Source organism: Pseudomonas sp. PVC-5-1 (genome assembly GCF_057444345.1).
On the sequence record NZ_CM172024.1, the window covers coordinates 2,871,602 to 2,984,673 of the forward strand.

The window sequence follows — 113,072 nt, forward strand, 5'->3', positions numbered from 1 at the left end:
GTGGTGGACATCCAACCGACCGCCCCTGGCTGTTGCCGCTCTCATTCAATGAGGGGTGGTCAATGGCTTCGCCTCTCACTCCTGTATTGGGCCCGCCTGATCGCGGGCTTTTTTTTCATCGAGAGCGAGGGTTGCGAGATGAAAGAGTTTACTGCGATGGGTGGCGGCAGCGCACAGGATGACTGGCCAGAGCTCGAGCCGGACCGGCGCAATGACCGGGCAGATGACCCGGATGCCGACCCCAATGTGACTGATGACGAAGAAAACCGCCCGGGCGTACCGGCCAGCGACCCCGAGTCCGGTGCCTAGACGGCCTGCGCGTACCTGTAGGAGCGGCTTTAGCCGCGAAGAATCCAACGCGGTGCATGGCACCGGCTGCGCCGGTGTTCGCGGGCGCGCCCGCTCCCACAGGTATGGCGCACTCCTTGAACTGGTGATGTCCCTGTGGGAGCGGGCATGCCCGCGAAGCAGGCGACACAGTGCTTTGGGCCAGGGATCACATTGTCGCCGCGGGCCCCCCCAACGACTGGTTCGGCTTGCCGCCGGATACCCGCCAGCTCACCGCGGTAATCCCGTAGCGCTCGGCCATCGGCCTGCTGACTTTCCTGATTTTTTCGCGCCCGAACTTCGGAATGATGCCGATGCCCGCATCACAACTTGCCCAATGCCAGGCCTCGGCGTTGTCCAGCGTCTCCAGACGAATAATGAAACTGCGCGGCTTGCCATGCAGTTGGTAATCGATGATGTATAGCTGTGGGCCAGGCATCGCAGGGGCCTCCTCTTCTCCATGGATGACACCCTGATTGATCGGGGTACGGCCAGAAGATTCAAAAAAATGTCGAGCAACAGGTACCAAAGGCCATTTCAGCCTCGGTATACAGGAGGTGGCCGGCACCCGGCACTGCGGGTACCGGGTGCCCAGAAGCATTCAACTCACTGTTGGCGGCCCCCGCCGTGGCTGTTCTGGCCGCCCTTGCGACCGGCCTCCGATGCCCGTTGGCGGTCGTTGGCGAAGTTGCCGCCAGAAGCCTGCCCACCCTTGTGCCCCGCACGGGAGGCCCGTTCCCGGTCATTGGCAAAATTGCCAGGGTTGGTTTCCTTGGTGCCGCCGCGCTGGCTGGTTCGTTCTTGATCCTGCGCCATGTGGTATCTCCTTGCGATGGATTGGCTGCTCGCATGGATGTTTGCCATGCCTTGGTTCCGAGCCGCCAATCACACAGTCTGCTCAATGGTTTTGCCGGCAACTGACCAGTGGCACCAAACATGGGCCGGCAAAAGGTTTGCGTGACGGAAGCAGGCGGGTCGCACTTTCCTTCGCAAGCAGAGGTCTCAATAACATGGCGACGGCCTATAATCCCGCCACACACACGCCCGATGATGCTGCTAAGGGCGGAACGTTCCGGTCTGCACAAGGCTCCGTCCATGAAGTCGTCCCCCAAGCAACCTGCCTCGCCCCAGAACCCGGCACTCAGCCCCAGTCACCTGGATTTTCCGGTGGTGGGCATCGGTGCATCGGCAGGCGGCCTGGAAGCGATCTGTACGCTGTTCCGGCAAATGCCCAGCGATTGCGGCATGGCCTTCGTCGTGGTCCTGCACCTGTCCCCCGACCACCAGAGCGTCGCCGACCGCATCATCCAGGACACCACGCAAATGCCGGTGCGCCAGGTGACTGAGCCGGTGCCCATCGAGCGCAACCATATCTACGTGATTTCACCGGCCAATCGCCTGTCCACCAACGACGGCTACCTGCGGGTGACCCCGGCCAACCGGCGCCGTGGCGACCACGTGGCCATCGACCTGTTCTTCCGTGACCTGGCTGATGTGCACAAGGACCACGCCTTCTGCGTGGTGTTGTCCGGTACCGGTGCCGATGGCGCTGTGGGCCTGTCGCGGATCAAGGAGCAAGGCGGTGTGACCCTGGCGCAGACACCGGACGACGCCCAGTACGACAGCATGCCCCGTGCCGCAATCGAGACCGGCATGGTCGACCTGGTGCTGCCGGCGGCAGAAATCCCGCAGAAGCTGCTGGAGCTGTGGCGCAATGCCCGCCAGGTCAGGCTCCCGGAAATCGAAGACGATACCCTGCCTCCGGCCTTGGGCACCCGAGTCGGCGATGCCCAGGCCAGCGAGCCGATGCTCGAAGAGATCCTGCTGCAGTTGCGCAGCAATACCGGCCACGACTTCCAGCACTACAAGCGCGCCACGGTACTGCGACGCATCGAGCGCCGCCTGCATGTGACCGGCCAGGCAGACCTGGCGGCCTACCTGCATTACCTGGAACAGTACCCCGCGGAATCCAGGGCCTTGCTGGCCGACATGCTGATCGGCGTGACCAATTTCTTCCGCGACCGCGAAGCGTTCGAAGCCCTGGAGCGCCATGTGTTGCCACAGCTGGTCTGCGAACGCGACCCGGCCGAGGGCGCGGACGAGATACGCGTGTGGTCGGCCGGCTGCTCCACCGGCGAAGAGGCGTACAGCCTCGCCATGCTGGTTTGCGAGCAGCTGGCACTGGAGCAGCGCTCGCACAAGGTACAGGTGTTCGCCACCGACCTGGACGAACGCGCCATCGGCATCGCCCGCAGTGGCTCATACCCCGAGGCGATCGTCACCGACGTGCCGCCCAGCCGGCTGCGCCAGTTCTTCCTCAAGGAAGACCAGCATTACCGGGTGCGCAAAGAGGTTCGCGAAAAGGTGCTGTTCGCCCGGCACAACCTGCTGTCGGACCCACCGTTCTCGCAGATCGACCTGATTGTCTGCCGCAACCTGCTGATCTACCTGGACCGCGAGGTGCAGCGTGACATCCTGCAGATGTTCCACTTCGCTCTGCGCCCGGGTGGCTACCTGTTCCTCGGGTCGTCCGAGTCGGCCGACATGGCCAGTGAACTGTTCGCCCCGGTGGACAAACGCAACCGCATTTTCCGCGCACTCGATGCCAGCAATACCGGCCGCCGTTCCGGCCGTCAGCTGGCCGGCACATCTGCCGCCAGCATGCCACTGGAAACGCTGGCCAAGGCCAAGCCGGGGCGCAAGCCATCCTTCGCCGACCTGCACTACCGCGCCCTGGCGCGCCGCATGCCGCCCAGCCTGATCGTCGATATCGACGGCAATATCCTGCACATGAGCGAAGGCGCAGGGCGTTTCCTGCAACTGGCCGGTGGCGAACCGAGCCGCAGCCTGCTCAACCTGGTGCTGCCGCCCCTGCGCCTGGCCCTGCGCAGCACCTTGTTCCAGGCGCGTCAGGGGACCGAGGCGGTGACCTCGCGCCCTGTCGACCTGGCGGAAACCATGGGCAAACTGCAGGTGGAGATCACCGTGCAGCCGTACAAGGACGACCTCAGCGCCAGCGATTGCCTGCTGGTGATGTTCGAGGAACGCGCGCCCGACCCATCCCTGCCGTTGCCCGGCGTCATCCGCCAGACCGACAGCATGGTGCTGCACAACCTCGAACGCGAACTGCAGCGCACTCGCCTGCAACTGCAGGAAACCATCGAGCAGTCAGAGGTCTCCAGCGAGGAGCTGACGGCTTCCAACGAAGAGATGCAGGCCATCAACGAGGAGTTGCGGTCGGCCAGCGAAGAACTGGAAACCAGCAAGGAAGAGCTGCAGTCGATCAACGAGGAACTGCTCACGGTCAACTACGAGCTGAAGAACAAGGTCGAGGAAACCGACAAGGTCAACGACTACCTCAGCAACCTGATCGCCTGCACCGAGATCGCCACGGTGTTCGTCGACCGCAACCTGCATATTCGCTGGTTCACGCCCCGCGCCACCGACCTCTTCAATATCCTGCCAGTCGATACCGGCCGTTCCCTGCTCGACATCACCCACTGCCTGGATTACCCGGCGCTGGCCGACGATGCCCGCGCCGTGGCCCAGGGCGAGGCCATCATCGAGCGTGAAATCGGCGGCCAAAGCGATCACTGGTACCTGGCGCGCCTGCTGCCCTACCGCTCCAGCGAGCAGAAAATCGACGGCACGGTGCTGACCTTCATCGACATCAGCAGCAGCCATGCCGCCGAAGAGCGCGTGCGCCTGGGCGAAGAGCGCCTGAGCAAGCAGTTGGCCGAGACGCAGAGCAACAACCACATGAAGGACGAGTTCTTCGCCGTCATGTCCCATGAGCTCAAGCACCCGCTCAACCTGATCCAGCTCAATGCCGAAATCCTGCGCCGCCTGCCGTCGCTGCGCAACATCAGTGCAGCGAGCAAGGCCGTTGGTACCATTTGCGACGCGGTAACCAGCCAGGCGCGGATCATCGACGACCTGCTGGATGTGGCGCGCATTCGGACCGGCAAGCTTAAGCTCAAGACCCAACCTGTGGATCTGCTCGCCCTCCTGCAGGGCATCCATGATGTGGTGGTGAGCGAGCAACACCCCTGCCCGGTACGCCTGGAGCTGCCCGCCGACACCCTGCCGGTGATGATCGAAGGTGACGTTACCCGCCTGGAGCAGATCATCTGGAACCTGCTCAACAACGCGCTGAAGTTCAGCCCGGCGGGCAATGAGATACGCCTGGTGCTGAGCCACGACGAAAACCACGCGCGGTTGCAGGTGATCGACCATGGCGTAGGCCTGAGCCACGACAGCCTCGAGCACATCTTCGACCTGTTCAGCCAGGCTACGCCGCAACAGGCCAGTCACAGTCGCGAGGGCCTGGGCATCGGCCTGTCGCTGGTACGGCAACTGGTCGAGGCTCATGGCGGTAGCGTACGCGCCAAGTCACCGGGGCTTGGCCTGGGCTGCACCTTTGAGGTCACCCTGCCACTTTGCGATACGCAACTCCCGCAGCGTGAGCAAGGCTCGGAGCTACTGAGCGAGGGCCGCCTTAATGGAATTCGCGTGTTGCTGGTGGACGATTCCGTAGAAGTGCTGGCGGTAATGCAGGAGCTGCTGGAAATGGAGAGCGCCACTGTCAATGCCTTCAGCAAGCCACGTGAGGCCCTGGACGCCGCTGCGGGTGAGGAGTACGACATCATCCTGTCCGATATCGGCATGCCGGTGATGGACGGCCATGCGCTGATCAAGGCCCTGCGTGGCTACGTGCACCTTCGCCATACCCCGGCCATCGCCCTGACCGGCTATGGCGCCAGCGCCGACCAGTACAAGTCACGCCAGTCCGGCTTTGACCGGCACCTGAACAAACCGGTGGGCTATGACGAGCTGGTCGAGGCGATCGAGGCCCTCAGCGGCTCGGTGCCCTACTGACCGTTGCAGGCAGCGGAGCGTGATTTGCTTGAGGAAACCGGGTTGCAGGCAGAGTCGCTGACCTTGTTGATGCGTCATGAAGCGGCAGAGCGCATGCATTATGTGTTCGAAGCGGAGTTCGCCGACGCCCCACATCCCAAGGCCCTGCGTGAAATTGCTGATTGCCGGTTCGCCCACCCGGACCAGGTGCCCATGCTCAAGGACGAGATCAAGCTGCTGATCCGCTCGTTGCTGGCGTGTGACCGGGCAATGGCAGCGTCAGTGAGGTAGACCTTTTTCTCCTGTGCCGGCCCTTTCGCGGGCTTGCCCGCTCCCACAAGTACTTCACCGCTTCTGAAGCATGTGCTGAACCTGTGGGAGCGGGCATGCCCGCGACGAGGCCGGCACAGGTATCAGCTAGGCATGCACACTCCACTGACACGCCTCCGCCTCGATCGGCATCTCGTCTATGGCATGGATCATCCCGTTCGCCAATGCGTCCCGGGGCCCGAGTATCCGCGGGTAGGCCATCAGATACCGTGGTACATCCAGCACCTCGTCCGCCCCTTCGGTCCGCTCGGCGACGATTTGCGCGTATAACCGCAGGTCATAATCCAGGCTCATCGCGTATTCAGCCATGCGTGAGTGGTCGACCGAGCCATGCAAGGTCCAGTGGAAAGGATGAAACAGGAACTTGCTGTAACTGCATGCCGTGCGCCGTTCCCCGGCCAGGAAGATGATGTTGCCCATGGATTCCACCGTGCCCAGGTTGTGGGTATGCACCTCGACCGGTAACGCCCGCAGAAAGTTGTACAAGGTAAACCCGTAACTGCACTCGCCGCCCATGGTGGCAATGTTCAGTTGCAGGATGTCGGCGCCCTGCTGCAACGCCCGCGAACAGGTGTTGATCAGGTTGCCGCAGGTAGATGAATTGATAGGCCCGGTGAAGTGGACGATATGTCTGGCCATGCTTGCCTCCAGAGTTGGCAGGTCATTCCTTGGTTGAATGCGCATCGTCACCCTGCCCGGCCATCTGCCGGTATTGCTTGCGCAGGGCATGCAGCTCGGCCGGATCCATGTCTTCAAGGTCCAGCAGCGCCTTGTGCGCCTTTTGGGTTGTGCGCAACAGCTCATCGATCTTGATGTGCAGTTCGTCGTTGTCGCGGTTCTGGGTGTTCTGGATCAGGAACACCATGAGAAACGTGATGATGGTGGTCGAGGTGTTGATCACCAGTTGCCAAGTGTCGTTGAAGCCGAACAGCGGCCCGGTCACTGCCCAGATCAGGATCAGCAGGCAGGCGATGCCAAAAGTCAGCGGGCGGCCGGCCCAATTGGCCAGCCATTGGGCGAAACGGTCGAATTTCATCCTGGCGCCCTTCCTCGTAGCAGGTATGCGGTGGAAACGCCGCGGGCCGCAAAGTTCCACGCCGCATCAGCCTTTTCCGTTGGTCAACCATGCTGAACCCTGGCCGCTGTTCACCAGTCGCACCTTCAGAGTGACCGAACAAGGACTGGCAATGAGGAAGGCAGCGTGAGCGATATCCGCATCGGCATCTCCGGTTGGCGCTACGGCCCGTGGCGCAAGGATTTCTACCCGAAGGGCCTACCCCAGGACGACGAACTGGCGTTCGCTTCGCGGGCGGTCAACAGCATTGAAATCAACGGCTCGTTCTACAGCCTGCAAACACCCGAACGCTACCAGGGCTGGCATGACCAGACGCCGCCCGGCTTCGTGTTCGCGGTAAAAGCCCCGCGCTACATCACCCATGTACGGCGGCTCAAGGACATCGAAGAAGCCGTGGCCAATTTCTTCGCATCCGGGCCGCTGCTGCTCGGCAAGAAGCTGGGCCCGTTCCTGTGGCAGTTTCCGCCGAACATGAAGTTCGACGAGGGCCGCTTCGCCCGTTTTCTCGAACTGTTGCCGCACAGTCGCAAGGCTGCCCGCGAATGCGCGCAGGGGTGTGCGCAACGGCTGCGGGACAACGGCAGCACCGATATCAAGGGCAACGCACGGCTGCGCCACGCTGTGGAAGTCCGCAACGAGAGCTTTTTGTGCGAAGCCTTCATCAAGTTGCTGCGCAAGCACCAGGTAGCGCTGGTAGTGGCCGACAGCGCCGGGAAATGGCCGTATGTCGAAGACCTTACCGCCGACTTCGTGTACATGCGCCTGCATGGCGATGTCGAGCTGTACAGCAGTGGCTATACCGCCCAGGCGCTGCGGCGCTGGAAGCAGCGCATCCAGCACTGGAGCCAGGGCCGCCAGGCCGACGATGCCCAGCTGGTGGTGCCTGGGCCGCCACCACGGCGCGCTGCCCGGGACGTCTACTGCTATTTCGACAACGACCAGAAAGTCCATGCACCTTATGACGCCCGGCGCCTGTTGCAGAAGCTGTCGCTGGACCATGAACTGATGACCGAGCCTGGCGTGGTGCCGGAGGTGACCCTGTGAACAGGACCCTGCCTGCCCCGCGCGGCATCATCGACAAGATCACCGCCGTGCGTCGGCTGAATGTACTGACGTTGAACGTGCACAAGGGCTTCACCTTCTTCAACCGGCGCTTCATCCTGCCCGAATTGCGCGAAGCCGTGCGCGCCACCGGCGCCGACCTGGTGTTCCTGCAGGAAGTGCACGGTAGCCACCAGCAACATGCCCTACGCCACCCGGCCTGGCCGGATACGCCACAGTACGAGTTCCTGGCCGACAGCATGTGGCCGCAGTTCGCCTACGGCCGCAATGCGGTGTACCCCCATGGGGACCACGGCAATGCGCTGCTGTCGAAATTCCCCATCAGCCGCTTCGACAACCTGGACGTCTCGGTGCAGGGCAACGAGCAGCGCGGGCTGCTGCACTGCCAGCTGGAGGTGCCGGGCCATGACCAGGTACATGCGGTGTGCGTGCACCTCGGCCTGCGCGAGGCCCACCGGCAACGCCAGGTAAAGCTGCTGCTGGACCTGCTCGACAGCCTGCCGCCCAAGGCGCCGGTAATCATCGCCGGCGATTTCAACGATTGGCGGCTGAAGGCCGATGCCGTGCTGTGCGAACACCTGGTAGAGGCCTTCGGCGAGCATTTCGGCACCCCGGCGCGCAGTTTTCCGGCGCGTCTGCCGCTGTTGCGCCTGGACCGCATCTACCTGCGCAATGCCATGCCCGGCACTGCCCAGGTGCTGTCGAAGTACCCGTGGTCGCACCTTTCCGACCACGCCCCTCTGGCTGCGGAGATCAAACTGTGAACCGACCCTGGGTAGACGGCAACAGCGTGCAGTTGCTGATCAATGGCGAGCAATACTACCCCCGCGTGTTCGAGGCCATGGCCCAGGCACGGGAGGAAATCCTGCTGGAGACCTTCATCATCTTCGATGACAAGGTTGGCCAGCAATTGCAGCAGGTGCTGATCGCTGCCGCCCAACGCGGCGTGCGTGTCGAAGTGGCCGTGGATGGCTACGGCACGGCCGACCTGCCCGACTCCTTCATTGCGGCCATGACCGATGCCGGGGTCAGTTTCCATGCCTTCGACCCGCAGCCGCGGCTGGTGGGCATGCGCACTAACCTGTTCCGGCGCCTGCACCGCAAGATCGTGGTCGTCGATGGCGAGCGGGCCTTCATTGGCGGCATCAACTACAGCGCCGACCACCTGGGCGATTTTGGTGCCATGGCCAAGCAGGACTATGCCGTGGAAGTCGCCGGCCCGGTGGTGGCGCAGGTGCATGCCGCCAGCAAGCGCCTGATGTCGCCGGTGCTGCAGCCGCCCAGCGCGGTACGGCCGCTGACCGAGCCTGCCGGTACCTGCAGCGCCGTGCTGGTCGAGCGCGACAACGGGGTGCGCAGCACCGATATCGAGGCCCACTACCTGCAGGCGTTTCGCAGCGCCCGGCAGCGCATCGTGGTGGCCAACGCGTATTTCTTCCCGGGCTACCGGTTGATGCGTGAACTGCGCAATGCGTCCCGGCGTGGCGTGGAGGTGCGGCTGATCCTGCAGGGCCAGCCAGACATGCGCTGGGTGCGGGCGCTGTCGCGGCTGTTGTACAACTACCTGCTGCGCGATGGTGTGGCCATTCACGAGTATTGCCAGCGGCCGCTGCACGGCAAGGTGGCGCTGGTGGACGATGAGTGGGCCACGGTCGGCTCCAGCAACCTGGACCCGCTCAGCCTGTCGTTCAACCTGGAAGCCAACCTGTTCATCCGTGATCGCGCCTTCAACCAGCAGCTCAACCAGCACCTGCAGCAGCTGGCCCGCGAACAATGCAAGCCGGTCACCCTGGAACGCATGGTTCGCGGCTACTGGTGGCGGGCGCCGCTGATATTCGTGTGCTTCCACGTGATCCGCCATTTCCCGCGGATTGCCGGCTGGTTCCCGGCGCACCGCCAGCACCTGCGCTCGGTGCAGCCGGAGGCCGAGGCACAGGGTGACTACCACGAGGGCCAAACCTGATGGCGCGTAAACACTGGCAAACCTGGGGCAAGCGGCTGTTCACCCTGGCATTCCTGATCCTGATCCCTGCGCTGTTGTACCTGCTGGCGCGCAACCTGGACTGGAACGAAGTGCGCCAGTCGTTGCTGGCCTACAAGCCCGGCACCCTGGCCATAGGCCTAGTGGTGGCCGGGTGCAGCTACCTGACGTTCGCCAGCTACGACCTGCTGGCCCGGGCCTACACCGGCCACCACCTGCCAGCCCGCCAGGTGTTGCCAGTGGCCTTCGTGTGCTATGCCTTCAACCTCAACTTCACCACCTGGGTGGGTGGCGTTGCCTTGCGTTACCGGCTGTACAGCCGCCTGGGCCTGGACACGGCTACCATCACCCGCATCCTCACCCTGGGCCTGCTGACCAACTGGATGGGCTACATGCTGCTGGCTGGCACCGTGTTCGCCTTGCGCCTGGTCGAGCTGCCCGCCAACTGGGCGGTCGGTGCCAGCGGCCTGCAACTGATCGGCGTGGTGTTGCTGGCGATTGCCGCTGGCTACCTGCTGGCCTGTGGCTTCGCCAAAAAGCGCACCTGGCGCTGGCGCGACCATGAGGTTACGCTGCCGTCGCTGCGCCTGGCGCTGTGCCAGGTTGTACTGGGTGCCAGCAACTGGGCGCTGATGGCGCTGCTGATCTTCTGGTTGCTGCCTGGCGAAGCCTTTTACCCGTCGATTCTTGGCATCCTGCTGATCAGCTGCGTTGCTGGTGTGGTTGCGCATATCCCGGCCGGGCTGGGTGTGCTGGAAACGGTGTTCCTGGCCCTGCTGCATGGGCAGCTTGCCCAGGGCACGCTGGTGGCGGCCCTGCTGGGCTACCGTACGCTGTACTACCTGGTGCCGCTGTTGCTGGCGGTGCTTGTCTACCTGATCCTCGAGAAACGCGCCAAGGCCATGCGCCGGCGCGACAAGCCTGCCCAGACCTGACAAGGGCCATTGGCCCGGGAGGTGGCAAATGCGTGGCGCTGTCTTGAAGCCGATGTTGATACTGATGATGGCCAGCCTGCTCAGCGGCCAGGCCCTGGCCGAAGCCTGCAACGTGCTCACCCGTTCCTCCAGCGAGGCGGTAACGCCGGTGGAGCGACACAGCTGCTACAGCTACAGCAACCTGCCCGCCGAAGCGATCAACTGGTCGTGCAGCAATGAGAGCAAGGACATGCTCAACAGCGAAAAGCACAAGGTCGCGCGTTGTGCCGATGGCAGCGTTGGCAGTTGCATCGCGCCATTGACCCAGGAGGCATTGGCCAACCCCAAGGCAACTGGCGGTGACAAGCCGGCGTTGCCCAAGGATGCGCGGGTGATCACCTACTACTACGACACCCCCAGCCTGGGCCAGGCCCGCACCGATTGCGAGCGTAGCAACGGCATCTGGCAGACTCACTGATTCTGCGGGCCTGCGCGCTGCTTTGTGTAGGAGCGGCCTTGTGTCGCGAAAGGGCCGCAGCGGGGCCCCAGGATTTCAGCTTCGCACGGAAAATTGCCGGGGCCGCTTTGCGGCCCTTTCGCGACGCAAGGCCGCTCCTACAGGATCATCACAGCCCCATAGACCTATGCAGAACCTATGAGACGGCGATGTTTCAGGGTGAAATCGGGTCACTCGCCGGGAAGGTCTCGTCCAGCGCATTGTCCACGGCGCTTTCCTTGGTTTTTCCCCCGCAGTGGCAATCCGGCATCCGGCACGGCTCGCCATTGCGATGCCCGCTGGCACAGGCCTCGCAGCAATACACCTTGCCTTCGAGCTGCAAGGCATTGGCATCCACGGTGCAGGAACAATCTGCACAGGCACAACGCAACTCGTTCATGGCTTGCTCTCCTCGTCATCGATCACATCATCGGTCCACGGTTCGCCATCAAGCGGTGCGGAGCGGGCCAGTTCGGCTTCGTCCAGGCCTATGCCGCCGCCAATCTCATTGGCCTCTACCCGCCTAAGGGTCTTGTCTGCAGGGCCACCGCTGCCACCGGGTTCGTGCGGGTCACGGGCGCCGGTCTCGTCCAGCAAGGTGTCCGGGCTCAGGTCGTCGTAGGTGACGTTGTCCTCGTGCAGGCTGTCGCTCAACGCCTCGCCGCCAGTCATGCCGCTTTCGGCCACGCGCCGGGGCGGGAACTCGCGGGCCACGTCCGCGGCCGGTCGCTCGTCACCCGCACGCCCCTCGCGCTCGTCCAGGCGCTCGTCGAAGTCCAGTTCATGCACGCTGCCCATGCGGTCTTCGGTGTCGTCGATTTCAGTGGGGGTATAGGGCTTCGGTTTATCTGTTCGGGCCATGTGCGTTCTCCGTCAGGTGGCTTCAATCGGTCGACTGCACTTGATGTTTGAAGATTCAGAGTTTTTTTGAACTACCGTCCGGGCCGCTGCCTCCCAGATTAGAGACTGCGAACCGCCCGGAGCCCGCCATGGCCAAGCCCCTGCAGGAATATGCGCGCAAGCGCGACTTCAATGCCACGCCCGAGCCCAGCGGCAAGCGCAGCCGTGGCAAACGGGCCCACGCGCTGCAGTTCTGCATCCAGAAGCACGATGCCAGCCACCTGCACTACGACTTCCGCCTGGAACTCGATGGCACGCTGAAAAGCTGGGCCATCCCCAAAGGGCCGTCGCTGGACCCCAAGGTGCGCCGCCTGGCCGTGCACGTGGAGGACCACCCGCTGGACTACGCCGACTTCGAAGGCCATATCCCCGAAGGGCATTACGGCGCGGGCGACGTGATCGTCTGGGACCGGGGCATCTGGGAGCCCGAAGGTGATGCGCATGAGGCCTATGCCAAGGGCAAACTGCGTTTCCGCCTGCAAGGCGAAAAGCTCGGCGGTGTATGGAACCTGTTCCGCACCCACCTGGCCGGCAAGAAGGAGCAGTGGATGCTGGTCAAGTCGCACGACGGCCTGGCGCGCAGCGAAGCCGACTACAGCATCGTCGACGCCCAGCCCGACAGCGTGCTCAGCGACCGCACGCTGGTGCCGCGCAAGCCGACAGCAAAAAAGGCCGCCGCGCCACGTCGCAAAGCCGCCAGCAAAGGCCGGAAGGTGCCGTTGCCGGCGCAGCTGCAGCCACAACTGGCGACCTTGGTCGACTCCCCGCCCAGTGGCGACTGGCGCTACGAGGTCAAGTTCGACGGTTACCGCATCCTTGCCCGCATCGACGGTGATGACGTGCGCCTGTTCACCCGCAATGGCCATGACTGGAGCGGCAAGATGCCCAGGCAGGTTGCCGCTTTGCGTGCGCTGGGCCTCGATTCGGCCTGGCTCGATGGCGAGGTGGTGGTGGCTGGCGAAGACGGCGCGGCGGACTTCCAGGCGCTGCAGAACGCTTTCGACACCGAGCATGACGAGCACATCACCTATTACCTGTTCGACTTGCCCTTCCTGGGCGGCCAGGACCTGCGCCAATTACCGCTGCAGGACCGGCGCGACACCTTGCAGCGCTTGCTGGAACACAACGAATCGGACGTACTCAAGTACTCCGCCGACTTTGACCAGCCGGTCGAATCCCTGCTCGACAGCGCCTGCCGGCTGCAACTCGAAGGCCTGATCGGCAAGCGCGTCGACAGCCCCTACAGCGGCCGCCGCAGCCCCGACTGGATCAAGCTCAAGTGCAAGCAGCGCCAGGAGTTCGTGATCGTCGGCTACACCGACCCCAAAGGCAGCCGCAGCGGCTTTGGTGCCCTGCTGCTGGCCTTGCACGACAACGACAGCGGCGAGTTGCGCTATGCCGGCAAGGTCGGCACCGGCTTCAGTGCAACCACGCTGGCCAGCATCCATGCCCGGCTCAAACCATTGGAAACCGCCAAGCCGGCCCTGCCCAACCCGCCCACCGGGGCCGAAGCCCGGGGCGTGCACTGGCTGAAACCGCAACTGCTGGCCGAAGTCGCTTATGCCCAGATGACCCGTGACGGCATCGTGCGCCACTCGGTGTTCCACGGCCTGCGCGATGACAAACCGGCTACCGCCATCGACCTGGAGCGCAGCATGCCCGCCAAGACCCTGCCCAAGCGCAAGCAGGCCAAGGCCCCCGAGGCTTTGGGCGAGCTGCGCCTGACCCACCCCGAGCGGGTGGTCGACGCCACCAGCGGCGTTACCAAGCGCGAGGTCGCCGAGTACTACGCCGCAGTCAGCCAATGGATACTGCCCCAGCTCAAGAATCGCCCGGTGGCGCTGGTACGTGCACCGGACGGGCTGGCCGGGGAGCTGTTCTTCCAGAAGAACGCCGGCCAGTTGCATCTGCCCAACGTGCTCAGCTATGACAAGGCCGAGGCCGGCCAGGCGGCGATGGTCATCAATCGCGCCGACACCTTGATCGGCGCAGTGCAGATGAACATGCTCGAACTGCACACCTGGAACGCCACCGACAAGGACTTCGACAAGCCCGACCGCTTCGTCCTCGACCTTGACCCGGACCCGGCGCTGCCGTGGAAGGCCATGCTGGAAGCCACCCAACTGGCCCTCACCTTGCTGGATGAACTGGGCCTGAAGGTGTTTCTCAAGACCAGTGGCGGCAAAGGCATGCACCTGGTAGTGCCCATGACCCGGCGTGCCAGCTGGGATGAGGTCAAGGCATTCAGCCACGGCATCGTCGATTACCTGGCCAGGTTGTTCCCCGACAGGCTCAGTGCCGTGTCCGGGCCCAAAAATCGCATCGGGCGCATCTTCATCGACTACCTGCGCAACGGCAAGGGGGCTACCACCGCCTGCGCGTATACCCTGCGCGCCCGCGAAGGCCTGCCGGTATCCGTGCCGATCTGGCGCGAGGAACTGCCGCAACTCAAGGGCGCCAACCAGTGGAACATCGGCAACGTGCTTGAACGACTGGCCGATGTGGACGACCCCTGGGCCGATTATGGCAAGACCAGGCAATCGATCACCGTGGGCATGCGCAAGCAGCTGGGGCTGGCCTGATGACGACTTGCCTTCAGCGCTACGCCCGCAATGCCTCACCAAGGAGCCGAGCCCATGAGCATTGTCCAGGATTTTGACCTGACCAACCTCGATCGCCTGTTGCGAGCCTTCGGCGAGCGGCAGCAACCGCTCAACCTCGATACCCAGTTGCCGCAGCTGATTCAGGCACTGCAAGCCGACCACCTCGACCTGCTGCCCCTGCCTGGCCAGGGCAATACGCTACGGCGCTGGCAAACCCTCGCCCGGGTGGCTGGCTGTGACCTGGCCTTGGCCAAGCTGTACGAGGGCCACACCGACGCGTTGGCGATCCTTGCCGAATGCGCGGCTGCACACCACGCTGCCGAGGGTATATGGGGCGTGTGGGCCGCCGAACCGCCGGATGCCCGCGCCTGCATTGTCGCCCGTGATGGCGACCAGGTCCGCCTGGAGGGTCGCAAGGCCTGGTGTTCGGGCGCACTGCAGATCGACCGGGCGCTGGTCACGGCCTGGGACCAGCACGGCCAGCCCCAGCTGGTGGCCATCGAACTGTCCCATCCCAGCCAGGGCCTTGCCATAGACCGCTGGCAGGCCATCGGCATGGCCACCACCGCCAGTGTCGAAGTCGAATTCGACCACACCCCCGGCATCGCCATCGGCCGCCCCGGGCAATACCTGTCACGCCCCGGCTTCTGGCATGGCGGTGCTGGCATTGCAGCCTGCTGGTACGGCGCCGCCGAGGCATTGGCCGACTACCTGCGCGAACACTGCCGCAACCCCCGCCCCGACCCACATGCCGATGCTCACCTGGGCGCGGTCGATGCCGCCTTGTACGGCGCCAGGGCGGCACTGCGCGAATGCGCGGCATGGATCGACCGCCAGCCAGGCGCAAACGCCAGCTTCGAAGTGCGCCGCACCCGCGCCCAGGTGGAACAGGCCGTTGAACAGGTGATCCACCACGTTGGCCGTGCGCTGGGCGCCACTCCTTTCTGCCGTGACAACCACTTTGCCCGGCTGAGTGCCGACTTGCCCGTGTTCCTGCGCCAGAGCCATGCCGAGCGCGACCTGGCGGCGCTCGGGGAGCAGTTGGCAAAACAGCCGGCGGGAGTCTGGCAACTATGAGCGAGAACCTGATCCGGGCGAACAGCGGTACACCGTGGGCGGACTGGCAGCAGGCCGCGCACCTGGCCAGGGCCACCTGGATCACCCCTCAGCAATTGTGCCCGCCGGGCCGCCGCCTGGTGCTGCTGGCACCGCACCCCGATGACGAGATTCTCATGGCCGGTGGGCTGCTGGCGGGCTTCCACGGCCGGGAAGACGACCTGGTGCTGATTTCCGCCACCGATGGTGAAGCCAGTCACCCCGGCTCTACCCACTGGAGCGAACACCGCCTGCGCCGGCAAAGGCCACTGGAGAGCCGCCATGCCCTGCAACAGCTTGACCTCGACCTCGGCCGCCTGGACTGGCGGCGGCTCCACCTCAAGGACGGCGCGTTGCCACGTGACGAGGCGTTTCTACTCAACCACCTGAGCCAGTTGCTCAGGCCTGACGACCTGCTGATGGCTACCTGGAGCGGCGATGGCCACTGTGACCACGAAGCAGTAGGCCGGGCTGCCGCGCAGGCGGCCCGGATGCGCAAGGTGCAATGCCTTGAGGTACCCGTGTGGGCGTGGCACTGGGCACGACCGGACGACCCGCGTCTGCCGTGGCCGCGTGCCCACCGCATTCAGCTGGACGAGGCCAGCCTGGCCCGCAAGCGCAAGGCCCTGGCCGCCCATGTCAGCCAACTCGAACCGGACGGCCAGCGCCCGCCCGTACTGCCGCCGAACTTGCTGGATTGTCTGCTGCAACCTTTCGAACTGGTGTTCCTGTAAATGGAGTTGTCATGAGCCTCGACCCACAGTATTTCGCCGACCTGTACGCCACCAGTGAAGACCCTTGGGCCTTTCGCACCCGCTGGTACGAAAAGCGCAAGCGCGAGCTGGTCATGGCCTGCCTGCCGCGCCAGTGCTACCAGCGCGTGTTCGAGCCCGCTTGCGCCAATGGCGAGCTCAGCGCCTTGCTGGCCGAGCGTTGTGCCAACCTGGTGTGCCAGGACCTGGCCCCTACTGCGGTAGCGCTGGCCGGTGAACGCTTGGCTGGGCTGCGCAATGTCTCGGTGGAACTGGCGCGGCTGCCGGCGGACTGGCCAGGTGGGCGTTTCGACCTGATCGTGCTGAGCGAGGTGGGTTACTACCTCGACCCGACCGACTGGTTGCAGGTGATCGAACAGTCGGTGGCCAGCCTGACTTACGACGGCGGGCTGCTGGCCTGCCACTGGAAGCATCCCATCGCCGGCTGCCCGCAGGACGGGCGTGAAGTGCACCGCATGCTAGCCCGGCACCTTCCGCTGTATCTGCAGTTCCAGCATGACGAGGCGGACTTCTTGCTGGAGTACTGGTCCTCTCAGCCCAGCGTGGTCGACCTCGATGAGACCTGCCCATGATTGCCGTGGTGATCCCGGCCCACAACGAGGCCCGGCGCCTTGGGCGCTGCCTGCGGGCAGTACTGGCTGCCGCCCTGCAGGCGCAGCAGGCGGGGCACCAGGTGGAGGTGCTGGTGGTGCTGGACCGCTGCAGCGATGGCAGTGCCGCCGTGGCAAGGCGTTTCGGTGTACAGGTGCTGACCGTGGATGCCGGCAACGTCGGTATGGCCCGCCGGGTGGGCGCGGCATACATGCTCGAGCGCGGCGCGCAGTGGCTGGCGTGCACCGATGCCGACAGCCGGGTGCCGGTGCACTGGCTGCTGTCGCAACTGGCCTGCAGGGCCGAGGTGGTGTGCGGCACGGTGCACGTCGAGTACTGGCAACCCTGGCAGACAGCGGCCTTGCGCAAGCTGTACCACAGCCGTTACCAGGCACATGAGGGGCATCGGCATGTGCATGGAGCCAATCTGGGGGTTTGTGCCGACGCCTATGGTCGTGTGGGCGGCTTCCAGCCACTGGCGGCGCATGAGGATGTGCAACTGGTCAGCGACCTGCAGGCCAGTGGTGCGCAGATCGTATGGACAGCCAGGCACAGCGTGGCCACCAGCAGCCGGCGCGACAGCCGCGCGCGCGAAGGGTTTGGCGATTATCTGGCGGGGTTGCAGACACAGGTTTGAGGAGGCGTGTGTTCGCGGGCAAACCTGATGCCGGTCAGTACGCATTTTGGGGCTGCTTTGCAGCCCTTCGCGGGCTTGCCCGCTCCCACAGGAACCGCGCATTTTCTGAGCCTCGCACCAAACCTGTGGGAGCGGGCATGCCCGCGAAGGGCCGCAAAGCGGCCCCAATCAAGCCGACAAACATGGTTCACGACGCCTTGCGTGTCTTCTTCGCCGGCTTCTTGCCACCGAGGCTGCGCTTGAGCAGTTCGGTGAGGTCGAGGATGTCCGCGCCTTTCCCTGCTTCCGTCGCCTCGCCCTTCTCCACGGTCTCGATCTTGCCCTTGCTGGCCTTTTCTTCCACCAGGTCCATGATGGTCTGGCGGAAGGCATCGTGGTAATCCGCAGGCTTCCACTGCCCGCTCATGTCTTCGACCAACCGCTTGGCCATGTCCAGTTCGCGCTTGTCCACCTTGGCCTCGGTGACGCTGCTGTCCAGCTCCAGCGTTTCCAGCCCACGCACTTCTTCGGGCCAGCGCAAGGTTATCATCACCAGCGCATCATCCAGCGGCCGCAACAACGCCAGGTGCTGGCGGGTGTGCAGCACTACCGTGGCCAGCGCCACCTTGCCGGTCTTCGCCAGGGTTTCGCGCAGCAAGGCGTATACCTTGCCGCCACGGCGGTCGGGGGTAAGGTAATACGGCGTGTCGAAGTGCTGCAGCGGGATCTCGCCAGCCTCCACGAAGGAGAAGATATCGATCGTCTGGGTCGCCTCGGGCCGGGCCTTGCGGATTTCCTCCTCGCTGATCACCACATAGCGGCCCTTCTCGAACTCGACGCCCTTGACGATGTTGTCCTTGTCGATTTCCTTGCCAGTGACCTTGTTCACCCGCTTGTAGCCGACCGGCTCCATGCTGCGCTTGTCGAGCCAGTCGAAATCGACCCGCTCGGTGCGCACCGCGGTATTGAGGGCCACGGGAATATGCACGAGACCGAAACTGATGGCGCCTTTCCAGATTGCCCTAGCCATTGAAGGTGCTCCCAGGGTTGCCTGCCAATACTTGAATCGACTGCAACGGGCGGCGAAGGTTTAGCCGCCCCGCCCTACGGCAGCGGGTTGCCGCCGGTCACGCCGAACACCTCGCCGGTGATGTAGCTGGACTCCTGGCTGGCCAGCAACACATACACCGGCGCACACTCGGCGGGTTGCCCCGGTCGCTTCATCGGCGTTTGTGCGCCGAACTCGGGGATTTTCTCCGGCGGTTGGCCGCCACTAGGCTGCAACACGGTCCAGATGGGCCCCGGGGCCACGGCATTGACCCTGATTCCGCGCTCGATCACCTGCTTGGCCAAGGCCTTGGTGAAGGCGACGATCGCGGCCTTGGTGGTGGCATAGTCGAGCAAGGTGGCCGAAGGCTGGTAGGACTGGATCGAGGCGGTGTTGATGATGGTCGCCCCCGCCGGCATCAGCGGCACGGCCGCCTGGCACAGCCAGAACAGCGCGTAGACGTTGGTTTTCAGGGTGTGGTCGAACTGCTCGTGGCTGATCTGGCTGATGTCCTTGCGCGCCTCCTGCTTGCCGGCGACGTTGACCAGGATGTCCAGGCCGCCGAGCTGCTCGTGGGCCTGGTCGACCAGTTCCTTGCAGAACTGCTCGTCCTTCAGGTCACCGGCAAGGGCCACCACCTTGCGGCCTTCGGCTTCGATCAGCTTGATGACTTCGCGGGCATCGGGTTGTTCGATGGGCAGGTAATTGAGTGCAATGTCGGCACCTTCGCGGGCGAAGGCAATGGCCACTGCCCGGCCGATGCCCGAGTCTGCGCCGGTGATCAGCGCCTTGCGCCCCGCCAGGCGGCCAAAGCCCTTGTAGGTGGTTTCGCCGTGGTCTGGTTCGGGCTGCATGTTGGCGTCCAGCCCTGGTGCTGGCTGGCCTTGGGCCGGGAACGGAGGGTGCGGGTACTGGGTCAGCGGGTTCTGCATGCTGAACTGGTCGTGCGGTTTGCTGGGCATGGGGGCCACTCCTCTGGTGAAACCGGTGTTGGCCCATTCGCGGGCTTGCCCGCTCCCACAGGTATTGAAACTGGTGGTAGTCCTGTGGGAGCGGGCAAGCCCGCGAAGGCCGTTCTACCGATTTCGAGGTAAACCGCCATCGATGGTTTTTTCCGACTGGCCCAAACACTGACCAGCGGTCGATACGTCACTCAAAGTGACTAGTTCCGTACCTCAGCTGCGTCGACATCCGGCGCATCCGGTGCATCTGGCGCGTCTGGAGCATCTGGCGCGTCGTCCACATCCGCCCTTGCAGCGTCTCTGGCTGCATTGGCAGCGACTTTGGCTTCGTCCCTGGCGGCATCTGCCGTAGCCCTGGCAGCATCTCTGGCGGCATCAGCTTCGTCTCTGGCTGCGTCGCGGGCAGCATCTGCCGCGGCCCTGGCAGCGTCTCTGGCTTCATCTGCGCCGGCTACGCCAGCAGCTTTTGCGGCGTCGCGGGCTGCATCCGCCTCGGCTCTGGCAGCGTCTCTGGCGGCATCTGCAGTAGCTTTTGCCGCATCCCGGGCGGCATCTGCTTCAGCCCTTGCAGCGTCTCTGGCTGCATCAGCATCGTCTCGGGCTGCGTCCCTGGCGGCATCTGCCGCATCGTTGTCGTTGTCGTTGTCGTTGTCATGCGCATCGCCTGGGCCTCTGCCGGCCATGCCACCATGGTCACCATCGCCGGCCCCCGGGCCACCATGGCCACCATGGCCGCCATGACCGCCACCGCCGTCACCGCCGTCACCGCCGTGACCACTGCCTCCGCCACCGCTGCCACCACCGTGACCGCCACCGCCTCCAGATCCACCGCTGCCACCACCGTGACCGCCGCCACCTCCAGAGCCACCGCCACCGCCGCTGCCGCCGTGGCCACCACCACCGCCGCCGCTGCCACCGTCTTTGGCATACACGCTGGAGAAACTACCGATGTAGTCGGGCACCAGGACGGTCGAGGCCGACAGGACGCCACCTATTGCCAATGCCAACAAACATTTCTTGAGCAACATGATGCACCTCCGCTTGGAGTTGCGTCGTCATCTCCGTATCGAACGCAATGACCAATGAGTTCGCAACCGCCCATGGAGCGGACAGCCAACCGGCGCGGCCAGAGATCTGCAGTGTCAACGAGCAGCTTCGGTTTACGCACGATCCTTCAGAGCCAGTCAGCATCTTTGCGTGGGAAATATTCCCACATATTAAGACTAGTACTGTCTGCCTGAGTTCAAAGGACCGAATATCAGGCCAAGGCACGTTGTGAGACTGTTGGGGCCGCTCCCACAGGTTTGGTGCCATGCTCAGGATATGCGCGGTTCCTGTGGGAGCGGGCACGTCGGGACGCCGAACCGCCGCGAAGGGCTGCAAAGCAGCCCCAATCAGGCCTGGCTGAACAGCACCTGCCTGAAAGCCTCAGCCGCCAGGTGTACCTGCACCGCCCAGTCCTGCGCCGCGTCACTGCCGGCATCATCGGAAATGTATTTCAGGCACACGAACGGGATGCCTTCGCTGCGTGCGATCAGCGCCAGCACGTAGGCTTCCATGTCGACCACGTCATAGGGTGCATCGCCATGGTTGATCTCGAAGCTGTCGCCACTGCCGCAGGTTTCCAGGGCCAGGCCGGGGATTTGCGCCCCATGCTCCAGCACCACCGGGATGTCCGACAAAGGTGTCTGGTAACGGGCGAAGCCCAGTGGGGTCACATCCATGTCGCGCTGCACGAAGCGGGTGCAGCACACCACCTCGCCCTTGCCATGGCGCTGGCTGCCGGCCGAGCCGAGGTTGACGATCAGCCTGGGCCGGCGCGCGGCAATGGCCTTGGTCAGGGCGATGGCGGCATTGACCTTGCCGATGCCGGTGAACACGGTATTGACGTCAGCGAATACATCGCCGGCCTCGGCTTCGAGGGCGAAGACAAACAACGTGTCGTCCAGGGAAATGTCGGGGAATTGCTTGATCAGCATCATGGCGCAGGTGGTTCCGGGTGGCTGCGAAAGGCGCGGCCATTTTCGGTCAACCCCGGCTAATTGCAAGCCCCGGCGGCCACCACGGCTCGTAATGCCTGCGCCCTGCCCAAGCCTGCAGCGCTGGCCTGGGCCAGGCATTGCAGCTGCTGGTCGGCATGGGTGCCATCGCGCAGCAGGCGTTGTGCACGCAGAAAGGCGCGTTCGGCGTCTACAGTGTCGATCGGCAACTGTTCCTGCAACTGGGCCAACCGACCTGCGGCCGTGACCGGCTGCTGCTCATGCAGGCCAATGAACTCGCCCTGGCGCCCATGGCGCATGGCGCGCCAGTAGTTTTCCTGGGTGATCCAGCGCTGCTCGCGGTTGCAGGCGGACGAGTCGTGCCGGTACACGATGCTGTGCTCGACCAGGTGACGAAATAGCGCGGCGATGCACAGCGCGTCCTCCAGCCGCGGGCAGCCATCGCAGATGCGCAGTTCGACCGTCGGGAAGCGCCGTGAAGGCCGGATCGCCCACCAGAAGTCGCCATCCGCGGCCAGCGACCCTGTGCGTTGCAGCAATGCACGGTAGCGCTCGTAGGCTGCCCAGTCCGGCAAAGGCTCGGGCAAACCCATGTGCGGCCACTCCCCGCAAATTACCCGCCGGTAGCTCATGTAGCCGGTGCACTGGCCTGCCCACAGCGGGGATGACGTGCTCAGCACCAGCAACAGAGGCAGCCAGCCCAGTACACGGTTGATCAATTGGATGCGGTCGCAACCTGGCGGTACGCCCACGTGAACATGCAGGCCGTTGAGCAGGCTGCGCCGCGCCACATGCCGGTAGTCAGCGAACAGTTGCTGGTAATGCGCAGGGGTTGCAGGTTTCTGACGCAGCCAGGCGGCATTGGGGTGGCTTGCCGCGCCGTACAGGCCCATGCCCTCTTCGGCCAGCGCTGTGTTCAGCCGCTGGCGGCTGTGCTGGAAGAACTCGCGTGCCTCGAACAGGTTGGCGAACACCGGCGAGGCCACCTCGATCTGGCTGCGGAACATTTCCTGGGCAAAATGCTGGCCCAGCGCCTTGCGACAACGCCCGAGCACGGCTGGCGAAGGTGTGGCTGGCACCTGCCCCGTGTCCAGGTTCACCAGCAGGTATTCTTCCTCGATGCCGAACGTGCAGGGTCGGGCCATGCTGCCTCAGCTGTTGCGGGTGACTGTGAGCACCACCGCGGCGATGCGCTCGACCTGCTCGTAACCGGGTTCGTTCAGTTGCTCGCCAAACACGTCCGGGTCGATTTCCCGATACACCCAGGACCATTCCGGGCCCGCCAGGCGCAGGCGAATGGCTTCGAGCAAGGCATCACGGCCTTCGACTATCGCCACGCCGGTATACAACAGTAGCGAGCCCCCTGAGCCGAGCCGCTCGCAAGCTTGCTCGACGATACGCAGCGAAAGCTGCGCGCCGAGCGAACCTCCGCCATGCCGATAGGTACGTTGGCAGGCATCCAGCATGTACGGCGGGTTGGCAACGATAAGGTCGAACAGCCCGGTAATGCCGTCGAGCAGGTCACTGGGTTCCACGGAAACATTGCTCAAGCCCGCCAATGCCGCGTTGATCGCGGTGTAACGCAGCGCGAGCGGGTTGATATCCACGGCGCTGACATGGGCATGGGGCGCCGCGCGGGCGATCAGCAAGGCGCCGACACCCGTGCCGCACCCGATATCCACGGCATGCTCGACGCGCTTGGGGGTGCGTTGCAGGTGATCGTGAATCACTTGGGCGAAACGGTAACTGTCGGGGCCGAGAAACACTGCGTCGGTTTCCTCGGTGGGGTAAGCAGAGTGCAGCAGCAGCAGGTCGTCGATCGTGGACCAGCGCACGGTGCTGATCAGCAGTTCTCCGTGCTGCTTGAGCGCCTGAGCCCGCCGCATCTGGTCCAGCTCATCGGCAGAAACCAATGACGAACGGAACGGACGGTTCCAGCCGAACACATCGCGCACTGTCCTGGCTTGCCCGGCTTGCGGGCGCGCATTCACGCGAGCATGGGTTGCCGGGGTGACGCAGGTGAAGCGGTAGCCGTCGGCGCGCAGGCGCCTGCCCAATTGCAGCATTGCCTGGTCAGCCTGGATTTGTTGTGGATCGAGCAGCATCAGCGGGTTACCTCCTGATTCAGGCCGGTAGCACGCAAGTAGCGCCGGGTGGCCAGCAACCCTTCCGGTGTCGCATGACGGTTACCGGACATCGTGTCGATCAACGTCTGGATATCGGCGTCCGGGGCAGGAGTCGTGAGCGTATCATCCGATTCCACCTGCACCTCCCAGCTGCCAGGCAGCACGCGACGCCCGCGGGCTTGCAAGCCTGCAGCGATCCAGTCGTGCCATAGCTGTTTTTCATACGCCGTGAACACGCCATACATCGGTGCCGAGGGGCCATCGATGAGTCCCCACCAGCGGCTGTTGGCGGGTGCTTCACCACGGCGGATCCAGCCCTGTGCCTGCAACGCTTGCAGAAACGCGGGCATGGCACCGGGCTCGGCCAGCCATTGGTTGACGGTGCGTTTTTGCAAGCGGCAATGGTCGGAATGCATGAATTGGCCAAAATTGCGCTTGCGCTCCAATGCCGACAGCAGCTCGGATTCAAGATCGAAGCTGCTGATCAGGCTGGGTGTATCAAGCCCCAGGTCATTCAAGCGGTACCCGCTGCGCACCCGCTGGTAGAACTGGCCAGCGTCGTCGACCGGGCAGAGTTGGCGTAGCGCCTGGATGGACAGATGCGCATGCCCGCTGGCCGCGTTGTCGATGGTCACATGAAGCTGGAAATAATGGCCATCGATGCCCACTTCCGCCAGTTCGTAAGTGGTAATCAGCAAATGCAACGGTGGTTGTTCATAGCCCAGGTTGTAGCCGATCAGCTCGGGAAGAAAATCATCGCCATGGCGCCCCAATGCCAACTGCAAGGCACCTTGCAGGTAACGCTGGTCGTCCAGTTCAGTCAGGCCCAGGCAACCCAGCCGGCTCAACAGCCGTTGGTAGATCAGCACATGGTTGCAGCGCGGATCACCGCCACCCAGTTCTTCCAGGTAGGTGCGAATCAGGCCGTGATAGCGCGGATCGCCCCAGTGGCGCAAGGTGCTGTGCAGCCATGCCCCGTCCACTGCCTTGGTGGGCGCCACTTGTTGCAGGAACCACAACGCCTGGGCGCGGTTGGCAAAGTAGCGCCGAGGTGCGCCTTGGCGGCGTTGTTCGAGGTAACTGGCATAGGCTTCGGCCACCTGGCTTGCATGGCCAGCGCTCCAGGCTTCCAGCTGAGCAGGATCGGCAGGCAGGTCATCCGGCAAACGCTGCGCGCGTGCCAATTGTTTGCTCAGCCAGGCTGTACTCGTGGTGTCGTGGCTCACGAGCAGCTTGTGGTAACGCTCCTTCAGGCTTGGCCCATTTGCCGAAGCCGGTATCACCGCGCCGGTCTTGCGGGTCATTACCGTCATGCCGTAGTCCTTGTCCGCGTTTTATTGGCTGGGTTTCTGCCCGGGCATCGGTTCAGGGGCCGGCGCCGGCTGGGTAGCGGGTTTGTCGCCGGGTTGCTGCATCTGCAGTGAAGGTTTGCTTTGGTCGGCATCCTTTGCCGGGTGGTCGTCATCCCGGTCGAAACAGCCACCCAGCAAGCCAAGCGTGCCCACCAGCGCTATGAGAGGGATCAATCGCATGGGGTTCTCCTCATGTGCAGAATCGCAGTGCCCGATCACCCGGGCACTGCGCAGGCTCACTTACGAACGGCCGCCCTTGCGGTCCGATTCGCTGGTACGGCCACCACCGGATTGCTGGCCGCCCTTGCGCCCAGCTTCGGAGGCTTTTTCGCGGTCATTGGCAAAGTTGCCCGGGTTCTTGTTGCCACCCTGGCTGCCTTGCTGGTTGCCGGTGCGGCTGTTCTCTTTCTTGGCCATGGTCTTAAACCTCGTATGACTTGGGAATGCACGGCATTACCCGCCGTACACCTGTTGGGAGTTCGGTCATTTCGGCGGATTCGGTTTAATGCGAAGCGTTCGGACCAGCGGCATTAAATAAGCGGCATCAGCATATTTGGCGCGCCTGTCAGTCGCGCGATGTGCTATCCAGGCGTGCCTGTCGCTTTCCCAGCAAACCTCCGGTCATCGCCCAGCCCAAAGCCATCAGCGTACCGATCAACATCGCCAGTTGCGGGTACTCGCCCATCACATCCAGCCCCCGCTTGACCCAGCCACTGAGCGCGTCACCGCCGCGGTAGACCACGGTGTCGATGAAGTTCTTGGCCTTGTACTTGTCCTCGGCGGGCAGCACGGTGAACAGCATCTCCCGCCCCGGCCGCACCAGCGCGTACTCACCGGCCCGGCGCACCACCATCACCACCACGAACACGGCGAACACCGGGGCCAGTGCCAGCCACAGGAAGCCCGCAGCCATCACCAGCGGCACCGCCACCAGCAGCACACCCACCCCCAGCCGGCGGGCCAGGCGACCGGTGAGGAACACCTGGGTGAGGATGGCCAGGGCCTGTACCACGCTGTCGATCAGCCCGAACACCTGGGTTTGCCGGGTACGGTCGGTGAAGGTTTCGCTGACGATGCGTGCCTGCTCGAAATACAGGAAGGTGCTGACACTGGCGAGCAACACCACGAACAAGGCAATGCCCAGCAGGTAGGGCGAGCGCAGTACAGCAGTGGCACCGGCAAACGGGTTGCCGCCCAGTGGCCGGGAATCCGCCCGCTCGGCTTGCGCCGGTAGAGGGTTGAGCTTTCGCCAGCGTTGCAGGTACAACGTAGCGCCAATGCTGCCCAAAAGAAGCGCTGCGGCCAGCACCAGCAAGCCGGCATGGCCCAGCGGCGCTACCAGCAGCGTGCCCAGGATGGGGCCGCTGAGCCCACCCAGGCTGGCCCCGGCCGCCAGCAGGCCGAACAGGCGCTTGCCTTGTGCGGTGGAAAACAGGTCGGCGAGCACGCTCCAGGCCAGCGATATGCTCAGCAGGTTGAACACCGACAGCCAGATGTAGAAGGCCCGTGCCGCCCATGAAGCTTCCGGATTGCGGGCGAACAGCACGGCGAACAGCAGCAGGTTGCTGGCGAAAAAGCCGTAGGTCCAGGGCAGGATGTGTCGGCGCTGCACCTGGGAGGCCAGCCAGCCAAACAGCGGCAGGCACGCCAGGGTGGCGATGAAAGTGCCGGTGAACAGCCATTGCAGGTTGTCCACGCCACCGGCGACGCCCATGGTTTCGCGCACCGGGCGCAGCATGAAATAGCCAGTGAACAACAGGTAGAACAGCAGCAAACCGGCGATCACCGCTGGCCCTTCGCCGGGCTGGATGTTCAGCCCCTGGTCCAGGCGCCGCCGCCAGGCTGCCATGGTGTCAGGCAAACTGCTTGATCAGCGCCTGTTGCTGCGCCTGGGTCAGCAACGGCCCGTGCCCGGCCTTGAGCTGGTCAAGTTGGCGCTCGGGCCGGCTGGTCGCGGGGATGACCGTGGTCACCGCCGGGTGACTGATGGCGAACTTGAGAAACAGCTGCGCCCAGCTGCCGACACCCGCCTCTGCGGCCCAGCCGGGCAAGGCCTGGTCCTTCACCCGGGCGAACAGGCGGCCATCGTCGAACGCCCGGTTGACCAGCACGGCGACGCCCTTGTCCTGGCACAGCGGCAGCAGTTCGCGGGCGGCGTCGGGGGCATTGACCGAGTAGTTGATCTGGATGAAGTCCAGCGGCTCGCTGCGCACGATGCGGGCTACCTCGTCCTGGCCACTGTTCAGGTAATGGGTGATGCCGACATAGCGGGTCTTGCCCTGCTGCTTCAATTCGCGGGCATAAGGCAGCTGGGTCTGCCAGTCGCGCAGGTTGTGGATCTGCAGCAAGTCGACCTTGTCGGTGCGCAGGCTCGCGAGGCTGCCGGCCCATTGCGCTTCGGCGTCTGCCCGGCTGTCGGCGGCGATCTTGGTGGCAATGAAGCATTGCCGGTGCCAGCCGCCCTCTTCCAGCAGCTGGCCGAGAATGCTGTCGGCGCCGCCGTAGTTGGGCGAGGTGTCGATAACCCGGCCACCGCCTTCGAAGAACGCCTGCAGTACAACTTTCAGCTGCTGGTACTGGGCAGAACCGGCTTGCACTTCGAAACTGCCGGAGGTACCGGCGCCGATCACCGGCAGCGCTTCACCGGTGCTCGGCACTTGGCGGGTCAGCAAACCCGCCGGGGCAGCGGCGTGCAACCAGGGGCTGGCGGCCAGCAAGCCCAAAGTGGCACCCGCACGTAGGACATCACGACGTGCGTACATGGAAAAGCTCCCGTCATGAAGCGGAAACTTTCAAGGCTAGCCGCTGCCCCAGGCTGCGTCCGGTGTTTCTGTATCTGGATGTTTAGCGATCAGGCTTGCAGCAGCAGGCTCAGGTCGACACCCGTCTCGCTCATGGGCGGGCACCAGTAGTAACCACCGGTCAGTGGCCGGCTGAAGCGGTACAGGCCGTCGATGATGCCGTCCTCCAGGCCGCTCATGCGCCGCAGCTGCACCTCGAACGCATCGAAGCTGTGGCCCAGGGCCACGAAGGCCAGGCCAGCGCCACGTTGGTCTGCCCAAGCCACCGAACGACGGACGATGAACGCTTCTGGTTCGAAGCTTTCCTGGGCCGTGCGCTTGACGTGGGCGGACTCGGGGGCGTCGTCGAGCTCTTCGTTGTCGCTAAGGCGGCGGCCGATGATGTTGTCCTGGTCGGCCTGGGGCAGCGACTTGAAGTACTCCAGGTCGTGCTTCCACAACTGGAACGCGGCAAAGCTGGAGCCATCGGCGCCAATGGCCGCTTGCACGGCCTCTTCGTCCACCGGGTTTTCGGTGCCGTCCTCATAGCCGGTCAGGTCATGGCCGCCACGGTGCAGGAAGCCGTCGACGCTGTCGGCCAGGCGCAGGGCCGGTGCCAATGCCAGCTCCAGGGCCTGGGCCCGCAGCAGCAAGTCGCCGCGCTCGTTGCCGCGCAGCCACAGCCACAGGGCGTGTTGGGTGCTGGGGTTCTCCACTGCAGCATCCAGCTGCGGGAAGGCGCGCAAGCCAGGTACTTCACGGCCCAGGGCCTTGGCCAGCGGGGCGCCGACACCCAGGATCAGCTGTTCGCCATCGACCTGCGGCAGCAAGGCATCCAGGGTGGCAGGCAGGGCCTCTGGCGACTGCAGGGTGAAGAACAGGTGACGGGCGTGGGCCGGCACCGGGGTGGCAAGCAGACCTTGCTGGAACGGCATGACAGGCTAATCCTCGGTAAAAACCGGAATGCTACTGCGCCTGCAGGCCTGCTGCAACGCGGCATACAGCCTCGCTGGCCGCTGCGCTTGGTAACAAACGGTTACCAAGGGCTGGCGTTTTGCGATTAGCTATCAATCAGGGCCGACCTACACTCCACCGGATCCTTTGCCCGAGAGACCGCCCATGACCGCCTCACCTTTGCTCACCGCTTTTCTGCCGCTGGCCCTGGGCATCATCATGCTCGGTCTCGGGTTATCGCTGACCCTGGCCGACTTTGCCCGCGTAGTGAAGTACCCCAAGCCGGTGGTGGTAGGCCTGGTTTGCCAGATCCTGCTGCTGCCGCTGGTGTGCTTCCTGATCGCCAACGGGTTTGGCCTGGAGTCGGCGCTGGCGGTGGGGCTGATGCTGCTGGCCGCCTCGCCGGGCGGCACCACGGCCAACCTGTTCAGCCACCTGGCCCATGGCGATGTGGCATTGAATATCACCTTGACGGCAGTCAACTCGCTGATCGCGATCCTGACCATGCCACTGCTGGTGAACCTGTCGCTGAGCTGGTTCATGGCATCGGACCAGGCCATACCGCTGCAGTTTGCCAAGGTGATGCAGGTGTTTGCCATCGTCCTGCTGCCGGTGGCGCTGGGCATGCTGGTTCGCCGCTTTGCACCCGCCTTCGCCGCGCGCATGGAGAAGCCGATGAAGCTGGTGGCTGCGTTGTTCCTGGCGTTCACCATCGTCCTGGCGCTGGCCAAGGACTGGCAGACCGTGGTTGCCTACGCGCCGGTGGTGGGCCTGGCCGCGCTGCTGTTCAACCTGCTGAGCCTGAGCGTGGGCTACTGGGTACCGCGCCTGCTGAACATTCCCAAGCGCCAGGCGATTGCGATCGGCATGGAGATCGGCATCCATAACGGCACCTTGGCGATTGCCCTGGCATTGAGCCCTTCGCTGCTGAACAACGCCACCATGGCAGTGCCGGCGGCGCTGTACAGCCTGATCATGTTCTTCACCGCGGCGGCGTTTGGCTGGTGGGTGAGCCGCGGGCATGTGGCGGCGCAGCCCAAGGGTGAAACAGTGAACTGAGGCAAGTTCCCTGTGGGAGCGGGCGTGCCCGCGAACACCGGCAAAGCCGGTGCCATGCACCGCGCTGCCTGCTTCGCGGGCACGCCCGCTCCCACAGGTCAGGCGCCAGTCCCTGTCACAACTGGCTGCGCTTGTGCCGCAACTGCTGCTTCAACACCTTCAACGGCGGTGCATAGAAAAACCCGAACGACACACTCCCCGTTCGCCCCTTCACCGCGTGATGCAACCGGTGCGCGCGATGCAAACGCTTGAGGTAGCGGTTGACCGGCCGTGGCTTGCGTGGCCAGTGCCGATGAAAGAACCCGTCGTGGGCCACGACATACAGCACGCCGTACCCCGCCACGCCGCCACCCACCCACTGCAAGGGCGCAAAACCACCCTTGCCCAGGGCCACCAGCAGCGTGGCGATCAGCCCCAGGGCCACCAGGTACAGGTCATTGGTTTCGAGCATGCCCAGTTGCGGCTCATGGTGCGAGCGGTGCAGCCACCAGCCCCAGCCATGCATGATGTACTTGTGAGCCAGCGTGCCAACGCCCTCCATGGCCACCAGGGTGCCGAACAGCACTGCGAGATTGAACAGCATGGAACGGTCCGGGGGATGGCAAGGGAAGGCGCAAGGGTACCGATTGCCCGAGTTTTTTTCCATGCAGGCGTGACCGGTAGCAGGCCATTGCGGATGAAGCCATTGTCATGTTTTTGCCCTTGACCTGGCCTGCCACGGGGCGTAAGGTCCGCGGCGCAATTTTGCATCCCTGAACAGGAGACCTGCATTGGACAGTAGCCCCAGTCGCATGCGACAGGCCCACGTGGCGCGCTAGTCCGGCAGTGTCCTGCACTGTCTGGCCGGCCTGGCAAGACGGTGGTTTCTTGTAATCCCCCTCTTCTTCCTCCCCTTCGTGGTCCTGCGCATTTTCTGGTTTTTCAACCGCGCCAGCTGATGGCGTTCTTGCGGGCGTGTGCCCGTGGAAGAGGTTTGCTATGGATTGGAAAGTATTTCTGCTGCGTGTCAGCATCGCCCTGCTGCTGGGGGCGCTGATCGGCGCCGAACGTCAACTGCGCCAGCGCCTGACCGGGCTGCGCACCAATGCACTGGTCAGCACCGGTGCCTGCCTGTTCGTGCTGATGACCCAGGCGGTGCCGGGCATGGCGCCCACCGATGCGTCGCGTATCGCCGCGTACGTGGTATCGGGCATCGGTTTTCTTGGTGGCGGCGTGATCATGCGCGACGGGTTCAACGTACGTGGCCTGAACACCGCCGCTACGCTGTGGTGCACGGCCGCGGTCGGCGTGCTGTGCAGCCTCGGGCTGCTGCTGGAAGCGACGCTGGGTAGCCTGGTGGTGCTGTGTGCCAATATCCTGTTGCGTGACATTGCCCAGCGCCTGGACCGCCAGGAAGTGGTGCCGGCCAGCGAGGTGGAACAGCACTTCGAGGTGCGCATCGTCTGCCGCGCCGAGGACGAGATCCAGGTCCGCAGCCTGATGTTGCACAGCCTGGGCGACCCGCAGCTGCGCCTGCAGTCACTGCACAGCGAAGACCTGGCGAACCCCGCACGCCTGGAAGTGCGCGCCGAACTGCTCGGCACCGCGCAGGCACCAGCGCAACTGGAACGGTTGGTCAGCCGGGTCAGCCTGGAGAAAGGTGTAAGCTCGGTGCGCTGGCAATTGCAGCCGCAGGTGCTGGCGGCAGACTAGAACGAAAGGACTTCATCATGCGCATTCGCCCTACCCTTGAGCAAGACATTCAATGGCTGCCGGGCGTCGAACGCTCGGCGGCCCAGGCCTTTGCCGCCCGGCCGGCGCTGGCATGGCTGGCGCAAGGAGATGTGATGGACTGCGGCACCCATCAGGCATTTGTCGAAGCTGGCGGGAGCTGGGTGGCCGAGGGGCCGGATGGGCGCATTCTGGGGTTTGCCTGTGCCCGGTTCGAGGATCAGGCGCTGCATCTTCATGAAATTTCGGTGCGCCGGGAGGCCCAGGGGCAAGGTGTCGGGCGCAAGCTGTTGCAGCAAGTGGTAGATGAGGCGCGCCATGTGGGGGCGCGGGAGCTGACCTTGACCACCTTTGCCGATGTGCCATGGAATGCGCCGTTCTATGCGCGGTTAGGGTTCGAGGTGATCGATGAGGGGCTGCTGGATGCACGCTTGCAGCAGATTCTGGCCGACGAGCTTGCCCATGGGCTTGAGGGCCGTTGTGCGATGCGCCTTGGCTTAGATATTTAGACCCCGGGGCTGCTTTGCAGCCCATCGCCGGCAAGCCAGCTCCCACCTTGACCGCATCGGCCTCGAGCCATGCGCTATCCCCTGTGGGAGCAGGCTTGCCGGCGATGGGGCCGGTACAGGCAACCGAGGGTCTTTATTCATCTACGCCCACCACTGCACGTTCTGCCAGGCAATACCCATCCCGCCCCTTACGCTTGGCCTGGTACAGCGCCGCATCCGCTGCCGCCATCAGGCGCTCGGCCGTCATCCCCTCCCGCGCCAGGTCACCCACGGCAATCCCCGCACTGCACGACACCCGCCCCAGTGGGCTACCTGCATGCTCCAGCATCTGACGCCGCAACAGCTGTTGCACTTCCTGCACCAGCAGCTCCGCCCCGCGGGCATCGGTATCGGGGAGCAGCAGTGTGAACTCCTCGCCCCCATAGCGCACAGCCAGGTCGGCCGGCCGCTTCAGTGCCTGCTGCAGCACCTCGGCAAAGCGCCGCAGGCACTGGTCGCCCGCTGGGTGCCCGTAACGGTCGTTGTAGGCCTTGAAGTAATCCAGGTCGAGCATCACCAGCGCCAGCGAGTAGCCCTGGCGTCGTGCCCGACGCAGCTCCGGCTCGAACACTGCGTCCAGCCGCCTGCGGTTACCCAAGCCGGTCAGGCTGTCGGTCAGTGCCAGGGCCTTGAGGGTCTGGTGTGCCTAGTGCAGCGCCCGCTCGATGATAATACGCTCGCGTAACTGGCGCAACACCACACCACCAAACGCTGCCAGCCCCACCAGCAACAGCAGCAACACTGCCACCGACTTGATCGCATCGTGCCGCCAGGGCGCGACGATCGATTCCCGCGACAAGCCGGCCTCCACCACCAACGGGTAGCTGGCCAGCGCGCGATAGCCATACAGCCGTGGCGTACCGTCCACCACGGCGACCGCCTCGGCCACCCCTTCGCTTGCATGCGGCAGGTACTTGCGGAAGATCTCGCTGCTGCTAAGGCTGCGGCCAATCACCTGTTCGACGAACGGCCGCCGTACCAGAATAGTGCCGTCGCGCTTGGCCAGTACCAGCGCGCCGCGTTCGTCGATCTTGAAGTCGCCGTAGTAGCGTACGAACCAGTCCACCTTGAAGGTGCCCAGCAACACCCCGGCGAAGCTGCCATCGGCGTATTGCAGGCGCCGCGAAATGGGGATGATCAGGTCGCCAGTAGAACGGCTGCGCACCACCGAGCCGATGTGAACCCTGCGGTCGGTGTGCTCGCGGTGGTAGATGAAGTAGTCGCGGTCGGCATTGTTGGCATTGGGCGGGACTACCGCCTGGTCGGTAACGATCCAGCTGCCATCCGGGCCATACACGAACAACCCGTGCAACTGCGGCATGATGCTTTTCTGCTGGACCAGCAAGGTATGCAGACGCGGCCGGTCGATGTGCTCGAAGCCGTCGCCTTCCAGGCGCTCGGCCAGCGCCGCGGTAATTGCGTCGACCTGGCGGATGGCATCTTCGGCATGCTGCGCCGTGGCCCGGGCCAGGTTGGAGACCATGTTCTCTGCATTGGTGAAGGCGTGCCGGTAGTCGCGCCAGATGCGCCAACCTTCCACCACGACGAAGGCGAGCATCACCACCAGCATGAACGCGAGTACCAGGCGGAACAGCGCCACGGCCCGGCCCTCGCCGGTTATCGCGAAGAGCCCGTCCTCATCCTGTTTCCTGGCTGCGCACATTGAAATCCCAAGCCTTACCGCGTTCGCCGCGTTTCACTATAGTTCAGCACCATCTGGGCGCAGCCGGCCAGGAAAAAGATTAAACCTTTGCTCCCCATTCACCCTCAACCGTACGCGACACTGAGGTCGCGCCACGGTTTAAGGAGTGAAGCATGAGCAGTCTCTTCATCAAGCGTGTCGGTTTTTCCATGGTATTAGGCTTGGCATCGGTGCAGGCAATGGCGGCGAGTTCCGATGACTTCGTCGAAGCGGCTACCGAGGCCGGTATTGCCGAAGTGGTCACCGGCAAGCTGGCCCTGGAAAAAACTCAGAATGCCGAAATCAAGACCTTTGCCCAGCAGATGGTCAGCGACCACACCAAGGCCAATCAGAAACTCGGCGACATCGCTCGCAAGCTCGACATCTCCGTACCCGATGAGGCGGCAATAACCGACAAGGTCAAGAAAATGATCCTGGAATGGCGAGAGGAGTCGTTTGACAAGTCTTACGTCAACAACCAGGTCGACGCTCACGAAAAGGCGGTGGAGTTGTTCAAGAAGGAAGCCGCATCTTCCGACAAGGCTGAATTGAAGGCCTTTGCCAGCGAAACCCTGCCCAAGCTCGAACAGCATCTGGAGCATGCCAAGGCGCTTCAGGCCAAACACGGCAAGTGAGGCCCGCCATGAGTAACGATGCATTGAAAGCCGAAGTGCTGACTCGCCTGTTGCATGCTCACCCTCAGGGGCTGGGCAAGGAAGTGCTGGACAACTACCGGGGCGAGAAAGCCGTGGCCGGCATGCTCAAGACGCTGCAGGAGGCCGGTTTGATCCAGGATGGCAGCGTGGCAGTGAGCAGCGATCACCAGATCAGCGTGAACTACCCCATCAAGCTATCGGCGGCAGGTGTGGAGGCAGCCAGACAAGCCGAAGACTGAGCGCGCCCTCCCGCCCAACCTTGTCGCACAGGGAACAAGGTTCGAAAGCGTGTCACATTCCCTGTGGGAGCGGGCGTGCCCGCGAAGGGCCCAACGCGTTGTAGGCACCGGCTCCGCCGGTGTTCGCGGCGGTTCGACGCCTCGACACGCCCGCTCCCACAGGGCCTCTTCGCAGCTACTGCGCCGCGTTGGCGGCAGACAACTGCGACTGACACTGGTGCAGCGCTTCGTCTCGTGCCTTGAGTTGCTCTTCAAGCTGCCGCAACTGGCGAGCCTGTTCCGTGCACAAGTCGCGCCTGGCCTCCAGGCTCTGTGCCTGCACATCCAGCTGCCGACGCATTTCCTCGCTAGCACCCTGCGCCTGGGCCAGGATCGTGCGCAAGCCCTGGATCTGCGCATCACGCTGCTCCAGCAATTCGTCCTGCGCCCTGCAGGCGCTGGCGGCCTGGCGATGCTCACCCAGCAAGCGCTCGTTGTCGCGGTGCAGGCGGGTCAGCTCGTCTTGCTTGACGATCATGCCTTGCTGCAGTTGACGCACCTCCACCTGCAACTGTTGCAGCTGCGCTTCGTGGCGGCGCTGCTCCTGTTCACGCTGTTCGCGGCTGGCGTTGCGATAGTGTTCCAGCGCATCGCGGGCATGACGGTGCTTGTCTTCCAGTGATTTTACCTGCTCGTCCTTGTCGGCCAGGCGCACCTGCAGCTCGCCCAGCGACTGGTTGAGGCTGGCACTGCGCAGCTGTTCGGCCTGCAGGGTGCTTTGGGTGGAAAGCAGTTTTTCCGATTCGGCGGCCAGTGCGGCCACATCGATCTGATGCTGTTGGTGCGCTGCAGCCAGTGCCTGCTGGGCAATGGCCAGTTGTGCCTCCAGCTGTTCGCGCTGTCGAGTGAAGGCGCTTTCGGCCTGCTCGATCTTCAGGTCGGCCTCGTCCTGCAGCTGGGTTGCCAGTTGCCCGACCATTCGGCTCAGCACGTCACTCAGCGCAATGCCGCCCTCGGAAGCCACGGGTTGCTGGCCGTTCAACTCTTTCAGGTAGCGGTGAATCGTGGTCTTGGAGCCGGTGTTGCCCAGCTCGATACGTATCGCATCGATGCTGGGGTTCTCGCCCCGGGCAATCAGCGCCTGACGTGCCTGCTGCACTACAACCTTGTTTATACCGCCCCGGGCCATGCTTGCTCCTACGATTTTGTACCGTGTTATGTACCATGTAATTACATACCGATTATGGAGACAAGCCATTGCCCGTGCAAACATTTCCTATGGTGGAATAATCACGGCTTATCGCATGTGAATGGTTCTTGGGAGCTGTGCGCGGGGACAAACCAGTACGCCAGACAGCAAAGCGCCCCGCTCGGCTTCAAGCCGGCGGGGCGCTGCAGAATGCTGAAGCAGGGAGCGTCAGCTGTAGTGTTCAACCCTGGCAGGTGTTCTACGCATGAGCACCTTGCCGTTGCGTACCGACACCAGCGCATGCCCCTGGCTGCGCACCATTTCGTAATCGTCCGGCGCAGACAGCAGCAACAGGTTGGCCGGTCGCCCCACTTCGATGCCGTAACGCTCGCCCAGGTTCAGGGTGCGGGCGCTGTTGTCGGTGATCAGGTCCAGGCAACGCTGCAGGTCTTCGTAGCCAAGCATGTGGCAGATGTGCAGGCCGGCCTCCAGAATACGCAGGATGTTGCCATTGCCCAGCGGGTACCAAGGGTCGACGATGGAATCCTGGCCAAAGCACACGTTCATCCCGGCCCGGTCGAGTTCGGCCACGCGGGTGACGCCGCGGCGTTTCGGATAGTTGTCGAAACGCCCTTGCAGGTGAATGCTCTCGGTCGGGCAAGATACGAAATTGATACCCGACTGCTTGAGCAGGCGGAACAGCTTGTAGCAGTAGGCATTGTCGTACGAGCCCATGGCCACGGTATGGCTGGCTGTTACCCGGGCGCCCATGTCGCGCACCCGCGCCTCTTCGGCCAGCACTTCGAGAAAGCGCGACTGCGGGTCGTCGGTCTCGTCGCAATGCACATCCACCAGGCAGCCGGTACGTTCGGCCAGGTCCATCAGGAACTTGACCGACGACACGCCCTGGTCGCGGGTGTTCTCGAAGTGTGGAATGCCGCCGACCACGTCGGCACCGATGGCCACTGCTTCGGTCATCAGCGCCCGGCCGTTGGCGTACGACTCGATACCCTCCTGGGGGAAGGCGACGATCTGCAGGTCGAGCAGGTGGCGCACTTCGTCACGCACTTCGACCATGGCCTTTAGCGCAGTCAGGGTGGGGTCGGTGACATCGACATGGGTACGCACATGGTGGATGCCATGATCCACCAGCATGCCGATGGTCTTCTTCGCGCGGTTCTTGATGTCGTCGTGGGTGGTGATTGCCTTGCGCTCGGCCCAGCGCTCGATGCCTTCGAACAGGGTCCCGCTCATGTTCCACTGCGGTTCGCCGGCGGTCAGCGTGGCGTCCAGGTGGATGTGCGGTTCGATAAAGGGCGCCACCACCAGGTTCTGCCCGGCATCCAGGTCATCGGCAGCGCGCGCCGCCACCCCTTCGGCCTGGGGCACGATGGCGACGATGCGTTCGCCGCTGAGTTCGATGCGGAACAGGCCAGGCTTGCCGCGCAGGCGTGCGTTGATGATGTTCATGATGCTTCTCCCTGGGCTTTGCGGGTGGCCCTACCAGCATAGTGGCCCAAGCCTTGTGGTATTTGCTACTGGCCCTATCGCCGGCAAGCCAGCCCCCACAGGTAAACCACAGCCCTGAAGTCTGTGCAGTACCTGTGGGGGCTGGCTTGCCGGCGATAGGGCCGGCGCAGGCAGCAAATCAGGCTCCGTCCAACCCCATCTGCCAGAAGTCCGCCTCCAGGCTGGACGCCTGGCCGAAAATTCCCGCCAGCTCGGCAAACCGTTGCTCGGTCATGCTCCGCGCTGCCAGCTCGTCCAGATGCTTGCGCGCCGCGGTGGCGACACCCTGGTAGCCCTCGCCGGCATACTCGGCGATCCACTCGCGGTACGGGTGATTGCTCAGATCGCCAATGCGCTCGGACAACGCCCGGCCAATCTCGGCATAACCGATCACGCAAGGCGCCAGCGCCACATGCAACTCCAGCAGGTCACCCGCGGCACCGCAGTCCAGCACATAGCGGGTATAGGCAACCGTGGCCTGGTGTTCGGGCGCGGCCTCGATATCAGCCTGGGTCAGGCCCCAGCGCGCGCACAGGCGCAAGTGCAGCTCGGTTTCATCCAGAATCGCCGCCAGCCCGGCCTGCGCGGCGCGGATGTCGGCCGGGCGACGGCTCTTGTAGGCGGCCAGTGCCCAGGCGCGGGCGAACTGGATGAGGAACAGGTAATCCTGTACCAGGTAGGTGCGGAAGGCGGCTTCGCTCAACGCACCCTCGCCCATCTGGCGCACGAATTCGTGGTCGACGTAGCTGTTCCACTGCGGCGTGGCGGCAGCCTTGAGGCGGTCGAAGATATCCATGCTCATTTGTCCTCCGGGTAGACAGCATCGAAGAAGGCCAGCTCCAGCGCCACGGTGCGCTGGTAGAAGTCACCCGCCAGCACGGCGTCCTGCGGGCCGACGCGGTCGAGTTCGGCTTGCAGGAAGGCAACGAAGTCCTGGAATGCCGGGTTGTCGTGCAGGGTGATCCATTCAGCGTGGACGAAGTTGTCCGGCATCGGCTTTGGCGCCTTCAACGCCCAGTCCAGGTACAGGCCTTCGGCGACGTTGAGCACCGCCAGCGCGGCCGCATAGGATCGGGTGGCCGCCGCTTCGCGCATGATCGCCTTGAAGCCTGCGGTCGGGACGGTGTCGGCTGGTTCGCTGCGTTGTGCGGGGCTTACCCCCAAGGCCTCGAAGGCACGCAGGAAGTAGGTGTTCTCGTCACTGGAGATCATCCCGGCAAAGCGCCCGAAGCGCAGGCGCGCCTCGAAGGTGTCGGCGGTGGCGATGGCCGCGCCCAGCAGGGTCAGGAAGCTGTCGAGGAAGCGGTGGTCCTGCACCAGGTAGTCGACCATGATCGGGTCCGGCAGGCTGCCGTCGCACAATTGGGTGACGAAGCGGTGGCCAACGGCCGCCGACCAGGTCGGCTCGCTGCGGCGGCGCAGGGACTGGCTGAAGCGTTCGGTCATGTTGCTGTCCTTGATGGGGGGTGACAGCGAGACCGCGATGGTTGGCATGGACGGGCCTCGCAGTGAGGCCGGCAAAAAGGCAGGTTTCAAGTCCCAATCCCTTCGCCGGCATGATCCGGATCAGGTTCGAAGGGTCACCGCGCTGCAGCATCCAGCGGTTTCTCAGCCCGGTGCCGGGCTCCCCTTGGTGGCGCTCAGGTATACCCCAGGGCGCCGCGGCTGTCACCACCCAATCTGTGGGCAATGGGTGACCCACTAGTGGGGGCCCTCACCCATTTTTGACGCCGTGGCATTTAGCGCGCATCAGGCGCCACAAGGATTTGTTTAGAAACATATTCCTCGTATTTGGGTTGGCACACCCGTTGCTCCAGCCCCAGAAACGGGCAAAAAGCCATGATGTCGCAAACGAGGCGCAAGGCAATGAAAACACCTGCCGTGATCCACCCTGCCAGGCATGCATTCCAGCTGTCCACCGTCGCTACGCTGATGCTCGGCCTTGGGCTGGTCACGGCAACAGCGGCGCCCATGGACGACAACAGCATGCCCCCGCCGACCGACCCGTCGGCCTACACTGATCAGCCGGCTGACCCGACCCAGGCGTTGCTGGACCTGTACAGCATGCCAGAGGCGAATCGGGGCTCACTCGAACTGACCGATGGCGTGTACGGTGACCGCAACACGGTAAGCGCAAACAACGTGCTACCGCCGGCCCTGCAAACCGGGAAAAAGTACCCCACCAACGGCAAGCCAAGCCCGCTGTTCGGCGCGTTGCCGTTTACCCAGCAATTACTGCTGTTCGAGGAATTCGGCACGGAAAGGCTCGACCCCACGTTGCCGCCGCCCACTCTGACCTTCCCGGTGCCGACCCTGGGCGCGGCACCGGCGCAGGACCCCAACGTGGTGGCCCGCAGCGGCCCCAGCGGTACAGCCCTGGAAGCCTTCCTCAAACAGCCGGGCCTGTACCCCTTCCCGACCCAGTATTCCAACGTGCTCGACCGCAACCCATGGAAGGCGCAGATCGAGATGTTCCTCAACCGCCAACCGGTCGGTTCGCCTGCGGAAGGCCGGCCACCAGGAAAAGGCTGGTCGCACCAGCGCTGGAACGAGTTCTACCCGCAGGCGGGGTTCAAGACCGCCCAGGCCGGTGCGCGCATCAACCTCGGCCTGCGTGACCGCAAGCAACTGCACAACTATGCAGTTGGCGAGTTCGCCCCGGGCGGCCTGTACTACCAGACTTCCGATATCCCGAACACACTGGGCACCACCAAGGGCATCGACACCCGCTTCCACCCGAAGATGCCACTACAGAACCACAAGTCGCTATGGACCTTCGACGGCACCTTCCCGCCCAAGCTGCTGATGGTGCGCTATGGCCAACCGATCCTGATGCGCCATTACAACGCGCTGCCGATCGACCCCTCGGCCAACGCCGGGTTTGGCCTGCACACCCTTTCGACCCATGAGCACAACGGCCACTCCCCGGCCGAGAGCGATGGCTATGCAAACGCCTACTTCTTCCCGGGGCAGTACTACGATTACCGCTGGCCGCTGCAACTGGCAGGCTATGACACCATCAACACCCGTGCCGAAGACCCACGCGCTGCGTTCCCTTGCTCGGCGGGCGAAACCTTGTTCGTCAACGATGCCAACCCCGGCCTGAAAACCTGCCAGAACGGCAGCATCAAGATTCGTGGTGACTGGCGCGAAACCATGAGCACCCACTGGTTCCACGACCACATGATGGATTTCACGGCGCAGAACGTCTACAAAGGCAACGCCGTGATGATGAACTACTACAGCGCCCTGGACCGCGGCAACGAGGCCCTGCAGGATGGCGTCAACCTGCGTTTCCCCAGTGGCTCGGGCATGCCGTGGGGTAACCGCGACTACGACGTCAACCTGGTGATCGCCGACAAGGCCTGGGATGCCAACGGCCAGCTGTGGTTCAACCCGTTCAACACCGATGGCTTCCTCGGCGACCAGATCCTGGTCAACTGGCAGTACCGGCCAACGCTCAAGGTACGCGCGCGCAGCTACCGCTTCCGTATCCTCAATGGCTCGGTGTCGCGCTACTTCAAGTTCGCAGTGGTCCGGGAAATTGCCGGTAACAGCGGCGAGTTCAAAGGCCCCACCGGCTCCAACCTGTCGTATGCGCGGGTACCGTTCCACATGATCGCCAACGACGGCAACATCATGGAACACACCGTGCCGTTCGACGGCACCCTGGACCTCAACGGTGACGGCAACCTGCAGGACAACAACGGCATCCTGCCGCTGCAAGGCATCGCCGAGCGCTACGACATCATCATCAACTTCGCCAAACACGGCATCAAGGTCGGCGACAAGCTGTACCTGGTCAACCTGGAGGAACATCAGAGCGGCAAGGGCCCGGAGGGTGCCATTGCCCTGGCCGATGTGCTGTCGGAAAAATACAAGGCGGTGATCAAGCAGACCAGCAACGGGCCTGAGTGGGACAACGGCGACCCGGCAATCGGCAAGTTCATGCAGTTCGTGGTTCAGCCCTACAGCGGCCAGGACCTGAGCATGGACCCGGTTGCCTATGAACCGGCCAAACCGGGCAAGGCCGAAGGCCTGAAAATGCTGCCGCTGCCGATAGACCGTAATTCGGCCACCGACCAGGCCAAGCTCAAGGATGCCCGCCATCGCGAGTTCATCTTCGGCCGCTCGGACGGTACCGACACCCAACCCTGGACCATCAAGACCGATGGCGGCTTTGGCTACTCCATGGACCCACGTCGCATCAACGCGGCGCCACAGTTGGCCCAGCAGTCTACCGACGGCGGTTTCAGCGGCGACGGCACATTGGAAGTGTGGAAGATCATCAACGGCGGCAATGGCTGGAGCCACCCGGTGCATGTGCACTTCGAGGAAGGCGTGATCCTCAGTCGCGACGGCAAGGCCCCGCCGGAATGGGAAAAATGGGCGCGCAAGGACGTGTATCGCATCGGGCCGGATATCGATTCGTCGGAAGAAGTGGAGGTAGCCCTGCGCTTCCGCGAGTTTGCCGGTACCTACATGGAACATTGCCACAACACCCAGCATGAAGACTCGTCGATGCTGCTGCGCTGGGACCTGGAGCACCCAGGCCAGTTCCAGGTGATGCCGACCCCACTACCGGGTTGGGATGGCGTGGAGTACGTGGCTTCGGTTGGGCTGCCGACCTTCCGCACCGAAGACCATGATAACGATGACCCAACCAACAAACCGCCGGTTGCGGCCAACGACAGCGCGGCTACCACGGCCGGCAAGCAGATCACCTTGAACGTGCTGGCCAACGACACCGACCCGGAAAACAACCTGCCGTTGACCGTAGTCGGCCTCAGCCAGCCGGACTCCGGCCAGGGCACTACCAGTACCGACGGCAGCACGGTCACCTACGTCCCACCGGCCACGGTAACCACAGCGTTCACCGCCAGCTTCAACTACACGGCTCGTGACGCCAAGGGCGCCGAATCGGTGGCCCCGGCCACGGTCAGCATTGCGGTGAGCCCGGCAGCGGCGGTCGACCAGATCCAGGTCACCAGTGCCACGGTGCAGGTGCGCAGCGGCAACCGCTTTACCTGGGATATTTCGGGCACCACCACGGTGGCCACCGGCAACAGCATCACCGTGACTGCGGCAACCACCAGTGGCCCGCTGCTGCTGGGTACGGCCACGCTGAGTACCACTACCAGCGGCGCCCGTTGGCGCTTGTCGACCACAACCACCGGCAGCGGCCCGGCCACACCGGCGACCGTGACCGTGAAATCGGCGCTGGGGCAGAGCGTGACGGCGCCGGTCAGCATCAGGTAACCGAAAAGCGGGGGCCGCTGTGCGGCCCATCGCTGGCAAGCCAGCTCCCACCTCGACCGCGTCGGCTCCAAGCCTTGTGCAGTACCTGTGGGAGCTGGCTTGCCGGCGATAGGGCTGCAGGGCAGCCCCAATACCGTTATCGACGAGGACCGCATCATGTCCGGTTCATGGCGTTTCCTGCTGGTGCTCTCGCTGTTCGCCGCCAGTATCCCGTTCTGGCCGTTGCAACCACAGCAACCCGTGGCCGAGGAAGCTGAAACTCCCTGGGGCGCCGATTACTTCCCCAACATCCCGCTGCTCACCCAGGACGGTGAGAAAGTGCATTTCTTCGACGACCTGATCAAGGACAAGGTGGTCGCCATCAACTTCATCTTCACCGGCTGCTCCGACTCCTGCCCGGTGGAAACCGCGCGCCTGCGCCAGGTGCAGAAAATCCTCGGTGACCGGGTCGGCAAGGACATCTTCCTCTACTCCATCAGCATCGACCCCTACAACGACACCCCCGCCACACTCAAGCGCTACGCCGAAAAGTTTGGTATCGGCCCCGGCTGGACGCTGCTCACCGGCGAGCCGGCCGATATCGAACAATTGCGCCGCAGCCTGGGCCTGTACATCGATGGCCTGGAAAACGGCCGCTCCAAGGACCACAACCTGAGCCTGATCATCGGCAACCAGGCCACCGGCCGCTGGATGAAGGCCTCGCCCTTTGAAAACCCGTACATTCTCGCCGACCGCCTGGGCAACAGCCTGCACAACTGGAAACAGGCCAGTGCCATGGCCAATGACTACGCCCAGGCTCCCGAGGTGCGCGCACCCAGCAGTGGCGAGCAACTCTTCCGTACCCGCTGCTCGTCCTGCCACACCCTGGGCAATGCCGAGCCAGGACAACCCGGCATCGGCCCCGACCTGCTCGGCGTGACCCGCCAGCGTGATGCCAACTGGCTGACCCGCTGGCTGAAGGAGCCCGACCAGATGCTGGCCCAGAAAGACCCCCTGGCCATGCTGCTGTACGAACAATACAACCGCGTGGCCATGCCCAACATGCGCTTGGGCGATACCGAAGTCAGCGCGCTGATGAGTTACATGGAGGAAGAAACTGCGCGCCTGCAGACGCCGCTGGCCGATAAAGGAAATCCTTAAAGGCAATTGGCCACCAGTCATTAGGCTGTCATCTTTCTGTCGTATTTTTCGACCATCACCCAGGGTCGGGAACTATCAGCAGTGATTCGCCGTTCGCTTTCATCCGCCAGCCTTCTGCGGCTGCTGATCCTGATGCTCTGTGCAGCCACCCTGGCCTTTGTCTGGGGGCTGCATGTTTCGCAGAAGGTTGCCGCCCGCCAGGACGCGCTGTCGGCCAAGGCCGCCGAGCACCTGAACCTGGCCAGTATCGTTGGCGAAAGCCTGCGCCAGTTGGTGGATCGCGCCCAGGCCGTGGGCCGGGTCGCCCAGGACGACATGAAGATGCTGAGCCAGGGCAGCGTCAGCCTGGCGCGGATGCTTGCCGAAGACCCGGTATTCAAGCGCATGAGCCTGTACGACCGGCAAGGCCGGCTGTTGTCGGCCAGCCATGCCGACGAGGCCGCCGAGCTACCCGAAGACTGGCTGCGCCAGCTGCAGCGGCACGTTGCCCGCTACGGTTTCAAACCGTTCCTGCCCAGCGTGCAGCCCCCCGGGCAAGCGACCACCGTGCCCAACTGGCACCTGCCCTTCCTGCTGCCGCTGACCAACCTGCCCGGCCGCGAAATCGACAATATCCTGGTGGTGCAGCTGGACATCGGCTACCTGGCGGTGCTGCTGCAGCACATCGACCTGGGCGGCAGCGGGCTGGTGCGCCTGCTGCAGGATGACGGCCTGGAGCGGGTGCGCATCGATAGCAGCGGCGTGGTGGCCGGTGACGCACTGCTGCCCGGGCTGCCGGACAGCGGCAGTGAAGCAGGCATGCTGACCCAGTACGCGGCCGGCGCCCCCTACCAGAGCCTGTACCGGCGCCTGCCCGAGCGGGGTTTCAGCGTGGTGGTCAGCCAGCGTCAGGACGAAATCCTCGCGCCTTCGACGCTGGCCTATTCCCGGCAGTTCTGGTTGAACCTGAGCATGACCCTGATGATCCTCGCCAGCCTGCTGTGGACCTTGCGCCTGTTGCGCAAGCGCCAGGAGGCCTTCAGCGCGCTGGAACAGGCGCAGCAGGTCAACCAGCAGTTGATCGACCGCCTCGAGGACGAACATCGGCGCAGCAGCCATGCCGCGGCCACCGACCACCTCAGCGGCCTGCACAACCGCCGCCAGTTCGTCGAGGTGGCCGGCCAGGTGCTGACCCGGCAACGCGGCAAGCGCCGGCTGATGGCGATCCTGTTCATCGACATGGACCGCTTCAAGTCGATCAACGACTCGCTCGGGCACAAGATCGGCGACCTGCTGCTGCAGGCCGTTGCCGGGCGTATCCAGCGCCTGCTGGAGCCCGGCGACGAGGCTTCGCGCTTTGGTGGCGACGAGTTCGTGGTGCTGCTGGCCGGCGAACGCAGCGAGGAGCAGATCAATGCCTGGGTCCGCGTACTGGTGCAGAAGCTGTCGGCCACCTATGCGCTGGACGGCCAGGAGGTCAACACCAGCCCCAGCGTAGGCGTGAGTATCTGCCCGCGCGACGGCCAGGACATCGACAGCCTGATCCGCAGTGCCGATGCCGCGATGTACTCGGCCAAGCAGGCCGGGCGCGCGCAGTACCGTTTCTTCGACCCGTCGCTGAACCTGGCCGACATCCACGCCTTCACCCTCGAACAGGCCTTCGGCAGCGCCCTGGCCGAGCGCCAGTTCGTGCTGCACTACCAGCCACAGATCCGCCTCGACACCCAGCAGGTGCTGGGCTACGAAGCGCTGGTGCGCTGGGACCACCCCGAGTTCGGCCTGCTGTACCCGGACCGGTTCATTGACCTTGCCGAGCGCAGCGGCTTCATTGTCGAACTGGGCTGGGAGGTGCTGCGCCTGGCCTGCGAGGCCTTGTCGGGTTGGCACGCCCAGGGCCGGGAGACGCGGCTGGCGGTCAATGTATCTGCGCTGCAGCTACGCCAGGCAGACTTCGCTGCACGGCTACTGAGCGAACTGCAGCAGTACGCCATCGCCCCGCAGCGGCTGGAGCTGGAAATCACCGAAACCACCATCCTCGACCCCGAAGGCACGGCGGTGGCGCACCTGCACACCCTTCGCGACGCCGGCCTGGGCATCAGCCTGGACGATTTCGGCCGCGGCTACGCCGGTTTTGCCCACCTGCATTCGCTGCCGCTGAGCAAGCTGAAGATCGACCGCTCGCTGATTGCGCCGCTGTCCAACAGCCACGACGACAGCCCGATCGTGTCGTCCACCATCATCCTTGCCAAACGCCTGGGCCTGGAAGTGGTGGCCGAAGGCGTGGAAACCCGCGAACAAGTGGTGTGCCTGAAGCTTGCCGGCTGCGATATCGCCCAGGGCTACCACTTCAGCCGGCCGCTGTCACCGGCGCAGCTGCGTGACTACCCGCTCTTCAACGGTGTCGAGGACAAGGCCTGCGTGTAACGCAAGCCTTGGCGAATCCGCCGGAATGAACCGATCATGCCTGACGCGCCACGCCTGTAGGAGCGGCCTTGTGTCGCGATCGGGCCGCAAAGCGGCCCCGCTGATTTCAGCGTTTATGCGAAGACTGCCGGGGCCGCTGCGCGGCCCGATCGCGACACAAGGCCGCTCCTACAGGGGCCGGGCATGCATTACCAGCCCATTTCGGTTTATCGTGTGCCTATCACCCACCGACACCCGCACCATGACCGACATCGAGCGCTACCTCCGCGCCGCCACCCGTGACAACACCCGGCGCAGCTACCAGGCCGCCATCGAGCATTTCGAAACCCACTGGGGCGGTTTTCTCCCGGCCACGGCCGAGAGCATCGCCCGCTACCTGGCCGACCACGCCGACCAACATGCCGTCAGCACCCTGCGCCAGCGCCTGGCGGCGCTCAGCCAATGGCACGTCGCCCAAGGTTTCCCCGACCCGACCAAGGCGCCACTGGTGCGCCAGGTGCTGCGCGGCATCCGCACCTTGCACCCGACACCGCCCAGGCAGGCGGCGCCGCTGTTGCTGCAGCACCTGCAAAGCGCAGTGCAATGCTTCGAAGAAGAAGCCCGCCAGGCCCGCGAACAGCATGACCTGGCCACCCTGCGCCGGGCGCGTCGCGACGCTGCGCTGCTGTTGCTGGGCTTCTGGCGCGGTTTTCGGGGTGATGAGCTGGCACGCCTGCGCGTGGAGCACATCCAGGCCGAGGCCGGCGTCGGCATCACCCTGTTCCTGCCGCGCAGCAAGGGCGACCGCGAAGCCCTGGGCGTACAGCATCGCACCCCGGCCCTCAAGGCCTTGTGCCCGGTCACGGCCTACCTGCAATGGCTGGAAGTCGCCGGCATCGCCCATGGGCCGGTGTTCCGCAAGCTCGACCGCTGGGGCAACCTCGGCGACACCGCGCTCAACAGCAACAGCCTGGTCGGCCTGCTGCGGCGCATGCTGGAGCGCGCCGGGGTACCGGCGGCGCTGTATACCGGCCACTCGCTGCGCCGAGGCTTTGCCACCTGGGCCACGGCCAACGGTTGGGAGTTGAAGGCGCTGATGAGCTATGTGGGCTGGAAAGACGCAAAGTCGGCGTTGCGCTACATCGACGCGGCGCAGCGCTTTGGCGAACTGGCCGTGCTACCGGCCAGCCAGGCGCAAAAGCTTATTCCTTGAAGGTGTGACGGGCGATGCCGCCAATTTCCGGGTTGATGGCATACAGGTCGCCAGCGTCGGGGTAATGGTGCAAGTCTTCGGCACTCATGCCCAAGCGCGCGGTGCTGATGAACAAGGTATTCATCCCCTCCCCACCGAAGCAGCAACTAGTGGGGCACGGCACTGGCATCAGTACCTGGTCGGTGAGGTGGCCATGGCGGTCATAGCGTAACAGGCAACTGCCATGGTACTGGCACACCCACAGGCCGCCGTCACGGTCCAGCGCAAGGCCGTCCGGCCGCCCCAGTTCGGCAGGGGTTTCGGCAAACAGAGTGACCGCGCCAAGCCGGCCTTCGGCCAGGTAACTGGCGCGGTAGATCGAGCGCGCCGCCGAGTCCACGAAGTACACCGTGTGGCCGTCATGCGACCAGGCCAGGCCGGTGGGCAACGCCATGTCGTCGTGGATCACCTGATCATTCAACTGCCCGTCAAAGCGGAACAGTGCCCCGGTGTTGCCGCTCAGGGCATCGTCCATCAGCCCGGTCACGAATCGGCCCTGCGGGTCGCAGGCGCCGTCGTTGAAACGGTAGGTCGACCGCGGGTGAACCGACACCGAATGCCGGCGCACCTTGCGCAGCGACACGTCGAAGATGGCCGCGCTGGCGTCTTCGGTGAAAATCAGGTTGCCCTGGTCGGTCAGCGCCAGCGCACCAATGCGTGCCGCGGATTCGTACAGGCACTCGGCCTGGCCATCAGGCGTCAGGCGGTTGATCCGCCCGCCGGAGATATCGACAAAGTACAACGCGCCGCTGCCTTCATCCCAGACCAGGCTTTCGCCCAGGTCGGCGCGGGTGCTGGCGACGTTGACTGGCACGTAGCGGCATGCCTTGAGGCGGTTGCGCAACTCGCCCACCTCCGCCAGCGTCATGGAACAGGCCAGTCCCAGGCCCTGTGCGGCATCGGTAAAGACCGCAACGTTATCGTGGAAAGGCTCTGTGACGGGCATTTGCTGGCTACCTTCGATTCTCCTTTCTACGATAACAACAAAAAAATCAATGACCAAGCGCGGGGTGCGGCAGACTGCAGCGGTCGATCAAGTTCGCGTTGCGCAGCGCCACAGCCGCCCGATATCACAAGCCCGCGCCCGCAGCAGCTCAGCAGCATTTGCACAAGCCTGCTCCAGGCTCATCGGCCCGCTGGCCAAGGCAAAGGCAGCGTCGACGCCATGGGCATACAGCTGCTGGTAGCCTTCACCCAAGGTGCCGGCCAGCACCACCACCGGCACCCCATGGCGCTTGGCAACCCGAGCCACCCCCATCGGCGTCTTGCCACGCAAGGTCTGGGCGTCGAAGCGCCCTTCGCCGGTCACTACCAGGTCTGCACCTTGCACCATGGCATCCAGGCCGGCCAGTTCGGCCACCACTTCCACCCCAGGGCGGAATTGCGCGCCCATGAAGGCCCGGGCTGCGAACCCCATGCCACCAGCAGCGCCACAGCCTGGGTAGTCCCGCACATCCTCACCCAGCAGTTGCGCACAATGGTCGGCAAAATGCCCCAGGGCCTGGTCCAGCGCCTTCACCTGCTGTGGGTTGGCGCCCTTCTGCGGGCCGAAGATTGCCGATGCGCCGTTGGCGCCACACAGCGGGTTGTCGACGTCTGCCGCGACTTCGAACTGCACCTCGGCCAGGCGCGGGTCAAGGTCGCTGGCATCGATACGGGCCAGCTTGGCCAAGGCCAGGCCGCCCTCTTCCAGCGCTTGCCCGTGGGCGTCCAGCAGGCGCAGGCCCAGCGCCCGCAACATGCCGCTGCCCGCGTCGTTGGTGGCGCTGCCACCGATAGCCAGCACTACCCTTTGCGCGCCGGCGGCCAGGGCGGCGGCAATCAGCTCGCCGGTACCCCAGGTGCTGCTGCGGCAGGCATCGCGGCGGCCAGTGGGCACCAGTTGCAGGCCACTGGCCTGGGCCATTTCGATGATCGCCGTGCGGCTTTGCGGCAGCCAGCCCCAGCCCGCCTCCACGCTTTGCCCCAACGGCCCGCGTACCGTCTGACGACGCAGCTCGCCGTGGCTGGCGGCAAGAATCGCATCCATGGTGCCTTCGCCACCGTCGGCCATCGGGCACTCGACCAGCTCGGCCTCCGGCCAGGCCTCGGCCAGGCCCGCCGCGATGGCGCGAGCGACACCGGCCGCGTCGAGGCTGTCCTTGAACGAATCGGGGGCAATGACGATCTTCATGGGGTTTCTCCTGTCCTGATGAGCGGCATGCTGACAGGTGGCTGCAAAGGTGGCCTCGGTCAAATGCACAAAACGCCGGGCGGGTTGTTTGGGCAGATGCCTTTCACCTGCACTGGCCCTATCGCCGGCAAGCCAGCGCCCACAGGTTCAACACAGGCCTGAGAGCAGCATGCATCCTGTGGGAGCTGGCTTGCCGGCGATAGGGCCGGTGCAGGCGGCCCTTCAGTCGGCAGGCAGCAGCTGCAACCCCAGGTACAGGCTAAGCATCCCTTCCATGCGCAGCGGGTCGACCTCGCCCAGCTCGGCAATCCGCTCCAGGCGGTAGCGCAAGCTGTTGCGGTGAATGCCCAGGGCATCGGCACAGGCCTGGCTCTGGCCGTCATGGGCACACCAGGCGCGCAGGGTGGTGAGCAATTGCCCGCTGCTGTCCTTGCTGCGAATACGTTGCAACGGTTCCAGCAATTCATCCAGCGCATCATCGTTGCGGTGCCGCCACAGCAATGCCGGCAACCGGTAGCGCTGCAGGCTGAGCAAGCGCTCGCCGGGCAGTACCTCGCGCCCATAGGCCAACAGGTCGCGCACCCGGCGATAACCCCGGCGCAGTTGCTCCAGGCTTTGCGCGACACTGCCCAGGGCCAGCCGCTCCACGTCCCAGCCATGGCGCTGCAGGCGTTCCAGCAGGCGAGGTTCGTCCAGCGCCACACCTGCCGGGCGACACCACAACAACGACTGGCGTGCCGGGCTTACGCACCAACTGTCCGGGTAGCGGCTCATCAACCATGCCGCCAGGGTTTCGGCGGCTGGCCCCGAGGCCAGCTCGAACAGGCACGGTACCCGCGGCAGCTGGGGCTTGAGGCCCAGTTGCCGGGCCTCGTCGAGCAACCGGGGGGAATCGCCGCTGCCGCCCAGCAGCAGGGCCAGCAAATCGTCACAGCGCTGCCGTCGCCATTGCTGGTCGGCCTGCAAATGGCGCTGGGCCAGCAGCATTTCGGCGGTCATGCGCACCAGCTCGCCATAGGTGCGCACTTGCTGCGGGTCACCGGTCAGGCCGAGTACGCCCATCAATCGGCCATCCAGCATCAGCGGCAGGTTCACCCCGGGCTGCACGCCTTTGAGGCACTTGGCAGCGTCCGTATCCAGTTCGACGATGCGGCCGTTGGCCAGCACCAGTTGCGCACCCTCGTGGCGGGTGTTGATACGCTCAGGTTCGCCACTGCCGAGGATCAACCCCTGGCTGTCCATGACATTGACGTTGCATGGCAGAATGGCCATCGCGCGGTCAACGATATCCTGCGCCAGGTCATGGTCGAGTTCGAACATTGAGCGGTCCTTTGGGTGTCAGGGATTTGGGCTCGGGCACAGCAGCCCGGTGCAAGTGCTGTGCAAAAGCACAAAGACAGGCACGCCGCGGTCCCCGAGACTCGTCAGGGCGAGCGCCGGAACAGGCGACGCGGCGACAACCATAACAACAGAGAACCCGATCATGGCATACAGCCCCGCCCCTGACCAAGGCACGGACACCACCCGCAACGCGCTGTACCGGCGCATCACCCTGCGGCTGATTCCGTTCATTTTCATCTGCTACCTGTTCAACTACCTGGACCGCGTCAACGTCGGCTTTGCCAAGCTGCAGATGCTCGACACCCTGAAGTTCAGCGAAACGGTGTACGGCCTTGGCGCCGGCATCTTCTTCATCGGCTATGTGCTCTGCGGCCTGCCGAGCAACCTAGCGCTCAACCGCTTCGGCCCGCGGCGCTGGATCGCGCTGATGATGATCGCCTGGGGCAGCCTCTCCAGCTGCCTGCTGTTCGTCACCACGCCCACCGAGTTCTACGCCTTGCGCCTGTTGACCGGCGCCGCCGAAGCCGGCTTCTTCCCGGGCGTGGTGCTGTACCTTTCGCGCTGGTTCCCGGCGGCCCGCCGCGGCCGCATCATGGCGCTGTTCATGTCGGCGATCCCGGTATCGGGCCTGCTCGGCGGGCCGTTCTCCGGCTGGATCCTCCAACACTTCGCCGCCGGCCAGCACGGCCTGGCCGGCTGGCAATGGATGTTCCTGATCCAGGGCCTGCCGACCGTTGCCCTGGGTGTACTGGCGGTGTTCCTGCTCAGTGACGGCTACCAGAAAGCCGCCTGGCTGAGCCCGGCCGAACGTCAGCTGATCGCCGCCGACCTGGACGCCGATGCCGCCAGCAAGCCGAGCACCACCGGCGACGGCGTGCTCGCCGTGCTGACCAACCCGCTGATCTGGACCTTCGGCTTTGTCTACTTCTGCATCCAGAGCGGTGTGTATGCGATCAACTTCTGGCTGCCGTCAATCATCAAGAACATGGGCTTCGACAACCCGCTGCTGATCGGCTGGCTCAGCGCCATCCCGTACCTGCTGGCCGGCGTGTTCATGATCCTCTGCGGGCGTTCTGCCGACCTGCGCAACGAGCGCCGCTGGCATCTTGTGGTGCCGATGCTGATGGGCGCCATCGGCCTGCTGATCGCGGTGAACTTCGCCGGCAACCCGACCATTGCCATCCTTGGCCTGTCGATCGCCACCATGGGCGCACTCACCGGCCTGCCGATGTTCTGGCCGATGCCCACCGCGCTGCTCAGCGCCGGCGCGGCTGTCGCGGGCCTGGCGATCATCAACTCGGTGGGCCAGATGGCCGGCTTCCTCAGCCCGTACCTGGTCGGTTTCATCAAGGACCAGACCGGCTCGACCGATGCTGCGCTGTATTCGCTGGCGGCGTTGATCGTGCTGGGTAGCCTGGTGGCCTTGCGGGTTACCCGGGCTGGTGCGCTGAGTACTGCAAGGGCCAGTTGAACCCATTCGCGGGCTCGCCCGCTCCCACAGGATCACCACAAGCTCGAACGCTGTGGTATCCCTGTGGGAGCGGGCAGGCCCGCGAAGAGGCCAGCCCAGGCCACATAAAATCCACACCCTCCACCGATCGTCAGCTCAACGCATCCCATCCCCAGCCCAGGCGTCAAATGGTTCCAAAGGCCCCTTTGGAGAACCCCCATGACCCAGCACGCCGTGGCTCGCCTGGCCCAACTCGACGAACACCGCCCCCTGCGCGTCCAGGCCGGCAGCGAGGAGATCATCCTCATCCGCCAAGGCGACCAGGTGCACGCCTACCAGGGCAACTGCCCCCACGAAGGCGCGCCACTCAATGAAGGCGTGGTGTGCGGCGGCCTGCTGGTATGCCCCTGGCACAAGGCCGCGTTCGCCGTGGACGAGGGCGCGGTCTGCGAGCCGCCGGCCCTGGCCGACCTGCGCCGCTACAAAACCTGGGTCAAGGGCGACGAGGTCTGGGTCGACGACCAACCCCTGCCCAGAACCGAACCGCCCCGCCACAGCGACGCCCGCTGTTTCGTGGTGGTCGGCGCTGGTGCCGCGGGCAGTGCCGCAGTTTCCACCCTGCTGGCCCATGGCTTTGCCGGCCGCCTGGTCTGGATCGATCAGGAGCGCCAACCAGCCTACGATCGTACTTCCCTGAGCAAGTTCGTGATCGCCGGGCAGATGCCGCCCGATGAAGTGCCGGCCCTGCTCGACGCCGACGCCCTGCGCAAGGGCCAGCTGGAGCGCAAGCATGGCAAGGTGCGCACACTGAACACCCAGAAACGCCAGATCACCCTGGCCGACGGCCAGCAGATCGACTACGACGCCTGCCTGCTGGCCACCGGCGGCAAGGCGCTGCGGCCCGATATCCCGGGCGTCGACCTGCCTGGGGTATTCACCCTGCGTTCACGGGAGGATGCCGCGCACCTGCTGGATGCTGCCGAGCCCGGCCAGCCGGCAGTGATCGTCGGCGATGGCTTCATCGGCCTGGAAGCCGCGTCGGCCTTGCGCAAGTACGGCGTGCAGGTGCACCTGATCACCCGCCATGAGGTCCCCCTGGCCCGGCAACTGGGCGAGCGCATTGGCCGTAGCATCCGCGAGTTGCACGAACGCAAGGGGGTCACCTTCCACGGCCCTACCGAGGTCGTACGGATCGAGGGCCAGGGCAAGGTCGAGGCCGTGCTGCTGGCCAACGGTGAGCGGCTACAGACGCCATTGGTGCTGCTGGGTACCGGGGTAAGACCTGCGACCGCGCTCATTCAGGGCGTGCTGCTGACCGAGGACAAGTCGGTGCAAGTGGACGCTGAAATGCGCGCTGCAGATGGCCTGTGGGCCGCGGGGGATATCGCCACCTTCCCCCTCAGCGGGCGCCCGGTGCGTATCGAACACTGGCGGCTGGCCCAGCAACATGGGGTGATCGCCGCGGCCAACATGCTCGGCGAGCAGCGCCGCTACGCCGACGTACCGTTCTTCTGGACCTACCAGCACGGCCGCACCTACGAAGTACTGGGCCACGCGCGGGACTGGAACCGTATCGAGTTCGTCGGCGAGCCGGAAAAAGGCAACTTCATTGCCTTGCAATGCGTGGATGAGCGGGTCGAGGCAGTTGTCGCCAAGGGGTATTCCGATGCCATGGCGACGCTGTCGCAACGCCTGAAGCGCCCGTTGACCTTGCAGGAGGCATTGGCGCTGATCGGTTGAGGCTGCCTTTCATTGCGCCCCGGTTGTGTGTAAAACGGGTAGATCTGCCGACCGCACAAGGACCCAAGCGCATGATCTACCGCCCCCTCGGCCACAGTGGCCTGCAGGTTTCCGCCCTTACTCTGGGCAGCATGATGTTCGGCGAGCAGACCAGCACCGAGGACGCCCTGCGCATCATCGACAAGGCCTGGGACCAGGGCATCAACTTCATCGACACTGCAGACGTGTACAACGCCGGACGCGCGGAGGAAATCGTCGGCGAAGCGGTGGCCCGCCATCGCCATGACTGGATCGTGGCCAGCAAGGTCGGCTTTGGCCCGGCCGATGGCCTTCCCAACCGCAGCGGCCTGTCGCGCAAGCACATCTTCAATGCCCTCGATGCCACGCTGACGCGCATGGACATGGACTACCTGGATATCTACTACCTGCACCGCGAAGACCACAAGGTGCCGCTGGAGGAAACCGTGCAGGCCATCGGCGACCTGCTGCGCCAAGGCAAGATCCGCTACTGGGGCGTGTCCAACTTCCGCGGCTGGCGCATCGCCGAGGCGTGCCACATTGCCGAGCGCCTGGGCGTGCCCAGGCCGGTGGTGAGCCAGCCGCTGTACAACATCGTCAATCGCCAGGCCGAACCGGAGCAGCTTACCGCTGCGGCAGCCCATGGCCTGGGCGTGGTGCCGTTCAGCCCGCTCGCGCGGGGCGTGCTCAGCGGCAAGTATGCGCCGGGGGCGGTGCCGGATGCCGGTAGCCGGGCCGGGCGCCAGGACAAGCGCATCATGGAGGTGGAATGGCGCCAGGAGTCGCTGGCCATTGCCCGGCAGATCCAGGCCTATGTGGAGGCCAAGGGCGTGGGTATCGTCGAGTTCGCGATTGCCTGGGTACTGAACAATCGGCTGGTCAGTTCGGCGATTGTCGGGCCGCGGACCGAAGAACAGTGGGATACCTATGGCGGGGCGCTGGCAGTGAAGATCACGGCGGAGGATGAAGCGTTCATTGATTCGCTGGTCACACCAGGGCATGCGTCGACGCCGGGGTTCAATGATGTGGCGCATTTTGTTAGCGGCAGAATTACCGTGCATTAACACTTGTCAACACACGCGTGGCATCGAGCAGCAGTCACAAGGCGCGGCCTGGTATTTCTGCCAGTTGTCCACCAGTGCTGCTCTGCATAGGGTGAGGTCACTCACTTGAACGGGGCGTAGCCATGTCATCCACCGCCGTCACTGACCGTTTTTTCTATCAACAGGACCGTTTGGTGTCCAGGTATCGCGACAAACACGCAAGGTTGCTATACGCCGAGAAGCTGCTTGCGCAGCTGGACGCCAGAACGGATGAACATTCAATGCTGCTGCAGACCGATTCGAACGGATCGGTGCTGAATGCGCGGGGGCAACAGCGTATTCGTGCTTACACGCCTTACGGTTTTTCTCCTGATGATTCGGGGAAGGTACTCGCAGGCTTCAATGGCGAGTATCTGGATGTCGTGACGCTCGGCTATCCGCTTGGGCAAGCCAAACGGTTTTATCTCGCCAGGGCAAGATTCAACAGTCCCGACCCATTGAGCCCGTTCGGGAAAGGGGGAACCAATTGCTATACCTACTGCGAAGGTGACCCTGTGAATTTCGCCGATCCGACAGGGTTGCGCAGGTTTTATGTTTCTTCTCCGCCAAGACTTCCTTCAGGACGTCCTTCAACACTTTTTTCAAGACTTTTTTCAAGAATTTCTCCAAACCGAAACTCTGCGCGAGGTGGCAGTAATCCGCCACCAAGTTCGTCGTTGAACATCTCCAACCAGTCCAGCCCTCAGTCAGACCACAGAGGCCACCAAGCTGCAAGAGCGCGTCCGCAAGAAACTGAATTGAGACGAATAGGTTCAGGTGGGGAAAGTCCTGCAAACCTCAATGAGGGGGAGAGTTTTAACCTCAGTCAGGCGTGGAATCGACCAGGCACTATCATGCAAAATCTCCAGATCGCGATCTATCTTCCCTACAGCATCGCCAGAAGGTATCCGGCGATATCCATTCTTGCAGTTATCGGTATTGTCGGAGGTATAACAGCTGCAGTACTTCTTACAAGGAAGAACTGACTGAAGATTGGCTGCCAGTCTCTATCACCATTGGGGAGACCAATGCCGGAACCAACGCGAAGACCGCTGCGGCGGCAGCGTCGAGAACCGTGCGCGTATCGTGCTTGAAGCAGTGGACGCGGCGATTGCCAACTGGAGCGCCGAACGCGTGGGTATCCGTGTGTTCCCGCTGGGTGGTTTCAATGGCGTGGACAATGGCGTGGACAATGGCGAAGACCAGGAAGCCGCAGGCCTGTACCTGATCCGCGAACTGGCCAAGCGCAACCTTGCCTACCTGCACCTGTCCGAACCGGACTGGGCCGGTAGCAAGCCGCTGCGTGACGAATTCCGCCAGGCGATTCGTGCGGTCTACCCGGGGGTGATCATTGCTGCCGGTGCCTACACCGCCGAGAAAGGTGAAGACCTGATCGGGCGTGGCTTGATCGATGCCGTAGCGTTCGGGCGCTGCTTCATTGCCAACCCGGACCTGGTAGAGCGGCTGCGGGTGCAGGCGCCGTTGAATGCGCACCGGGCGCAGTTCGATTATGCCAATGGGGCTGAGGGGTATACGGATTATCCGTTCCTCAAGCGGGCGTGATGCTGAAAGAGGGAGCTCATGGGCTCCCTTTTTTTCCTGTGCAGGCCTCTTCGCGGGCACGCCCGCTCCCACAGGTATTGCGCAGGTCTTGCATCCTGTGGGGGCCTTGTGGGAGCGGGCGTGCCCGCGAAGAGGCCTGTAGGGCTTAGCTCAGTTCAGCCAGGGCCTGCGCGGCATAGGCATGCGAACGCTGCCGCGCCAGCAGGTCGTGGATGCGGCAGTCGATCATCAGTTCATCCGCACCGGTCTGCTCGATCAGGGTGCGCAACCCTTCCCTTACCCGCTCCGGCCCGCCGGCCACAGTGCAGGCCATCACCTGCTCAAGTACCGCGCGCTCATGGTCCGGCAGGCCTTCGACATACCCCTCCTGCGGCTTGGGCAACAGGCCGAAGCGCCCGACATGCAAGTCCAGCATCCACTTGCGATGGGAGCTGGCCAGGTAATCCGCCTCGGCGTCGCTGTCGGCGGCGAACAGGTTCATGCCCACCATCACATACGGCTTGGCCAGTTGTGCCGAAGGCTGGAAGTTGGCCCGGTAATGGGCAATGGCCTGCAGCAGGTAGCGCGGGGCAAAGTGCGAGGCGAAGGCATAGGGCAGGCCCAGTTTCGCTGCCAGGTCGGCACCGAACAGGCTGGAGCCGAGAATCCACACCGGTATGTCATGCTTGCCAGGCACGCCGCGCACCCGCCGTTTGCCATTTTCAGCCAGGTAGTCGCGCAGTTCGGCGATGTCCTGGCTGAAGTCGCGCTCTGGCGCAGCACCACGCAAGGCGCGCACGGTAGGCCCGGAGCTGCCCGGCGCACGGCCGAGGCCCAGATCGATGCGGCCAGGGTGCAGGGTGTCGAGCGTACCGAACTGCTCGGCCACCACCAGCGGCGCGTGGTTGGGCAGCATGATGCCACCGGCGCCGACGCGGATATGCCGGGTGGCGTTGGCGATTTCGTTGATGACCAGTGACGTGGCGGCCGAGCCGATGCCCGGCATGTCGTGGTGCTCGGCGATCCAGTAGCGGCTGTAGTGCTGTTGCTCGACATGGCGCGCCAGTTGGCGGGACTCTTCGATCGCGTCGGCGAAGGTCTTGCCTTCGCCGATCATGACCAGGTCCAGTACGGACAGTGCAGTCATGGGGTCTCCACAGGGATTATCAGTGACTGCCAGTTTCCCTGCTGCGCAGCCAGTGATAAACCCGGCTTCAGGCCCGGCATAGGGGCCTGCCATTCCCCAATCAGTCTTCCCAGGGCACGCCCGGTTCCCAACTGGCTACCAGCAGGTCGATGAAGCCGCGTACGCGCGGCGACAGGTGGCGCTTGCTTGGGTACACGATGCGAATCGGGTCCGCCGGTGGCCGATAGGCTTGCAGCACCTCCACCAGGGTGCCGGCGCGCAGGTCGTCGCCGGTGATGTAGGTGGGCAGGTGAATCAGCCCGAAACCCGCCCGGGCGCCGGCGAGCATTGCCTCGGAGCTGTCGATGTTCAACCGCCCGGGGTCTTCGCACAGGTGCAGCCCCGCTTCGGTATGAAAGCGCCACGGCATGACCTTTTCGCCGGCCAGGAAGGCGATCTTGTCATGGCCGTAGAGGTCGCCGGGCACCTGTGGTACGCCGCGTGCGTCCAGGTATGCGGGCGAGGCGCAGGTGACGAACTGCTGCCAGGCCACCGTACGGGTCAAGAGTTGCGAGTCTTCCTTCGGTACACCGATACGCACCGCAACGTCGATACCCTCCTCGACCAGGTCGACGAAACGGTCGGTGAAGCGGATGTCCGCGCGCAGCTCGGGCCACTGCTTCAGGTACCGGTCGAGAATCGGCAGCACATGGCGCTGGCCGAACGACAGGGGTGCTGTCAGGCGCAGGGTGCCGGTGGGCTTGCCACGGCGCTGGGCCATGGTGCTTTCCACCTCGTCCAGGTCATCCAGAATCTGCCGCCAGCGCTCGTAGGCCACCAGGCCCTCGTCGGTCAGGCTCAGCTTGCGCGTGGTGCGGTTGAGCAAGCGCACGGCCATGCGCGCCTCCAGGCGAGCGATGCTCTTGCCCACCGCCGAGCGCGTCAGGCCCAAGGTGGCGGCGGCGGCGGTAAAACTGCCGGCCCTCGCGGCGCTGACGAAGGCGGCGATGTCGCCGAAGCGGTTGGGTTCCATGGGAGGTTCCTGAGTCTGGTGCGGCTGGTTTAGATAGGTATGGATTTGTGAAATGCAAGCAGGACTGTCGAGAGCGATCAAGCGAAGACCTTGATCACCAGTAAATGCACCGGATAGAACAGGTAACCCCAACGCCCCACCGCAGGCACCCGCCAACCCTCCTGACGCAGCAACGACCACCCGAGCGGAATCGCCAAGGCCGCGGCCATCAGCGTCAGCACGGTAAACGGCGCCAACAGATGCTCCTGCAACCAGCTGTTGGTCAGGTTCCCAGCCATGGCCAACAGGCTGGGCAACAACCAGGCCGCCCCTTCCTTGCGCCGGGCCATCAACCAGGTGCCCGGCAGCATCACCCCCGGCAGCCCGTACATCAGCTGTTCACTGAACAGCCACCCTGCAAGCAGACCGGAAAAGCCAAGCACGCGCGCCGAAATCAACGGATGATGCACACCCCAGGCAACCAGCAACCCCAACACCAGGGTCGGCATCACGCTGAACGTTGACGAACCACTGTCCAGCCAACGGTACGCAGGTTCCGACAGCACTGCGAACACCAGCATCAGCCCCAGATAACGCAGGTTGCCGCGGGTATAGAGCGCACCGCACCTGGTGCGCGCCACATTCACCGCAATCGCCAGGCAAAACAGTGGAAACGCCAACCGGCCAACCACGAACAAGCCATCGGCATCAGGCCACAGAAAACGCAGGTGGTCGGCGACCATGGTCAGCATCGCCGTCCACTTGACCAGGTCCAGCCCGGCTGAACGCACGCCTCAGCGCCCGCGCTCGACTGTGGCAGGCCCCAGGTAGCGATCGGTCCAGGCGGCCAGCGGCAAAGGTGGCTGCTGCTCGACGATCCGTCGCCAGATCAGCACCAGGTCGTCGCCATTGAACGCCGCCCCTGGCCCGGCACCCTCCCACAGCGACGGCACATCGGCAATCCAGTGCCCCTGGCTGTCTCGGTGGGCCATGTTGAAGCGGAACGTGTAGTTACCCGGGATGCCCATGCGCAGGTCGCTGACCACCAGCGCATCGCCAACCTGGTCGTAGCGCAGCCAGTCATCGGTGAACCAGCGCAAGCGCTGGTGCAACGGGTGCCCGGCCAGCGCTTGCGCCAGTTGAAGATTACGCGGCAAACGTTGCATTTCTGGCGGGTGCTGGTCGAACCCGCTGCTGATGCCCTCGTAGTAATCGCCATCCGGGGTCTTGGCAAGCACCCGCCAGACCAGGCTGTTGAACGCTATCGGCACGGCACGCACCTGGCTGACGGCGGTGCCTTGGCGGTCGAGGGCAGCCTGGAACCGCTGCTCGGCCGCCATGCGTCCGGCCAGGCCGAACCCCAGGTAGGCTGCGCTGAAGAGCAAGGCCAAGGTCATTAGCTGCACCGCCTTGCTTGTCAGCCCCTTGATGCTTGCGTAGATCACCGCGGCCAGCAGCGGCACGGTGTAGACCGGGTCGATGATGAACACCGCCGCCCAGCTTTCCGGGGTGGCCTGCAAGGGCCAGAACAACTGCGTGCCGTAGACCGTGAAGGCGTCGAGCAACGGGTGGGTGACCAGCACCAGCCAGAACGCCAGGAACAGCCTGGGCAAGGTATAGCCTTTGCCTGGCCAGCATTTGTTGACCAGCCAGGCCAGCAGCAAGGCCAGCCCGGTGAGCACGAACAAGGAATGAGAAAAGCCGCGGTGGTAGGTCATCTGCGACACCGGGTCGGCGTAGCGGATGATCACGTCCAGGTCGGGAAGCGTGCCCAGCGCCGCACCATACAACAGTGAGCGGCGGCCCTGGATGCGGCCAAGCACGGTACCTTGCAAGGCCGCGCCGAGTACGGCCTGGGTGATGGAGTCCAAGGGTGGCATTCCTGAAAGGGAGGTTTCCGGAAGCTAACTTCATCCGGGCCCAATGCGCAATTCCTCTTGAAGGTGCATCTGTAACGGGCTGCCTGCACTGGCCTCATCGCCGGCAAGCCAGCTCCCACCCCGACCGCGTTGAGCTCAAGGTATGCGCTATCCCTGTGGGAGCTGGCTTGCCGGCGATGAGGTCAGTGCAGGCAACATAAGACAGCTGCTCCCACCGGGTTTGCACATGCCTCTATGGATGATTCAGAACAACTGCCAGGTGTACACCAACGTCAGACGGTTCTCGTCGATGTCGCTGCGGTAGTTGGACCGGGCCATGGCATTGCGCACCCGGATCCCCAGCCCCTTCAGCACACCGCCCTGCACCGCATAACCGATGTCCAGGTCGCGCTCGCGGTCGCGCCCTTCGTAACCCAGCCCGGTATCGACATTGTTACCGGTTATGTAGCGCACGGTCGCGGTCAGCCCCGGCACGCCCATGGCCGCGAAGTTGTAGTCGTAGCGCACCTGGTACGAGCGTTCGTCGGTGTAGGCGAACTCATAGGTCGGCACTTCGTTACCCAGCGGCGAGATGTTGGCGAATACCCGTGGGAACGGGCTGTCGCCATAAATGCCCTGGTAGCCGGCATGGAAGCTGTGCCCGCCATGCCGGGCAGTGAACATCGAAAAGAACGCCTGGTTGTCGATGTTGCCGAGCAACGCATCGCCGTCCTCGCGCGCGGTGAAATACCCCAGGTTGGCACTGAGCACCCAGTTGCCCAGGGGCTTGCTGTGCTTGAGGCCGACAAAGCCCTGTTCGTAAATGTCCTCAAGCTGCCCATACCACAGGCTGACGCTGCTCTGGTTGGCATTGAACGCATAGTCCCCGCCCAGGTAGTTGAAGGCGTCGCTTTCTACCTGGCGGATCGGCACATGGCCGAGCATGGCGTTCATCTTGCCGTCGCCGCCTTCGTTGCGCAGGTGGGTGCTTTCCAGGTGCCCGGCCTGCACGGTCAGGCCGTCGATTTCCGCCGAGCTCAGGCTGGCGCCCTGGTAGGTCGGTGGCAACAGGCGGATGTCGCTGAAGGTCAGCACCGGCAGGTTGGGTTGCAGTTCGCCGACGCGCAATTCGGTTTTGGACAACCGGGCCTTGAAGGTGGGCGCCAGGCGGCTGTATTCGTCGGCGGCGCGGCCGTTGCCGTGCACCGGCAGCAACCCGGTATTGGTGCGGTCTGGGCTGCTGTCGAGCTTGATGCCCAGCAGGCCCAGGGCATCAATGCCAAAGCCGACCGTGCCCGGGGTGTAGCCCGACTTGAAGTCGAGGATGAAGCCCTGGGCCCACTCCTCGGCCTTGGATTGCCGGTTTGCCCCGACGATGTCGGAGAAGTCGCGGCTGAAGTAGTAGTTACGGGCACTCAGGGTGGCCTTCGAATCTTCGAAGAAGCCGCCATCGGCGGCCAGCAACGGTTGGCTGAGCAAAGTCAGGCCCAGGGCGACGCAAGGGGTGTGGTTCATTCCGAAGCTCTCTTGATCTTGTTTTTATGGGTAAAGCGTTGGAAGCACGGCGGTTCATGGGGTACGGCGCAGCACCTCCCGAGCACGTGGCTGGCGCAGCCTCAGCAACCCATGGCTCAGCAGGCCGAACAGCAGGCCCCAGAACGCTGCCGACAGGCCCAGGAAGGCCACCCCCGAAGCGGTGACCAGGAAGGTGAACAGCCCGGCATCGCGCTCGGTTGGTTCCGCCAGGCTGCGGGCCAGGGCTTCGCTGATGGCGCCATACAGGGCCAGCCCGGCCAGGGCAGCGATCAGGGCGGCGGGGAATGCTGCAAACAGCGACATCAGCGTGGCCCCGGCGATCCCCAGCAGCAGGTACAGCGCACTGCCAGCCACCGCCGCGACATAGCGCCGCCGTGGGTTTTCATGGGCCTCATGCCCGGTGCAAAGGCTGGCGGTGACCGCCGCCAGGTTCAGCCCGTGGCAACCGAACGGCGCCAGCGCGGCGCCGGCCAGGGCGCTAGCGCTGATGATCGGGCTGGCCGGCGTGGTGTAGCCGGCGTTGCGTAGTACTGCCATGCCCGGCATGAACTGCCCGGTAAGGGCCACCAGCACCAGCGGCAGTGCCAGGCTGAATACCGCTGCCAGGCTGAACTGCGGGGTGACCCACTGCGGCGACGCCAGCTCCAGCACCAATGCCTCGCTGCGAAACGCCCCGCTGGCCACGGTCACCAGCGTGCCCACGCACAGCACCGCCGCCACGGCGTAGCGCGGCTGCACCCGGCGCATCAGCACGTAGGTGACGAACATCGCCAGTACCAGCAGCGGTTGCACCGGCAAGGCGCGGAACACCTCGATGCCGAAGCTGAACAGGATGCCGGCCTGCATGCCGGCGGCGATGGAGCCCGGCAGGCGCGCGATGATGCGGTCGAAGGCCCCGCTGATGCCGATCAGCAGCAGGACCAGGTTGGCTACCAGGTAGGCGCCAACGGCCTGTTCCAGGCCCAGTTGCGGCAAGGCGGTGACCAGCAGCGCCGAGCCAGGGATCGACCAGGCGATCACCACCGGCACCCGGTAGCGCAGGCTGAGCAGCGCGCCGAGTACGGCACTGCCCATGGACACTGCCCAGACCCAGGAGGACAGTTGCCGATGGGACAGGCCGGCGGCTTCTGCGGCGTGGAAGATGATCACCAAGGGGCCTGCGTAGGAGATCATCGTGGCGATGCAGCCGGCGACCAGGGCCGATAGTGAGCAGTCCTTGATCAGGGTTTTCATTAGCTTCTCGCAAGGCAGCGGCCGGCCTTTGTGGCTGGCTCTTGTTTTGGTGTTGCCTTCTTCGCAGGCTTGCCCGCTCCCACAATCCTGAAACCTGTGCAGTCCCCTGTGGGAGCGGGCAAGCCCGCGAAGAAGCCAACCCGGTGGATCAGGCCTCCTGCAAGGCCCGCGGCCGCCCACTGCGCTGCTCATCGGCACCGCCCCGGGCCTGCTGCAACTGGAAGTCGAATTTCAACTCGGCATGTCGCCCCGCCTCGCCCTCGACGAACACCACCTCGCCCACCAGCCCATCCCGCGTGGCATAGGCAAAGTCATCCCACAGGTATTTGTCTCCGGCCAGGTTGATCTGCGTGGTCAGGTGTCGGTACCCCGGTGCCGAGATGAAGAAGTGCACATGCGCCGGACGCTGGCCGTGACGGCCGAGCAGGTCCAGGCACTCCTGGGTCGGCCCCTGTGGATCGCAGCCATACCCGGACGGCACGATGGAGCGCGCGCGGTAGCGGCCTTCGCCATCGGTGATGATGCGTCGGCGCAGGTTGTACTCGGACTGGCTCTGGTCGAAGAACGAATAGGTGCCACGGGTATTGGCATGCCACAGGTCGACCGTGGCCCCAGGCAACGGCCGCCCTTGTGGGTCGAGCACCTGGCCCTCGAGGTACATCGGCGTGGCCACGCCCTCCTCGCTACCGTCATCCATGCGTACTTCACCTTCGGCGATCGGCGCGCCGGCCACGTACAGCGGGCCTTCGATGGTGCGTGGAGTGCCGCCGACAAGGCCTGCTTGCTGGTCCTTGGCATCCTGCAGCAGGTCGAGGAAGTGCTCGATGCCCAACCCAGCCACCAGCAACCCGGCCTCGCCGCGGCCACCCAGGCGGTTGAGGTAGTCGACGGCATGCCAGAACTCGTCTTCGCTGATTTCCAGGTCTTCGATCAGCCGCGCGGTGTCTTGCAGCACGCGTTGCACGATGCGCTTCAGGCGCGGGCTGCCGGCATCGTTGCCAAAGCCTGCGGCCTCTTCGAAGAACTGCTGTACCTCGGCAGTGTGGGAAATTTTCACGGTCATGGTGTTTACCTCATGTTGTTTTTCTGGAGTTACGCCTGTGCCGCAACCGCCTGGGCGTGCCGACGGCCGCTGGCCAGGTGCACGGCCATGGCCAGCGCGGCAATTGCGCCAGGGATGGCGAAAGCAATGAAATTGAGCTGCAGGGGCAGGTTGATGCCCATCAGCGCACCACCCAGCAGCGGGCCGACGATGGCACCGTTGCGGCCGATGCCCGAGGCCCAGCCCAGCCCGGTGGAGCGCACCGATAGCCCGTACAGTTGAGCGGCGCCGGCATACAGCAGGATCTGCGTGCCGATGGTGGTGGCGCCGGCAATGAAGATCAGCAGGTACAGCACCGGCATCGGGCTGTTGACGCCCAGCAGGCTGATCGACAGCGCGGCGGCGATGAAGAAAGCCACTTTGACTTTGACCAGGCTGTAACGGTCGCCCAGCCAGCCACCGAGAATCGCCCCGGCCATGCCACCGAAGTTCAGCGCCAGCAGGAACGACAGGCTCGAGCCCAGGCTGTAGCCGGCGTTGGCCATCAGCTTCGGCAGCCAGGAGCTGAGTGCGTAGACCATCAGCAGGCAGCAGAAGAACGCCAGCCACAGAGCGAGGGTGCGAATGGCCAGGCCGTTGCGAAACAGTTCCAGCACCGAAGCCCCGCTGCCTTTGCGGTCGGCCGCCTGCAGCACATCGTCCGCCTTCACGTCGCAATCCGGGTCCAGCCGCTTGAGCAGCTTGCGGGCCTCGTCGGTACGGCCCTGGCGTACCAGGAAACCGATCGATTCAGGGAGGTAGTACAGGATTACCGGCAACAACAGCAGTGGCACCGCTGCGGCGAAGAACATCGATTCCCAGCCAAAACGCGGCAGCATGAAGATGCCGACACCCGCCGAGAGCATGCCGCCCAGCGAGTAGCCACTGAACATGATCGCTACCAGCGTGCTGCGCAGTCGCTTGGGCGCGTACTCGTTCATCAGTGCCACGGCGTTGGGCATCAGGCCGCCACAGCCCAGGCCGGCAATGAAGCGGTAGATGCCGAACTCGCTCGGGCTGCTGGCAAACCCGTTGAGGATGGTCGCCCCGGAGAACAAGGCAAAACAGATGGCGATGCCCTTCTTGCGCCCGATGCGATCGGCCAGGCTGCCGAACGCCAGGGCGCCGAACATCATGCCGAACAGCGCATAGCTGCCCAGTGCACCGGCCTGCAACGGGGTCAGGCCCCACTCTTTCATGATGACCGGCAGTACCACGCCGTAGATGAACAGGTCATAGCCGTCGAAGATCAGCAGCAGGCCGCACCAGGCCATGACCATCCAGTGGAACGGGGTAAAGCGCGCGTTATCGATGATCGGGTGTACGTCAAGGGTTCGCATGGCATCTGTCGCTCTTGTTTTTGTTGTGAAAGAAAGCTTTTTGCCTAGGGGTGTCGCTCAGCCGAGGTCGCCGCCCCCTACCGGCAAGGTCACGCCGGTGATGTACGAGGCTTCGTCGGAAGCCAGGAACAGGATTGCGCCCACCTGCTCGTCGATGCTGCCGTAGCGGTGCATCAGGCTGCTGTCGAGGGTCTGGTCGACGATCTGCTGGTACCAGTGCTTTTCCTGTTCGGTCTGCTCGGCACTGTTGCGCGGTACGCGCCGGGGTGGCGCTTCGGTGCCGCCGGGAGCAGTGGCGTTGACCCGGATGCCACGGCCGGCGGTTTCAAAGGCCAGGCACGCAGTCAGCGCGTTGACGCCACCCTTGGCTGCGCCGTAGGGCACGCGGTTGACGCCACGGGTGGCGATGGACGAGACGTTGACGATGGCGCCGCTGCCACGTTCGAGCATGTATGGCAGTGCGGCATGGCAGCACCACAGGGTGGGGAACAGCGAACGGCGTACTTCGGCTTCGATCTGGTCCACTTCGTAGTGTTCGAAGGGCTTGGCCCAGATGGTGCCGCCAACGTTGTTGACCAGGATGTCGAGGCGGCCGAACGCTTCAACCGCGTTGGCCATGACCCTGGCGCAGTCACCATATTGTTCCAGGTCGGCGGTGAGGGTGAGCATGCCCTCGCTGGCCAGTTCGTGAACCAGTTCGGAGCGGTCTACCGCTATCACTTGCGCGCCTTCGGCCTTGAGCCGCCAGCACACGCCACGGCCGATGCCCTGGGCGGCACCGGTGACCAGGGCGACCTTGCCTTGGAATCGGTTGTTCATATCCATCTCTCCGGTTCGCCACGGTTCCTGTGGGAGCGGGCATGCCCGCGAATGCGTCCGACCAGACAAAGTTGTTGAACCTGCTGGCCTCTTCGCGGGCACGCCCGCTCCCACAGGGTCGGCGTATTACTTGGAATAAAAGGAATCAGGCCGCCGCCGCGAACTTCTCGTAGTAGAAGTTCGCCGGTGTAATGCCCTGCTCGCGCACGTACTGGCTGACCGCCTCGACCATCGGTGGCGGGCCGCACAGGTACACATCCACATCGCCATCGTTGAGGTGGCGCGGTTCGATGTGCTGGGTCACGTAGCCCTTCTGCGGGTACTGGCTGTCGGGGTTGGCCACGCAGGCACTGAAGGTGAAGTTGGGGATGCGCGCCGCCAGCGCCTGCAGGCGGTCGAGTTCGACCAGGTCGAAGTCGTTGGTCACGCCGTAGATCAGGTGCAGTGGGTGCTCGCTGCCCTGCTCGGCGATCTTCTCCAGCATCGCCGTGAACGGCGCCAGGCCGGTACCACCGGCCAGCAACAACAGCGGGCGCTGGATCGGCCGCAGGTAGAAGCTGCCCAGCGGCCCGGCCAGGGTCATGCTGTCGCCGGCCTTGGCCAGGTTGGTCAGGAAACTGCTCATCAACCCGCCCGGCACGTTGCGGATCAGGAAGCTGACCTCGCCGTCCTTCTGCAGCGAGCTGAACGAATAGGCTCGGCTCTGCTCGCTGCCCGGCACCTTGAGGTTGACATATTGCCCCGGCAGGAAGGCCAGGCGGCTGAGGGCCTCGCCCTTGATCGACAGGGCAATGGTGCTGGCCGACAGTTGGCGGACATCACTGATGGCGGCCTCGAAACTGGCCTGTTCGGTCTTGCACAGCTGCGACGAGGCCGGGATGCGGATGACGCAGTCGCTCTCGGCGCGCATCTGGCAGGTCAGTACGTAACCTTCGGCGATTTCATCTTCGCTCAGGGCATCTTCGATGAAGTTGTCGCCCAGGTCGTAGCGGCCGGACTCGGCCTTGCACTTGCAGGTACCGCAGGCGCCGTCGCGGCAGTCCAGCGGGATGTTGATGCCCTGGCGGTAGGCGGCGTCGGCCACGGTTTCATGGTCGGTGGCCTCGATGAAGCGGGTAACCCCGTCTTCGAAATTCAGTGCGATCTGGTAGCTCATGTTGCACCTCGCGGGCGAGCCTGGCCACGGCACGTCGCAGGACGCACCGGGCAGCGCTCGCAAAAACCCTGGATCAGATGTGGTAGATGTCGATGACCTGGCGAACGTAGTCGTTCTTCAGCACCACCTTCTTGGCCTTGATCAGCGGCTGTTCGCCGCGCAGGTCGAGGGTGTAGAAGCTGGTGCCGAAGTAACTGTCGGTGGTCTTGTAGCGGAAGCTCAGGGTGTGCCAGTTGAAGCGCACCTGGCAGCTGCCCTCGCCCTGCTCGACGATCTCGATGTTGCTGATGTTGTGCGAGGTGCGGGTGTCGGGCACGGTCGCACTGGAGCGCTCGGTCTTGATGCGGAACACCCGGTCTTCCAGGCCGCCACGGTTGCCGTACCAGATCAGCGAAATTTCGCTTTGTGGGTCTTCGGTAAGGGTGTCGTCATCGTCCCAGCTCGGCATCCAGAAGGTGCAATCACTGGCGTACATTTCCAGCCACTGATCCCACTGGGCGTCATCCAGGTAACGCGCTTCGCGGAAAAGGAAGTCGCGCACGGTTGCATACAGGCTCATTGCACGGCCTCCACGGGGATCAGTTGCTGTTCATCCTTCAAGGCCTGGATCATGGTTTCCTGCCAGTACTTGTGCTGCAGCACGAACAGGCCTTCGTCCTCGGTGCGTACGCCCGACAGCAGCGGCTTGAGTTCGATTTCCCGGGCCGCCTCGTCGGCGCCTTCCACCCAGTGTTCAGCGCCGCGGGACATGTCGTTCCAGCCGGTACCGCCGCCGTAGCCGGTCTGGCACGAGCGGAACTCTTCCAGGTCGTCGGGGGTGGCCATGCCGCTGACGTTGAAGAAGTCTTCGTATTGGCGAATGCGCTTGGCGCGGGCATCGGCGCTCTCGCCTTTCGGTGCGATGCAGTAGATGGTGATTTCGGTCTTGTTCACCGAAATCGGCCGGGCGATGCGGATCTGCGAGCTGAACTGGTCCATCAGGTACACGTTCGGGTACAGGCACAGGTTGCGCGAGTTCTCGATCATCCAGTCGGCACGGGCCTGGCCGAAGTCGGCGGCCAGCTGGTCGCGGCGCTCGTAGGCCGGGCGGTCCTCGGGGTTGGCCCAGCGGGTCCACAGCAGCAGGTGGCCGTGGTCGAAGGAGTAGAAGCCCCCGCCCTGCTTGGCCCAGGCGCCGGCACTCATGGTCTTTATCTCGTCACCCGCCTCGCGCTGCTTGCGCTGGTTCTGCGTGGCGGCGTAGTTCCAGTGCACGGAACTGACGTGGTAGCCGTCGGCGCCGTTCTCGGCGGTTAGCTTCCAGTTGCCTTCGTAGATATACGAACTGGCGCCGCGCAGCACTTCCAGGCCTTCCGGCGACTGGTCGACGATCATGTCGATGATCTTGGCCGACTCGCCCAAGTGCTCGACCAACGGCTTGACGTCGGCCTTCAGGCTGCCGAACAGGAAGCCACGGTACGACTCGAAGCGTGCCACCTTGGTCAGGTCGTGGGAGCCGTCGCAGTTGAAGCTGTCGGGGTAGCCGGCGTTGCTTGGGTCTTTGACCTTGAGCAGCTTGCCGCTGTTGTTGAAGGTCCAGCCGTGGAACGGGCAGGTGTAGCTGGAGCGGTTGCCGCGCTTGTGCCGGCAGAGCATGGCGCCGCGGTGGCTGCAGGCGTTGAGGAAGGCATTGAGCTCACCGTCCTTGTTGCGCGCGATGAAGATCGGCTGGCGCCCCATGGTCAGAGTGAGGAAGTCGTTTTTCTCGGGTATCTGGCTTTCATGGGCCAGGTAGATCCAGTTGCCCTCGAAGATGTGTTTCATCTCCAGGTCGAACAGGCGTGGGTCGGTGAACATCTCGCGCTTGCAGCGGTAGATGCCCTTTTCACGGTCGTCCTCGAGCAAGGCATTGAGGTAGTCGAATCCCAGGGACATGGCCAGGGTCTCCCTTGTTATTGTTTAGACCTGGTCAGGTTAGGGATTGGGATCGGGAGGGAATATCCGGTTTGTGCGCAGTGCTATCCGTTTTGTGCAGGCTGGTTTTTCTGCAGTGCCCTGTGGGAGCGGGTTTACCCGCGAAGAGGCCGGTGCGGCTCAGCGCCGATTACGCAAGGTTTCCGAGGGCAACTCGCCAAACTGCTGCCGATACACCTCGGAAAACCGCCCCAGGTGCATGAAGCCATAATCCATGGCCAGCTCGGTAACGCTGCGTACCGCGCAACTGGCATCACCCAGGCAGGCATGTACCTGCTCAAGCTTGCGCTGACGCACATACTGCTTGGGCGTGGTCTGCAGATGCCGGTCGAACAGTGCGTACAAGGATCGCAGGCTCATGCACGCCTGCTCCGCCAGCGCTTCAGCTGTCAACTCAAGCTTCAGGTTGCGGTCGATGTAGTCGATGATCCGTTCAAGGCTTGCGCCCGGCGAACCCAGGCTTTCGCGACGGATATTGGTGCTCATCAGGGTCAGCAGCTTGCTGGCGACGATCTGGCTGTAGTGGCCCTGCACCCTGGGCAGCGAATCGCTCACCTCTGCTTCCTGGCAGACCATGGCCAGCAGGTTGACGAACCCCTCCAGTTCGTCCAGCCGGTAATGATTGCGCAAGAACCGCACCCCACCATCGGGTCGGTGCCAGCGCTGTTCGTCGCAGATCGAGTCCAGTAGCCGGGTCGGCACCTTGAGGATGAACTTCTCGCAGTCTTCCGAGTAGGTCAGGTCAACCGGGTCGTCGGGGTTGATCAACAATAGTTCACCCGGCACCAGGTGGTGCTCGCGCTTGTGCCCGCGCCACAGGCAGTTGCCGTTGAGCAGCACCTGCAGGTGGTAGATGGTTTCCAGTGCCGGCGAGGTAACGCGCACGCTGCCGCCGTAGCTGATGCGGCAAAGGTCCAGCTCAGCGAACTTGCGGTGACTGAGACTGGCTTGCGGATGAGTGGTGCGGGACAGACCGATGCAATGCTGGCCTACGTGCTGGTTCACATAATCGGACACAGCATAAGGGTCGGCGTGATGAAACACGCTACTGCGCTCGCTCAGCAGGCGGCTTTCCATAGGCAAGGTTACCCGGATCGTTATTGTTCTGGTTGCCGCATCCTACGGCCCGGCGGGCTGTGGTTGCGGTCGTCACGGTCATTCTATCGAGCCGGCTGCGAGTCGCGGGGGCAGGCGACAACCGGTGGATGGGCACACTTAAGCAAAAAGGCGGGGGGTTGGGCAATGCGACCTTTGGAATGGATGGGCGAATGGCGGACAGGACAGCCAGGGTCTGTGTTCGTTTATCGAACGGTATTTTCCTGTGCTGGCCTCTTCGCGGGCACGCCCGCTCCCACAGGGATCACCGCGGCCTCAAGACCTATGCAAAACCTGTGGGAGCGGGCATGCCCGCGAAGATGCCCGTACAGGCAACCCAGAACCGCCCACTTCACTGCACCGGCAGGAAGTTCATCAACAGCAGGCTTTGCGCATAATTCAACCCAATTCGTCGATAACGCTCATCCAGCAACTCCGCCAGCAAGTCCAGCCGTGCCACGATCTTGCCGAACTCCACGGCAAAACTCAGGTTGCTGCCCTCTTCCGAGATCTCGTTGGAGAACAACAGCAGCACGCCATTGGCATCCTGCCGCTGGCTCAACATCCAGGTGGCCTTCTCGATATTGCGCGCCGCGTTGTTGACGAACAGCGGGTCGATGGTATCGGTCATGTAGAACTCGGTACGGCCGCCGTGCGCGGTGATCAGCATGCTGCCGATGGCGTAGATGAAGGCACCGACCCGATCACCGCGAAACTCGGGGCTCAGGGCGTAGCTCAAGGCTGCCAGGTCGCGACGGTTGCCTAGTTGTGGCAAGGGCTGGCGTTGCTCGATGGCGATACGGATCTGCCGCTCGGCAGTTGCAGCATCCACGTAGCCGGACAGCTTCCACTGGTTGGGGTTGCGCAGGTACAGCTTGTTCATCAGCAGGTACAAGCTCTGCAGGTTATCGCGCATGGACAGCGTGGCCAGGCGATCGACGCTGGTCTGGAACAGCTCGCTGGGCTTGCCTTTGCCGAACTGGTCGAGCACGTCGCGGCCCTGCTGCTGGGTGCAGGCGCACAGGCATGTGAGGGCGCCTGCCATTAGCAGGCGGGGGAAGAATTTTGGCTTGCTTGCAACCATCGGCACCGGGTCGATATTCGGCGGCCGCACCGTGGATCAGTGTGGCCTGGCCATGCATAGAGCCCGGAAATTGGAAAAAGTGCGGTGATCGAGGGTTTTGGATACCTGTGCCGGCCTCTTCGCGGGCTTGCCCGCTCCCACAGGGACTGCACAGCCCGCAGCACCTGTGGTGAACCTGTGGGAGCGGGCAAGCCCGCGAAGAGGCCGGCGCAGGCAATACATGAATTACATGGCGTGACGCAACATCTCCACCACCTGCGCATGCAGCGCCGGGTCGCCACAAGCCACCACGCACCCACCATTCTGCGCGCTGCTGCCATCCCACGCCGTGATCACCCCGCCCGCCCCTTCGATGATCGGCATCAACGCCTGCACATCATATGGCTGCAGGCTCGCCTCGACGATCACGTCGACAAACCCGGAAGCCAGCATGCAGTAGGCATAGCAATCGCCACCGTAGCGCATCAGGCGCGCCTTGCCGGCAACGGCCTCGAACGCGGCCTTGCGCGCGGCGGTATCGAACATGTCCGGCGTGGTGCACATCAACGTGGCTGAGGCCAGGTCGGCACAGGCGCGGGTCTTCAACGGCGCACCGCTGCGCCAGGCGCCTTCCGGCGTTCCGACAAAGCGTTCGCCGGTGAACGGCTGGTTCATCACCCCAACCACCGGGCGGGTGCCGTCGTTCAGGGCAATCAGCGTGCCCCACAGCGGCAGGCCGGTGATGAAGGCGCGGGTGCCGTCGATCGGGTCGAGCACCCAGGTCAGCGGGCTGCTGCCGACTGCCACGCCGGCTTCTTCACCGAGGATGCCGTGGTCGGGGTAGCGGGCCTGGATCAGCCCGCGCATGGCGTCCTCGGCTGCCTTGTCGGCCACGGTCACCGGGTCGTACAGGCGCCCACCCTTGTCCTCGACGTCCAGGCTGGCGCGAAAGTATGGCTTGATCGCCACGGCAGCGGTATCGGCCAGCTGCTCGGCAAAGGCGCGGAATTCGCCGATCTGTTCAGCACTCAGGGACATGGGGCGGGCCTCGTGAAAATGATGGGGCCCGCATCATACCCGACACGCAGTGCCGCGCCAGCCTCCGCCAGGCTGCTCATGCGCCCTGCGCAGTCTAGACTGAACAAGACCAGATCACCGGGGGGCTGCCACACGTGGAGGTGTGAGATGAGCCAGTTCAAGCGTCTGTTCGTCATGCTCGGCCCGCAGATGCGCCACACGCCGGCGCTGCAACGCGCTGCGGCGCTGGCGGAATCCAGCGGTGCGTTGCTGGATATCAACGTGTTCGTCGACGATGTCGACACCTTCGGTTTGATGAGCGATAGCCGCGAGCGGGAACGGCTGCTCAGTGACAACCGCCAATGGCTGGCGGACGAAGCCGAGCAACTGGCCAACGCCGGCCTGGATGTATCTACCGAACTGCTGCTGACCCGCGACCCGCTGAGCAGTGTGCTGGAACGGGTCGAGCGCCTGGGCTGCGACCTGCTGATCAAGGATGTGCAGCACGAACCGGTGCTCAAGCGCCTGCTGGTAACGCCACTGGACTGGCAGTTGCTGAAGGACAGCCCGGTCGCCGTGCACCTGGTCAGCGATATCCGCCTGCCCCTGCCCCGGCAGATTGCCGCCGCGGTGGACCTGAACAGCCATGGCGCAGGCGAGCATCTGGATGAGCAGGTGATCCGCTGCGCCCATGCCCTGGCCCTGCAGTGCAATGCCGAGTTGCACCTGCTGCATGTGTGCGACGCGGCCAAGACACACATTGCCGACTTCGGCGCTGGCACGGTGACCATGCCCGGCTTCGATGTCAGCGTGCGCACCGCGCAGCGGGCGGCGTTCAACCGGCTGGGCGACCACCACCAGATCCCGCTGGAGCGCAGGCACTTCCTGGAAGGGGCCGCGATCAAGGCAATTGCCCAGTTCGTCGGGCACAGCCGGGCGGATGTGATCGTGATGGGCAGCCACCGGCATGATGCCATGCAGACGTTCCTGGGCGGGACCACGGCGCATGTGCTGGAGCATCCACTGTGCAATGTGTTGGCGATCAAGGCGGTTCGCTGAGAGCTGCTGCGCCTGAACTGGCCCCTTCGCGGGCACGCCCGCTCCCACAGGTCATGCACAAAGCCTGAGCCTGTGACGAACCTGTGGGAGCGGGCGTGCCCGCGAAGAATCCAGCACAAATTCCACTTGGTATCTGGTACACCAGTGCCACACAAAAAGAATGCATTTGATAATGATTCGTAGTAGTTTCTCGGCGCTTGCCCACCCTACCCTCAGCGCCCTACTCCAGGATCGTACCGCCGATGCGTCGCACGTTCGTTTCGCTTTGTGTGCTTCATGCTGTCTCTCCGCTGGCCTTTGCCGAGCCTGAACCGCTCAGCGAACCCACCCAGATCGAACTCCAGGCCCTGAACATCACCAGCAGCGCCGACAGCGAACGTGCCGATGGCCCGGTCGAGGGTTACAAGGCTACCCGCTCGGCCAGCGCCACCCGCACCGACACTGCCCTGCACGAAACCCCGCAATCGGTCAGCGTGGTGCCCAAGGATGTACTGGAAGACACCGGCGCCACGCGTCTGCAGGACGGCCTGGACTACGCCGGCGGCGTCGGCCGCGCCAACAACTTCGGCGGCCAGGGCCTGACCACTTTCACCGTGCGTGGCTTCACCACCGGTGAGTTCTACCGCAACGGTTTCCCGATCAACCGCGGCTACCCAAACGCCCCCGACGCCAACACCGTCGAACGCCTGGAAGTGATCCGTGGCCCGGCCAGCAGCTTGTACGGCCGTGGCGACCCTGGCGGCACTTTCAACGTGGTCAGCAAGCAGCCGCTGCCAGAGTCGAAAGTCACCCTGGGCAGCCAGTTCGATGACCAGGGCATGCACCGCGCTACCCTGGACGCTACCGGGCCGCTGAATCAGGACGGCTCGCTGGCCTACCGCCTGAACCTGCTGGGTGAAGGCGGCGAAAGCTTCCGTGACGATGTGGAAAGCGAGCGCTATGACGTGGCGCCGGTGCTCAGCTGGCAGGTCAACGACAGCACGAAGATCGTCTTCGAGGGCGACTTCATGCGCAACAACCACCCGCTGGACCGTGGCCTGACCCGCCTGCCCGGCCAGCTCGGCACAGCTTCGCGCGACACCAACATCTGGGAAAAGGGCAGCGACAACCTGCTGCACAACGACAACAACATGGCTCAGTTGCGTTTCGAGCACCTGCTCAACGACAACTGGACGCTGGGCGGTGGCATGCAGTGGCTCGACGGCTCGCTCAAGGGCAACGCCGTGGAGGCCAACGCATTGCAGGCTGACGGTCGCACGCTGGGGCGCAACTTCAACTACCGCAAACTGGAGTGGACCGACCGCGACTACCAGCTCAACCTCACCGGCCACTTCGACACCGGCGGCTACGCTCATACACTGCTGACGGGTATCGAGTACGAAGACTACGACTACAACTCGATCATCCAGCGCTCGGCCAGCGGTGCCGATAAGTACCCGATTGACATCTTCGACCCGGTACTGGGCCAGCCACGCCCTGCCCTGACCCGCACCACCACCCATGACAAGGAAAACCTGAAGACCTGGGCGGCATTCATCCAGGACCAAGTGGCCCTGACCGAGCGACTGAAGGCGCTGGCCGGTGTGCGCTTCGAGCGCTTCGAGCACGATTACGACGACAAGCTGCCGACCAACCGCGACTTCAGCAAGGGCGAGAACGGCGTCACCCCACGCTTCGGCCTGATCTACGACCTGACCGATACGGTTGCGGTCTATGCCAACACCGCGCGCTCGTTCAAGCCCAACACCGGCACGCCAAGCGGAGGCGGAGGCTTCGACCCGGAGAAAGGCAAGTCCTACGAACTGGGTGTGAAATGGGAGGCACTCGACCGCCAGCTGAGCATCGACGCGGCGATCTATCACATCGTCAAGGAGAACGTCCTGGCGCGCGACCCGAACGACTCAACCGGTACCTACAGTATTGCGGCCGGCGAAGTGCGCAGCCGTGGCCTGGACATCAACATCGCCGGCAACCTGACGCCAGAGTGGCGCGTGATCGGTGGCTATGCCTACGTGGACGCCGAAGTCACCCAGGATACGACCCTGCCCAAGGGCACACGCCTGGCCAACATCCCGCGCAACAGCTTCAGCCTGCTGAACACCTACGAGTTCCAGGATGGCCTGGCCAAGGGGCTGGGGCTGGGGGTCGGGGTGAAGTACGTGGATGATCGCGCCGGTCAGACGGCAGCCACGACCTACACCATGGAGCGCTACAGCGTGGTGGACCTACTGAGCTTCTACAAGGTCAACGAACACGTGCGGCTGAACCTGGATGTGAAGAACGTGTTCAACAAGGGCTATGACGAGGGCGCGTTCAACAACTACGTCTACCCGGGTGCGCCAAGGACAGTGCAAGCTGGGGTTTCGTATACCTTCTGACAGTTAATGGGGCTGCTTTGCAGCCCATCGCCGGCAAGCCAGCTCCCACCTCGACCGCATCGTCCCAGCCATACGCAGTCCCTTTAGGGGCCAGCGCAGATCCAAAGAACTGCGCGGTCCCTGTGGGAGCTGGCTTGCCGGCGATGGGCCGCAAAGCGGCCCCCGGTCTCAGAACCCTTTGCTGTAGAACAGCGAGTACGATTCGATGCCATCGTTAGGCTGCTTGAGCCCCGCGTTGGAGTAATGCATAGCGCGGATCCCCACCTTCTGCTCCCCCGGCAGTTCCCACCTCGACAGCATCGTCCCAGCCATACGCAGTCCCTTTAGGGGCCAGCGCAGATCCAAAGAACTGCGCGGTCCCTGTGGGAGCTGGCTTGCCGGCGATGGGCCGCAAAGCGGCCCCCGGTCTCAGAACCCTTTGCTGTAGAACAGCGAGTACGACTCGATGCCGTCGTTAGGCTGCTTGAGCCCCGCGTTGGAGTAGTGCATCGCGCGGATCCCCACCTTCTGCTCCCCCGGCAGTTTCAGACCAAAGCCGATGCGGTCTTCGAAGTTGACCGACGAGCCCAGGCGCTGGTCGCCCACGTCGGTCTTGGAAAACGCCGCCAGGCCAATGCCGGCCTCGATATACGGGGTATAGGTGAAACCGCTGAACTCGTAGGTGAACACCGGGCTGAACGACAGCGAGTGCGCGCCACTGGCCTCACCGCCTTCCCAATAGGTGTAGGCCGCATCCCAGTACCCGGTCAGATGACCGGTGCTGCTTTCCAGCCATTTCTTGTCCCAGTCGAACGACAGGCCGATACGGTAGGTCATGTCACCTTGGCCAGTAGCGCCAACGGCACCGCTCACCTGCGCTGCCTGGGCCAGATTCGCCCCGGCAAAGGCCAGCACTGCAGCAGCCAGCGAAGCTGCTAGACGGGTTTTCATCAATGACTTCTCCTGATGGTCTATACGACAAGTGGGGGCTTGGGCCCCTCGATCTTATGTGGTGACCGGATGCATCCCGACCGGTCACACGAAGTAATAGTTTTCTGATTATCGACCAGATAAACAGAAAGTTGAAAGTGAATTGCCACCATTGGCTAATACCCTGCGCCAGCATCTGCCATGCCGAACAGCAGCAGTCAGTCGTATTCCGCCTCTTCGTGTTCGCCCAGCAGGCGCCTTTGCCTGGGTGTGGCTTCCTCCAGCACCTGCGGGTTGAAACGCCAGTTCAGGTATGGCGAAAACTTCTGCGCGACCATGCGCCGTCCATAGTGCACTTGCAGCATGTCGCGCTGGCTTGATTGGGTGCAGTTGGCCCCGCCGCTATGCCAGACATCGCTGCGAAACACCAGCGCGTCCCCGGCATTGCACAGCACCGGCTGGGCCTCACGGCCCTGCCAGTGTTGCTCGCCAGCCTGCGGTGGCCGTGCAGCGCGGTGGCTGCCGGGCACAATCCAGGTTGGCCCGATGTGATGGTCGATATCGCTGAGGTACAGCTGCGCAGTCAGGATCTGCGGGGGCTGGGTGAAGTCGCCGCGCTCGCTGAGCCAGTCGGGCAACTGCATGGGCAGATGGTCCAGGTGCAGGGCCATGCCGGGGTAGCCCGGGTGGCTGCGCCAGGCGGTCTGGCCGATCACATGGCAGTCGGCGCCCAGTGCCGCTTCGGCCAGGGCAATCAGCGGCGGCAGGTCGAGAAAGGGTAACCACAACGGGTTGCGGTTGAATACGCACTTGTAGTGTTCCAGCAGCCCCTGGTAATCCCAGTGGATGGGCTGCAGGTCATCGATGGCGCAGCGCAGCAAGGCGATACGCAAGGGCTCGAGCACACCGGGGAGCAACACATAGCCCCGCTCGTCCAACATCTCCAGCTGAAGATCCAGGCTCATGGCGATGTGCTCCTTTCAGGCAGGAGCACATCCGTACTCCTGCCCGTTTTTCCATCAACGCCAGTTCAGGTTCACGGTGGTGGGGGTCTTGCCATTCACGGTCACCAATTGCTGCACCGTCTCACCCTGGGCGTTGCCAGTCACTTTGTATTTGCCGGGAGGCAACTGCACATACAGCAGCGGCCCGGCATCCGTAAGACTGAGCACGGGCTGGCCCTGTGCATTCTGGATGTCGACGGTAGCACCGCTCTGGAACTTGCCTTCCGGGCCGGTGGAGAGTTCTACGTGCAGGTCATAGCCCGGGGTCTTGCGCAGGGCGTTGGCTTCATCCTGGCCGATGCCGCCTTGCAGGTAGCGGACGCCGTTCTGCTCCTGCTGTTGCAGTTGCACGGCCTGCATGTCGATAGGGGCATTGAGGTCGGCGGCGGCCGCCAGGGTCCATGGCAGCGCCAGGGCGATCAGCAGCGCCGCGCCGAGGGCATAGTGATGGTTACGCATGGTACGACCCTCCTTTCGAGGATGGCTTACCTATTATCTGATCCTTCAGGCGTAACGGCGTTCGTGCTGATGCATGGTCGTCTTGATGAAATTTGCATCAATGGTGTGGATGTTGCGCTGGAACATCAGGTTGCGCGCCCTTCCTCGAGCAGTTTCACGAACATGCTCAAACTGCGCGATACCGAGCCCCGGCGCCACACCAGCCAGGTTTTCAGGTAACGGAAGTCCTCCGACATCGGCCAGGCACTGACGGTGCTGCAACCGGGCATGTTGTCGAGCATGCTGCGCGGCATCATGGCCAGGCCGGCGCCGGCGCTGACGCAGGCCAGCATGCCGTGGTACGACTCCATTTCGTGGATCTTGCCCGGTACCGCCTGGTCCTGCACGAACCAGTTCTCGAAGTGATGTCGGTATGAGCAGTTGGCGCGGAAGGCGTAGATGCTTTCGCCGTTGACGTCCTGGGCGCGGGTTACCGGGGCGTGGTTGAGCGGCGCGATGACCATCATTTCTTCCTCGAACACCGGCATGCCCTCCAGCGTCGGGTGCAGCACCGGGCCGTCTACGAACGCCGCTACCAGGCGCCCCGACAGCACGCCTTCGAGCATGGTCCCGGAAGGCCCGGTGGACAGGTCCAGGTCGACCTTGGGGTAACGCTGGTTATAGGCCGCCAGCAAGGCCGGAATGCGCACCGCCGCCGTGCTTTCCAGCGACCCCAGGGCGAAAGTGCCCTGCGGGTCTTCACCGGCCACTGTCAGCCGCGCCTCGTGCACCAGGTCAAGGATGCGCCGGGTGTACTCGAGGAAGTTCCAGCCTGCGGGGGACAGGCGCAGCCGGCTCTTTTCGCGGATGAACAGCTCCACGCCCAGGTCCTCCTCCAGTTGCTTGATACGCGTGGTCAGGTTCGACGGCACCCGATGGATATGCTGCGCGGCGGCACTGATGCTGCCCTGCTCTGCCACGGCCTTGAAGATCTCGAGTTGCACCAGGTCCACAGCCATTCTCCAAACGTGAATGTTTCGCTCATTATTATTCAGTTTTCATTAAAGCCATAGCCCACTAGTCTGGCGTCACGGTTCAACAACAACGAGAGTGTCCCGCCATGAGTGCGATCAGCAGCCTGACCCACGCCATCTCCCTCGACCCGTACAGCGGCGAGCAGATCGGCGCCTACCCGTTCGACACCGACGCCGCATTGGAAGCGGCGCTGCAACGCGCCAAGGTTGGCTACCGCCAGTGGCGCCAGGTGTCGCTGGGTCAGCGCAGCGAGTACCTGCTCGCCTTGGCCAGCACCCTCGAAACCAAGGCCGAAGCCTTCGCGCAAATGATCAGCCGCGAAATCGGCAAGCCTGTCGCCCAGGCCCGTGGTGAGGTCAGCAAGTGCGTCGGCCTGTGCCGCTGGTACGCCGAACATGGCCCGGCCATGCTCGCCCCCGAGCCGACCCAGGTCGAGAAAGCCCGCATCGAATACCGCCCGCTGGGCCCGATCCTGGCCGTGATGCCATGGAACTTCCCGGTCTGGCAAGTTCTGCGCGGCGCCGTGCCGGCGATCCTGGCCGGCAACACCTACGTACTCAAGCACGCGCCGAACGTGATGGGCAGCGCCTACCTGCTGGGCGAGCTGTTCAAGGATGCCGGCCTGCCGGAAGGCGTGTTCGAAGTGCTGAACGTGACCCCGGACGGCGTCACCCGCGCCATCAACGACCCGCGCATCGCCGCCGTGACCCTGACCGGCAGCGTGCGTGCCGGCATGGCGATTGGTGCGCAAGCCGGCGCTGCGCTGAAGAAGTGCGTGCTGGAGCTGGGCGGTTCCGACCCGTTCATCGTGCTGGCCGACGCCGACCTGGATGCCGCCGTGAAAGCTGCCGTGATCGGCCGTTATCAGAACACCGGCCAGGTCTGCGCTGCGGCCAAGCGCCTGATCGTCGAGGAAAGCATCGTTGACGAATTCACCCGCAAGTTCGTCGAGGCTACTCGCGAGCTGAAGGTCGGCAACCCGCTGGAAGAAAGTACCTACATCGGCCCGATGGCCCGTTACGACCTGCGCGACGAGCTGGATGGCCAGGTCCAGGCGACCATCGCCGAAGGCGCCACCCTGCTGCTGGGCGGCCACAAGGTCGATGGCGTGGCCAACTTCTACGCGCCGACCGTGTTCGCCAACGTCACCCCGCAGATGACTGCGTTCAAGCAGGAACTGTTCGGGCCGGTGGCTGCGATCATCAGCGCACGTGATGCGGAGCATGCGGTGGAGCTGGCCAACGACAGCGAATTCGGCCTGGCCTCGACCATCTACACCGCCGACTACGCGCTGGCCGAACGCATGACCGCGGCGCTGGATACCGGCGGCGTGTTCATCAACGGCTATTGCGCTTCCGACCCCCGCGTGGCGTTTGGCGGGGTGAAGAAGAGCGGCTTCGGGCGTGAACTGTCGCACTTTGGTGTGCGTGAGTTCACCAATGCCCAGACTGTGTGGCTGGACCGTAACTGATCCAGCGTAACAGGGGCCGCTTTGCGGCCCATCGCGACACAAGGCCGCTCCTACAGACGATCACGGTGCGATCCTGTGGGGTCGGCCTGTATCGCGGTCCCTTGTAGGAGCGGCCTTGTGTCGCGATGGGCTGCAAAGCAGCCCCAACAATCTTAATCCCGAACCTGGTCCTTGACCCAATCCAGCATCCCCCCCGGCACGATCAGTTCATGCCGCGCCCGCGAACAGGCGGTATACAACCCCGCCAGCATCCGCGCCCGTTCATTGCGGTTCCCCGCTACCTGCGGCGCTACCATCAGCTCCGGCGACACCATCACCCGGGCGAACTCCATGTTCTTCACATCGCGCACCCGCCCCAGGAACAGCTTGGGCGCCTTGTCCCAACGGTAACGGCTCTTGGCCCTGGCAAAGTGCTCTGGCGTGTAGCCCTTGCGCAGCATGTTGGCCACGGCGACGAATGCCTTGTCGTCACCCTTGTCCTGCTCCAGCGCCTGCCAGCTGGCATAGCGGAACAGCATCGGGTGACGCGGCCGGGTGCCATGGCGGTACAACTCGATGCAGTCTTCGACGAACAGCTCGAAGTCCTTGCGCGCGCTTTTCAGCAGCACGAACGGCACGCCTTGGTGGGTCAGGCGCTGGAACCAGCCAAACAGGCCCCATTCATCGTCGACGATCAGCGCCGTAGGCTGTTCCGGCACCGTTACCGCATCGAAAAAGCTGACCCGGGTGTAGTGCTCGGCGCTGCCACTGAAGGCCGCCTGGATCGCCGCCGGGTGGGCATTGATCAGCGGGTTCAGCACGTTGTCCATCGCCGGCCCGGCCCGCAGTGAATGGTCGATGTAACGCTGGCGGATAAAGCCGCCATGGTGCGCGCTGAGGCCGTTGAGGTTCTGCAGCTCGTCACCCAGGGCAATGATCGACTGCGGGCTGCGGTCGAGCACGGCAAGCATCGGTGCCGACAGCTCGTGGGCCTCGTCGACGATGACATGGGTGTAGCGGCTGTCGATCACATGACCGGTCAGCGACAGCAGTTTGACCCGATGGTAATCGCGCACCGGCAACTGGATTTCCCGTGCCGACGGGCGAATCAGCTCCTGCCAGTACAGGCGTGCCTTTTCCAGCAACACTTCCTGGTCCAGCGGCGTGGTACCCGGCCCGGCCCACGGCAGGTGGTGCAACTGCAGCAGGGTGTCGGCGCTGTGGCAGAACGTGCGTACCGCGCGGATGCACAAGGCAACCACATCGCGCGCGGCGAGCGGGCCGATGTCGGGGATGGCCAGCCAACGTACCACCTGCGCATCCTGCGGGCGCCACGAAAGCTTGGTGCGATACGGGTCGCGCAGGCGCCAGCCATTGCTGGTGAGGTCGCGGTTGAGCAGCTCGTCGGCCAGCTGGCCGAAGGTCAGCGCGGTGTAGGCGGCGGCGTCCTTGACCCGCGCCTGCAGGGCGCGCAGCTGGCCTTCGGTCAAGGCCAGCAACAGCGTGCGCTGGGGCTCGAGCAGGCGGGCGAACTGGTGAATCAGGAAGGTCTTGCCGGTGCCGGCAAAGCCCTGCACCGCCACCGACTCATCGATACCACTGAGGAATTCGCGCAGCAGGCGGTTCTGTTGGTCGCTGAGCATCAGGTCGCTGGCCAGCGAAGGCAGGTACACCGGGTGCAGCGGGGTTGCCCGCTGGCGGTAGCTGTCGGCGAACTGGAAGTTCCACTGGCCCTCGGCGTCCAGCAGCTCGTCGGCCTGGTACTCCACCTCGGTCGACAGCAGCGCGATCCCGTTTTCGCCCAGCATGCCCAGGCCCATGGCGAAGGCTTCGCGATCGAAGTGCTGCGCCACCTGGCCCTGGAAGCGCCCCGGTGCGGCGCTTTCGACCTCGTTGGCAATGCGCACGATTTCGGCAAAGCGGCGTTCCTGCGCATCCGCCGAGGCGGTGGCGGGCTGGCGCGGCAGGTTCTGCACGAACAGCACGGCGGCGGCGTCGAGCACGCTGGCGGTGGTGAAGAAGTCGGTGGTGGGCTCGCTGGCGAGGCGGTCGGCCTGGTCGCTGGGCAAAGGCAGGTAGAACATCGGCACCTCGGGTGGAATCAGGGCGGCACGATAGCAATTTTTGCTGTGGAATGCTGGGTTGTGTATGCCTGGGCCGGCCTCTTCGCGGGCTTGCCCGCTCTCACAGGATCACCTCAGGGCCAGGTATTGTGAGGTCCCTGTGGGAGCGGGCGAGCCCGCGAAGAGGCCAGCAGCTACACCACCAGATTCAGCCCCTGCCCCGCTTCAAAGTCTCGCTGGGAAACTCCTTGAACAACTGCCGGTAACTCTCTGAAAACCTTCCCAAATGCCAGAACGACCAACGCATCGCCACCTCGGCCACGGTCACGCCATCGCCACGCAACAGATCGCGCCGCGCACCGTTCAGCCGGCGCAGGCGCAACCAGTGCGCCGGCGGCATTCCGGTAAACGCCTTGAAGGCCTGTTGCAACTGACGCAAAGAAACCCCGGCAGCATCCGCCAGCTCCACCAGGTTCAGCGTCTCCTCCGGGCAGTCGGCCGCCCATTCGCTTACCCGGCGCATGATCGCCCGTTCCTCGTCACGCCGGCCCAACGCCACACCCTGCAGGCGCTGGCAGGCGTTGTCGAGGATGAACAGGCAGTCCTCCAGCAATTGCTCCGCCAGGGCCTGCCCCTGCAGAGGGCAATCCGCCTGGCCCAAGCGGGTCAGTGTCGCACTCAGCCAACTGCCGAACAGCGCATTCTGCCCGCTGCCCAGCGGCACCATGAACAACCCTTCCAGGCGCTGCGGGTCAAGCCCATGGCGCGCCAGGAAGGCCTGGTCGAACACGACCGCCACTTCCTGGTAGTTCTCTGGCGTGATCCAGATGTTCCGGCTCTGCTCGTTCAGCAGGTACAGGCTGTTCTCGCTGCGGTCGAAGCAGAACGCCAGCGAACCGCTCGGCGCGCGGAAAAACTGCTCCACCCGGGTGTTCAGCCGCTCCTCGTACACCTCCACCCCGTCCAGCCCCAGGCAACGCAGCTCACCGCTGAAATGCCCGGGCGACATCTGCCGGTACTGCTGCTGCCAGCCAGGGGTGGCACGTACTTGTTCGGTTACGTCGGTGGTGTGGTAAGCCTGGACTTGCAGGGCATTGGCGGTTGTCACGCTCGGTCCTAGTTGCACTCTTTTGGTGCATTCATTGCCGGAGAAAGTGGATAGATCAGCCTTGCGGGCTGCGACCAAGATAGTCTCCAGCGCGTCACCTGGGAAGCGGGACGCCTTCGAAACCCTGGAACGGTTTACGCTGGCATGCTTGCTCCCACACCAAAACCCAACCAAGAGGTCTGTATGAACGCCCCCTTCGATCAGCTGTCCGCCTGGCTGAAAGAACACCGTATCACCGAAGTCGAATGCGTGATCAGCGACCTGACCGGCATCGCCCGCGGCAAGATCGCACCCACCGCCAAGTTTCTCCACGAGCGTGGCATGCGCCTGCCCGAGAGCGTGCTGCTGCAGACGGTCACCGGCGACTATGTCGACGATGACATTTACTACAACCTGCTCGATGCCGCCGACATCGACATGGTCTGCCGCCCAGACCCGAGCGCCGTGTACCAGATCCCGTGGGCGATCGAGCCGACCGCGATCGTTATCCACGACACCTTCGACAAGCAAGGCAACCCCATCGAACTGTCGCCGCGCAACGTGCTGAAGAAAGTGCTCAAGCTTTATGCAGACAAAGGCTGGCAGCCAATCGTGGCACCGGAGATGGAGTTCTACCTGACCCAGCGCTGCGAAGACCCGGACTTGCCGCTGCAAGTGCCGCTGGGGCGTTCCGGCCGTGCCGAAAGCGGCCGCCAGTCGTTCTCGATCGATGCCGCCAACGAGTTCGATCCGCTGTTCGAAGACGTCTACGACTGGTGCGAGATCCAGGGCCTGGACCTGGACACGCTGATCCATGAAGACGGCCCGGCGCAGATGGAGATCAACTTCCGCCACGGCGACGCCCTGGACCTGGCCGACCAGATCACCGTGTTCAAGCGCACCATGCGTGAAGCCGCGCTCAAGCACAACGTGGCCGCCACCTTCATGGCCAAGCCGATCACCGACGAGCCCGGCAGTGCCATGCACCTGCACCAGAGCGTGGTCGACATCGCCACCGGCAAGCCGATCTTCGCCAATGAAGACGGCAGCATGAGCCAGCTGTTCCTGTACCACATCGGCGGTTTGCAGAAGTACATCCCCAAGCTGCTGCCGATGTTCGCGCCCAACGTCAACTCGTTCCGCCGCTTCCTGCCGGACACCTCGGCACCAGTGAACGTCGAGTGGTGTGAGGAAAACCGTACCGCCGGGCTGCGCGTACCCACCTCAAGCCCCGAGGCAATGCGCGTGGAAAACCGCCTGCCGGGCGCCGACGCCAACCCGTACCTGGCCATCGCCGCCAGCCTTCTGTGCGGCTACCTGGGCATGGTCGAGCGCATCGAGCCCAGCGCACCTGTGCAGGGCCGTGCCTACGAGCGGCGCAACCTGCGCCTGCCGATCACCATCGAGGACGCGCTGCAGCACATGGAAGACTGCGAGACCGTGCAGCAGTACCTGGGCAAGCAATTCGTCCAGGGTTATGTGGCGGTCAAGCGTGCCGAGCACGAGAACTACAAGCGGGTGATCAGCTCGTGGGAGCGTGAGTTCCTGATGCTGAGTGTCTGATCCACCCAGGGGTGCTTTGCACCCCATCGCCGGCAAGCCAGCTCCCACAGGTACAGCGCAGGCTTCAGGTTCATGGAGAACCTGTGGGAGCTGGCTTGCCGGCGATGGGCTGCGAAGCAGTCCCTATACACCGAACTCCAAGAACAATACCAACGAGGTGTCCCCATGCGTCATCTGCAAGCCCTGATCCCCGCCGCATTCACCCTGCTGTTCGCCACCACTACCCAGGCCACTCCCTCGGTCAGCGTGTACAACTGGACCGACTACATCGGTGACACCACCGTGGCCGACTTCCAGGCCAGCAGCGGGATCAAGGTGGTCTATGACGTGTTCGACTCCAACGAAACACTGGAAGGCAAGCTGCTGGCCGGGCGCACCGGCTATGACGTAGTGGTGCCATCCAACCACTTCCTCGCACGCCAGGCACAAGCGGGTGCCTTCCTGCCGCTGGACCGCAGCAAGCTGCCGAACTGGCAGCACCTGGACCCCAAGCTGCTCAAGCAACTTGAACAGAACGACCCAGGCAACCAGTACGCCGTACCCTACCTGTGGGGTACCAACGGCATCGGCTACAACATCGACAAGGTCAAGGCGGCCCTGGGCGTCGACCATATCGATTCATGGGCGGTGCTGTTCGAGCCCGAGAACCTGAAAAAGCTCAAGCAATGCGGTGTGGCGTTCATGGACTCGCCCGATGAACTGTTCCCGGCCGTGCTCAACTACCTGGGCATGGACCCGCGCAGCGAGAAACCGGCCGACTACGCCAAGGCGGAAGCCCGCCTGCTCGAACTGCGCCCCTATATAACCTACTTCCACTCCTCCAAGTACGTTTCCGACCTGGCCAATGGCAATGTCTGCGTGGCCTTCGGCTACTCCGGCGACGTGTTCCAGGCCGCCAACCGCGCCGTGGAAGCGAAGAACGGGGTAAAGATCGCCTACAGCATTCCCAAGGAAGGCAGCAACCTGTGGTTCGACCTGCTGGCCATCCCCAAGGACGCCAACAACCCCGAACAAGCCCTGGCGTTCATCAACTACCTGCTCGACCCCAAGGTGATCGCCAAGGTCAGCGCCACGGTCGGATATGCCAATGCAAACCCCGATGCCCAGGCCTACATGGACGCATCGCTGGTAAACAACCCTGAGATCTACCCACCCCAGGACGTGCTGGACAAGCTGTACATCTCCAGCACGCCGAGCCCGAAGATCATGCGCGTCATGACCCGCTCCTGGAGCAAGATCAAGTCCAACCGCTGAGTCGAGAACGCCCATGTCTTTCACTACCCAACACACCGCTTCGTACTATGCCGCCACGGCACGCGATGCGGCGCCCTACCCCAGCCTGGACGGCGAGCTGAGCGCCGATGTGTGCGTGGTCGGCGGCGGGCTGACCGGGGTCAATACCGCCCTGGAACTGGCCGAGCGCGGCCTCTCGGTGGTGCTGCTGGAGGGCCGACGCATCGGCTGGGGTGCCAGCGGCCGCAATGGCGGCCAGCTGATTCGCGGCATCGGCCATGACGTCAGCGGCTTTGCCCGGCATGTCGGCCAGGACGGCGTGCACTACCTGAAACAGGCCGGCATCGATTCGGTAGCGCTGGTGGCCAGCCGTATCGCCCGGTACGGCATTGCCTGCGACCTGCGCTGGGGCTTCTGCGAACTGGCCAACACCCCTGCGCAGTTCGCCGCCTTCAAGGACGAACAGGACGATCTCGACGCACTCGGCTATCGCCCTGAAACCCGCCTGGTCAATGCCGACCGGCTGCATGAAATCGTTGCCAGCGACCAATACGCCGGCGGCCTGGTAGACATGGGCTCGGGCCACCTGCACCCGCTTGACCTGGTTCAGGGCGAAGCCCGCGCCGCCCACGGCCTGGGCGTACGCATCTTCGAGCAGAGCCCGGTGCTGCGCATCGAGCACGGCCCCCGCGTGACACTGCACACAGCCCGTGGCAAGGTGCGGGCAAGCAGCCTGGTGCTGGGCTGCAACGCCCACCTCGATGAACTGGAACCACGCCTGAGCGGCAAGGTGCTGCCGGCCGGCAGCTACGTGGTGGCTACCGAGCCATTGCCCGAGTCACTGGCCAGCAGCCTGATCCCGCAGAACATGGCGCTGTGCGACCAGAAAGTCGGCCTGGACTACTACCGCCTCACGGCAGACCGGCGCCTGCTGTTCGGCGGCGCCTGCCACTATTCCGGCCGCGACCCCAAGGACATCGGCGCCTACATGCGGCCCAAGGTGCTGAAGGTGTTTCCGCAACTGGCCAACGTGCGTATCGAATACCAGTGGGGAGGCATGATCGGCATCACCGCCAACCGCTTCCCCCAAGTCGGGCGCCTCAGCCAGCACCCCAATGTTTACTACGCCCAGGGCTATTCCGGGCATGGGCTGAACGTGACGCACTGGACGGCGAAACTGCTGGCCGAAAGCATCGCGCTCGGCCACAGCCAAGGGCTGGACGTATTCAGCGCCGTGCCACACCTGACCTTCCCCGGTGGCAAGGCACTACGCTCACCGCTGCTGGCGCTGGGGATGTTGTGGTATCGACTGCGGGAGGTGCTGGGTTGACGTGGCAGCGGGCTTGCCTGCGAATCGGAAGTTAAAGGAAATTTTTCAAAAATTGCCGTAATTCACTGTTTTGAAAGGACTTTCAAAAAACCAGACAAAGGACTCAAAGAAGAACCTGTAACCCTTTGTTTTTAATGATATTCAGTAGTTTCAAAGCCGGTCCCGATGGGCGGGTCTCGCCCTGCTCCCATTTGCGCACTGTCGATGCGCTCGTGTGCAAATGCATCGCAAAGACCGGCTGACTGAAGTTGAGTGCCTCGCGCAAACGGCGTATGTCCAGTGCGCTGAAATCTCGCACCGGTGCAGGGCATGGCGCTTCGTAATCCCGAAGCGTGACCTTGCCGATCACTACGGCCTCGTGCAGGGATTACCGCAGCCAATTCCCACTACAGATTGAACCAGCCCACTGGCCAACTGTCGCGCACCTGCTAGCGTTGTTCTGGCCGACCTATCATGGATGCATCTTCATCATGAAATCATTGCCCCGCATCACCCTGTTGTGCGCCGCACTGCTTACCATGGCCGCTTGCTCCAGCAATCGCGTGGACCCAAAGGACTACTCCGGCTTCCTCAAGGATTACAGCCGGCTGCAGGAAACCAAGAGCCCGTCGGGTGACCCGGTGATGCGCTGGATCGACCCCAAGGTCAACGTCAACCAGTACAGCCAGGTGTTCATCGAGCCCAGCCAGTTCTACCCCAGGCCGCAGCCGACGGCGGTCATCTCGGCGCAGACGCTGCAGGAAATCACCCGCTACTTCAACGAAGCGCTGCGCCGTGAAATGGGCAGCGTGGTACCGCTGGCCAAGGGCCCCGGCCCGGGCGTGATCGTGGTGCGCCCGGCCATCACTGCGGTGTCCACCAGCAACGAGGGTCTCAAGCCTTATGAGGTCATCCCTATCGCGCTGATTTCAGCCGGTGTGAACACCGCCATGGGCGGCCGTGACCAAGAGGTGGATGTCGGCGTGGAAGCTGCGTTCCTCGATGGTGCCAGTCAGAAAGTGCTGGCCCAGGTCGTGCGCAAGGGCACGGGGCAGGATCTGGAGAACAAGACCACGCAACTGACCCTGAATGACGTCAAGCCGGTGCTGGATGGCTGGGCCAAGGACATGCGCGCGAGTTTCCTGGAAGCGAAGCAGAAAGCCCGCTAAAGCCTCACTGGTCCATGTAGGAGCGGCCTTGTGTCGCGATGGGGCGCGGAGCGGCCCCAGATCCACGTATTCAAGCTGAAATCGCTGGGGCTGCTTCGCAGCCCTTTCGCGACACAAGGCCGCTCCTACAGTTGACCGCGTCAGCACTCTACGAAGGCAACAGCCAGGCCGCCACGCGAGGTCTCCTTGTAGTTTGCATGCATGTCCGCCCCGGTATCACGCATGGTGCGGATCACCCGGTCGAGCGAGATGAAGTGCTCGCCATCCCCTCGCAACGCCATCTGCACGGCGTTGATCGCTTTCACCGCAGCAATCGCGTTGCGCTCGATACACGGCACCTGCACCAAGCCGCCGACAGGGTCGCAGGTCAGCCCAAGGTTATGCTCCAGGGCAATCTCGGCGGCATTTTCCAGCTGCGGCGGCGTAGCGCCCAGCACCTGGGCAAGGCCGGCAGCGGCCATCGAACAGGCCGAACCTACCTCGCCCTGGCAACCAACCTCGGCCCCGGAAATCGACGCATTCTTCTTGCACAGGATACCGACCGCCGCTGCCGCCAGCAGGAAGTCCACCACGTCCGCGTCGCACGCCCCCGGGTTGAACTTCATGTAGTAATGCAGCACCGCCGGGATGATGCCGGCAGCACCATTGGTAGGTGCTGTGACCATGCGCCCGCCGGCGGCATTCTCTTCATTCACCGCAAGGGCGAACAGGTTGACCCATTCCATGGCGCTGAGGGTGGAACCGATCACGTTGGGCTTGCCCAGCTCCTGCAGGCTGCGATGCAGCCGCGCCGCACGGCGCTTGACGTGCAACCCGCCCGGCAGGATGCCTTCATTGCGCAGGCCATTGTCGACGCATTCACGCATGGCACCCCAGATCCGCAGCAGGCCCTCGCGTACCTCGGCCTCAGGGCGCCAGGCGCATTCGTTGGCCATCATCAGCTGCGCCACACTCAAGCCATGGCCCTTGCACAAGGCTAGCAATTGCGCAGCGCTGTCGAACTCGTACGGCAGCACCACCGCGTTCGCTTCGAGCGCTGGCGCGTCGATCTCGGCTTGCTCGACGATAAAACCACCGCCCACCGAATAGTAGGTCTGGCGCAACAGGCTGCCCTGCCCGTCCATGGCTTCCAGGCTCATGGCATTGGGGTGATACGGCAGGTTCTCGTCGAGCAGCAGCATGTCGCGGCTGTACTCGAACGCCAGCGGGTGGCTGCCATCGAGCATCAGGCAGTGCTCCTGCATCACCTGGCCAATGCGCGACTCGATGGTGGCCGGGTCGATGCGGTCCGGCCACTGGCCCATCAGGCCGAGCAGGCAGGCGCGATCGGTCGCATGGCCAACCCCGGTTGCCGACAGCGACCCGTACAACCGCACCTCGACACGGCTTGCCCGGGCCAGCAGCCCCTGTTCGCGCAGGGCCTGGGCAAAGGTAGCCGCCGCCCGCATCGGGCCGACGGTGTGGGAACTGGACGGCCCGATGCCGATTTTGAAAAGGTCGAAAACACTGATAGCCATGCTAATGCCTGACCGTGCCCGGGTATGAAGCCGCAGCGCGGTTATCTGGAGAAATTGAGCGATATTGCGATTTTGCGCGATACTGCCGCGCTGGCTCACGGATGACCAACGAAACTTCCTAAGCAAGGCTTTAGTGGTACTAAACGATGCGACGACAACTCAATGGCCAGACGTTCGTCTGGCTACACGTGTTCGCCTGTGCGGCCCGGCACTTGTCCTTCACCCGCTGTGCCGAAGAGCTGCACATTACCCCGGGCGCTGTCAGCCAACAGATGCGCCAGCTGGAGGAACGCCTGGGCTACCAACTGTTCCTGCGTCGGGCACGTGGTGTGGAACTGAGCGCCGAAGGGCAACGCCTGGCACAGACGGTGACCGAAGCCTACGGCAGCATCGAAGCCGAACTGCTGCGCCTGGATGCAGGTGAGATCCGCGGCACCTTGCGCCTGCGCTCGATCCCGTCGTTCCTGGCCAAATGGCTCACGCCTCGCCTTCCGCGCTTTCAACAACGCTACCCGGACATCGAGTTGCGTCTGGTGGCCGAAGACAGTGCCCAGGCGTTGACCCCGGGCGATTTCGACCTGGCCATCGACCTGAACGATGGCAGCTACCCCGGCATGCTCTCGACACCACTGCTGGACGAGCAGATCTTCCCCGTGTGCTCCCCCACCTTGCTGCGCGGGCGCCCGCCGCTGCACGGGCCGGCGGATCTTGTGCACTACCCGCTGCTGCACGACATTACGGCCTGGCGCGGCAGTTCGGAATATGCCGAATGGGAGTTCTACCTGGAGGGCATCGGCGCCGCCGGCCTGGATGTGCGGCGCGGGCATACCTTCAACCGCAACCACCTGACCATCGAGGCGGCGATTGCCGGCATTGGCGTGGCGATCGCCCGACGCACGCTGCTCAACGACGAACTGGAGCGCGGCGCACTGATCGTGCCGTTCGGGGTGCCTATCGCCAATCACAAGCGCTATGTAGTGCATTACCCACCGGGCGGGCTTAACCAGCCGGGGGCGCGGGCGGTGCATGACTGGCTGGTGGAGGAAGCGCGGGGGTTCAGGGAGTTGCACCCGCTGAACAAGGACTAGGCCAGCCAATTACGCTTGCACGCTGCAAATGACTCATTGAATTGGCAGGGACCCTGTAGGAGCGGCTTTAGCCGCGAACACCGGCGCAGCCGGTGCCATGCACCGCGTTGGATTTTTCGCGGGTAAACCCGCTCCCACAGGGTGCGCAGAGCGCTTGCGAGATTTGTGCGTCAGTAGGCCTGCTTGCCGGTAAACGCATTCAACGTGCGCACCAGAATCACGAAATCCAGCCACAGCGACCAGTTGTTGATGTACTCGATGTCCGAGTCCACCCGCTGGATCATCTGTTCGATATCCCTGGTTTCGCCCCTGAACCCACGCACCTGCGCCAGGCCGGTCATGCCAGGCTTGATATTGTGGCGAGCGAAGTAGTCGACGATGTCCTGCGAATACAGCGTGTCATGCTGCAACGCATGCGGCCGCGGCCCTACCAGCGACATCTCCCCGGTCAGCACATTGAACAACTGCGGCAGTTCATCGAGGCTGGTGCGGCGGATAAAGGCGCCGACCCGGGTCAGCCGTGGGTCATCCCTCTGCGCCTGCTTCACCACGCCATCTTCCGGCTGGTGGACATGCATGCTCCTGAACTTCCAGATACGGAACGCTTCCCCCGTCCAGCCGGTGCGCTCCTGACGGAAGAAAACCGGGCCGCGGCTATCGAGCTTGATGGCCAGCGCAACGGCCAGCAACACCGGCGATGCCAGCAGCAGGATCAGCGCCGCCAACACCCTGTCCTCGAGGTTCTTCAAGAACAGGCTCATGCCCGTCAGCGGTGTTTCCGACAAGGTCAGCACAGGTATGCCGGCAATTTCCCGCACACTGTGATTGATCAGGCGCAACGAGAAGATATCCGGTACCCAGTTCACCGCGATGCACTTGTCGAGCAACTTGAAATACACATCGTTGATGACCTCGGAACCGCCCAGCGGGGTCACCAGGTACACTGTGCGAATGCCATGGCGGGCCACGATATCGTCGAGCTCGGCAACATGCCCGAGCACCGGCATGCGCTGCTTTCCTTCGGCACTTTCGCGCCCCGGCTCATCGGCATTGTCGATCAGCACGCAACCCAGCACGCGTTCGCCGAACCAGGGGTTGTTGCTGATTTTCTGATACAGGAAGTTGGCTAGATCACCGGCACCAATGATCAGGGCGTTGTCCAGGCGTGCATGGGCGGTGAAGCGCTTTTGCAATTCGCGCACGGCAAAGTGCAGGAACAACTGGGCGATGTAGCCAATGATGAACAACTGCACGACCAGCAGTCGCGAATAGGTTTCGCTCTGTTTGGCCAGGAAGGCCATGACCACCAGGAAGCAAAAGGTTGCCGACCAGGCCTTGAACAGCCGGAAAGCCTTGATGGAAAGCCCGACGTTGGTACGGTAGATCGCATAGTGATCGTAGATGACTGCCAGGGCGCCAACCAGCAACAGCAGCATGATCACGTAATCGGAAGTGATGTAGCCAAACTGGTCGTAGATCAGGTACCAGGCAATGCCGATGACTGCAATTCCATCGAGGCCGGCCTGAATGGCGTTACTTACGCTGCTTCTTCTCTGCAGTAAGGAACGACTGCTTCTGGGCTCTAAGACCATTTCAGACCTCATCAATTTGCGTGCAGCAAATGCCTTCCACCAACAAGCAAGCCTTGACAACGGCTCATGCAAAGCCCGTGGAGCAAAATCCTGCAGCCGCAAGCCATTGATCAAACTGTAGCAGCCATCCGCCATCAGCGTACCCGGAATCACCGCTCGGGCGGATTCTGACGCTCATACGGTGTGCCTGGCCGTCCCCCGTCGCAGCGGAACAGCAGGGTACGCACCAGGAACAACGGGTTGCCCACAACATAACGAATGAACAAACGCTTCGGCTCGCGCAACAGCCGGTATAGCCACTCCCCACCCAACCGCCGCAACCACTCGGGCGCCCGGCTGACCTTGCCGCCGAGAAAATCCAGGATCGCGCCGCCACACACGATCAGGCACGGCCCCCCAGCTGCCGCCAGCCTTGCGGCCACAACCTCCTGCCTGGGCATTCCCATGCCCAGCACGATCAGCTCAGGTTGCAACTCCCTGGCCAGTTGCAGGTAGGTATCGACGCTGGCAAAGCCATCGTGGACCGACACCGGCACCACCCCGAACGTGGCTGTGCTTCGTTGCACGGCCTGGTCCAGGTACGGCTGTCGGGTGCCCCAGAACGCAACCCGCCGCCCACGGTAGGCAGCCAGAAGCCTTGGAATGAAGTCGGTGCCATTCATGTTGAGCCCTGGCTCAAGCCCCAGCCGGCGATACAGGATCGCCAGGCCGGAACCATCGCGCAGCAGTACGTCGGCCGCTGACAATGCCTGGTGGCAGGCGCCATCACGAATCACCAGGTTCATTGCATGGGCATTGACGAAGCCCAGCACGGTCGCGGCTTTCGGGGCGCAGAGCCTGTCCAGCAGGCGCTGCGCGGCAGTGGCATCCGGCACCACTTCGAGCTTGCCGACAAGGGTGTTCCAGCGTTCTTGCCAATGAGCCATCAGTCTTCATCCCGTTTCGAACGTACCCATTCAACCTGTCGCTTGATCAGGAAGCGCAGATACAAGGGGAGCTTCCTTGCGGCGTAGAACGGCGCGTACAGCAGCACGGAGAACGGGATCAGTTCGCGACAGAAACGCGCCCAGGCCACTGCGACGGCAAGGCCGAGCAATGCCAGCGCGCAAAGGGCGATCCACGCAGGTGCCGCCAGGCCGAACAGCAGGTACGCCAGCCAGGCCACCAGGTTTAGGCCGAGCAAGGCCAGCACCAGCAACGCCAGCGGCGGCACCAGCAGGTCCAGGGTCATGGCCAGCAAGCTGCCGTTACGCTGGGTGATTGCCGCCAGCGCACGCTTGGGCGCATCGGCCAGCATCAGGCTCAGGTGCCCATGTTCCCAGCGGGTGCGCTGGCTGCCCAGGCCTTGCTGGCTGGCAGGGAACCGGCTGCTGACTACGGCCTCGGGGCAGAACACTGGCGGCTTGCCCTGCTGGCACAGGTCCAGGCCCAGCTTCACATCTTCCACCAGGTGCCCGTTGGCCAGGTCGATCAAGGCCAGGTCACGCCAGCCGAATGCCATGCCGGCGCCCATCAACTGGCATGGCAGGCCCAGCCGCGCCCAACCACGCGGGCGCACCAGGTTCTTGACCCGCCAGGCGAACTCGGCAACCTGCACTGTCAGCCCAGCCCCTGCCGGTGCGTACATCAGGTACAGCGCCTGCACCGGGCGAGCGACTTCTCGGTAACGCCGCGCCAGGCGCTCGATTGCCCCCTCGCCCACCTGGCAGTCGGCATCCACCACGATCACCACCTCGGGCGGCTGATCGGCCAGGTGGCGCACGCCAAAGTCCAAGGCGTAGCCCTTGCCGCGCAACCGTGCATCGTGGCGCTCCACCACTTCGGCACCCGCCTCGCGCGCCAGTTGCGCGGTGTCGTCAGTGCAGTTGTCCGCCACCACCAGCAAGCGGTCGCCAGGCCGCAACTGCGGGGCAATGCTCGCCAGCGTGGCACCAATTATCGAAGCCTCGTCGTGAGCTGGCACCAGCACTGCCACCTGCGGACGGGCGGTGTTGCCCATCGGCTGCGCGCGTGCAGGCAAGCAGGCCATCAGCACCTGCACCAACAGCAGCAGCACCGGAAACAGGACGATGGCCGCCAGCATGCCCAGTATCCAAGCCAATACACTCATCATGCGGATGCCTTGAAATAGCTGGCCAGCCTGGCCGCCTCGGTATCGATGTCATGCCGTTGCAGCACACGCTGGCGTGCCGCCTCGCCCATGCGCTGCAGCACTTCGGCAGGTTGTGCCAGGCAATCGGCCATGGCCGCTGCCAGCTCGTCCACGGCGCCGGCAGGGAACAACCAGCCGTTTTCGCCCGGCCGCACCAGCTCGGGAATGCCTGCCACATAGGTGGTCAGCACTGGCCTGCGCAAGGCCATCGCCTCCATGATCACCACCGGCAAACCTTCGGCAAAGCTGGGCAGCACCAGCGCACGCGCCGCCAGGATTTCCTCGCGCACCTGTGCGCTGCTGATCCAGCCGGTGATGCGCACCTGCTGCTGCAAGCCATGCCGGGCGATCAACGCCTCGACCTGGCCACGCATTTCACCGTCGCCGGCCAGCACCAGTTCGAAAGCGATCGACCGGGCGGCCAGTACTCGCGCGGCCTCGAGCAGCAGCAGCTGGCCTTTCTGCTCGCACAGGCGGCCGACGCACACCAGGCGCGGCGCCGTGGGCACGCCAACCGGCGCCACCTCATGGAAGCTGCGCTCGAGCCCGCAATGCACCACCTTCACCTTGGCCCAGTGGTCGTGTGCCACCCAGCGAAACAACTGGCTGCGCCCGTACGAGCTGACCGCCGCAACAAATGCGGCACGCCGCACCTTCTCGCCCATGTGCAGGAACTGCGGCTTGTCGAACTCTTCCGGCCCGTGCACGGTAAAGCTGTAGGCCGGCCCGCCCAGCACGTTGGCCAGCATCACCACCTCGGTGGAATTGGTGCCGAAATGTGCATGCACATGACTTGCCTCGCCAGCCTGCAACCATTGCAGTACCTGGCAGGCCTCGGCCAGGTAGACCAAGTGGTAGGGCCAGGCGCGGTCGGCCCGCAAGCCAACGCGCATGGCCAGCTGCAGCGCCCGGAAGAACCGGCGCGGCTGTGCCCGCAGCACTTGCCAGGCCGGTGCCAGCAACCCCTTGATGCCATGCTGCAGCACATAGCGGGTCTTGGCCCGTTCGCTCGCGTCGTCGGCATCCTGCAACTCGGCGTCCCACCCGCGCAGGGCAATACGCTGCACCTCTACCCCCTGGCGCTCCAGCGCCAGGATCTCGCGGCGGATGAAACTGTGGCTGACCTTCGGGTACTGGTTTATGAAGTAAGCAATGCGCATAGAAATCCAGATCAAGACCCGCGTAGTGAACATTCAGACCTGCCGCGGCAGGGCTGGCGATTACTTCAGGCTGTCGACTACCGGCGGCCGGCGCCCCGCCGATGCCATCTCGTCAGATACATCCCCCTGTTCCCCTTGTAGTCCAAGGTTGTGACCGCTGCCTGGCAACACGGCCTGCAAGCGGGCGAAAACATCGTCGAGCAGCACCTGGCGGCGGCGGTACATTGCCCGTTTCTTCGCCGGAATATCCTGTTCCGCCCGCTGTACCGCAGCCAGCGGAAGGGCGAAGAAGTCAGCATGGCTCGATGCAGTAGCACCGTGTTCCAGCCAGATCACATCATAATTGGCCGCCAGGTCGTGGCCTTTGTCGCTGCCAAAATACGCGTGCCGATGGTGGCGGCAGGCATCACGGACGGCATACAGGTGCGCCACGTCCAGGGTCCTGGCCAGGCACTTCAATGCCTCGAGCAACAGGCTGCGCGGGCGCAGCCCTTCGAAGTCCTTGGTCAGGTCGCGGTAGATGGCCAGTGAGGTTTCGCTGTCGATACCCTTGTGGATGCCCTGCACGGCACCAATGAACAGGCACAGTTCGCCCTGGCTGCGGCACAGGCTGAATGCCAGGGATGCCACGCGCAGGTCGCTCTGGAACAGGTTCAATACCAACTCGCCTTCGCGCTTGAACCAGATCGGTCGGTCCAAAACCAGACGACAACCCGGCGAATGGCTGGACAGCTCGCACAACGTCAGGCTTTCGTCCCGCCCCAGCAGCAACAGCGCCGGAAACTGCCCGGCCAGCACTTCGAAGTGCGAAGCCACCACCTCCAGGCGCTGCGGGGCTTCCCAGCATTTGCTGAGGTAAGGCCACTGCACGACACCGATGCAATCTACCCCTAGCCGCTGTAAGCCTTGCTGGCCCAACGCCGCCGTCATGCGCTGCAGGAAGGCATTCAGTTCAGGCCATTGCCTGGCAATCTGCAGCGCCAACCTGTACTTGTTGTTCAGCGCCCGCAACGAGTAGCCCGGTTGCAAGGTAAACACGCTTTTGACGATCGTACCGAGCATCATGGGCCTCTCTCACTTGTACTCGATCAACGTCGATTTGCCGGCCGCGATGCGGTGGCGCAGGAACTTCAGTTGCCCGAGCATTTCCGGGAACTTGCCCAATACCAGAAACACCGCCTGTAGCCAGTTCTCCCTCACCGACTTGCCACCACGGCGGGCCAGGCGTACGGCCTGCAGCGGGTAGACCGCCAGCAACAGCAGGCCCCAGCCGCCCAGCAGCAGGCAGGCCAGCACGATTGCCACGGGGATGCCCAGACCCCACAGCCAAGCCCGGCGCGATTCGCGCAACCAGTGCCGCTCGGGTGGCTGACCATGCAGGTAAGCCCCTTCGGCATAGGCGTGGCCAGCGCGCAGGCTACGCCGCCACCACTGGCTGAAACGGGTCATGCCGGCGTCGTGCAGGGTCATCTCGGCGTCCAGGCGCCAGACTTTCCAGCCCTTTGCCCGTAGGCGCACGCACAACTCGGGCTCCTCTCCGGCAATCAGCTCGGGGCGAAAGCCGCCGACGGCGGCAAAGGCATCTGCTCGCATCAGGGCATCGCCACCACACGCCTTGGCCTCGCCAATGGGGGTGTCCCACTCCAGGTCACACAACAGGTTGTACACCGACCGCTGGGGGAAGCGCTCGCGTCGGCGGCCACACACCACAGCCACGTCGGGGTGGTCATCGAGAAACGCCTGCGCCGCGGCCAGCCAGCCGCCATCCACCTCGCAATCGCCATCGACGAACTGCACCCGTTGCAGCGACGGCAACCGCCGTTGCAAGGCGAGAAAGCCTTCGTTGCGCGCGCGTGCGGCAGTGAACGGGGTGTCCATGTCCAGCGCCAATACCTCTACCCCCAGGCTGCGAGCCAGGTGCGGTGAACCATCGGTAGAGCCGGAGTCGACGTACATGATCTTGTCCGTACCCTGTAGCAGCGAACGCAGGCAACGCTCCAGGCGCAGGCCTTCGTTGCGGCCAATCACCACCACACCGATGCCGCTCGCCATGGGCCTCACTCGACGGGCGCCGTGGCGGCCGGTTGCCTGGCCTTGATGATGGCCGGCACCCCCACCGCCAGCGAATTGTCCGGCACATCCACCAGCACCACGGCGTTGGCACCGATGATCACGTCGTTGCCGATACGGATGCTTCCCAGCACCTTGGCCCCGGTGCCAATATCGACGTTGTTGCCGAACACTGGTGCAATCGGCTCATCGACGTTCTTCAGGCCCACCACTACCCCGTTGCGGATGCGGCAGTCATCGCCAAACCGGGCATAGCCGCTGACTACGATGCCGCCAAAATGGTCGATGACGAAGTTGCGGCCGATCACCACCTCGCACGGCAGCTCCACACCCGTGATGATCTGCACGAACTTGAACAGGACCTTGTAGATGAGCGAAAACAGTTTTCGCAGCAGTGTCGGGCGCACCCCATAGCGCCAGCGGCCGAAGCGGTACACCAGCAATACCCAGAAGCCCTGGGCGCCCCAGTCGCCACCATGGGCACGCAGGTCGGCACGTACATTCTCGAACATGGCTCCACCTACCTTGTCGGTTGGCTGGCGTACCGGGTCTTGAACAACAGAGACCAGGTCGCCCGGCAGTGACGCCAGCAGGCCTGTATTGCGCCCAGACCGCGTCGTTTCAACAGCGCCTTGAGTGCCAGTACCAGGTCGCCCAAGGTGACCAGCAGCATGTGCAGGGCAAGGCCCGCCAGCCCGTGATGCTTGCGGAAGTACAGCAGCTCGCTTTCGATCTGGTATGACGAGATCTGTCGGCTGGCCGCCTCCAGTTCGGCCACCGATCTGGAGCTTTCCCCTCCGATGTGCACCACCGTGGTATGCGGGTAGAACACCACCTTCCAGCCTGCAGCCTTCACCCGCTTGCAGTGGTCGACCTCCTCGTAATAAAGAAAGTAGCGCGGGTCGAACAGGCCCACCTGGTCGAGCACTTCGCGGCGCACCAGGTAGAAGCAGCCAGGCAGCCAGTCGCACTCGCGGACCGAAGCGTGGTCCCAATCCATTTCGTCGACCATTTTCAAGCCCGGGAAGAAGCGCCCCAGCCCGGTACGCCCGACGAACACGTTGAACGGTGTGGGGAAGTAGCGGCAACTGGGCTGCAGGGCGCCGTCGCGTCCCTCCAGGCGGACCCCCAGCACACCGCACTCCGGGTGGGCTTCCATGTAGTCGAGGGTTTTCTGCAGTGAATCGGTGGCGACAAAGGCGTCGGTGTTCAGCAGCAAGGCGTACTTGCCCTTCAGGTGCGCCAGCAACTGGTTGTTGGCCCGGCCGAACCCCACGTTCTGCTTGTTGCTCAGCAGCAGCGCCTGCGGGCATACCTCGGCCATGCGCTGCAGCGAGTCATCGGCGGAGGCATTGTCCACCACCAGGTAGCTGGCCAGCCGTTCGCTGTCGGCCCGACGCAGTGCATCGAACATCGGCTGCAGCAGCCCGGCCGTGTTGAAGTTGACCACCATGACGTCCACAGGTTTGCTAGCCATTGTTGCCGTCCCCGAAGAAATACTGGCGCCTTTGCGCCATCAGCTGCGGCTCCAGTTGCGGGTCGTAGGCACCATTGCGCTGCTTGACCAGGTCGATCCATGGGTAGGCTTCGCAACGTGCCTCAACCCGCTTGATCAACGCCTCGGTGGTGCATATGAACTCTGCAGGGTTGCCACCGAACACCGTGCCCGGCGGCACATCCTTGGTCACCACGGCACCGGCGGCCACGATCGACTCAGGCCCGATGGTGACGCGAGGCATGACGATTGCACCGTGGCCGATGAAGCAGTTGTCCTTGATGTCGATGAAACCGACCGAATCCAGGTGCTTGCCGAAGCGATGTTCGATCAGCAATACCACCCCGTCATGACCGATCAGGGTGCAGTCGGACAGCCCCACACTGTTGCCGATGCGAACCAGCGAAGGGTCGAGGAACTTGCAGCCTGTATTGACATAGAAGTTGCTGCCTACCGAGTGGAAGTTGCCCCAGCGGGCAAGGTATGCCCCCCACTCAAGCCCTGACGGCTTGCAGAACCTCCTGTAGAAGGAGCTTCCTCGCCCCGTTGCATGGACATAGTGCGCCACTGCCTTGCGTATCCATCCCTTCATTCTGCCAGCCTCGCAATCAAAGCCATCTGGACTGTCCCTGAGGCGCATCCGGTCTCGTTCTTGTGGGTGCTGACCGTCGCGCACTCAACCCGTTTACAACATGCATCACCCCACGGCGTCGCTGGCCGCGCTCAGCCTGGCATCGAGGTGGTCGGCCAGGCGTACCGCAAACTGCAGCAGCGGCATGGTCGGATTGCAAGCGCCGCCCGTGGCAAAGATGCTGCTGCCGGCGACATAAAGATTTTCGGTACCGAACACCTTGCAGTTGGTATCGACAACACCAAACTGCGCTGAAGACGCCATGCGCGTGGTCCCCATGTGATGGGCATGTGGCGACAACTTCAGCGGTATCGAAGTGTCGTAAACGAAGTCATTGAGCTTGATGTAGCCCAGGTCCATGGCAACCCACTGCTTGGCCAGCTCGCTTCCGATGCACTTGATGGTGTGCCGGTCATCAGCGGTCAGGGCCCAGTTGACATTGACCTTGGCCACGCCCAGTGCGTCCTTCTCCTCCAGCAGCGAAATACGGCTGTGCAGGTTGGGAAACTGCTCGATCATGGTGCTGATGACGCCATCACCGGGGCAGTTGAACTTGGCCACGAAGGCGATCTTGCTGGCTACTCCCATGTCGCAGACCAGGTTCTCCAGAAAATGCTTCACCTCGGCAGTACGACCATAGGTTTGCACATCAGCCAGCAAGGCGGCCCTGACGTTGCCCTTGCCTGCCTTGTACTCCTCAACGAAGGCATCGGTGGTGTAGTACTCGCGCGGATCAGGGGCCAGCCCCGAGTTGAGGATGAAGGTGCCCAGGTCAATGTTCAGATGCTCCATGAAACACCCACCGACCAGCCCGTCCTTGCTCACTATCCCCGCCGCCGCCAACGACTCGCTGTTGAGCAGTTGCCGGGCATTCTCGATGGCACCTGTAGCGAGTACGAAGTTTCTTGCAACCAGGCGCTGGCGATTGCACTCGTAATCGGAAAGCACGACTGCAGCCAAGTGACCGGAGGCCTGGTCGAACTCCAGGTTCACGCAATTGCAGTTGATGAATACGTCCAGGCCCTGGGTCTGCTCCAGGGCCGTGGCGTACTTCTGCGCAAAGCGCGTTGGCGGGCTGAGCAGAAAGCGGTCCGGTTCGAAGTCACCGCCGTCGAGGCCATCATTCAACGCGCGAAAGTCCGCCCCTGGCGGCAGGTCGACGATATCCATGGCAGCAGGCAGGTAGCCTGCGATCTCCGAATAAGGAATGGGCCAGCCAGGCAAGTCGCCAATGGGGGGAACTGCGAAGTCCGAGGGGCTGAACGGCCGGCAACGGCCGGCCCAATGGTTGGATGTGCCGCCCAGATAACGCAGGCGAGCTTCCCCGGCATACAGCTCCAGGCCAGTGGATGCACAGGTGTACAAGGCTTGCGAGTTCGCCGAGTACTCGCGCCCGCCACCTTCGGCAAGCAGGACGCTCCAGCCGGCGGCGGCCAGGCGCAGGCCCAGGGTGATACCGGCCGGGCCGGCGCCGATGATGCAGACATCGTAACTGTCGCGCAGCGCCTTCTGCTGCTGATAGTCCCTGATCATGCGTGCTCGTTCCGGAAGTAACGGGACGGCAGTACCCAGCCGTTGATCACCACGAACCCAGGCCTGCCAGCAGGTTGGCTGGTGATGGCTGGCGTAGCAGCGAACACCACACCACCTACACCCAGCAAGACACAACTCTGGAGAAACCCCCTACGACCCAATTGCGCAGTACAAAACGTAAACTTCCCCATGATCCAATGACCTGCACCTTTGAAAGTTTCACCCGACAAGCAGAATTACAGCCAGTTGAAAAAGGCTGTCAGCAGCGCCCCGCAAAGCGCCCCGACCAGTAGCATCGGCAGTACCACCAGCTCACGCCTCAGGCTGAACATATCCAGCTTGCGATTCACGTACACGATCAACACAAGGGTTGGCACGGTATGCAGGGCAACCCCCCAGATCGCCCAGTCAACGCCACCGATCGCCAGCAACAGTGGCAGCCCCCCCCACAACGAGACCAGGCGGATGATGTTATCCATGGCCTGGTACCTGGTCAGGCCCAGGGCAATCCACACCTGATGAGCCAAGGTATAGCGCAATGTGAGGAACGACAGCGAAAGAATGGCCATCATCGGGCCAGCCTCACGGTAGCGATCGTCGTACAGCCAACCGATCAGCAAAGGGCTGGCGGTCAGGAAACCGCCACAGATGAACAGCACCAGCAGGTCGACCAGCAGGCGGAAGCGGTAATACAGGGCCTTGAGGCGCTCCTTGTCATCGGCCCGTGCCGCCTCGCTGAAGGCGGGCAGCGCCACCGCGCCGAAAATCTTCATCAGCGCGGTCTGCACGGCACCCAGGATCAACACGGCAATCGAGTACACACCCAGTTGTGCCGCCGTCATGCTGGCGCCAAACCACATGCGGTCACCGTACATGGCCAACACGCCAACCATCGACGACAGCAAGATCCAGCGGCCGAACACGATCAGTTCGGTCAGCGCGCTGCGGTCCCACTGCAGGCGGTTGTCATGCCCCTCCAGGGCGGTGTGACCGAGCAGGGTCCAGGCCACGGCAGACACCAGGCCGGCGATCACCAGTGCCCACACCGAATGGGTCAGGTAGCCCAACACCAGCATCACCACCAGGCCGGCCGCCTGCGAGGCCAGGTCCACCAGCACCACGCGCTTCTGTTGGAAAGTCCGTACCGCGACATCTATCTTGGTGGACTGAAAGCCCCAGATCACCGCCGACAGCCCGGTTGCCGCCAGCACCATCGGCAACACCGGTGCGGCATAGGTAGAGTCCGCCGGCCACAGCTCGGCGAGCTGGGCGAACCAGGCCCCCAAGGCCAGCAGCAAGGTCAGGGCGAACAGCACGAAGCCGCGGATGATCTGCACGGTCCATGCAGTATTGAGAAAATCCGGGTCGTCACCGCGATGGCTCTGGATGATGTTCTGCCGCAGGCCGACATCGGACAGTAGATGCAGGAGTACCGAAACGGTGGTGGCGATGACCATCACCCCGAACATTTCCGGCAGCAGCAAGCGGGCCATGATCAGGTTGCCGCCAAGGCGCATCACCTGTGACGCCACTTGTGCAACCAGGTTCCATGACCCGGCCCTCAGGGCCCGCTTGCGCAGGCTCGCGGTGGCAGACACATCAATCGACGGCATGAGAGCAATCTCTGACTGACTGGCTAAAAGGTCACTATAGTTTCAATCAGCCACGACGCTAGCCGTTGCCCACCGATGCAAAGGTGCACATAGCCAATGCCTGAACATTTTCGTGCGTTGATCGTCATCCTTTTTCTGGCGAGCGTGGTCTTCCTGCTGGCGCGGCGGCCTGCCACCGACCTGATTCCGCTGAGCGACTTCAAGCGCCGACGCAACCTGTGGTTCCTGCTTACCCTGCTGGCCTTCTTCTCGCACAGCTTCTGGCTATACCTGGGTGCTGGCGCCGTCATCCTGTACATCGCCGGGCGCCGCGAACACAACCCCATGGCGCTGTTCTACATGCTGCTGTTCCTGATCCCGCCGGCTTCGGTGCAGGTGCCCGGGTTTGGCGTGGTCAATTACCTGGTCGACCTCAACCATATCCGCCTGCTGGCCTTGTGCGTGCTGTTGCCGGCGGCGCTGGCCCTGCGCCGGCAAGGCGACACCCTGCGCTTCGGCCGCACCTGGCCCGACAGGTTGTTGGCGGCCGGCCTGCTGCTGATGAGCGTGCTGTACCTGCGCGAGACCACCCTGACCGACACCCTGCGCCAGACGCTGTACCTGTTTGTCGACGTGTTACTGCCGTATTACGTGGCCAGCCGTGGCCTGCGCCAGATCAGCGACTTCAAGGACACCCTGCTGGCCTTCGTGCTTGCCTCATTCGTTCTGGCCCTGATCGGCGTGGCCGAGTACGTGCGCCACTGGCTGCTGTACAGTGCCCTGGTCGACGCCATGGGCGTGCCGTGGAGCATGTCCGGCTACCTGAGCCGTGGCGGTTCGCTGCGCGCCAGCGTTACCACCGGGCAGGCGATTGCCCTGGGTTATGTGATGAGCGTGGCCATCGGCCTGTTCCTTTTCGTCCAGGGTTACGTGCGCCGCCCCCTGCAGCGGGCCCTGGGCGCCCTGCTGCTGGCCGCAGGGCTGTTCGCGCCACTGTCCCGCGGCCCGTGGATCGGTGCCGTGGTCATCGTGGTGGTGTTCATCGCCCTGGGCAAAGGTGCGGTCAGGCGCCTGGCACTGCTCGCTGCGGCCGGCATGCTGGCCCTGCCCTTGCTGACCATCGTGCCCGGTGGCGACAAGGTACTGGACATGCTGCCGTTCATCGGCAACCTCGAGAAAGAGAACATCACTTACCGCGAACGGCTGATGGACAACTCGTGGATCGTCATCCAGCGCAACCCGTTGTTCGGCTCGTTCGACTTCCGCAACACCCCGGAAATGCAATCGATGATCCAGGGTGACGGCATCATCGACATCGTCAACACCTACATAAACCTGGCACTGCGGGTCGGGCTGGTCGGGCTGGGCCTGTTCGTGGCGTTCTTCGCTGCCGTACTGCACGGTATCCGCAAGGCCATGCGCAGTTTCCCCGACAAGGACGACGAGCGACGCCAGCTCGGCCGGGCATTGCTGGCGACACTGATCGGCATCCTGGTGATCATCTTCACCGTCAGCAGCATCACCTTCATCCCGGTGGTGTACTGGACTGTCGCCGGACTGGGCGTGGCCTATGTCCAGATGGTTCGCAAGCTGCACAACAGCCAGGCCATCGCGCTGGCCGACCCCGCCCTTCAACCCAGGTGACGCCTATGAACCTGCTCCCCCTGCGCCGCTGGGGTTTTCAAACCCTGCTGCGGGTTTCGGCCATCGCCGGCCTGGCCTCACTGCCGCTCACCGGCTGGGCCTCAGCGTGGCAAGTCAGTGTCGATGAACAGAACGGCCTGCCATTGGTGACCCGCGGTGGTGGACCAGTGATGAAAGCCAAGTTCGACTTCTGGGCGGCCAACTGGAGTTGGACCGGTTTTTCCACCACGTTCAAGGTAGTTGGCCCCGACCACTACACGCTGCAGGGCAAGAACAAGGAACTGGACTTCGATCTGGCGGCGGATATCCACAAGGAGCAGGCGCAAACCCTGGGCTGGGCCTTCGACCTCGAGGCCCACAGCCGCCAGGCCGGAGTAATGGGCGGTGGCATGGTGTTCGAGTTCGACCCTGCGCAAATTGCCGGGGGCATGGGTGCACCGCAGCTGCTGCCCGGCAACCGTGGCTGGTCATGGGGCAAGGCTGACCAGGGCCGACGCATCGAAATGCGCTTCGACCCGCCGCTGGCCAAGGTGTATTTCGAGCGCGGCAACCCGTCCGAACTGCGTGCGTTCATTTACAGCGACCCGATCAACGCTGGTCGGCAGCAGATCAAGGCGGTGCTGAACATCACCGGCGACATCGACCTGGGTCCCACGCCCAGCGAACGCTTCGGCCTGGCCGACCCCGCCGGTTGGCCCGACGACCAGCTGGACTGGCGCACCTCGCCCGTGGACCTGTCATTCCTCAACGCCCCGGAAAAGCCTGCCGGCAAGCATGGCTTCGTCAAGGCTGTCGGCGAACAGCTGATGTTCGAAAACAACACCCCAGTGCGCTTCTGGGGCACCAACCTGTCCGCCTATTCGCTGTTCAAGAGCCCCGACGAAGAAATCCGCCAACAGGCCAAGCGCCTGTCGGCACTGGGTTTCAACCTGGTGCGTTTGCATCACCACGACTCGCCCTGGGTCAGCCCGAACGTGTTCGGCGACGGCACCCTGGTGCGCGATACCCAGCAGCTCAGTGCCGAATCGCTGCGCAAGCTCGACTTGTGGATCAAGACGCTCAAGGACGAGGGCATCTATATCTGGCTGGACCTGCACGTGCAGCGGGCGCTTACTGCCAATGACAATATCGATGACTTCAAGGAACTGGCCAAGGGTGAGAGCCATGTCGACCTGAAGGGTTACGCCTATGTGAACCGAAGCATCCAACAGGCGATGAAACGCTTTGCCGAGCAGTACCTGACTCATGTGAATGAATACACCGGCCTGGCTTACAAGGACGACCCCGCCATCGCTGCCGTACTGCTCACCAATGAGAACGACCTCACCCAGCATTACGGTAACGCCCTGATGCCGAACAAGGACGTGCCGCGCCATAGCGAGCGCTACATGGAAGCGGCCAAAGCCTTCGCCAAACAATATGACCTGCCCACCGACCTCACCTGGCGCGCCTGGGAGCATGGCCCTTCGAAGCTGTTTCTCAACGACCTGGAACAGCGCTTCAACACCGACATGATCACTCACCTGCGCGGCCTCGGCGTGAAAGTGCCGATCGCCACCACCAGTACCTGGGGCGGCAATGGCCTGAGCGCGCTGCCGGCACTGACCACAGGCGATGTCATCGATGCCCATGGCTACGGTGCCAATGGCCAATTGGAGAAGAACCCGTTGACCAGCGACGGCGTGATCGACTGGCTCGCTGCCGCCCAGGTAGTCGGCAAGCCGCTGACCGTCACCGAGTGGAACGCCGAACCCTTCCCGCTGCCCGACCGCCACTCGCTGCCGCTGTACGTGGCCGGCACCGCCGCCCACCAGGGCTGGGACGCCATGATGCAGTACGCTTACAGCCAGCAGGCCTTCAACCCTGGCTGGCGCACGGCGGATAACTGGCACGCGTACAACGACCCGGCGATGATCGCCACCTTGCCCGCTGCCGCCCTGCTCTATCGCCGTGCGGATGTGAAGCCGGCCACTACCCGATACGTGTTCGCGCCGACGCCCGCCACCCTGTACAACCAGGAGATCACCCCGCGCAACTCGCCACTGCTGCGCACGGCCATGGAAAAGGGCCAACTGCAGATCGCCCTGCCACAGACGCCGGAGTTGCCCTGGCTGAAACCCGCCGCCATCCCTGCCGGTGCGCAGGTACTGCAGGACCCGGAGCAGTCCTTGCTGCCGGCCGACGCCACGGAAGCGGTCAGCGATACGGGCGAACTCAAGCGCAACTGGCAACAGGGCATCTATACCATCGATACACCGCTGACCCAGGCCGCCACCGGATGGCTGGGAGGTCGCTTGATCAGCCTGGGCGCCATCCAGGTGCAAGCACGAACGCCGTACGCCAGCGTCGTGGTGCAAAGCCTGGACGGCAACCCCCTGGGCCAGTCGCGTGAACTGCTGCTGTCGCTGGGTACCCGGGCCGTGCCCAAGGCCGATGACAAGACACCGTTCAACGTAGAGCCGTTTGCCGGCACCTTGAACATCAAGGCGCCTGCTGGCCTGAAGCTGTTCGCCCGGGATGCACAGGCCCAGTTGAAACCCTTGCCGATGGCTTACCAGGATGGACGCTACAGCATCACGTTCGACGGCAAGTACATGTCCAACTGGCTGTTCTTGAAATAGGGCATATGGCCATCTACCCTCACAACAGTCCTGTAGCTGAAAAGCGCAGCTGTACAACAGCAGAGTCCAGGAGGCATGGATGAAGTTTCTGGTTGTCGGTGGCGCAGGCTACATTGGCTCGCACATGGTCAAGCACCTGCTCGGTACAGGCCATGAGGTGGTGGTGGCGGACCTCGTCTCGCCCGGCCCCGGCGTCCAGTGGGCGAAACTGGACATCGCCGACGAGCCCGCCCTGGATGTGCTGTTCGGTGTTTGCCGCTTCGATGCCGTGTTCCACTTTGCCTCGTTCATCCAGGTGGGCGAGTCGGTCAGCGCGCCCGGCAAGTACTACCAGAACAATGTCGCGGCCACCCTTTCCCTCCTGCAGGCCATGGTGAATGCCGGTATCAGGCACCTGGTGTTTTCTTCCAGCGCAGCCGTCTACGGCAACCCGCAGTACGTGCCGATCGACGAAGCGCATGCCAAGGGGCCGATCAACCCGTATGGGTTGAGCAAATGGATGGTCGAGCAGATTCTCGAGGACTTCGACCGGGCCTATGGCTTGAAGTCGGTATGCCTGCGTTACTTCAACGCAGCGGGCGCAGACCCGGAGGGCCAGCTGGGAGAGCGTCATGACCCGGAAACCCACCTGATCCCGCTGATCCTGCAGGCCGCTTCGGGCCGGCGTGATGCAGTAACGGTGTTTGGCCGCGACTACGACACGCCGGATGGCACCTGCATACGCGACTATGTGCATGTGGCCGATCTGGCGGCGGCTCATGCACTGGCGGTGGATTACCTGCTGGCGGGTGGCGAGCGAACCGCGTTCAACCTGGGCAACGGGCTGGGCTTTTCGGTGCAGCAGGTGATCGATACGGCCCGGGCGGTGACTGGCCGGCAGATCCGCACCCTCGACGCACCCCGCCGCCCCGGCGACCCGCCCCGGTTGGTGGCGGATGCTGGCAAGGCCATGCACATGCTGGGCTGGCGGCCGGAGTTTGCCACGCTGGAGTCGATTGTGCGGCATGCGTGGCAGTGGGAGTTGCAGTACCCCTGGGCTCGCTACCCCACCAGCTGAAAGAGTGCGCCATACCTGTGGCAGCGGGCGCGCCCGCGAACACCGGCGCAGCCGGTGCCATCCACCGCGTCGCCTGCTTCGCGGGCATGCCCGCTCCCACAGAGACCCCACCAGCTGAAGGAATGCGCTGTACCTGTAGGAGCGGGCGCGCCCGCGAACACCGGCGCAGCCGGTGCCATCCACCGCGTCGCCTGCTTCGCGGGCATGCCCGCTCCCACAGAGACCCCACCAGCTGAAGGAATGCGCTGTACCTGTAGGAGCGGCCTTGTGTCGCGATGGGCTGCGAAGCAGCCCCAGAATACGAGACTCAATAATAGGTTCGAGGCTGCTCGTCAGCTTTGTTCAATACCGTTCCCACCAGGTTCACCCTTGCCAGGTGATGCAGGCAATCCTCGATCTCCTTCCTGTTGTTCATACCGTTGGCCACCACCAGCAGCACACAGTCGAACTTGGGTATCACGGTGATCGCATCGTCAGAACTGAGCAATGGCGGTAAATCGAAAATGCAGATGCGCGACTCGTAGCGGTTGCGTAGTTCGCTGATCAGGTTGCTCACTTTGGGCGACGACAGCATTTCGGTGGACAACGGCACCGGCACCCGCGTGGGCAGCACCACGAACCGAGGCAAGGTCGGGTTGACCAGACAGTCCTGCAACTCGGCCTTGTCCGTCAGAAACTCGTTCAACGCCTGGTCCATGGGCAGGCCCAGGCTGCTGCCGACCTTGGGTCGACGCAGGTCGAAGTCCACCAGCAAAGCGGTCTTGGTGGTGTGGTGGGCGATGCTCATGGCCAGGTTGATCGCCAGTACCGTCTTGCCCGCTTCAGGGGTTGGTGAGGTAATGGCCAGGGTTCGCCAGCCATTCTCGTCCATGGTCCTGAGCACCTGCGTGCGCAGCAGGTCGATCGGCCCGTTCATGTTGGAGTTCTTGTTGTAGGCGACGATACGGTGACGCTCCAGGTGCTCCGCGCGCAGCGGCACCACCTTGGTGTTCACGTAATCGAACTGGCCAGGCACTTCCGCCAGTGCCGTACCAGGGGCGGGTGACAAGGCCTGCGGGGTACCCGGGGTAACCTGGTGAAGATTATTGCCAACAGCCTGCTTGGTCCTGTCCATCACTGCTTCCCTATGCAAACCGAGACATGACTTTGAACAACAGCACATCCAGTGGCATGTAGAACACGTGCACCAGCACTACCATGATAGCCGCCAGCGCCAGTGCCGCCACGATCAGCCAGTTTCGCCAACGCTTGCGCCTGGCCACATCGGCCTTGGTATCGATGTATGGCAGCGCCACCAGCACCCGCCTGCCCAGCAGGTTCTCCAGTGCACCGACGCCGCGAATGCGCTGGTTGAACATCTCCAGCAGCATCACCAGCGCACCGCCACCTGCCGGTGCCAGCACCAAGCCCAGCGCAGCGATCTTCTTGCGGTTGGGCTTGATCGGTTTCTCGGGCATCAGTGGTGGCTCAAGCAGTACAAAGCGCTCGGCCTTGTTCTCCTGCTCCAGGCTTTCGGTAATCTTCGCGCCCATTTCCTTGGCGCGGATTTCCTCGTACTTCTTGCGCGCGTTGTCGTGGTCACGCATCAAGGTCACCAGGCCACGCTCGACCTGCGGCGCCTCGAGGATCTCGGCCTCGTAGCCTTCCATCTTGCGGGTCAACTCGCGCTTTTGCTCGGCCAGCGAAGCAATGCGCTCCTGTGCCGCGCTCATCTTGGCGCGCACGCGGGCGACATCGAGGCCGACCGTGGAGGCCGCCGCCGTGCGATTGCCACTGGCTTCGAGCGCCTGGATCCTGCGCTTGACCGCCACCACATCGGGGTGGGCTTCCTTGTAGCGGCTCAGCAGCCGGGCATATTCGGCCTTCAGGCTGGGCAGGTCCTGGGGCTGCTCGGCACCGGCCACCCTGGGGCCTTCGCCGGCCTTGGTTGCCAGCCCGGCATTGGCCGCGGACAGTTCCAGCTCAAGGTAACGCAGTTCTTCCTGGGCGGCCTTGTAATCACGGTCGACCTCGCGGAACTCCAGCTCCGATCGTGACAGCATATTCATGCGCAAGGTCTGGTGCTCGGGCAAGGCGTTGGCGTGGGCCTGCTTGAAATCCGCCAGCTGGTTTTCCAGTTTGGCCAGCTCGGCACCCAGCTTGTTCGCCTCCTGGGTGAGGAACTCGGTGGTTTCGTTGGCCCGCTCGGTACGCTGCTTGAGGTTCTCGTTGAGGAACAGCGTCACCAACTCGTCGGCGACGTCCTTGGCCACCTCGGGCTGCTTGTGCTCGAAGGACACATTGAACGCCACGGTCGCTTCACCCCGCCCGCGCACGTATGTGGTAAGGGTTTCGACGACGATGGCGCTGCGCATGTGGTCGATCTTGTCGCTATCGCTGAAACGCTTGTCGGGAAACAAGTTGTACTTGTCGATGATGCGCAGCAGGTTCTCGCGAGTCATCACCCGCTGGCGAATCACTTCGATGCGTTCATCGGCAAAGCTGGTGTTGTTGGTCGACACCAGCTCAGGGGAAATCTGCTGCGACTCCACCAGGATGGTGCCGGTCGATTGGTAGATCGGCGGCACCATCACCGCGACTGCGACGGTCGCGGCCAGGATGACTACGATGCTCACCCCCAATAACAGGGCCCTGTCCTTGATTATGGCAATGTAATCTCTGAGGGAGAGCTCGTAGTCAGACTTCATGGGGCCACCTGCCTGAAGTTCAGATGTCGGGGTACCTGTACGTCAACGTCAAACCCACGATAGTAGCGTTCGCATCGGCTTCGTTATCCTGCTGCCGTTCCTTGTACATCAGCGACAGGCGCAGGTCCCAGTACGGCGAAAACTCGCGGCTGGCCCACACGCTGTAAGTCTGCAGGGTGTTGGGGGTCTGCCCTTTGCTGTCTTGCCAGGCAGCGTCCGTACCCACCCGTGTCAGTTCGCTGACGGCGTAACTCCACACACCGCGCACCTGGTCCAGCTCGGCGAAGCCGCCTTCGGCGCTGGCTACCGTGCTGCGTTCGGCGGTGAAGCTGGCGACGGCGCGCGCACCGGTGTACAGCAGCGCAACCCCACCCTCCCCGCGTCGGCCACCTTCGTCACCGGAAACCTCGGTGACACCCACATGCGCATCGGCGCTGAGGCTTTCGGAAAACTGG

The 113,072-nt window shown here is 63.8% G+C and carries 98 protein-coding genes, 5 pseudogenes and 1 riboswitch (1 of these 104 cut by a window edge); of the genes and pseudogenes, 38 read left to right on the plus strand and 65 right to left on the minus strand.

All coding sequences use genetic code 11. From position 1 onward, the window contains the following. Positions 1-138 precede the first annotated feature (138 nt). Positions 139-309: a hypothetical protein gene (locus tag AC2T3R_RS13115; RefSeq protein ID WP_155252250.1), complete on the plus strand. Its 171-nt coding sequence runs from the start codon at positions 139-141 to the stop codon at positions 307-309. 187 nt (positions 310-496) lie between these two features. Here the strand turns inward: AC2T3R_RS13115 and AC2T3R_RS13120 are convergent, their stop codons facing one another. Together AC2T3R_RS13120 and AC2T3R_RS13125 are read right to left on the minus strand one after the other, a co-directional pair. Next, positions 497-766 carry a DUF6555 family protein gene (locus AC2T3R_RS13120; protein WP_061302273.1) on the minus strand — a complete coding sequence of 90 codons (270 nt, stop codon included), beginning with the start codon at positions 764-766 and terminating at the stop codon, positions 497-499. Between the two features lie 167 nt (positions 767-933). Beyond that, positions 934-1,143, minus strand: a complete 210-nt coding sequence (locus tag AC2T3R_RS13125) for a con-10 family general stress protein (RefSeq protein WP_003259459.1) — start codon at positions 1,141-1,143, stop codon at positions 934-936. Between the two features lie 279 nt (positions 1,144-1,422). Between AC2T3R_RS13125 and AC2T3R_RS13130 the strand changes: the two genes are divergently transcribed. Further along, on the plus strand, positions 1,423-5,205 hold the full coding sequence (locus tag AC2T3R_RS13130; RefSeq protein ID WP_486745257.1) for a CheR family methyltransferase: 3,783 nt from the start codon (positions 1,423-1,425) through the stop codon (positions 5,203-5,205). Next, positions 5,206-5,475 (plus strand): annotated as a pseudogene (locus AC2T3R_RS13135) (NUDIX domain-containing protein); the annotation flags it as partial. Between the two features lie 126 nt (positions 5,476-5,601). Here AC2T3R_RS13135 and AC2T3R_RS13140 read toward each other — a convergent pair. Together AC2T3R_RS13140 and AC2T3R_RS13145 are read right to left on the minus strand one after the other, a co-directional pair. Further along, positions 5,602-6,153, minus strand: coding sequence for an ATP-dependent Clp protease proteolytic subunit (locus tag AC2T3R_RS13140; RefSeq protein ID WP_410953546.1), 552 nt, complete (start codon positions 6,151-6,153; stop codon positions 5,602-5,604). A gap of 22 nt (positions 6,154-6,175) precedes the next feature. Next, positions 6,176-6,550, minus strand: a complete 375-nt coding sequence (locus AC2T3R_RS13145; RefSeq protein WP_003259456.1) for a low affinity iron permease family protein — start codon at positions 6,548-6,550, stop codon at positions 6,176-6,178. 165 nt (positions 6,551-6,715) lie between these two features. On the opposite strand from AC2T3R_RS13145, the gene AC2T3R_RS13150 reads away from it, so the two are divergent. From AC2T3R_RS13150 to AC2T3R_RS13170, 5 genes are read left to right on the plus strand one after another with little or no spacing between them, the layout of a single operon-like run. Further along, entirely contained in the window at positions 6,716-7,633 is a 918-nt protein-coding gene (locus AC2T3R_RS13150; RefSeq protein WP_486745258.1) for a DUF72 domain-containing protein, read from the plus strand. Beyond that, on the plus strand, positions 7,630-8,415 hold the full coding sequence (locus AC2T3R_RS13155; protein ID WP_410953544.1) for an endonuclease/exonuclease/phosphatase family protein: 786 nt from the start codon (positions 7,630-7,632) through the stop codon (positions 8,413-8,415). The genes AC2T3R_RS13150 and AC2T3R_RS13155 overlap by 4 nt, the downstream gene beginning before the upstream one ends. Further along, a complete protein-coding gene (clsB, locus tag AC2T3R_RS13160) occupies positions 8,412-9,614 on the plus strand; it encodes a cardiolipin synthase ClsB (RefSeq protein ID WP_100413619.1) in 1,203 nt (400 codons plus the stop codon). Before AC2T3R_RS13155 ends, clsB begins: the two co-directional genes overlap by 4 nt. Beyond that, positions 9,614-10,567 (plus strand): lysylphosphatidylglycerol synthase domain-containing protein, encoded by a 954-nt coding sequence (locus AC2T3R_RS13165; protein WP_410953543.1) that lies wholly within the window; start codon positions 9,614-9,616, stop codon positions 10,565-10,567. Before clsB ends, AC2T3R_RS13165 begins: the two co-directional genes overlap by 1 nt. 28 nt (positions 10,568-10,595) lie before the next feature. Then, on the plus strand, positions 10,596-11,024 hold the full coding sequence (locus tag AC2T3R_RS13170; RefSeq protein ID WP_054573294.1) for a hypothetical protein: 429 nt from the start codon (positions 10,596-10,598) through the stop codon (positions 11,022-11,024). A 193-nt stretch (positions 11,025-11,217) separates the two neighbouring features. On the opposite strand, the gene AC2T3R_RS13175 is transcribed toward AC2T3R_RS13170, so the two are convergent. Beyond that, positions 11,218-11,442 (minus strand): metallothionein, encoded by a 225-nt coding sequence (locus tag AC2T3R_RS13175; RefSeq protein ID WP_054573293.1) that lies wholly within the window; start codon positions 11,440-11,442, stop codon positions 11,218-11,220. Continuing rightward, positions 11,439-11,903, minus strand: coding sequence for a hypothetical protein (locus tag AC2T3R_RS13180; RefSeq protein WP_038409647.1), 465 nt, complete (start codon positions 11,901-11,903; stop codon positions 11,439-11,441). Before AC2T3R_RS13180 ends, AC2T3R_RS13175 begins: the two co-directional genes overlap by 4 nt. A 128-nt stretch (positions 11,904-12,031) precedes the next feature. Here AC2T3R_RS13180 and ligD point away from each other — a divergent pair, with 128 nt between their 5' ends. From ligD to AC2T3R_RS13205, 5 genes are read left to right on the plus strand one after another with little or no spacing between them, the layout of a single operon-like run. Further along, positions 12,032-14,524, plus strand: coding sequence for a DNA ligase D (gene ligD, locus AC2T3R_RS13185; RefSeq protein ID WP_486743746.1), 2,493 nt, complete (start codon positions 12,032-12,034; stop codon positions 14,522-14,524). A 54-nt stretch (positions 14,525-14,578) separates the two neighbouring features. After that, positions 14,579-15,622, plus strand: coding sequence for an acyl-CoA dehydrogenase (locus AC2T3R_RS13190; RefSeq protein WP_410953540.1), 1,044 nt, complete (start codon positions 14,579-14,581; stop codon positions 15,620-15,622). Next, positions 15,619-16,374 carry a PIG-L deacetylase family protein gene (locus AC2T3R_RS13195; RefSeq protein ID WP_410953539.1) on the plus strand — a complete coding sequence of 252 codons (756 nt, stop codon included), beginning with the start codon at positions 15,619-15,621 and terminating at the stop codon, positions 16,372-16,374. The genes AC2T3R_RS13190 and AC2T3R_RS13195 overlap by 4 nt, the downstream gene beginning before the upstream one ends. 11 nt (positions 16,375-16,385) lie before the next feature. After that, positions 16,386-16,985 (plus strand): class I SAM-dependent methyltransferase, encoded by a 600-nt coding sequence (locus tag AC2T3R_RS13200; RefSeq protein ID WP_410953538.1) that lies wholly within the window; start codon positions 16,386-16,388, stop codon positions 16,983-16,985. Beyond that, positions 16,982-17,641 carry a glycosyltransferase family 2 protein gene (locus AC2T3R_RS13205; RefSeq protein WP_486743747.1) on the plus strand — a complete coding sequence of 220 codons (660 nt, stop codon included), beginning with the start codon at positions 16,982-16,984 and terminating at the stop codon, positions 17,639-17,641. The genes AC2T3R_RS13200 and AC2T3R_RS13205 overlap by 4 nt, the downstream gene beginning before the upstream one ends. 187 nt (positions 17,642-17,828) lie before the next feature. On the opposite strand, the gene ku is transcribed toward AC2T3R_RS13205, so the two are convergent. The 12 genes and pseudogenes from ku to AC2T3R_RS13265 form a co-directional block, all read right to left on the minus strand. Beyond that, the gene (gene ku, locus AC2T3R_RS13210) at positions 17,829-18,650 is read right to left on the minus strand and encodes a non-homologous end joining protein Ku (RefSeq protein WP_015270347.1); all 822 of its coding nucleotides are present in this window, start codon (positions 18,648-18,650) and stop codon (positions 17,829-17,831) included. 74 nt (positions 18,651-18,724) lie between these two features. Beyond that, the gene (locus AC2T3R_RS13215) at positions 18,725-19,630 is read right to left on the minus strand and encodes an SDR family oxidoreductase (RefSeq protein ID WP_410953535.1); all 906 of its coding nucleotides are present in this window, start codon (positions 19,628-19,630) and stop codon (positions 18,725-18,727) included. 451 nt (positions 19,631-20,081) lie between these two features. Then, complete coding sequence (locus AC2T3R_RS13220) at positions 20,082-20,558, minus strand: hypothetical protein (RefSeq protein WP_486743748.1); 477 nt, start codon at positions 20,556-20,558, stop codon at positions 20,082-20,084. 466 nt (positions 20,559-21,024) lie between these two features. Next, on the minus strand, positions 21,025-21,612 hold the full coding sequence (locus AC2T3R_RS13225) for a 5'-methylthioadenosine/S-adenosylhomocysteine nucleosidase family protein (RefSeq protein ID WP_196181557.1): 588 nt from the start codon (positions 21,610-21,612) through the stop codon (positions 21,025-21,027). A gap of 56 nt (positions 21,613-21,668) precedes the next feature. Then, positions 21,669-22,775, minus strand: coding sequence for a carboxylate-amine ligase (locus AC2T3R_RS13230; protein ID WP_486743749.1), 1,107 nt, complete (start codon positions 22,773-22,775; stop codon positions 21,669-21,671). Between the two features lie 6 nt (positions 22,776-22,781). Beyond that, complete coding sequence (locus AC2T3R_RS13235; RefSeq protein WP_486743750.1) at positions 22,782-23,735, minus strand: methyltransferase; 954 nt, start codon at positions 23,733-23,735, stop codon at positions 22,782-22,784. After that, positions 23,735-25,069: an iron-containing redox enzyme family protein gene (locus AC2T3R_RS13240; RefSeq protein WP_486743751.1), complete on the minus strand. Its 1,335-nt coding sequence runs from the start codon at positions 25,067-25,069 to the stop codon at positions 23,735-23,737. Before AC2T3R_RS13240 ends, AC2T3R_RS13235 begins: the two co-directional genes overlap by 1 nt. Before the next feature lie 21 nt (positions 25,070-25,090). Then, positions 25,091-25,288, minus strand: a complete 198-nt coding sequence (locus AC2T3R_RS13245; protein ID WP_061302263.1) for a hypothetical protein — start codon at positions 25,286-25,288, stop codon at positions 25,091-25,093. A gap of 60 nt (positions 25,289-25,348) precedes the next feature. Beyond that, positions 25,349-25,468: pseudogene (locus AC2T3R_RS13250) on the minus strand (con-10 family general stress protein); the annotation flags it as partial. Between the two features lie 205 nt (positions 25,469-25,673). Then, positions 25,674-26,957: an NTP/NDP exchange transporter gene (locus AC2T3R_RS13255; protein WP_486745287.1), complete on the minus strand. Its 1,284-nt coding sequence runs from the start codon at positions 26,955-26,957 to the stop codon at positions 25,674-25,676. A gap of 4 nt (positions 26,958-26,961) precedes the next feature. After that, positions 26,962-27,870: an aldo/keto reductase gene (locus tag AC2T3R_RS13260; RefSeq protein ID WP_054573281.1), complete on the minus strand. Its 909-nt coding sequence runs from the start codon at positions 27,868-27,870 to the stop codon at positions 26,962-26,964. A gap of 89 nt (positions 27,871-27,959) precedes the next feature. Beyond that, a complete protein-coding gene (locus AC2T3R_RS13265) occupies positions 27,960-28,823 on the minus strand; it encodes a Dyp-type peroxidase (protein ID WP_486743752.1) in 864 nt (287 codons plus the stop codon). A gap of 184 nt (positions 28,824-29,007) precedes the next feature. Here AC2T3R_RS13265 and AC2T3R_RS13270 point away from each other — a divergent pair, with 184 nt between their 5' ends. Further along, positions 29,008-29,901 carry a bile acid:sodium symporter family protein gene (locus AC2T3R_RS13270; RefSeq protein WP_025339072.1) on the plus strand — a complete coding sequence of 298 codons (894 nt, stop codon included), beginning with the start codon at positions 29,008-29,010 and terminating at the stop codon, positions 29,899-29,901. A 115-nt stretch (positions 29,902-30,016) separates the two neighbouring features. Here the strand turns inward: AC2T3R_RS13270 and AC2T3R_RS13275 are convergent, their stop codons facing one another. Then, the gene (locus AC2T3R_RS13275) at positions 30,017-30,484 is read right to left on the minus strand and encodes a sterol desaturase family protein (RefSeq protein WP_015270356.1); all 468 of its coding nucleotides are present in this window, start codon (positions 30,482-30,484) and stop codon (positions 30,017-30,019) included. 395 nt (positions 30,485-30,879) lie between these two features. Between AC2T3R_RS13275 and AC2T3R_RS13280 the strand changes: the two genes are divergently transcribed. Then, on the plus strand, positions 30,880-31,593 hold the full coding sequence (locus tag AC2T3R_RS13280; protein ID WP_013972648.1) for an MgtC/SapB family protein: 714 nt from the start codon (positions 30,880-30,882) through the stop codon (positions 31,591-31,593). A 17-nt stretch (positions 31,594-31,610) separates the two neighbouring features. Then, on the plus strand, positions 31,611-32,120 hold the full coding sequence (locus AC2T3R_RS13285; RefSeq protein ID WP_486743753.1) for a GNAT family N-acetyltransferase: 510 nt from the start codon (positions 31,611-31,613) through the stop codon (positions 32,118-32,120). Positions 32,121-32,253: 133 nt separating this feature from the next. Here AC2T3R_RS13285 and AC2T3R_RS13290 read toward each other — a convergent pair. Then, positions 32,254-33,822 (minus strand): annotated as a pseudogene (locus AC2T3R_RS13290) (sensor domain-containing diguanylate cyclase). A 152-nt stretch (positions 33,823-33,974) separates the two neighbouring features. Between AC2T3R_RS13290 and AC2T3R_RS13295 the strand changes: the two are divergent. Both AC2T3R_RS13295 and AC2T3R_RS13300 read left to right on the plus strand, forming a co-directional pair. After that, a complete protein-coding gene (locus AC2T3R_RS13295) occupies positions 33,975-34,475 on the plus strand; it encodes a DUF4142 domain-containing protein (protein WP_013972651.1) in 501 nt (166 codons plus the stop codon). Between the two features lie 8 nt (positions 34,476-34,483). Further along, positions 34,484-34,735 (plus strand): hypothetical protein, encoded by a 252-nt coding sequence (locus tag AC2T3R_RS13300; protein ID WP_075045200.1) that lies wholly within the window; start codon positions 34,484-34,486, stop codon positions 34,733-34,735. A 175-nt stretch (positions 34,736-34,910) separates the two neighbouring features. On the opposite strand, the gene AC2T3R_RS13305 is transcribed toward AC2T3R_RS13300, so the two are convergent. The 4 genes from AC2T3R_RS13305 to AC2T3R_RS13320 form a co-directional block, all read right to left on the minus strand. Beyond that, a complete protein-coding gene (locus AC2T3R_RS13305) occupies positions 34,911-35,903 on the minus strand; it encodes a DNA-binding protein (protein WP_100413636.1) in 993 nt (330 codons plus the stop codon). A gap of 228 nt (positions 35,904-36,131) precedes the next feature. Next, complete coding sequence (gene codA, locus AC2T3R_RS13310) at positions 36,132-37,373, minus strand: cytosine deaminase (protein ID WP_486743754.1); 1,242 nt, start codon at positions 37,371-37,373, stop codon at positions 36,132-36,134. A 178-nt stretch (positions 37,374-37,551) separates the two neighbouring features. Beyond that, positions 37,552-38,214 (minus strand): thiaminase II, encoded by a 663-nt coding sequence (tenA, locus tag AC2T3R_RS13315; protein WP_486743755.1) that lies wholly within the window; start codon positions 38,212-38,214, stop codon positions 37,552-37,554. Beyond that, complete coding sequence (locus AC2T3R_RS13320; RefSeq protein ID WP_024087147.1) at positions 38,211-38,858, minus strand: TenA family protein; 648 nt, start codon at positions 38,856-38,858, stop codon at positions 38,211-38,213. The genes tenA and AC2T3R_RS13320 overlap by 4 nt, the downstream gene beginning before the upstream one ends. Before the next feature lie 80 nt (positions 38,859-38,938). Next, positions 38,939-39,053: riboswitch (TPP riboswitch) on the minus strand. 225 nt (positions 39,054-39,278) lie between these two features. Between AC2T3R_RS13320 and AC2T3R_RS13325 the strand changes: the two genes are divergently transcribed. From AC2T3R_RS13325 to AC2T3R_RS13340, 4 genes are all read left to right on the plus strand, one after another. Then, positions 39,279-42,671: an Ig-like domain-containing protein gene (locus tag AC2T3R_RS13325; RefSeq protein WP_100413639.1), complete on the plus strand. Its 3,393-nt coding sequence runs from the start codon at positions 39,279-39,281 to the stop codon at positions 42,669-42,671. A gap of 156 nt (positions 42,672-42,827) precedes the next feature. After that, positions 42,828-43,811 carry an SCO family protein gene (locus AC2T3R_RS13330; protein ID WP_085720209.1) on the plus strand — a complete coding sequence of 328 codons (984 nt, stop codon included), beginning with the start codon at positions 42,828-42,830 and terminating at the stop codon, positions 43,809-43,811. An 81-nt stretch (positions 43,812-43,892) separates the two neighbouring features. After that, complete coding sequence (locus tag AC2T3R_RS13335; RefSeq protein ID WP_486743756.1) at positions 43,893-46,214, plus strand: putative bifunctional diguanylate cyclase/phosphodiesterase; 2,322 nt, start codon at positions 43,893-43,895, stop codon at positions 46,212-46,214. Between the two features lie 241 nt (positions 46,215-46,455). Then, positions 46,456-47,406: a site-specific integrase gene (locus AC2T3R_RS13340; RefSeq protein WP_013972660.1), complete on the plus strand. Its 951-nt coding sequence runs from the start codon at positions 46,456-46,458 to the stop codon at positions 47,404-47,406. Here AC2T3R_RS13340 and AC2T3R_RS13345 read toward each other — a convergent pair. From AC2T3R_RS13345 to AC2T3R_RS13355, 3 genes are all read right to left on the minus strand, one after another. Further along, positions 47,396-48,313 (minus strand): SMP-30/gluconolactonase/LRE family protein, encoded by a 918-nt coding sequence (locus AC2T3R_RS13345; RefSeq protein ID WP_486745288.1) that lies wholly within the window; start codon positions 48,311-48,313, stop codon positions 47,396-47,398. The two genes, AC2T3R_RS13340 and AC2T3R_RS13345, sit on opposite strands and share 11 nt — an antisense overlap. 165 nt (positions 48,314-48,478) lie before the next feature. Continuing rightward, positions 48,479-49,618 (minus strand): glycerate kinase, encoded by a 1,140-nt coding sequence (locus AC2T3R_RS13350; protein ID WP_486743757.1) that lies wholly within the window; start codon positions 49,616-49,618, stop codon positions 48,479-48,481. A 222-nt stretch (positions 49,619-49,840) separates the two neighbouring features. Further along, entirely contained in the window at positions 49,841-50,938 is a 1,098-nt protein-coding gene (locus tag AC2T3R_RS13355; protein ID WP_015270370.1) for a sugar diacid recognition domain-containing protein, read from the minus strand. A 163-nt stretch (positions 50,939-51,101) separates the two neighbouring features. Between AC2T3R_RS13355 and AC2T3R_RS13360 the strand changes: the two genes are divergently transcribed. From AC2T3R_RS13360 to AC2T3R_RS13380, 5 genes and pseudogenes are all read left to right on the plus strand, one after another. Next, on the plus strand, positions 51,102-52,430 hold the full coding sequence (locus AC2T3R_RS13360) for an MFS transporter (protein ID WP_486743758.1): 1,329 nt from the start codon (positions 51,102-51,104) through the stop codon (positions 52,428-52,430). Positions 52,431-52,628: 198 nt separating this feature from the next. After that, positions 52,629-54,149, plus strand: coding sequence for an FAD-dependent oxidoreductase (locus AC2T3R_RS13365; RefSeq protein WP_486743759.1), 1,521 nt, complete (start codon positions 52,629-52,631; stop codon positions 54,147-54,149). 71 nt (positions 54,150-54,220) lie between these two features. Then, positions 54,221-55,231, plus strand: a complete 1,011-nt coding sequence (locus tag AC2T3R_RS13370) for an aldo/keto reductase (RefSeq protein WP_013972666.1) — start codon at positions 54,221-54,223, stop codon at positions 55,229-55,231. A 122-nt stretch (positions 55,232-55,353) separates the two neighbouring features. Then, positions 55,354-56,235: an RHS repeat-associated core domain-containing protein gene (locus tag AC2T3R_RS13375; RefSeq protein ID WP_486743760.1), complete on the plus strand. Its 882-nt coding sequence runs from the start codon at positions 55,354-55,356 to the stop codon at positions 56,233-56,235. Between the two features lie 46 nt (positions 56,236-56,281). Beyond that, positions 56,282-56,812, plus strand: a pseudogene (locus AC2T3R_RS13380) (oxidoreductase); the annotation flags it as partial. A 145-nt stretch (positions 56,813-56,957) separates the two neighbouring features. Here AC2T3R_RS13380 and AC2T3R_RS13385 read toward each other — a convergent pair. The 15 genes from AC2T3R_RS13385 to hisN form a co-directional block, all read right to left on the minus strand. Next, complete coding sequence (locus AC2T3R_RS13385; protein ID WP_486743761.1) at positions 56,958-57,938, minus strand: LLM class flavin-dependent oxidoreductase; 981 nt, start codon at positions 57,936-57,938, stop codon at positions 56,958-56,960. Between the two features lie 100 nt (positions 57,939-58,038). Beyond that, positions 58,039-58,950 carry a LysR family transcriptional regulator gene (locus AC2T3R_RS13390; protein WP_039613609.1) on the minus strand — a complete coding sequence of 304 codons (912 nt, stop codon included), beginning with the start codon at positions 58,948-58,950 and terminating at the stop codon, positions 58,039-58,041. Between the two features lie 77 nt (positions 58,951-59,027). Continuing rightward, entirely contained in the window at positions 59,028-59,720 is a 693-nt protein-coding gene (locus AC2T3R_RS13395; RefSeq protein ID WP_486743762.1) for a TraX family protein, read from the minus strand. A gap of 3 nt (positions 59,721-59,723) precedes the next feature. Then, positions 59,724-60,800: a metal-dependent hydrolase gene (locus AC2T3R_RS13400; RefSeq protein ID WP_486743763.1), complete on the minus strand. Its 1,077-nt coding sequence runs from the start codon at positions 60,798-60,800 to the stop codon at positions 59,724-59,726. A gap of 252 nt (positions 60,801-61,052) precedes the next feature. Next, a complete protein-coding gene (locus tag AC2T3R_RS13405; RefSeq protein WP_486743764.1) occupies positions 61,053-62,303 on the minus strand; it encodes an OprD family porin in 1,251 nt (416 codons plus the stop codon). 54 nt (positions 62,304-62,357) lie between these two features. Then, entirely contained in the window at positions 62,358-63,557 is a 1,200-nt protein-coding gene (locus AC2T3R_RS13410) for a benzoate/H(+) symporter BenE family transporter (RefSeq protein ID WP_410953046.1), read from the minus strand. A gap of 148 nt (positions 63,558-63,705) precedes the next feature. Beyond that, entirely contained in the window at positions 63,706-64,620 is a 915-nt protein-coding gene (catA, locus tag AC2T3R_RS13415) for a catechol 1,2-dioxygenase (RefSeq protein ID WP_023661753.1), read from the minus strand. Positions 64,621-64,649: 29 nt separating this feature from the next. After that, on the minus strand, positions 64,650-65,978 hold the full coding sequence (locus AC2T3R_RS13420; RefSeq protein WP_410953047.1) for an MFS transporter: 1,329 nt from the start codon (positions 65,976-65,978) through the stop codon (positions 64,650-64,652). Between the two features lie 57 nt (positions 65,979-66,035). Beyond that, positions 66,036-66,797: a 1,6-dihydroxycyclohexa-2,4-diene-1-carboxylate dehydrogenase gene (locus AC2T3R_RS13425; protein ID WP_013972676.1), complete on the minus strand. Its 762-nt coding sequence runs from the start codon at positions 66,795-66,797 to the stop codon at positions 66,036-66,038. Between the two features lie 145 nt (positions 66,798-66,942). After that, the gene (benC, locus tag AC2T3R_RS13430) at positions 66,943-67,953 is read right to left on the minus strand and encodes a benzoate 1,2-dioxygenase electron transfer component BenC (RefSeq protein WP_486743765.1); all 1,011 of its coding nucleotides are present in this window, start codon (positions 67,951-67,953) and stop codon (positions 66,943-66,945) included. Positions 67,954-68,026: 73 nt separating this feature from the next. Beyond that, on the minus strand, positions 68,027-68,512 hold the full coding sequence (gene benB / locus AC2T3R_RS13435) for a benzoate 1,2-dioxygenase small subunit (RefSeq protein WP_013972678.1): 486 nt from the start codon (positions 68,510-68,512) through the stop codon (positions 68,027-68,029). Then, positions 68,509-69,867 (minus strand): benzoate 1,2-dioxygenase large subunit, encoded by a 1,359-nt coding sequence (gene benA, locus AC2T3R_RS13440; protein WP_039613617.1) that lies wholly within the window; start codon positions 69,865-69,867, stop codon positions 68,509-68,511. Before benA ends, benB begins: the two co-directional genes overlap by 4 nt. A gap of 159 nt (positions 69,868-70,026) precedes the next feature. Further along, positions 70,027-70,983, minus strand: coding sequence for a helix-turn-helix transcriptional regulator (locus AC2T3R_RS13445; protein ID WP_486743766.1), 957 nt, complete (start codon positions 70,981-70,983; stop codon positions 70,027-70,029). 370 nt (positions 70,984-71,353) lie between these two features. Continuing rightward, a complete protein-coding gene (locus AC2T3R_RS13450) occupies positions 71,354-72,085 on the minus strand; it encodes a hypothetical protein (RefSeq protein ID WP_486743767.1) in 732 nt (243 codons plus the stop codon). A 225-nt stretch (positions 72,086-72,310) separates the two neighbouring features. Beyond that, entirely contained in the window at positions 72,311-73,102 is a 792-nt protein-coding gene (gene hisN / locus AC2T3R_RS13455) for a histidinol-phosphatase (protein WP_486743768.1), read from the minus strand. Between the two features lie 147 nt (positions 73,103-73,249). Here hisN and AC2T3R_RS13460 point away from each other — a divergent pair, with 147 nt between their 5' ends. After that, a complete protein-coding gene (locus AC2T3R_RS13460; protein WP_013972683.1) occupies positions 73,250-74,140 on the plus strand; it encodes a universal stress protein in 891 nt (296 codons plus the stop codon). Positions 74,141-74,382: 242 nt separating this feature from the next. Next, a complete protein-coding gene (locus AC2T3R_RS13465; RefSeq protein ID WP_410953052.1) occupies positions 74,383-76,518 on the plus strand; it encodes a TonB-dependent siderophore receptor in 2,136 nt (711 codons plus the stop codon). A gap of 168 nt (positions 76,519-76,686) precedes the next feature. Here AC2T3R_RS13465 and AC2T3R_RS13470 read toward each other — a convergent pair. The 5 genes and pseudogenes from AC2T3R_RS13470 to ptrR all read right to left on the minus strand — a co-directional run. After that, positions 76,687-76,798: pseudogene (locus tag AC2T3R_RS13470) on the minus strand (acyloxyacyl hydrolase); the annotation flags it as partial. 128 nt (positions 76,799-76,926) lie between these two features. Next, on the minus strand, positions 76,927-77,448 hold the full coding sequence (locus AC2T3R_RS13475) for an acyloxyacyl hydrolase (protein WP_015270391.1): 522 nt from the start codon (positions 77,446-77,448) through the stop codon (positions 76,927-76,929). A gap of 197 nt (positions 77,449-77,645) precedes the next feature. Beyond that, positions 77,646-78,392, minus strand: coding sequence for a phytanoyl-CoA dioxygenase family protein (locus AC2T3R_RS13480; RefSeq protein ID WP_015270392.1), 747 nt, complete (start codon positions 78,390-78,392; stop codon positions 77,646-77,648). A 54-nt stretch (positions 78,393-78,446) separates the two neighbouring features. Continuing rightward, positions 78,447-78,890 (minus strand): hypothetical protein, encoded by a 444-nt coding sequence (locus AC2T3R_RS13485; protein ID WP_054573257.1) that lies wholly within the window; start codon positions 78,888-78,890, stop codon positions 78,447-78,449. Positions 78,891-79,015: 125 nt separating this feature from the next. Beyond that, positions 79,016-79,882 (minus strand): putrescine utilization regulator PtrR, encoded by an 867-nt coding sequence (gene ptrR, locus AC2T3R_RS13490; RefSeq protein WP_486743769.1) that lies wholly within the window; start codon positions 79,880-79,882, stop codon positions 79,016-79,018. 107 nt (positions 79,883-79,989) lie between these two features. Between ptrR and AC2T3R_RS13495 the strand changes: the two genes are divergently transcribed. Next, positions 79,990-81,375 (plus strand): aldehyde dehydrogenase family protein, encoded by a 1,386-nt coding sequence (locus tag AC2T3R_RS13495; RefSeq protein WP_015270394.1) that lies wholly within the window; start codon positions 79,990-79,992, stop codon positions 81,373-81,375. Between the two features lie 152 nt (positions 81,376-81,527). Here AC2T3R_RS13495 and AC2T3R_RS13500 read toward each other — a convergent pair whose 3' ends face one another. Continuing rightward, on the minus strand, positions 81,528-83,438 hold the full coding sequence (locus AC2T3R_RS13500) for a DEAD/DEAH box helicase (RefSeq protein ID WP_486743770.1): 1,911 nt from the start codon (positions 83,436-83,438) through the stop codon (positions 81,528-81,530). A 187-nt stretch (positions 83,439-83,625) separates the two neighbouring features. Continuing rightward, on the minus strand, positions 83,626-84,525 hold the full coding sequence (locus AC2T3R_RS13505; protein ID WP_013972692.1) for a helix-turn-helix domain-containing protein: 900 nt from the start codon (positions 84,523-84,525) through the stop codon (positions 83,626-83,628). Positions 84,526-84,708: 183 nt separating this feature from the next. Here AC2T3R_RS13505 and AC2T3R_RS13510 point away from each other — a divergent pair, with 183 nt between their 5' ends. The 3 genes from AC2T3R_RS13510 (at position 84,709) to AC2T3R_RS13520 (ending at position 88,630) form a co-directional block, all read left to right on the plus strand. Next, positions 84,709-86,067, plus strand: a complete 1,359-nt coding sequence (locus AC2T3R_RS13510; RefSeq protein WP_486743771.1) for a glutamine synthetase family protein — start codon at positions 84,709-84,711, stop codon at positions 86,065-86,067. 165 nt (positions 86,068-86,232) lie between these two features. Further along, on the plus strand, positions 86,233-87,321 hold the full coding sequence (locus AC2T3R_RS13515; RefSeq protein ID WP_085720245.1) for a polyamine ABC transporter substrate-binding protein: 1,089 nt from the start codon (positions 86,233-86,235) through the stop codon (positions 87,319-87,321). Between the two features lie 13 nt (positions 87,322-87,334). Beyond that, entirely contained in the window at positions 87,335-88,630 is a 1,296-nt protein-coding gene (locus AC2T3R_RS13520) for an NAD(P)/FAD-dependent oxidoreductase (RefSeq protein ID WP_486743772.1), read from the plus strand. Between the two features lie 103 nt (positions 88,631-88,733). Here the strand turns inward: AC2T3R_RS13520 and AC2T3R_RS13525 are convergent, their stop codons facing one another. Continuing rightward, positions 88,734-88,979, minus strand: a complete 246-nt coding sequence (locus AC2T3R_RS13525) for a helix-turn-helix domain-containing protein (protein ID WP_486743773.1) — start codon at positions 88,977-88,979, stop codon at positions 88,734-88,736. Positions 88,980-89,100: 121 nt separating this feature from the next. Here AC2T3R_RS13525 and AC2T3R_RS13530 point away from each other — a divergent pair, with 121 nt between their 5' ends. Beyond that, positions 89,101-89,778 (plus strand): DUF3313 domain-containing protein, encoded by a 678-nt coding sequence (locus AC2T3R_RS13530; RefSeq protein ID WP_025339019.1) that lies wholly within the window; start codon positions 89,101-89,103, stop codon positions 89,776-89,778. A 140-nt stretch (positions 89,779-89,918) separates the two neighbouring features. Here the strand turns inward: AC2T3R_RS13530 and AC2T3R_RS13535 are convergent, their stop codons facing one another. Further along, on the minus strand, positions 89,919-91,295 hold the full coding sequence (locus AC2T3R_RS13535) for an L-serine ammonia-lyase (protein ID WP_410953057.1): 1,377 nt from the start codon (positions 91,293-91,295) through the stop codon (positions 89,919-89,921). Between the two features lie 146 nt (positions 91,296-91,441). On the opposite strand from AC2T3R_RS13535, the gene AC2T3R_RS13540 reads away from it, so the two are divergent. Beyond that, entirely contained in the window at positions 91,442-92,383 is a 942-nt protein-coding gene (locus AC2T3R_RS13540; protein WP_013972698.1) for a LysR substrate-binding domain-containing protein, read from the plus strand. Between the two features lie 170 nt (positions 92,384-92,553). Here the strand turns inward: AC2T3R_RS13540 and AC2T3R_RS13545 are convergent, their stop codons facing one another. The 11 genes from AC2T3R_RS13545 to AC2T3R_RS13595 form a co-directional block, all read right to left on the minus strand. Next, positions 92,554-93,975, minus strand: coding sequence for an undecaprenyl-phosphate glucose phosphotransferase (locus AC2T3R_RS13545; RefSeq protein ID WP_024087158.1), 1,422 nt, complete (start codon positions 93,973-93,975; stop codon positions 92,554-92,556). 149 nt (positions 93,976-94,124) lie between these two features. Beyond that, a complete protein-coding gene (locus AC2T3R_RS13550) occupies positions 94,125-94,901 on the minus strand; it encodes a WecB/TagA/CpsF family glycosyltransferase (RefSeq protein WP_410953058.1) in 777 nt (258 codons plus the stop codon). After that, complete coding sequence (locus tag AC2T3R_RS13555; RefSeq protein WP_486743774.1) at positions 94,901-96,088, minus strand: glycosyltransferase family 2 protein; 1,188 nt, start codon at positions 96,086-96,088, stop codon at positions 94,901-94,903. Before AC2T3R_RS13555 ends, AC2T3R_RS13550 begins: the two co-directional genes overlap by 1 nt. Beyond that, positions 96,085-97,287, minus strand: a complete 1,203-nt coding sequence (locus AC2T3R_RS13560; protein ID WP_486743775.1) for a glycosyltransferase — start codon at positions 97,285-97,287, stop codon at positions 96,085-96,087. Before AC2T3R_RS13560 ends, AC2T3R_RS13555 begins: the two co-directional genes overlap by 4 nt. 60 nt (positions 97,288-97,347) lie before the next feature. Beyond that, positions 97,348-98,352: a VirK/YbjX family protein gene (locus tag AC2T3R_RS13565; protein ID WP_410953060.1), complete on the minus strand. Its 1,005-nt coding sequence runs from the start codon at positions 98,350-98,352 to the stop codon at positions 97,348-97,350. Positions 98,353-98,361: 9 nt separating this feature from the next. Further along, positions 98,362-99,339: a glycosyltransferase family 2 protein gene (locus tag AC2T3R_RS13570; RefSeq protein WP_486743776.1), complete on the minus strand. Its 978-nt coding sequence runs from the start codon at positions 99,337-99,339 to the stop codon at positions 98,362-98,364. A gap of 5 nt (positions 99,340-99,344) precedes the next feature. Further along, on the minus strand, positions 99,345-99,869 hold the full coding sequence (locus AC2T3R_RS13575; RefSeq protein ID WP_410953061.1) for a serine O-acetyltransferase: 525 nt from the start codon (positions 99,867-99,869) through the stop codon (positions 99,345-99,347). An 8-nt stretch (positions 99,870-99,877) separates the two neighbouring features. Beyond that, positions 99,878-100,834, minus strand: a complete 957-nt coding sequence (locus AC2T3R_RS13580; protein ID WP_015270408.1) for a glycosyltransferase family 2 protein — start codon at positions 100,832-100,834, stop codon at positions 99,878-99,880. After that, on the minus strand, positions 100,827-101,444 hold the full coding sequence (locus AC2T3R_RS13585; RefSeq protein ID WP_024087161.1) for an acyltransferase: 618 nt from the start codon (positions 101,442-101,444) through the stop codon (positions 100,827-100,829). Before AC2T3R_RS13585 ends, AC2T3R_RS13580 begins: the two co-directional genes overlap by 8 nt. A 105-nt stretch (positions 101,445-101,549) precedes the next feature. Next, positions 101,550-103,016: an FAD-dependent oxidoreductase gene (locus AC2T3R_RS13590; protein ID WP_410953062.1), complete on the minus strand. Its 1,467-nt coding sequence runs from the start codon at positions 103,014-103,016 to the stop codon at positions 101,550-101,552. Positions 103,017-103,252: 236 nt separating this feature from the next. Beyond that, positions 103,253-104,629: an oligosaccharide flippase family protein gene (locus tag AC2T3R_RS13595; RefSeq protein WP_410953063.1), complete on the minus strand. Its 1,377-nt coding sequence runs from the start codon at positions 104,627-104,629 to the stop codon at positions 103,253-103,255. Between the two features lie 96 nt (positions 104,630-104,725). Here AC2T3R_RS13595 and AC2T3R_RS13600 point away from each other — a divergent pair, with 96 nt between their 5' ends. The 3 genes from AC2T3R_RS13600 to galE all read left to right on the plus strand — a co-directional run bounded on the left by AC2T3R_RS13600 (position 104,726) and on the right by galE (position 109,930). Continuing rightward, entirely contained in the window at positions 104,726-106,252 is a 1,527-nt protein-coding gene (locus tag AC2T3R_RS13600) for an O-antigen ligase family protein (RefSeq protein WP_015270412.1), read from the plus strand. Positions 106,253-106,257: 5 nt separating this feature from the next. Beyond that, positions 106,258-108,873, plus strand: a complete 2,616-nt coding sequence (locus AC2T3R_RS13605; RefSeq protein WP_486743777.1) for a glycoside hydrolase 5 family protein — start codon at positions 106,258-106,260, stop codon at positions 108,871-108,873. 79 nt (positions 108,874-108,952) lie between these two features. Further along, a complete protein-coding gene (galE, locus tag AC2T3R_RS13610) occupies positions 108,953-109,930 on the plus strand; it encodes a UDP-glucose 4-epimerase GalE (RefSeq protein ID WP_486743778.1) in 978 nt (325 codons plus the stop codon). Positions 109,931-110,237: 307 nt separating this feature from the next. Here the strand turns inward: galE and AC2T3R_RS13615 are convergent, their stop codons facing one another. The 3 genes in view from AC2T3R_RS13615 to AC2T3R_RS13625 are tightly spaced (at most 19 nt apart) and all read right to left on the minus strand, a layout consistent with a single transcriptional unit that may run on beyond the window. Next, on the minus strand, positions 110,238-111,044 hold the full coding sequence (locus tag AC2T3R_RS13615; protein WP_013972714.1) for a CpsD/CapB family tyrosine-protein kinase: 807 nt from the start codon (positions 111,042-111,044) through the stop codon (positions 110,238-110,240). Positions 111,045-111,054: 10 nt separating this feature from the next. Continuing rightward, positions 111,055-112,617, minus strand: a complete 1,563-nt coding sequence (locus tag AC2T3R_RS13620; RefSeq protein ID WP_054573250.1) for a GumC family protein — start codon at positions 112,615-112,617, stop codon at positions 111,055-111,057. Between the two features lie 19 nt (positions 112,618-112,636). Further along, positions 112,637-113,072 carry the final stretch of a hypothetical protein gene (locus AC2T3R_RS13625; protein ID WP_410953068.1) on the minus strand. Its footprint extends 680 nt past the window's final position, so only the last 436 of its 1,116 coding nucleotides appear in the window; its start codon lies beyond the right edge, outside the window; it ends in the stop codon at positions 112,637-112,639.

What these genes read in the sequence shown, in the direction of transcription:
- AC2T3R_RS13320 (WP_024087147.1), bottom strand. Translation starts at nt 38,858, where the DNA reads ATGACCGAACGCTTCAGCCAGTCCCTGCGCCGCCGCAGCGAGCCGACC.
- AC2T3R_RS13420 (WP_410953047.1), bottom strand. Translation starts at nt 65,978, where the DNA reads ATGCGAACCCTTGACGTACACCCGATCATCGATAACGCGCGCTTTACC.
- AC2T3R_RS13340 (WP_013972660.1), top strand. Translation starts at nt 46,456, where the DNA reads ATGACCGACATCGAGCGCTACCTCCGCGCCGCCACCCGTGACAACACC.
- AC2T3R_RS13370 (WP_013972666.1), top strand. Translation starts at nt 54,221, where the DNA reads ATGATCTACCGCCCCCTCGGCCACAGTGGCCTGCAGGTTTCCGCCCTT.
- AC2T3R_RS13590 (WP_410953062.1), bottom strand. Translation starts at nt 103,016, where the DNA reads ATGATCAGGGACTATCAGCAGCAGAAGGCGCTGCGCGACAGTTACGAT.
- hisN (WP_486743768.1), bottom strand. Translation starts at nt 73,102, where the DNA reads ATGTCCCTGAGTGCTGAACAGATCGGCGAATTCCGCGCCTTTGCCGAG.
- ku (WP_015270347.1), bottom strand. Translation starts at nt 18,650, where the DNA reads ATGGCTAGGGCAATCTGGAAAGGCGCCATCAGTTTCGGTCTCGTGCAT.
- tenA (WP_486743755.1), bottom strand. Translation starts at nt 38,214, where the DNA reads ATGAGCATGGATATCTTCGACCGCCTCAAGGCTGCCGCCACGCCGCAG.
- AC2T3R_RS13120 (WP_061302273.1), bottom strand. Translation starts at nt 766, where the DNA reads ATGCCTGGCCCACAGCTATACATCATCGATTACCAACTGCATGGCAAG.
- AC2T3R_RS13345 (WP_486745288.1), bottom strand. Translation starts at nt 48,313, where the DNA reads ATGACGCTGGCGGAGGTGGGCGAGTTGCGCAACCGCCTCAAGGCATGC.
- AC2T3R_RS13495 (WP_015270394.1), top strand. Translation starts at nt 79,990, where the DNA reads ATGAGTGCGATCAGCAGCCTGACCCACGCCATCTCCCTCGACCCGTAC.
- AC2T3R_RS13390 (WP_039613609.1), bottom strand. Translation starts at nt 58,950, where the DNA reads ATGGAACCCAACCGCTTCGGCGACATCGCCGCCTTCGTCAGCGCCGCG.
- AC2T3R_RS13275 (WP_015270356.1), bottom strand. Translation starts at nt 30,484, where the DNA reads ATGCTGTTCAATCTCGCAGTGCTGTTCGGCACCCTGGTGGCCATGGAG.
- AC2T3R_RS13515 (WP_085720245.1), top strand. Translation starts at nt 86,233, where the DNA reads ATGCGTCATCTGCAAGCCCTGATCCCCGCCGCATTCACCCTGCTGTTC.
- AC2T3R_RS13255 (WP_486745287.1), bottom strand. Translation starts at nt 26,957, where the DNA reads ATGGCAGCCTGGCGGCGGCGCCTGGACCAGGGGCTGAACATCCAGCCC.
- AC2T3R_RS13565 (WP_410953060.1), bottom strand. Translation starts at nt 98,352, where the DNA reads ATGATGCTCGGTACGATCGTCAAAAGCGTGTTTACCTTGCAACCGGGC.
- AC2T3R_RS13620 (WP_054573250.1), bottom strand. Translation starts at nt 112,617, where the DNA reads ATGAAGTCTGACTACGAGCTCTCCCTCAGAGATTACATTGCCATAATC.
- AC2T3R_RS13125 (WP_003259459.1), bottom strand. Translation starts at nt 1,143, where the DNA reads ATGGCGCAGGATCAAGAACGAACCAGCCAGCGCGGCGGCACCAAGGAA.
- AC2T3R_RS13360 (WP_486743758.1), top strand. Translation starts at nt 51,102, where the DNA reads ATGGCATACAGCCCCGCCCCTGACCAAGGCACGGACACCACCCGCAAC.
- AC2T3R_RS13260 (WP_054573281.1), bottom strand. Translation starts at nt 27,870, where the DNA reads ATGTACGCACGTCGTGATGTCCTACGTGCGGGTGCCACTTTGGGCTTG.
- AC2T3R_RS13130 (WP_486745257.1), top strand. Translation starts at nt 1,423, where the DNA reads ATGAAGTCGTCCCCCAAGCAACCTGCCTCGCCCCAGAACCCGGCACTC.
- AC2T3R_RS13190 (WP_410953540.1), top strand. Translation starts at nt 14,579, where the DNA reads ATGAGCATTGTCCAGGATTTTGACCTGACCAACCTCGATCGCCTGTTG.
- AC2T3R_RS13500 (WP_486743770.1), bottom strand. Translation starts at nt 83,438, where the DNA reads ATGTTCTACCTGCCTTTGCCCAGCGACCAGGCCGACCGCCTCGCCAGC.
- AC2T3R_RS13575 (WP_410953061.1), bottom strand. Translation starts at nt 99,869, where the DNA reads ATGTTCGAGAATGTACGTGCCGACCTGCGTGCCCATGGTGGCGACTGG.
- AC2T3R_RS13195 (WP_410953539.1), top strand. Translation starts at nt 15,619, where the DNA reads ATGAGCGAGAACCTGATCCGGGCGAACAGCGGTACACCGTGGGCGGAC.
- AC2T3R_RS13230 (WP_486743749.1), bottom strand. Translation starts at nt 22,775, where the DNA reads ATGGCCCGACCCTGCACGTTCGGCATCGAGGAAGAATACCTGCTGGTG.
- AC2T3R_RS13200 (WP_410953538.1), top strand. Translation starts at nt 16,386, where the DNA reads ATGAGCCTCGACCCACAGTATTTCGCCGACCTGTACGCCACCAGTGAA.
- AC2T3R_RS13175 (WP_054573293.1), bottom strand. Translation starts at nt 11,442, where the DNA reads ATGAACGAGTTGCGTTGTGCCTGTGCAGATTGTTCCTGCACCGTGGAT.
- AC2T3R_RS13285 (WP_486743753.1), top strand. Translation starts at nt 31,611, where the DNA reads ATGCGCATTCGCCCTACCCTTGAGCAAGACATTCAATGGCTGCCGGGC.
- AC2T3R_RS13585 (WP_024087161.1), bottom strand. Translation starts at nt 101,444, where the DNA reads ATGAAGGGATGGATACGCAAGGCAGTGGCGCACTATGTCCATGCAACG.
- AC2T3R_RS13410 (WP_410953046.1), bottom strand. Translation starts at nt 63,557, where the DNA reads ATGAAAACCCTGATCAAGGACTGCTCACTATCGGCCCTGGTCGCCGGC.
- galE (WP_486743778.1), top strand. Translation starts at nt 108,953, where the DNA reads ATGAAGTTTCTGGTTGTCGGTGGCGCAGGCTACATTGGCTCGCACATG.
- catA (WP_023661753.1), bottom strand. Translation starts at nt 64,620, where the DNA reads ATGACCGTGAAAATTTCCCACACTGCCGAGGTACAGCAGTTCTTCGAA.
- AC2T3R_RS13445 (WP_486743766.1), bottom strand. Translation starts at nt 70,983, where the DNA reads ATGGAAAGCCGCCTGCTGAGCGAGCGCAGTAGCGTGTTTCATCACGCC.
- AC2T3R_RS13220 (WP_486743748.1), bottom strand. Translation starts at nt 20,558, where the DNA reads ATGCCAAAGACGGTGGCAGCGGCGGCGGTGGTGGTGGCCACGGCGGCA.
- AC2T3R_RS13405 (WP_486743764.1), bottom strand. Translation starts at nt 62,303, where the DNA reads ATGAACCACACCCCTTGCGTCGCCCTGGGCCTGACTTTGCTCAGCCAA.
- AC2T3R_RS13560 (WP_486743775.1), bottom strand. Translation starts at nt 97,287, where the DNA reads ATGCGCATTGCTTACTTCATAAACCAGTACCCGAAGGTCAGCCACAGT.
- AC2T3R_RS13140 (WP_410953546.1), bottom strand. Translation starts at nt 6,153, where the DNA reads ATGGCCAGACATATCGTCCACTTCACCGGGCCTATCAATTCATCTACC.
- AC2T3R_RS13225 (WP_196181557.1), bottom strand. Translation starts at nt 21,612, where the DNA reads ATGATGCTGATCAAGCAATTCCCCGACATTTCCCTGGACGACACGTTG.
- AC2T3R_RS13115 (WP_155252250.1), top strand. Translation starts at nt 139, where the DNA reads ATGAAAGAGTTTACTGCGATGGGTGGCGGCAGCGCACAGGATGACTGG.
- AC2T3R_RS13605 (WP_486743777.1), top strand. Translation starts at nt 106,258, where the DNA reads ATGAACCTGCTCCCCCTGCGCCGCTGGGGTTTTCAAACCCTGCTGCGG.
- AC2T3R_RS13475 (WP_015270391.1), bottom strand. Translation starts at nt 77,448, where the DNA reads ATGAAAACCCGTCTAGCAGCTTCGCTGGCTGCTGCAGTGCTGGCCTTT.
- AC2T3R_RS13460 (WP_013972683.1), top strand. Translation starts at nt 73,250, where the DNA reads ATGAGCCAGTTCAAGCGTCTGTTCGTCATGCTCGGCCCGCAGATGCGC.
- AC2T3R_RS13265 (WP_486743752.1), bottom strand. Translation starts at nt 28,823, where the DNA reads ATGCCGTTCCAGCAAGGTCTGCTTGCCACCCCGGTGCCGGCCCACGCC.
- AC2T3R_RS13385 (WP_486743761.1), bottom strand. Translation starts at nt 57,938, where the DNA reads ATGACTGCACTGTCCGTACTGGACCTGGTCATGATCGGCGAAGGCAAG.
- AC2T3R_RS13570 (WP_486743776.1), bottom strand. Translation starts at nt 99,339, where the DNA reads ATGGCGAGCGGCATCGGTGTGGTGGTGATTGGCCGCAACGAAGGCCTG.
- AC2T3R_RS13305 (WP_100413636.1), bottom strand. Translation starts at nt 35,903, where the DNA reads ATGGCCCGGGGCGGTATAAACAAGGTTGTAGTGCAGCAGGCACGTCAG.
- AC2T3R_RS13350 (WP_486743757.1), bottom strand. Translation starts at nt 49,618, where the DNA reads ATGAAGATCGTCATTGCCCCCGATTCGTTCAAGGACAGCCTCGACGCG.
- codA (WP_486743754.1), bottom strand. Translation starts at nt 37,373, where the DNA reads ATGAACATCATCAACGCACGCCTGCGCGGCAAGCCTGGCCTGTTCCGC.
- AC2T3R_RS13180 (WP_038409647.1), bottom strand. Translation starts at nt 11,903, where the DNA reads ATGGCCCGAACAGATAAACCGAAGCCCTATACCCCCACTGAAATCGAC.
- AC2T3R_RS13205 (WP_486743747.1), top strand. Translation starts at nt 16,982, where the DNA reads ATGATTGCCGTGGTGATCCCGGCCCACAACGAGGCCCGGCGCCTTGGG.
- benC (WP_486743765.1), bottom strand. Translation starts at nt 67,953, where the DNA reads ATGAGCTACCAGATCGCACTGAATTTCGAAGACGGGGTTACCCGCTTC.
- AC2T3R_RS13580 (WP_015270408.1), bottom strand. Translation starts at nt 100,834, where the DNA reads ATGGCTAGCAAACCTGTGGACGTCATGGTGGTCAACTTCAACACGGCC.
- AC2T3R_RS13545 (WP_024087158.1), bottom strand. Translation starts at nt 93,975, where the DNA reads ATGGTCTTAGAGCCCAGAAGCAGTCGTTCCTTACTGCAGAGAAGAAGC.
- AC2T3R_RS13540 (WP_013972698.1), top strand. Translation starts at nt 91,442, where the DNA reads ATGCGACGACAACTCAATGGCCAGACGTTCGTCTGGCTACACGTGTTC.
- AC2T3R_RS13550 (WP_410953058.1), bottom strand. Translation starts at nt 94,901, where the DNA reads ATGGCTCATTGGCAAGAACGCTGGAACACCCTTGTCGGCAAGCTCGAA.
- AC2T3R_RS13145 (WP_003259456.1), bottom strand. Translation starts at nt 6,550, where the DNA reads ATGAAATTCGACCGTTTCGCCCAATGGCTGGCCAATTGGGCCGGCCGC.
- AC2T3R_RS13535 (WP_410953057.1), bottom strand. Translation starts at nt 91,295, where the DNA reads ATGGCTATCAGTGTTTTCGACCTTTTCAAAATCGGCATCGGGCCGTCC.
- AC2T3R_RS13325 (WP_100413639.1), top strand. Translation starts at nt 39,279, where the DNA reads ATGAAAACACCTGCCGTGATCCACCCTGCCAGGCATGCATTCCAGCTG.
- AC2T3R_RS13450 (WP_486743767.1), bottom strand. Translation starts at nt 72,085, where the DNA reads ATGGTTGCAAGCAAGCCAAAATTCTTCCCCCGCCTGCTAATGGCAGGC.
- AC2T3R_RS13295 (WP_013972651.1), top strand. Translation starts at nt 33,975, where the DNA reads ATGAGCAGTCTCTTCATCAAGCGTGTCGGTTTTTCCATGGTATTAGGC.
- AC2T3R_RS13365 (WP_486743759.1), top strand. Translation starts at nt 52,629, where the DNA reads ATGACCCAGCACGCCGTGGCTCGCCTGGCCCAACTCGACGAACACCGC.
- AC2T3R_RS13280 (WP_013972648.1), top strand. Translation starts at nt 30,880, where the DNA reads ATGGATTGGAAAGTATTTCTGCTGCGTGTCAGCATCGCCCTGCTGCTG.
- AC2T3R_RS13480 (WP_015270392.1), bottom strand. Translation starts at nt 78,392, where the DNA reads ATGAGCCTGGATCTTCAGCTGGAGATGTTGGACGAGCGGGGCTATGTG.
- AC2T3R_RS13215 (WP_410953535.1), bottom strand. Translation starts at nt 19,630, where the DNA reads ATGCCCAGCAAACCGCACGACCAGTTCAGCATGCAGAACCCGCTGACC.
- AC2T3R_RS13595 (WP_410953063.1), bottom strand. Translation starts at nt 104,629, where the DNA reads ATGCCGTCGATTGATGTGTCTGCCACCGCGAGCCTGCGCAAGCGGGCC.
- AC2T3R_RS13375 (WP_486743760.1), top strand. Translation starts at nt 55,354, where the DNA reads ATGTCATCCACCGCCGTCACTGACCGTTTTTTCTATCAACAGGACCGT.
- AC2T3R_RS13485 (WP_054573257.1), bottom strand. Translation starts at nt 78,890, where the DNA reads ATGCGTAACCATCACTATGCCCTCGGCGCGGCGCTGCTGATCGCCCTG.
- AC2T3R_RS13300 (WP_075045200.1), top strand. Translation starts at nt 34,484, where the DNA reads ATGAGTAACGATGCATTGAAAGCCGAAGTGCTGACTCGCCTGTTGCAT.
- ligD (WP_486743746.1), top strand. Translation starts at nt 12,032, where the DNA reads ATGGCCAAGCCCCTGCAGGAATATGCGCGCAAGCGCGACTTCAATGCC.
- AC2T3R_RS13615 (WP_013972714.1), bottom strand. Translation starts at nt 111,044, where the DNA reads ATGGACAGGACCAAGCAGGCTGTTGGCAATAATCTTCACCAGGTTACC.
- AC2T3R_RS13235 (WP_486743750.1), bottom strand. Translation starts at nt 23,735, where the DNA reads ATGCTGCTCGATCCACAACAAATCCAGGCTGACCAGGCAATGCTGCAA.
- AC2T3R_RS13245 (WP_061302263.1), bottom strand. Translation starts at nt 25,288, where the DNA reads ATGCGATTGATCCCTCTCATAGCGCTGGTGGGCACGCTTGGCTTGCTG.
- AC2T3R_RS13355 (WP_015270370.1), bottom strand. Translation starts at nt 50,938, where the DNA reads ATGTTCGAACTCGACCATGACCTGGCGCAGGATATCGTTGACCGCGCG.
- AC2T3R_RS13510 (WP_486743771.1), top strand. Translation starts at nt 84,709, where the DNA reads ATGAACGCCCCCTTCGATCAGCTGTCCGCCTGGCTGAAAGAACACCGT.
- AC2T3R_RS13330 (WP_085720209.1), top strand. Translation starts at nt 42,828, where the DNA reads ATGTCCGGTTCATGGCGTTTCCTGCTGGTGCTCTCGCTGTTCGCCGCC.
- AC2T3R_RS13555 (WP_486743774.1), bottom strand. Translation starts at nt 96,088, where the DNA reads ATGATGAGTGTATTGGCTTGGATACTGGGCATGCTGGCGGCCATCGTC.
- AC2T3R_RS13165 (WP_410953543.1), top strand. Translation starts at nt 9,614, where the DNA reads ATGGCGCGTAAACACTGGCAAACCTGGGGCAAGCGGCTGTTCACCCTG.
- AC2T3R_RS13600 (WP_015270412.1), top strand. Translation starts at nt 104,726, where the DNA reads ATGCCTGAACATTTTCGTGCGTTGATCGTCATCCTTTTTCTGGCGAGC.
- benB (WP_013972678.1), bottom strand. Translation starts at nt 68,512, where the DNA reads ATGAGCCTGTATGCAACCGTGCGCGACTTCCTTTTCCGCGAAGCGCGT.
- AC2T3R_RS13240 (WP_486743751.1), bottom strand. Translation starts at nt 25,069, where the DNA reads ATGACGGTAATGACCCGCAAGACCGGCGCGGTGATACCGGCTTCGGCA.
- AC2T3R_RS13270 (WP_025339072.1), top strand. Translation starts at nt 29,008, where the DNA reads ATGACCGCCTCACCTTTGCTCACCGCTTTTCTGCCGCTGGCCCTGGGC.
- AC2T3R_RS13170 (WP_054573294.1), top strand. Translation starts at nt 10,596, where the DNA reads ATGCGTGGCGCTGTCTTGAAGCCGATGTTGATACTGATGATGGCCAGC.
- benA (WP_039613617.1), bottom strand. Translation starts at nt 69,867, where the DNA reads ATGTCCCTGGGATTCGACTACCTCAATGCCTTGCTCGAGGACGACCGT.
- AC2T3R_RS13465 (WP_410953052.1), top strand. Translation starts at nt 74,383, where the DNA reads ATGCGTCGCACGTTCGTTTCGCTTTGTGTGCTTCATGCTGTCTCTCCG.
- AC2T3R_RS13530 (WP_025339019.1), top strand. Translation starts at nt 89,101, where the DNA reads ATGAAATCATTGCCCCGCATCACCCTGTTGTGCGCCGCACTGCTTACC.
- AC2T3R_RS13520 (WP_486743772.1), top strand. Translation starts at nt 87,335, where the DNA reads ATGTCTTTCACTACCCAACACACCGCTTCGTACTATGCCGCCACGGCA.
- AC2T3R_RS13425 (WP_013972676.1), bottom strand. Translation starts at nt 66,797, where the DNA reads ATGAACAACCGATTCCAAGGCAAGGTCGCCCTGGTCACCGGTGCCGCC.